Origin of the sequence: Mesorhizobium sp. M7A.F.Ce.TU.012.03.2.1, assembly GCF_004006095.1 — a bacterium.
GTDB lineage: Bacteria > Pseudomonadota > Alphaproteobacteria > Rhizobiales > Rhizobiaceae > Mesorhizobium.
Map to the genome: position 1 here is coordinate 491,806 of NZ_CP034779.1, position 115,343 is coordinate 607,148.

Annotated in this window: 103 protein-coding genes, 1 tRNA gene, 1 other RNA gene and 1 pseudogene (2 of these 106 only partly in view); 43 read left to right on the forward strand and 63 right to left on the reverse strand. The window is 62.1% G+C overall.

What is annotated here, in order from left to right:
* Positions 1-1,225: the 5' portion of a leucyl aminopeptidase family protein gene (locus tag EJ079_RS02325; protein ID WP_127807950.1), read on the reverse strand. Its footprint begins 140 nt before the window's first position; 1,225 of the gene's 1,365 nt are visible here — the first part of the coding sequence; it begins with the start codon at positions 1,223-1,225; the stop codon falls past the left edge of the window.
* A 116-nt stretch (positions 1,226-1,341) separates the two neighbouring features.
* On the opposite strand from EJ079_RS02325, the gene EJ079_RS02330 reads away from it, so the two are divergent.
* A complete protein-coding gene (locus EJ079_RS02330; RefSeq protein ID WP_127327785.1) occupies positions 1,342-2,163 on the forward strand; it encodes a tetratricopeptide repeat protein in 822 nt (273 codons plus the stop codon).
* A gap of 87 nt (positions 2,164-2,250) precedes the next feature.
* Here EJ079_RS02330 and EJ079_RS02335 read toward each other — a convergent pair whose 3' ends face one another.
* The 9 genes from EJ079_RS02335 to EJ079_RS02375 form a co-directional block, all read right to left on the reverse strand.
* Positions 2,251-3,273, reverse strand: coding sequence for a type II secretion system F family protein (locus EJ079_RS02335; protein ID WP_127807951.1), 1,023 nt, complete (start codon positions 3,271-3,273; stop codon positions 2,251-2,253).
* A 9-nt stretch (positions 3,274-3,282) separates the two neighbouring features.
* Complete coding sequence (locus EJ079_RS02340; protein ID WP_127807952.1) at positions 3,283-4,296, reverse strand: type II secretion system F family protein; 1,014 nt, start codon at positions 4,294-4,296, stop codon at positions 3,283-3,285.
* 29 nt (positions 4,297-4,325) lie between these two features.
* Positions 4,326-5,828, reverse strand: a complete 1,503-nt coding sequence (locus EJ079_RS02345; protein WP_127327689.1) for a CpaF family protein — start codon at positions 5,826-5,828, stop codon at positions 4,326-4,328.
* 29 nt (positions 5,829-5,857) lie between these two features.
* Entirely contained in the window at positions 5,858-7,147 is a 1,290-nt protein-coding gene (locus tag EJ079_RS02350; protein ID WP_127807953.1) for a CpaE family protein, read from the reverse strand.
* A 38-nt stretch (positions 7,148-7,185) separates the two neighbouring features.
* Positions 7,186-7,899 carry a CpaD family pilus assembly protein gene (locus EJ079_RS02355; RefSeq protein ID WP_127807954.1) on the reverse strand — a complete coding sequence of 238 codons (714 nt, stop codon included), beginning with the start codon at positions 7,897-7,899 and terminating at the stop codon, positions 7,186-7,188.
* Between the two features lie 14 nt (positions 7,900-7,913).
* The gene (locus EJ079_RS02360) at positions 7,914-9,434 is read right to left on the reverse strand and encodes a type II and III secretion system protein family protein (RefSeq protein ID WP_127807955.1); all 1,521 of its coding nucleotides are present in this window, start codon (positions 9,432-9,434) and stop codon (positions 7,914-7,916) included.
* Positions 9,431-10,243, reverse strand: coding sequence for a Flp pilus assembly protein CpaB (gene cpaB, locus EJ079_RS02365; RefSeq protein WP_023811377.1), 813 nt, complete (start codon positions 10,241-10,243; stop codon positions 9,431-9,433). The genes EJ079_RS02360 and cpaB overlap by 4 nt, the downstream gene beginning before the upstream one ends.
* 213 nt (positions 10,244-10,456) lie before the next feature.
* The gene (locus EJ079_RS02370) at positions 10,457-10,975 is read right to left on the reverse strand and encodes a prepilin peptidase (protein WP_127807956.1); all 519 of its coding nucleotides are present in this window, start codon (positions 10,973-10,975) and stop codon (positions 10,457-10,459) included.
* A gap of 172 nt (positions 10,976-11,147) precedes the next feature.
* Complete coding sequence (locus EJ079_RS02375) at positions 11,148-11,330, reverse strand: Flp family type IVb pilin (protein ID WP_063171181.1); 183 nt, start codon at positions 11,328-11,330, stop codon at positions 11,148-11,150.
* A gap of 333 nt (positions 11,331-11,663) precedes the next feature.
* On the opposite strand from EJ079_RS02375, the gene EJ079_RS02380 reads away from it, so the two are divergent.
* The 3 genes from EJ079_RS02380 to EJ079_RS02390 all read left to right on the forward strand — a co-directional run bounded on the left by EJ079_RS02380 (position 11,664) and on the right by EJ079_RS02390 (position 13,460).
* Positions 11,664-12,086: a pilus assembly protein N-terminal domain-containing protein gene (locus tag EJ079_RS02380; protein WP_127381302.1), complete on the forward strand. Its 423-nt coding sequence runs from the start codon at positions 11,664-11,666 to the stop codon at positions 12,084-12,086.
* A 137-nt stretch (positions 12,087-12,223) separates the two neighbouring features.
* On the forward strand, positions 12,224-12,805 hold the full coding sequence (locus EJ079_RS02385) for a TadE/TadG family type IV pilus assembly protein (RefSeq protein WP_127807957.1): 582 nt from the start codon (positions 12,224-12,226) through the stop codon (positions 12,803-12,805).
* Between the two features lie 37 nt (positions 12,806-12,842).
* Entirely contained in the window at positions 12,843-13,460 is a 618-nt protein-coding gene (locus EJ079_RS02390) for a TadE/TadG family type IV pilus assembly protein (RefSeq protein WP_127807958.1), read from the forward strand.
* 37 nt (positions 13,461-13,497) lie between these two features.
* On the opposite strand, the gene EJ079_RS02395 is transcribed toward EJ079_RS02390, so the two are convergent.
* On the reverse strand, positions 13,498-14,418 hold the full coding sequence (locus EJ079_RS02395) for a PhnD/SsuA/transferrin family substrate-binding protein (RefSeq protein WP_164873913.1): 921 nt from the start codon (positions 14,416-14,418) through the stop codon (positions 13,498-13,500).
* A 143-nt stretch (positions 14,419-14,561) separates the two neighbouring features.
* Between EJ079_RS02395 and EJ079_RS02400 the strand changes: the two genes are divergently transcribed.
* The 9 genes from EJ079_RS02400 (at position 14,562) to EJ079_RS02445 (ending at position 24,529) form a co-directional block, all read left to right on the forward strand.
* Positions 14,562-15,803 (forward strand): phosphopentomutase, encoded by a 1,242-nt coding sequence (locus EJ079_RS02400; protein WP_127397990.1) that lies wholly within the window; start codon positions 14,562-14,564, stop codon positions 15,801-15,803.
* The gene (mutM, locus tag EJ079_RS02405) at positions 15,796-16,683 is read left to right on the forward strand and encodes a bifunctional DNA-formamidopyrimidine glycosylase/DNA-(apurinic or apyrimidinic site) lyase (RefSeq protein WP_127397988.1); all 888 of its coding nucleotides are present in this window, start codon (positions 15,796-15,798) and stop codon (positions 16,681-16,683) included. The genes EJ079_RS02400 and mutM overlap by 8 nt, the downstream gene beginning before the upstream one ends.
* 131 nt (positions 16,684-16,814) lie before the next feature.
* Positions 16,815-17,588, forward strand: a complete 774-nt coding sequence (locus tag EJ079_RS02410) for an enoyl-CoA hydratase (protein ID WP_127807960.1) — start codon at positions 16,815-16,817, stop codon at positions 17,586-17,588.
* A 182-nt stretch (positions 17,589-17,770) separates the two neighbouring features.
* Positions 17,771-18,037, forward strand: a complete 267-nt coding sequence (gene rpsT, locus EJ079_RS02415) for a 30S ribosomal protein S20 (RefSeq protein ID WP_013533694.1) — start codon at positions 17,771-17,773, stop codon at positions 18,035-18,037.
* Between the two features lie 919 nt (positions 18,038-18,956).
* The gene (dnaA, locus tag EJ079_RS02420) at positions 18,957-20,432 is read left to right on the forward strand and encodes a chromosomal replication initiator protein DnaA (protein ID WP_236383352.1); all 1,476 of its coding nucleotides are present in this window, start codon (positions 18,957-18,959) and stop codon (positions 20,430-20,432) included.
* A 304-nt stretch (positions 20,433-20,736) separates the two neighbouring features.
* Positions 20,737-21,855 (forward strand): DNA polymerase III subunit beta, encoded by a 1,119-nt coding sequence (gene dnaN / locus EJ079_RS02425; RefSeq protein WP_023811387.1) that lies wholly within the window; start codon positions 20,737-20,739, stop codon positions 21,853-21,855.
* A gap of 205 nt (positions 21,856-22,060) precedes the next feature.
* Positions 22,061-23,200: a DNA replication/repair protein RecF gene (recF, locus tag EJ079_RS02435; RefSeq protein ID WP_127268057.1), complete on the forward strand. Its 1,140-nt coding sequence runs from the start codon at positions 22,061-22,063 to the stop codon at positions 23,198-23,200.
* An 83-nt stretch (positions 23,201-23,283) separates the two neighbouring features.
* Positions 23,284-24,039 (forward strand): molybdopterin-synthase adenylyltransferase MoeB, encoded by a 756-nt coding sequence (locus EJ079_RS02440; RefSeq protein WP_127807961.1) that lies wholly within the window; start codon positions 23,284-23,286, stop codon positions 24,037-24,039.
* A gap of 4 nt (positions 24,040-24,043) precedes the next feature.
* On the forward strand, positions 24,044-24,529 hold the full coding sequence (locus EJ079_RS02445; protein WP_127396806.1) for a GNAT family N-acetyltransferase: 486 nt from the start codon (positions 24,044-24,046) through the stop codon (positions 24,527-24,529).
* A gap of 36 nt (positions 24,530-24,565) precedes the next feature.
* On the opposite strand, the gene EJ079_RS02450 is transcribed toward EJ079_RS02445, so the two are convergent.
* On the reverse strand, positions 24,566-25,567 hold the full coding sequence (locus EJ079_RS02450; RefSeq protein WP_127396805.1) for a D-glycerate dehydrogenase: 1,002 nt from the start codon (positions 25,565-25,567) through the stop codon (positions 24,566-24,568).
* Between the two features lie 147 nt (positions 25,568-25,714).
* On the opposite strand from EJ079_RS02450, the gene EJ079_RS02455 reads away from it, so the two are divergent.
* Positions 25,715-26,275 carry an SH3 domain-containing protein gene (locus EJ079_RS02455; RefSeq protein WP_127267923.1) on the forward strand — a complete coding sequence of 187 codons (561 nt, stop codon included), beginning with the start codon at positions 25,715-25,717 and terminating at the stop codon, positions 26,273-26,275.
* A gap of 68 nt (positions 26,276-26,343) precedes the next feature.
* Here the strand turns inward: EJ079_RS02455 and EJ079_RS02460 are convergent.
* A pseudogene (locus tag EJ079_RS02460) lies at positions 26,344-26,508 on the reverse strand (DUF4260 family protein); the annotation flags it as partial.
* A 19-nt stretch (positions 26,509-26,527) separates the two neighbouring features.
* Positions 26,528-26,959, reverse strand: a complete 432-nt coding sequence (gene irrA / locus EJ079_RS02465) for an iron response transcriptional regulator IrrA (protein ID WP_024503471.1) — start codon at positions 26,957-26,959, stop codon at positions 26,528-26,530.
* 243 nt (positions 26,960-27,202) lie between these two features.
* Here irrA and fabA point away from each other — a divergent pair, with 243 nt between their 5' ends.
* The 4 genes from fabA (at position 27,203) to EJ079_RS02485 (ending at position 31,566) form a co-directional block, all read left to right on the forward strand.
* Positions 27,203-27,718 (forward strand): 3-hydroxyacyl-[acyl-carrier-protein] dehydratase FabA, encoded by a 516-nt coding sequence (gene fabA, locus EJ079_RS02470; protein WP_013527885.1) that lies wholly within the window; start codon positions 27,203-27,205, stop codon positions 27,716-27,718.
* A gap of 50 nt (positions 27,719-27,768) precedes the next feature.
* Entirely contained in the window at positions 27,769-28,989 is a 1,221-nt protein-coding gene (fabB, locus tag EJ079_RS02475; protein ID WP_127318969.1) for a beta-ketoacyl-ACP synthase I, read from the forward strand.
* Between the two features lie 13 nt (positions 28,990-29,002).
* Positions 29,003-29,815 carry an enoyl-ACP reductase FabI gene (fabI, locus tag EJ079_RS02480; RefSeq protein ID WP_127398611.1) on the forward strand — a complete coding sequence of 271 codons (813 nt, stop codon included), beginning with the start codon at positions 29,003-29,005 and terminating at the stop codon, positions 29,813-29,815.
* A gap of 206 nt (positions 29,816-30,021) precedes the next feature.
* Entirely contained in the window at positions 30,022-31,566 is a 1,545-nt protein-coding gene (locus EJ079_RS02485; protein WP_127807962.1) for a bifunctional diguanylate cyclase/phosphodiesterase, read from the forward strand.
* A 15-nt stretch (positions 31,567-31,581) separates the two neighbouring features.
* On the opposite strand, the gene EJ079_RS02490 is transcribed toward EJ079_RS02485, so the two are convergent.
* The 10 genes from EJ079_RS02490 to rimP form a co-directional block, all read right to left on the reverse strand.
* The gene (locus EJ079_RS02490) at positions 31,582-32,601 is read right to left on the reverse strand and encodes a class I SAM-dependent methyltransferase (RefSeq protein WP_127398864.1); all 1,020 of its coding nucleotides are present in this window, start codon (positions 32,599-32,601) and stop codon (positions 31,582-31,584) included.
* Positions 32,602-32,707: 106 nt separating this feature from the next.
* Entirely contained in the window at positions 32,708-34,855 is a 2,148-nt protein-coding gene (pnp, locus tag EJ079_RS02495; RefSeq protein WP_127318977.1) for a polyribonucleotide nucleotidyltransferase, read from the reverse strand.
* Between the two features lie 276 nt (positions 34,856-35,131).
* A complete protein-coding gene (gene rpsO, locus EJ079_RS02500) occupies positions 35,132-35,443 on the reverse strand; it encodes a 30S ribosomal protein S15 (protein WP_269470859.1) in 312 nt (103 codons plus the stop codon).
* A gap of 140 nt (positions 35,444-35,583) precedes the next feature.
* Positions 35,584-36,678 (reverse strand): magnesium/cobalt transporter CorA, encoded by a 1,095-nt coding sequence (gene corA / locus EJ079_RS02505; RefSeq protein WP_127270701.1) that lies wholly within the window; start codon positions 36,676-36,678, stop codon positions 35,584-35,586.
* 44 nt (positions 36,679-36,722) lie between these two features.
* A complete protein-coding gene (gene truB, locus EJ079_RS02510) occupies positions 36,723-37,733 on the reverse strand; it encodes a tRNA pseudouridine(55) synthase TruB (protein ID WP_127807963.1) in 1,011 nt (336 codons plus the stop codon).
* Complete coding sequence (gene rbfA, locus EJ079_RS02515) at positions 37,733-38,173, reverse strand: 30S ribosome-binding factor RbfA (protein WP_127807964.1); 441 nt, start codon at positions 38,171-38,173, stop codon at positions 37,733-37,735. Before rbfA ends, truB begins: the two co-directional genes overlap by 1 nt.
* 125 nt (positions 38,174-38,298) lie before the next feature.
* Complete coding sequence (gene infB / locus EJ079_RS02520) at positions 38,299-40,869, reverse strand: translation initiation factor IF-2 (RefSeq protein ID WP_127294040.1); 2,571 nt, start codon at positions 40,867-40,869, stop codon at positions 38,299-38,301.
* Positions 40,866-41,516, reverse strand: a complete 651-nt coding sequence (locus EJ079_RS02525; RefSeq protein ID WP_023811407.1) for an RNA-binding protein — start codon at positions 41,514-41,516, stop codon at positions 40,866-40,868. The genes infB and EJ079_RS02525 overlap by 4 nt, the downstream gene beginning before the upstream one ends.
* 38 nt (positions 41,517-41,554) lie before the next feature.
* Entirely contained in the window at positions 41,555-43,150 is a 1,596-nt protein-coding gene (nusA, locus tag EJ079_RS02530; RefSeq protein ID WP_013527896.1) for a transcription termination factor NusA, read from the reverse strand.
* Positions 43,151-43,199: 49 nt separating this feature from the next.
* Positions 43,200-43,844 carry a ribosome maturation factor RimP gene (gene rimP / locus EJ079_RS02535; RefSeq protein WP_127270712.1) on the reverse strand — a complete coding sequence of 215 codons (645 nt, stop codon included), beginning with the start codon at positions 43,842-43,844 and terminating at the stop codon, positions 43,200-43,202.
* Positions 43,845-44,143: 299 nt separating this feature from the next.
* Here rimP and EJ079_RS02540 point away from each other — a divergent pair, with 299 nt between their 5' ends.
* Positions 44,144-44,311, forward strand: a complete 168-nt coding sequence (locus EJ079_RS02540) for a hypothetical protein (RefSeq protein WP_013527898.1) — start codon at positions 44,144-44,146, stop codon at positions 44,309-44,311.
* A gap of 65 nt (positions 44,312-44,376) precedes the next feature.
* On the opposite strand, the gene EJ079_RS02545 is transcribed toward EJ079_RS02540, so the two are convergent.
* The 18 genes from EJ079_RS02545 to EJ079_RS02630 form a co-directional block, all read right to left on the reverse strand.
* Positions 44,377-45,078, reverse strand: coding sequence for a tRNA (guanosine(46)-N(7))-methyltransferase TrmB (locus EJ079_RS02545; protein WP_127399232.1), 702 nt, complete (start codon positions 45,076-45,078; stop codon positions 44,377-44,379).
* Between the two features lie 23 nt (positions 45,079-45,101).
* Positions 45,102-46,367: a methionine adenosyltransferase gene (metK, locus tag EJ079_RS02550; protein WP_127266944.1), complete on the reverse strand. Its 1,266-nt coding sequence runs from the start codon at positions 46,365-46,367 to the stop codon at positions 45,102-45,104.
* Positions 46,368-46,536: 169 nt separating this feature from the next.
* The gene (locus tag EJ079_RS02555; RefSeq protein WP_013527901.1) at positions 46,537-46,956 is read right to left on the reverse strand and encodes a helix-turn-helix domain-containing protein; all 420 of its coding nucleotides are present in this window, start codon (positions 46,954-46,956) and stop codon (positions 46,537-46,539) included.
* Between the two features lie 140 nt (positions 46,957-47,096).
* A complete protein-coding gene (gene lnt / locus EJ079_RS02560; RefSeq protein ID WP_127327720.1) occupies positions 47,097-48,689 on the reverse strand; it encodes an apolipoprotein N-acyltransferase in 1,593 nt (530 codons plus the stop codon).
* A 102-nt stretch (positions 48,690-48,791) separates the two neighbouring features.
* A complete protein-coding gene (locus EJ079_RS02565) occupies positions 48,792-49,262 on the reverse strand; it encodes a VOC family protein (RefSeq protein WP_127807965.1) in 471 nt (156 codons plus the stop codon).
* A 16-nt stretch (positions 49,263-49,278) separates the two neighbouring features.
* Complete coding sequence (locus EJ079_RS02570; RefSeq protein WP_127321192.1) at positions 49,279-50,409, reverse strand: hemolysin family protein; 1,131 nt, start codon at positions 50,407-50,409, stop codon at positions 49,279-49,281.
* Between the two features lie 28 nt (positions 50,410-50,437).
* Positions 50,438-50,938, reverse strand: coding sequence for an rRNA maturation RNase YbeY (gene ybeY / locus EJ079_RS02575; RefSeq protein ID WP_127381321.1), 501 nt, complete (start codon positions 50,936-50,938; stop codon positions 50,438-50,440).
* Positions 50,939-50,956: 18 nt separating this feature from the next.
* On the reverse strand, positions 50,957-51,949 hold the full coding sequence (locus tag EJ079_RS02580) for a PhoH family protein (RefSeq protein WP_023758127.1): 993 nt from the start codon (positions 51,947-51,949) through the stop codon (positions 50,957-50,959).
* Positions 51,950-52,032: 83 nt separating this feature from the next.
* The gene (gene miaB / locus EJ079_RS02585) at positions 52,033-53,442 is read right to left on the reverse strand and encodes a tRNA (N6-isopentenyl adenosine(37)-C2)-methylthiotransferase MiaB (protein WP_127395543.1); all 1,410 of its coding nucleotides are present in this window, start codon (positions 53,440-53,442) and stop codon (positions 52,033-52,035) included.
* A 74-nt stretch (positions 53,443-53,516) separates the two neighbouring features.
* Positions 53,517-54,317: a 1-acyl-sn-glycerol-3-phosphate acyltransferase gene (locus EJ079_RS02590; RefSeq protein WP_127266949.1), complete on the reverse strand. Its 801-nt coding sequence runs from the start codon at positions 54,315-54,317 to the stop codon at positions 53,517-53,519.
* Between the two features lie 21 nt (positions 54,318-54,338).
* On the reverse strand, positions 54,339-54,833 hold the full coding sequence (gene rimI, locus EJ079_RS02595; protein ID WP_024503455.1) for a ribosomal protein S18-alanine N-acetyltransferase: 495 nt from the start codon (positions 54,831-54,833) through the stop codon (positions 54,339-54,341).
* Positions 54,834-55,511, reverse strand: coding sequence for a tRNA (adenosine(37)-N6)-threonylcarbamoyltransferase complex dimerization subunit type 1 TsaB (gene tsaB, locus EJ079_RS02600; protein ID WP_127807966.1), 678 nt, complete (start codon positions 55,509-55,511; stop codon positions 54,834-54,836). It lies immediately after the preceding gene.
* 95 nt (positions 55,512-55,606) lie between these two features.
* Positions 55,607-56,713, reverse strand: coding sequence for a DUF1513 domain-containing protein (locus EJ079_RS02605; RefSeq protein ID WP_127807967.1), 1,107 nt, complete (start codon positions 56,711-56,713; stop codon positions 55,607-55,609).
* A gap of 1 nt (position 56,714) precedes the next feature.
* Positions 56,715-57,794: an imelysin family protein gene (locus tag EJ079_RS02610; protein ID WP_127807968.1), complete on the reverse strand. Its 1,080-nt coding sequence runs from the start codon at positions 57,792-57,794 to the stop codon at positions 56,715-56,717.
* Positions 57,794-59,395 carry a di-heme oxidoredictase family protein gene (locus EJ079_RS02615; protein WP_127807969.1) on the reverse strand — a complete coding sequence of 534 codons (1,602 nt, stop codon included), beginning with the start codon at positions 59,393-59,395 and terminating at the stop codon, positions 57,794-57,796. Before EJ079_RS02615 ends, EJ079_RS02610 begins: the two co-directional genes overlap by 1 nt.
* Before the next feature lie 12 nt (positions 59,396-59,407).
* Positions 59,408-59,893, reverse strand: a complete 486-nt coding sequence (gene bfr / locus EJ079_RS02620) for a bacterioferritin (protein WP_013527914.1) — start codon at positions 59,891-59,893, stop codon at positions 59,408-59,410.
* Positions 59,859-60,170, reverse strand: coding sequence for a (2Fe-2S)-binding protein (locus tag EJ079_RS02625; RefSeq protein ID WP_127395538.1), 312 nt, complete (start codon positions 60,168-60,170; stop codon positions 59,859-59,861). Before EJ079_RS02625 ends, bfr begins: the two co-directional genes overlap by 35 nt.
* Positions 60,171-60,283: 113 nt before the next feature.
* On the reverse strand, positions 60,284-61,573 hold the full coding sequence (locus EJ079_RS02630; RefSeq protein WP_127807970.1) for an imelysin family protein: 1,290 nt from the start codon (positions 61,571-61,573) through the stop codon (positions 60,284-60,286).
* 433 nt (positions 61,574-62,006) lie between these two features.
* On the opposite strand from EJ079_RS02630, the gene EJ079_RS02635 reads away from it, so the two are divergent.
* Positions 62,007-63,260, forward strand: a complete 1,254-nt coding sequence (locus EJ079_RS02635) for an FAD-dependent oxidoreductase (protein WP_127807971.1) — start codon at positions 62,007-62,009, stop codon at positions 63,258-63,260.
* A gap of 118 nt (positions 63,261-63,378) precedes the next feature.
* Here EJ079_RS02635 and EJ079_RS02640 read toward each other — a convergent pair whose 3' ends face one another.
* A complete protein-coding gene (locus EJ079_RS02640) occupies positions 63,379-64,656 on the reverse strand; it encodes a 4-aminobutyrate--2-oxoglutarate transaminase (RefSeq protein WP_127807972.1) in 1,278 nt (425 codons plus the stop codon).
* A gap of 243 nt (positions 64,657-64,899) precedes the next feature.
* Here EJ079_RS02640 and EJ079_RS02645 point away from each other — a divergent pair, with 243 nt between their 5' ends.
* The 3 genes from EJ079_RS02645 to EJ079_RS02655 are packed head-to-tail and all read left to right on the forward strand — an operon-like array spanning position 64,900 to position 70,207.
* On the forward strand, positions 64,900-66,039 hold the full coding sequence (locus tag EJ079_RS02645) for an efflux RND transporter periplasmic adaptor subunit (RefSeq protein WP_127807973.1): 1,140 nt from the start codon (positions 64,900-64,902) through the stop codon (positions 66,037-66,039).
* Positions 66,036-67,115 (forward strand): efflux RND transporter periplasmic adaptor subunit, encoded by a 1,080-nt coding sequence (locus EJ079_RS02650; RefSeq protein ID WP_127807974.1) that lies wholly within the window; start codon positions 66,036-66,038, stop codon positions 67,113-67,115. Before EJ079_RS02645 ends, EJ079_RS02650 begins: the two co-directional genes overlap by 4 nt.
* Positions 67,112-70,207, forward strand: a complete 3,096-nt coding sequence (locus EJ079_RS02655; RefSeq protein WP_127807975.1) for an efflux RND transporter permease subunit — start codon at positions 67,112-67,114, stop codon at positions 70,205-70,207. Before EJ079_RS02650 ends, EJ079_RS02655 begins: the two co-directional genes overlap by 4 nt.
* A 12-nt stretch (positions 70,208-70,219) precedes the next feature.
* Here EJ079_RS02655 and EJ079_RS02660 read toward each other — a convergent pair whose 3' ends face one another.
* The 13 genes from EJ079_RS02660 to ffs all read right to left on the reverse strand — a co-directional run bounded on the left by EJ079_RS02660 (position 70,220) and on the right by ffs (position 82,277).
* Positions 70,220-70,558 (reverse strand): hypothetical protein, encoded by a 339-nt coding sequence (locus EJ079_RS02660; RefSeq protein WP_127807976.1) that lies wholly within the window; start codon positions 70,556-70,558, stop codon positions 70,220-70,222.
* A 45-nt stretch (positions 70,559-70,603) separates the two neighbouring features.
* A complete protein-coding gene (locus tag EJ079_RS02665) occupies positions 70,604-71,353 on the reverse strand; it encodes an ABC transporter ATP-binding protein (protein ID WP_027161778.1) in 750 nt (249 codons plus the stop codon).
* Entirely contained in the window at positions 71,350-72,195 is an 846-nt protein-coding gene (locus tag EJ079_RS02670) for an ABC transporter ATP-binding protein (RefSeq protein ID WP_127807977.1), read from the reverse strand. The genes EJ079_RS02665 and EJ079_RS02670 overlap by 4 nt, the downstream gene beginning before the upstream one ends.
* The gene (gene nikC / locus EJ079_RS02675; protein WP_127326259.1) at positions 72,192-73,118 is read right to left on the reverse strand and encodes a nickel transporter permease; all 927 of its coding nucleotides are present in this window, start codon (positions 73,116-73,118) and stop codon (positions 72,192-72,194) included. The genes EJ079_RS02670 and nikC overlap by 4 nt, the downstream gene beginning before the upstream one ends.
* Positions 73,119-73,410: 292 nt before the next feature.
* On the reverse strand, positions 73,411-74,478 hold the full coding sequence (locus EJ079_RS02680) for an ABC transporter permease (RefSeq protein WP_127319783.1): 1,068 nt from the start codon (positions 74,476-74,478) through the stop codon (positions 73,411-73,413).
* A gap of 18 nt (positions 74,479-74,496) precedes the next feature.
* Positions 74,497-76,140, reverse strand: a complete 1,644-nt coding sequence (locus EJ079_RS02685) for an ABC transporter substrate-binding protein (RefSeq protein WP_127807978.1) — start codon at positions 76,138-76,140, stop codon at positions 74,497-74,499.
* A 261-nt stretch (positions 76,141-76,401) separates the two neighbouring features.
* Complete coding sequence (locus EJ079_RS02690; RefSeq protein WP_127807979.1) at positions 76,402-77,661, reverse strand: lytic murein transglycosylase; 1,260 nt, start codon at positions 77,659-77,661, stop codon at positions 76,402-76,404.
* Positions 77,662-77,687: 26 nt separating this feature from the next.
* Positions 77,688-78,293: a recombination mediator RecR gene (gene recR, locus EJ079_RS02695; RefSeq protein WP_027039603.1), complete on the reverse strand. Its 606-nt coding sequence runs from the start codon at positions 78,291-78,293 to the stop codon at positions 77,688-77,690.
* 113 nt (positions 78,294-78,406) lie between these two features.
* On the reverse strand, positions 78,407-79,339 hold the full coding sequence (locus EJ079_RS02700) for a cell wall hydrolase (RefSeq protein ID WP_127319775.1): 933 nt from the start codon (positions 79,337-79,339) through the stop codon (positions 78,407-78,409).
* Between the two features lie 135 nt (positions 79,340-79,474).
* Positions 79,475-79,882 (reverse strand): hypothetical protein, encoded by a 408-nt coding sequence (locus EJ079_RS02705; RefSeq protein ID WP_127272517.1) that lies wholly within the window; start codon positions 79,880-79,882, stop codon positions 79,475-79,477.
* A 27-nt stretch (positions 79,883-79,909) separates the two neighbouring features.
* The gene (locus EJ079_RS02710) at positions 79,910-80,233 is read right to left on the reverse strand and encodes a YbaB/EbfC family nucleoid-associated protein (protein WP_013527931.1); all 324 of its coding nucleotides are present in this window, start codon (positions 80,231-80,233) and stop codon (positions 79,910-79,912) included.
* A gap of 30 nt (positions 80,234-80,263) precedes the next feature.
* Complete coding sequence (locus tag EJ079_RS02715; RefSeq protein ID WP_127807980.1) at positions 80,264-82,075, reverse strand: DNA polymerase III subunit gamma/tau; 1,812 nt, start codon at positions 82,073-82,075, stop codon at positions 80,264-80,266.
* A gap of 105 nt (positions 82,076-82,180) precedes the next feature.
* An RNA gene (gene ffs, locus EJ079_RS02720) (signal recognition particle sRNA small type) lies at positions 82,181-82,277 on the reverse strand.
* Between the two features lie 169 nt (positions 82,278-82,446).
* Here ffs and EJ079_RS02725 point away from each other — a divergent pair.
* From EJ079_RS02725 to EJ079_RS02735, 3 genes are read left to right on the forward strand one after another with little or no spacing between them, the layout of a single operon-like run.
* Positions 82,447-82,866 carry an HIT family protein gene (locus EJ079_RS02725; protein ID WP_127807981.1) on the forward strand — a complete coding sequence of 140 codons (420 nt, stop codon included), beginning with the start codon at positions 82,447-82,449 and terminating at the stop codon, positions 82,864-82,866.
* Between the two features lie 41 nt (positions 82,867-82,907).
* The gene (nudC, locus tag EJ079_RS02730) at positions 82,908-83,852 is read left to right on the forward strand and encodes an NAD(+) diphosphatase (protein ID WP_127807982.1); all 945 of its coding nucleotides are present in this window, start codon (positions 82,908-82,910) and stop codon (positions 83,850-83,852) included.
* Positions 83,853-83,889: 37 nt separating this feature from the next.
* Positions 83,890-84,195, forward strand: coding sequence for a Dabb family protein (locus tag EJ079_RS02735; RefSeq protein ID WP_127268465.1), 306 nt, complete (start codon positions 83,890-83,892; stop codon positions 84,193-84,195).
* A gap of 76 nt (positions 84,196-84,271) precedes the next feature.
* On the opposite strand, the gene EJ079_RS02740 is transcribed toward EJ079_RS02735, so the two are convergent.
* Complete coding sequence (locus tag EJ079_RS02740) at positions 84,272-85,135, reverse strand: prephenate dehydratase (protein WP_127807983.1); 864 nt, start codon at positions 85,133-85,135, stop codon at positions 84,272-84,274.
* 9 nt (positions 85,136-85,144) lie between these two features.
* On the reverse strand, positions 85,145-85,873 hold the full coding sequence (locus EJ079_RS02745; RefSeq protein ID WP_127807984.1) for a 3-deoxy-manno-octulosonate cytidylyltransferase: 729 nt from the start codon (positions 85,871-85,873) through the stop codon (positions 85,145-85,147).
* 193 nt (positions 85,874-86,066) lie between these two features.
* Here EJ079_RS02745 and EJ079_RS02750 point away from each other — a divergent pair, with 193 nt between their 5' ends.
* From EJ079_RS02750 to EJ079_RS02780, 7 genes are all read left to right on the forward strand, one after another.
* Entirely contained in the window at positions 86,067-86,750 is a 684-nt protein-coding gene (locus EJ079_RS02750; protein WP_127807985.1) for a cytochrome c family protein, read from the forward strand.
* Positions 86,751-86,905: 155 nt separating this feature from the next.
* Positions 86,906-88,783: an extracellular solute-binding protein gene (locus tag EJ079_RS02755; protein ID WP_127807986.1), complete on the forward strand. Its 1,878-nt coding sequence runs from the start codon at positions 86,906-86,908 to the stop codon at positions 88,781-88,783.
* On the forward strand, positions 88,783-90,651 hold the full coding sequence (locus EJ079_RS02760; RefSeq protein ID WP_127807987.1) for an extracellular solute-binding protein: 1,869 nt from the start codon (positions 88,783-88,785) through the stop codon (positions 90,649-90,651). The genes EJ079_RS02755 and EJ079_RS02760 overlap by 1 nt, the downstream gene beginning before the upstream one ends.
* Before the next feature lie 30 nt (positions 90,652-90,681).
* Entirely contained in the window at positions 90,682-91,779 is a 1,098-nt protein-coding gene (locus EJ079_RS02765; protein ID WP_127807988.1) for a microcin C ABC transporter permease YejB, read from the forward strand.
* The gene (locus EJ079_RS02770) at positions 91,779-92,924 is read left to right on the forward strand and encodes an ABC transporter permease (RefSeq protein ID WP_127807989.1); all 1,146 of its coding nucleotides are present in this window, start codon (positions 91,779-91,781) and stop codon (positions 92,922-92,924) included. Before EJ079_RS02765 ends, EJ079_RS02770 begins: the two co-directional genes overlap by 1 nt.
* Entirely contained in the window at positions 92,921-94,552 is a 1,632-nt protein-coding gene (locus EJ079_RS02775) for an ABC transporter ATP-binding protein (protein WP_127807990.1), read from the forward strand. The genes EJ079_RS02770 and EJ079_RS02775 overlap by 4 nt, the downstream gene beginning before the upstream one ends.
* Positions 94,553-94,581: 29 nt before the next feature.
* A complete protein-coding gene (locus tag EJ079_RS02780) occupies positions 94,582-95,523 on the forward strand; it encodes a glyoxylate/hydroxypyruvate reductase A (protein WP_127321001.1) in 942 nt (313 codons plus the stop codon).
* On the opposite strand, the gene EJ079_RS02785 is transcribed toward EJ079_RS02780, so the two are convergent.
* Positions 95,520-95,882 (reverse strand): hypothetical protein, encoded by a 363-nt coding sequence (locus EJ079_RS02785; protein ID WP_127271228.1) that lies wholly within the window; start codon positions 95,880-95,882, stop codon positions 95,520-95,522. The genes EJ079_RS02780 and EJ079_RS02785 overlap by 4 nt on opposite strands.
* Positions 95,883-96,158: 276 nt before the next feature.
* A complete protein-coding gene (locus EJ079_RS02790; RefSeq protein ID WP_127807991.1) occupies positions 96,159-97,088 on the reverse strand; it encodes a methyltransferase domain-containing protein in 930 nt (309 codons plus the stop codon).
* A 106-nt stretch (positions 97,089-97,194) separates the two neighbouring features.
* On the opposite strand from EJ079_RS02790, the gene EJ079_RS02795 reads away from it, so the two are divergent.
* Positions 97,195-98,205 (forward strand): ligase-associated DNA damage response exonuclease, encoded by a 1,011-nt coding sequence (locus EJ079_RS02795; protein WP_127807992.1) that lies wholly within the window; start codon positions 97,195-97,197, stop codon positions 98,203-98,205.
* Between the two features lie 4 nt (positions 98,206-98,209).
* Entirely contained in the window at positions 98,210-99,811 is a 1,602-nt protein-coding gene (locus EJ079_RS02800) for a cisplatin damage response ATP-dependent DNA ligase (protein WP_127807993.1), read from the forward strand.
* A gap of 13 nt (positions 99,812-99,824) precedes the next feature.
* Here the strand turns inward: EJ079_RS02800 and EJ079_RS02805 are convergent, their stop codons facing one another.
* Positions 99,825-100,964: a hypothetical protein gene (locus EJ079_RS02805; protein WP_164873715.1), complete on the reverse strand. Its 1,140-nt coding sequence runs from the start codon at positions 100,962-100,964 to the stop codon at positions 99,825-99,827.
* 331 nt (positions 100,965-101,295) lie between these two features.
* Between EJ079_RS02805 and EJ079_RS02810 the strand changes: the two genes are divergently transcribed.
* The 5 genes from EJ079_RS02810 (at position 101,296) to EJ079_RS02835 (ending at position 107,771) form a co-directional block, all read left to right on the forward strand.
* Positions 101,296-101,371 (forward strand) — tRNA-Thr (locus EJ079_RS02810).
* A 164-nt stretch (positions 101,372-101,535) separates the two neighbouring features.
* A complete protein-coding gene (locus tag EJ079_RS02815) occupies positions 101,536-102,726 on the forward strand; it encodes an integrase arm-type DNA-binding domain-containing protein (protein ID WP_127807995.1) in 1,191 nt (396 codons plus the stop codon).
* A 794-nt stretch (positions 102,727-103,520) separates the two neighbouring features.
* Positions 103,521-103,940: a hypothetical protein gene (locus tag EJ079_RS02825; RefSeq protein WP_127807996.1), complete on the forward strand. Its 420-nt coding sequence runs from the start codon at positions 103,521-103,523 to the stop codon at positions 103,938-103,940.
* Between the two features lie 139 nt (positions 103,941-104,079).
* Entirely contained in the window at positions 104,080-106,746 is a 2,667-nt protein-coding gene (locus EJ079_RS02830) for a hypothetical protein (RefSeq protein ID WP_164873716.1), read from the forward strand.
* Between the two features lie 2 nt (positions 106,747-106,748).
* Positions 106,749-107,771: a hypothetical protein gene (locus EJ079_RS02835; RefSeq protein WP_127807998.1), complete on the forward strand. Its 1,023-nt coding sequence runs from the start codon at positions 106,749-106,751 to the stop codon at positions 107,769-107,771.
* Between the two features lie 48 nt (positions 107,772-107,819).
* Here the strand turns inward: EJ079_RS02835 and EJ079_RS02840 are convergent, their stop codons facing one another.
* Positions 107,820-110,009, reverse strand: a complete 2,190-nt coding sequence (locus EJ079_RS02840; protein ID WP_127807999.1) for a hypothetical protein — start codon at positions 110,007-110,009, stop codon at positions 107,820-107,822.
* A 453-nt stretch (positions 110,010-110,462) separates the two neighbouring features.
* Here EJ079_RS02840 and EJ079_RS02845 point away from each other — a divergent pair, with 453 nt between their 5' ends.
* Together EJ079_RS02845 and EJ079_RS02855 are read left to right on the forward strand one after the other, a co-directional pair.
* The gene (locus EJ079_RS02845) at positions 110,463-110,882 is read left to right on the forward strand and encodes an IS5 family transposase (RefSeq protein ID WP_127808000.1); all 420 of its coding nucleotides are present in this window, start codon (positions 110,463-110,465) and stop codon (positions 110,880-110,882) included.
* A 643-nt stretch (positions 110,883-111,525) separates the two neighbouring features.
* Positions 111,526-111,903, forward strand: coding sequence for a hypothetical protein (locus tag EJ079_RS02855; protein ID WP_127808001.1), 378 nt, complete (start codon positions 111,526-111,528; stop codon positions 111,901-111,903).
* A 1-nt stretch (position 111,904) separates the two neighbouring features.
* Here EJ079_RS02855 and EJ079_RS02860 read toward each other — a convergent pair whose 3' ends face one another.
* Positions 111,905-114,076 (reverse strand): metallophosphoesterase, encoded by a 2,172-nt coding sequence (locus EJ079_RS02860; RefSeq protein ID WP_127808002.1) that lies wholly within the window; start codon positions 114,074-114,076, stop codon positions 111,905-111,907.
* Positions 114,077-114,364: 288 nt separating this feature from the next.
* On the opposite strand from EJ079_RS02860, the gene EJ079_RS02870 reads away from it, so the two are divergent.
* Positions 114,365-115,343: the 5' portion of a nucleoside triphosphate pyrophosphohydrolase family protein gene (locus tag EJ079_RS02870; protein ID WP_127808004.1), read on the forward strand. 176 nt of this gene lie beyond the right edge of the window; 979 of the gene's 1,155 nt are visible here — the first part of the coding sequence; its start codon is at positions 114,365-114,367; its stop codon lies off the right edge, out of view.

Here is a 115,343-nt window from a genome sequence, read left to right on the forward strand (position 1 = left end):
GTTTCAGGAACAGCGCCGCCGTGATCGAGCCGGCGAAACCGTCTGATGTGACATTGTTGATGTCGGCAATTTTCGACGACAGTTTTGCATCATAGGGCCGCCACAGCGGCATGCGCCACAGAGGGTCCTCGGCCGCGACGGAAGCCGCCGCAAGATCGGATGCCAGCGCTTCGTCACTTGTGTAGAACGGCGGCAGATCGGGGCCGAGCGCGACGCGGGCAGCCCCGGTCAGCGTCGCCATGTCGACCAGAAGCTGCGGCTCCTCCTCGTCGGCCAGCGCCAGCGCATCGGCCAGCACCAGCCGCCCCTCGGCATCCGTATTGCCGATCTCGACAGTGATGCCCTTGCGGCTCGCAAGCACATCTCCGGGCCGGAAGGCGTTGCCGGCAATCGAATTCTCAACCGCGGGAATGAGCACGCGCAGCCGCACATTCAGCCCGGCATCCATGATCATCGAGGCAAGGCCAAGGACATTGGCAGCACCGCCCATGTCCTTTTTCATCAACAGCATGCCGGACGATGGCTTGATGTCGAGACCGCCCGTGTCGAAGCAGACGCCCTTGCCGACCAGGGTCACCTTCGGCGCCCCTTGCTGCCCCCATCGCATATCGATCAGGCGCGGCGCGCCGGCCGACGCACGGCCGACAGCATGGATCATCGGGAAATTCCGTTCGAGGAGATCGTCACCCTTGACCACCGAGACTTCGGCCTTGTGCCTGGCGGCCAGGGCCCGCACCGCCTGCTCCAAATCTTCCGGACCCATATCGCTGGTCGGCGTGTTGACCAGATCGCGTGTCAGGAAGACGCCATCCGCAATGCGGCGAACGCGCCCGGCATCGACGCCTGCCGGCAGGCCGAAGCGCAGCGCCCTGCCTGACTTCTTGCCGTAACGGGTGAAGACATAGCCGCCGAGCAGCAGCGCGGTCGCCGCGAGGTCCGGCTCGGCCGGCGCCGAGGCGAAATGCCAGTCGCCTTCCGGCAAGGCTTTCGACAGCGCGCCAAAGGCGAGCGCGCCTTCGCCATCGCCGATACCAAACAAGGCGCCGCCGAGCGCCCCGTTTTCGCCGGGCACGACCAGCGTCCTGCCTGCCTCGCCGGAAAAGCCGTTGGCCCTGGCCCAGACGACAGCGGCCGGCGCAAGGCCGGCCGCGTCCAGACCGTCCCTGGCGACCAGATGGACCGGCAGCGCGCCCGGCAATGTCTTCCCGACGAGTTCGACAGGCATGCGATGTTCTCCGTGTGAGTCGCCGTTCTTAACCGTCCGTTAGGGTTAACAGAATATTTCTGCGGGAGGGAAGACGGCCACGCAATGGCCGCGCATGAATGGAGGCTTAGGTGGCCATGCCGACCAACCGCAGGATCAACGCCAGGGGAAAACGGCTCATCACCACGGCCCTTGTGCTGGCGCTGGCGGCGGGCGTCGCCGGCTGCGGAACCGACAAGATCTCCACCGGCTCTATCGCACGCACCAGCGGCAAACCGCTGGAAAGCATGTCGGCCGGGGAACTGCACAATGCCACCGGCGCACTCGGCCAATCCTACGCGAAGAACCCCAACGACAAGCGGATCGCGACGAATTATGCGGCGGCATTGCAGATGGATGGCGACGCCGATCAGTCGCTGGCCGTGATGCGCAAGCTCGCCATCGCTTTGCCCAAGGATCGTGACGTTCTTGCCTCCTACGGCAAGGCGCTGGCCGCCAATGGCCAGTTCGAGGCGGCACTCGACGCCGTGCGCCGCGCTCAAACACCGGAATATCCCGACTGGAAGCTGGTGTCGGCCGAAGCGGCCATCCTCGACCAGACCGGCCAGAAGGACGATGCGCGCCAGCTTTACCGCAAGGCGCTCGACCTCAAGCCGAACGAGCCTTCCGTGCTCTCCAATCTTGGCATGTCGTATGTGCTGGAAGGTGACCTGCGCACCGCCGAAACCTATATGCGCTCGGCCGCGCAGCAGCCGAATGCGGACAGCCGCGTCCGCCAGAACCTGGCACTGGTCGTCGGCCTGCAAGGCCGTTTCGACGAGGCCGAGAAGATCGCCTCGCAGGAACTGTCGCCCGAACAGGCGCAGGCAAATGTCGCCTATCTCAGGCAGATGCTGGCCCAGCAGAATGCCTGGAGCCAGCTCAAGGACCAGGACAAGCCGAAATCCGCGACCAACTGAGACCACAATCCCACCAACCTCAAACGAAGAAGCCGCGCTGCATGCGCGGCTTCTTCGTTTGAGGGAATGCAGGAATTTGCCTTACCGCTACTGGGCGTTTGTTGCCGGCGCCGCATGATCGCCGAAGATACCGCGCTGGCTGACCTGAATGCCGGCGGGACCCAGGATGATGGCGAAGAGCACCGGCAGGAAAAACAGGATCATCGGCACTGTGAGCTTTGGCGGCAGGGCGGCCGCCTTCTTCTCGGCCGCATTCATGCGCATGTCGCGGCTTTCGGCGGCAAGCACGCGCAGTGCATGCGCCACCGGCGTGCCGTAACGCTCGGCCTGGACGAGCGCCTGCGACACCGACTTGACCGAATCCAGCCCGGTGCGGCTTGCCAGGTTCTCGTAGGCCTGCTTGCGCTCCGGCAGATAGGAAAGCTCGGCGTTGGTGAGGATGAACTCTTCCGCCAGCGCCACCGATTGCGCGCCGATCTCGTCGGCGACCTTGCGCAGTGCCGCTTCCACCGACATGCCCGATTCGACGCAGATCAGCATCAGATCGAGCCCATCCGGCCATGCCATCTGGATCGACTGCTTGCGCTTGGTGGCGCGGTTGTTGACGTAGATGACTGGCGCGTAGAAGCCGCCGTAAGCAACGAGGACGCAGACGAACAGCCTGATGACCAATGGCTTGTCGGGCAGTCCTCCGAGCGCGAAGATGTAGATTGCGGCCAGCGCGAAACCGACGAAAGGAAGTACGAGACGGAAGAAAAGAAACCGCGTCAGCGGATTCTGTCCACGAAAGCCGGCCACCTTGAGTTTCTGCAAGGTGCCTTCATCGGCGAGCGCGCGTCTCAGATCCAGCCGGTCGACAATGTTGCGCATGCCGACCGACTGTTCCTCGCGCAAGCCCTTGCGACGGCGGTCGGCCTCGACCGCAAGCCGGGCGCGCTGTTGCGCACGCAGTTCGTCGCGTTCCAGCGCAACGGATTTCATGCGTGATTTGAGCTGGTTTCCGCCAAACGCCGGAAGCAAGGTGAAGACGGTCGCAAACACCGCTATCGCGACCAGCATCGCGATCAGGAAGCTCGGATCCGTCAGGGTCTTGATGACTTGCTCGGTCATGCCAGCATCCTAGACTTCGAAGTTCATCATCTTGCGCATCACCAGGATGCCGATCGACATCCAGACCGCAGAGCAACCAAGGATCAGGTTTCCGACGCTGGTGTTGAAGAGCGGCATCAGGTAGGCCGGGCTCGACAGGTAGACGAGAAAGGCGACGATGAAGGGCAGCGCACCAATGATCGCGGCGGACGCCTTCGCTTCCATCGACAGCGCCGCGACCTTGGCTTTCATCTTCTTGCGATCGCGAAGCACGCGCGAAAGATTGCCCAGCGCCTCGGAGAGATTGCCGCCGGCCTGCGACTGTATCTGGATAACGATGCCGAAGAAGCTTGCCTCGGTGCAAGGCATGGTTTCAGGCATGCGCAAGGTCGCGTCGGGGATAGAGAGGCCCATCTGCTGTGAATCGACGATGCGGCGAAACTCGGTCTTCACGGGTTCGGGCGATTCGTTGGCGATCAGGCGCACGGCGTCGTTCAGCGGCAGGCCGGATTTGACCGCGCGCACGATGATGTCGAGCGCGTTTGGAAATTCGTTGAGGAATGCCTTGACCCGGCGGGCGCGACGAAACGTGACGAACCAGCGCGGCAGGCCCAGCCCCCCGGCCAACAGCACGCCCGGCAAGGCGATCAGCGGGGCTCCGGCCACAAAGGCGACAATCGTCAAAACGATGCCGCATACGGCGGAGTATATATAGAAACGCTCGATGGTGGTCTTGAGGCCGGCTTGGCGAAGCTGGGCTTTCAGCGGCGGTTTCTTGACGCGGCTGTCCTTGGTTTTCTGCTTGGCGTCGAGTTCGTTGAGCGAATCCTGAACCGATTTGCGCCGCTTGACGGCTTCCGCCACGCGGTCACGCGAGGCCTTGACGACGGAGCGATCCGTCTCGGCGGTCCTGATCGTTTCGAGCCGCTTGCCGACCTGTTTCTCGTTGCTGATCCGGGTGAACAGAAATGCATAGGCGACGGCGCCGGCGCTGAAGCCGGCGAGCACGACAAACGCCAGTACTGTGCCGTCAATTCCAAACATTGGCCCGAACCCTTACACCCCAGCATGCGTCAGTCAGCGCGTTTCTCCATCGCCTCAAGCGCAATGGCGAGACGCTGCTCCTCGCCGTAATAGCGTGCACGCTCCCAGAAATGCGGACGGCCGATGCCCGTCGATACGTGCTCACCCAACAGCCTGCCGTTGGCGTCCTCACCCTTGATGTTGTAAAGGACGATATCCTGCGTGATGATGACGTCGCCTTCCATCCCGATCACCTCGGTGATGTGGGTGATGCGGCGCGATCCGTCGCGCAGGCGCGCCGCCTGGATGATCACGTCGATGGAACCGACGACGATTTCGCGCACTGTCTTCTGCGGCAGCGAATAGCCGCCCATGGCAATCATGGATTCGATACGGTTCAGGCATTCGCGCGGGCTGTTCGAGTGGATCGTGCCCATCGAGCCGTCATGGCCGGTGTTCATCGCCTGCAGAAGATCGAACACCTCGGGTCCGCGCACTTCGCCGACGATGATGCGCTCTGGCCGCATGCGCAGACAGTTCTTGACCAGGTCGCGCATCGTCACCTCACCCTCGCCCTCCAGATTGGGCGGGCGGGTTTCGAGGCGCACCACATGCGGCTGCTGCAATTGCAGCTCGGCCGAGTCTTCGCAGGTGATGACGCGCTCCTCGCGGTCGATATAGTTGGTCAGGCAATTGAGCAGCGTGGTCTTGCCCGAACCGGTGCCGCCCGAGATCACGATGTTGCAGCGAACACGACTGATGATCTTGAGAACTTCGGCGCCCTGCGGCGAGATGGCGCCGAACTTGACCAGCTGATCGAGCGTCAGCTTGTCCTTCTTGAATTTGCGGATGGTGAGCGTGGCGCCATCGATGGAGAGTGGCGGCGCGATGACGTTGACGCGGGAGCCGTCGGGAAGGCGCGCGTCGCAGATCGGGCTGGATTCGTCGACGCGGCGGCCAACCTGGCTGACGATACGCTGGCAGATGTTGAGGAGCTGCTGATTGTCACGAAAGCGGATACCGGTCTGTTCGACCTTGCCGTTGACTTCGATGTAGACGTTCCTGGAGCCGTTGACCATGATGTCGGCGATGTCGTCACGGGCGAGCAGCGGCTCGAGCGGCCCATAGCCGAGCACGTCGTTGCAGATGTCCTCGAGCAGCTCTTCCTGCTCGGCGATCGTCATTGCGAAGTTCTTGATCGCGATGATGTCGTTGACGATATCGCGGATTTCCTCGCGCGCACTTTCAGGATCAAGCTTGGAAAGCTGCGACAGATCGATGGTGTCGATGAGCGCGGAGAAGACCTGACTCTTGGTATCGTAATAAGTTTCGCTCTTTTCGCGCTGTGCCCGCTTCGGCTCAGGCGCCAATGGCGGTGCCTCGACGGCACGGCGCGCCGGCGGCGCGACAGGCGCGCTTGGCGCCGCCGCGGGCCGGGTCAGAACCGCCGTGTCCATGGAACTTGCAGCCGGCGGCGCAACCGGCGCCGGTGCTGGCTGGCGAAATTCCGGCGTGAACCGGTTGCCGTCGTCGCTGCCTCTTTTACCAAACATGATCGACTACCGGTTCCACTGCTGAAGCGTCACTTCTTGTTGCGCGAGAGCTTGCCGAGCAGGCTGCCGAGCCCGGCCTTCTTCTTGGCCTTGATTTCGCTGCGCCCGGTCAGCACATGCGCCATTTCGTTGATCATCGCGACAACCGGGTTTTTGGCATCCATTTCGCCAAGCATGCGACCGTTGTTGGCGGCATTGCCGAACAGCAACGGATCAAAAGCAATGATCGACATCGGTGACAGGCCGAGCGGCTCGGCGAAATCTGACGGCGAAATCTCCGGGCGCTTCGGCACGCCGGCCTGGTTGATGATCAGCTTGGGCGGCGGATCATTGGGACGAAGCCGCTTGAGCATATCGACCAGGTTCTTGGTGTTGCGCAGATTGGCGAGTTCCGGTGTCGCGGTGATGACGATCTCATCGGCCTTGACCAGGGTGTTCTTGGTCCAGCCCGTCCAGGCATGGGGGACGTCGAGCACCAGAAGCGGCACGCTGCGCTGGGCGGTGTCGATCAGCTGAACGAAGGCCTCGGGATCGAAATCATAGACCCGTTCGAGCGTCGAAGGCGCTGCCAACAGCGACAGATGCTCGGCGCACTGGGTCAGCAGCCGGTCGAGATAGACTTCATCGATGCGTTCCGGAGAAAACACCGCCTCGGCGATGCCTTGCGCCGGATCCTGGTCGAAATTGATGTTGGCGGTGCCGAAAGCCAGATCGAGATCGGCGACGACCACTTCGGATTTGAACAGCGAGGACATCGCCCAAGCCACATTGTGGGCGATCGTCGAGGAGCCGACACCGCCCTTGGCGCCGACAAAGGCGATCGAGCGGCCGAGCGGCTCGGCTTCCGGATCGATGAAAATCGACGACACCACGCTGACGATGTCGGCCATCGAGACCGGAGCGATCACATATTCGGAAATGCCGTTGCGGATGAGCTCGCGGTAGAGGCCGACATCATTGTAGTGGCCGATCACCACCACCTTCGACGTCGGATCGCAATATTCCGAGAGCTGGGCGAGTTGTTCCAGCAATTGCTTGGGCTCGCTGCGCGATTCCAGCAGGATCAGGTTGGGCGTCGGCGCCGATTGGTAGAATTCGATGGCGGTGGGAACGCCGCCCATATGGACCTTGAGATGCGCCTTTGTCATACGGCGGTCCTCGCCGGCGCGCTCGACCGGATTGGCAACACCCTCGGTCTCGCAGAATGCCTGGATCGAGATGCGCGGGATCGGCCGCAACGCCTGCATCGCGGCGATGTCCTGCTGCGAGGTATCGCTGCCGTCCACCGGGGCGTCGTAGGCAAGGTTGCTCATCGTCATGCTCTTTCCCGTGGCCTGTTCTGTCCGAGACTGGCGGCTCAGTACGTCACTTCCGAATTGCCGAGGAACTCTTCCGAAATGCCTCTCTTTTGGTAAACATCGATGGCTTGGCTACGATTTGCCGGATCAATATTGGCAGATTTACGCGGGCCGAGCAGGTCGGCCGGATTGGCCATCTGGGCGGCAAGATTGTTCTGATAGGAGCAGCCGAAGTCGGCATAGTGCTTGTTTTCCGATGTCTCCATAAGATCTTCGGGCCAGCGGCCGCACTTATCGGTCTGGGCTTTCACCGAGATATAAGCAACGCGAATCGGGGCAGAGGCTTCGGCGGAGGCGGACTGATAGGAGGTCACGACAATCCGATTGCGCTTGATGCCGCTGGCAACCGCCAGCCGGGCGAAATCGCGGGCCGCCGTGGTCGCGGCGACCTCGTTGGCCGATCCGCTCGGGACCTGGATCGTCAGCGTCGGGGCGGCACTTCTGTCATAGCCATCCAGGAAGCCAAGAAGCGTATCGCGCTGGGAGCCGGTCATGCCGCGGTCACCGGCACCGACAGGCAGGTCGATCTTCTGATTCTTCTCGGCGATGACGATCGGATGGTTGGTGCGGTAATCGTCCGGAATGGCGCCGACCGTGATGCTGTCGCGCTGGGCGCAGCCGGCGAGCAGCGCCGCCACCGCAACCGCCAGGACAGGAACGGCTCGCCGGGTCGTTGCGGCGATGGTGCTTGCCTTCAATGCTGACTGAGACATGTCCGCTTCCCCGCTTACTTGTAGATGAAGCCGACAACGCCGTGGTAGCGGCCATTGGGCTTGTCGGTCTGCATGGTGCCGTAGACGCGATTGACGCGGCCAAGGAACATGCCGGCGCCATCGCTGGCGGCGTTGAAATTGTCGTCCGGCTTGGCGAGGTCGTTGCGCGCCACCGGCTTCACCAGATAGGGCGTGATGATGATGACGAGCTCGGTCTCGTTTCGCACGAAATCCCTGCTACGGAAGAGCGCGCCAAGCACCGGGATCTTTGTCAGTCCAGGCAATCCGTTGACGGCTTGCCTGACGTCGTCGCGAACCAGGCCGGCGATCATCATGGAGCCACCGGATGGCAATTCCACCGTTGTGTCGGCAAGGCGTTTGCGCAGCGACAGGGCATTCATTCCGGGACTCGTCACGCCTGAGGAGAACGATACGGATCCCTCGGTTGTCGGCTCGGAAACCGACGTCCTGACTTTCAAACTTATGCGGCCGGGAGACAACACAACCGGCTGGAATTCCAGGCCGATGCCGTACTCGATCTTTTCGACGCTGTAGGTCTTCAGGCCGGTCTGGTTGTCTTGCGATACATTTGCCGAGACACCCGTGACCATATTGTATTCACCGCCGACTTTGAAGGTTGCCTTCTCGCCCGACACAGCCGTCAAGGTCGGCTCGGCCAAGGTCTTCATCACCCCGGACTGCTCCATGGCGTTCACATAAGCCTGCAGTCCTGAAGCGCCGATTTGAAAGCCGGAGTTCGACAGCTGTTTGCCGAGACCCGTGAAGTTGTCGCTGATTGCGCCGTAACTAATGCCGTTGCTGCCGCCGCTGCCAACCATGTTGACGCCGAGCTGCTTCATCACCGAGCGGCTGACTTCGGCGACCGTCACCTTCAGCGTCACCTGGTCATCGCCAATGATCTGGATCAGGTTGACGATCTGGCTGGTGCGGCGCTCCTGGTCCGGATTGTTGATGTCGACACCGCTCTGGGCCGAACCGCCGGCCGCGGTCTGCGAATATTGTCCCGTCGTTGCCTCACCACCCGACACGAACATGTTTGCCAACTGTTCGGCACGCTTGGCATCCAGCGGGGTATCCACGGTTCCTGTGAGAACGACGTTATCGTTCAGCAGTTCCACCTTGACGGCCGACGTCGGCAGGAAGCGCCTGATATAATCCTCAAGGCCGGCAACGTCGCGTTCGACGGCAAGGTCCAGACTGACGATCTGCTCGCCATTCGGGCCGAAGACAAATATGTTCGTCTCGCCGACCGCCTTGCCGAACAGATAGATGCGCCGCGCGGTTCGGGTCACCGCATCGGCCACCGCCGGGTTGGCGACGAGAATGTCGTAGGCATCGCTCGGCAGGTCGATGACCACCGACTTGTTGAGGCCGAGCTTGACGCGCTGAGTGGCCGTCGATGCCGTGACCTGCGCGTTCTTTGCCTCGACGACGCTGCCTTGCAAATTCGATCCGACGAGCAGCAGGCCGAATGCCGCGGCTACAATTGCCGGCAGTTTGCCACCTAGCCTCATTTCCTTGCTCCCACTTCGGAAACTTCGCCCGACTTGATCAGCCTCACCGTTCCTCTGCGGCCATTGCCGGAAACGAGATAGTCGGCCTCACCCAGATTTTTTTCCTGCGTGTCCGCGACCGCCCGCAGCGCCAGGGTCAGGCGATCCGCCATCTGCTGGGCGACGGTGATGATCTCCGCCTGCTTGGGCGTCAGTTCCAGCGTGGCGGTCTGACCCACCCTGGTCTTCTTGCCTTCCTCGTCCTCCTGAATGGTCTGATCGATGGCCAGGACGCGGATGTTCTTGAGGATGGTCTCGGTGTTGAAGCCGGCGGCGCCGCTGGCGGCATCGGCCCTGCGGGTCATGATGACGTCGACGAAATCGTTGGGAAGAATGAAGCCGCCGGCCGACGTATCGGCCGAGATGGCCGTGGCGACCGCCCGCATGCCGGAAGGCAGGATCGACGACATGAAGCTCTGGCCCTCGCCGATCAGCTTGGACCGCCGCAGCGGTTCTCCGGCATACATCGCCACACGGGCAACGGAACTCTTCAGCTTGTCCAGTGCCTCGGGCTCGGCCGTGCGGGTGATGAAATTCGCGTTGACGCCGTCGGCGGGCCAGGATTGCCAGGCGATGTTGTTTTGGATCGGGCTACCCATCGGAACGTCGCCTGAAAGCACAAGCACATCCTGGAGTGCCACCGCCGGGGCCTGGGGGCCGGAATCGACGACGACCTGGGGCGGCGGTGCCACCATGTTCTTCGCGACATAGCCAGCGCCACCCGCCGCGGCCACCGCCACGCTCAGAATTATCAATCGCGATGCTGGCATTTGTCCGAACCCTTGCCCTGGCAAACCACGTAGCCAAGCCGGACTTTGCAGCGGCAATCGTCAAAACAAGGTTAATGTAATGCTTACGATCGTGATTAATTTAAGGTTTACATAAATTAGCCGGAATGTGGCCTGACCGGCCAAAATGGCCGGGCCAGCCCTGTTGAGAACGAGGTTTCGGCAATGCTGACGGACAACAAAATAAGATCGCGCTCAGGTCGCCAGCCTGGCAAGCGCCCATGCCATCAAGGGCGAATCCGGATAGGTCAGCAAGCCGCCAAGGCCGAGCGCGACACCGTAGGGAACACCTTTTTCCTCGTCGGCGAAATGGCGCAGAAACGGATTTTGGCCGGTAACGGCCGCAAGCAGCGACTTCCGGTAGAGGATGATCGCCAGCGTCAGCAGGCCGCCGATGATTGTCGAGGCGACAAGATACTCCACGAGATTGACATTGACGCCCATCCACATCGCGGTGGCGGCCAGAAGCTTGGCGTCGCCGCCGCCCATGCCGCCCATCGCAAACAGGCCGAACGTCACGGCCAGGACCAGGGCGCCGGCGGCGAAATGTCCGCCATAGGCCGCCCAGTCCATGCCTGTCAGGGGCGCGACCAGCGCAAAAACGGCGACAAGCAGCACCGGCACGCGATTGGCGATCGTCATCGACAGCATGTCGGAGATCGCGGCAAACAGCATGCAGAACGGAAAAACGACGAAGATCAGGGCTTCAAGCATCGGCGCCACGCCTATTGTCCGATTTCATAGGGCTCAATCTAAGCATGTTCGATTAACGATTGATGAGGCCAGGAACGAAAAGACGACCTATATTGGCAGCGGCATAGAAAAAGGGCCGCCACGCGGCGGCCCTTTTCCAGAAATGTAATGCAAGTGCTCGGCGATAAGCCGATCAGCTGCCGCTCGGCGTGCCGTTCAGGGTGCTGCCGATGTTGGTGAACTTGGCGTTCAGCGCATTGCCGAGCGTGCCGGCGCCAGTGATGATGGCGAGCGCGATGAGAGCGGCGATCAGACCATATTCGATCGCGGTCGCGCCGGATTCGTCCTTCACAAAACGTGCGATGAGATTAGACATTCGAGAGCTCCTACTCCACGTGTTACAGCACTTCCGTCAACTTCTGTGATGGTTGATCGGATGCTGCCAATCTATGGAGAAGCTCTTTCGATCGGCTTAAGAAACAGCCTTACCGATTCCTTTCCCGGTTCGAACATATTGCGTGGTTAACCTCGGGCTAATGTACCGCTGAGCCTTCCAGACCCGGGTTTGGTAGGCTTGCGACCCGACCGGACCGCGCGTCGCGGACGCCCTTGGCGGCCATTGCACGATTGGCAACATCGCATGCTTAACCGTTGGTTCACCAATCTCGTTCATGTTCCGTTGATCAGTCCGCCTGCGTGGAGCGCCTCAATGGCCCAGCCTAGATCGTCAATCCTGATTGCCGCGCTTCTTGCCGCCACGACCTTCGGCACGCCCGCCATGGCCGGCGCCGGCATCGAGGTCACGATGAACCAGGCCAAGATCGTCAAACTGTCGCGTCCCGCCGACACCATCGTGGTCGGCAACCCGGCAATCGCCGACGCTTCCGTGCAGGACGCATCGACGATCGTGCTCACCGGCAAAGGCTTCGGGGTCACCAATCTGGTCGTGCTCGATACGGACGGCAGCCCCATCGTGGACGAGCAGGTTACCGTGGTGCGGCAAGCCGCCTCGTCCGTGCGCATTTACCGGCGCGCCGAAATCCAGACGATGTCGTGCACACCCTATTGCGAAAGCTCATACAAGAGCGAGGCGGAGAAGTCTTCAGAAGCGGAGATGAGCGTCAGCCGATAGGTGGCGTTGCCGACTGCCGTTCCGGTTATTGTCTGGTTAAGAGGCCTGCGCCGACTTTAACGATCATCCAAACCGGACCTCAATCGGTTTGCGCTAATGCTCCTTCCGAGACCACATAGAGATCGGCAGGATCGGACATGAGCAAGGAATTCGGTCGCGCAGGCGACCACAGAGTGAGACGCCCAAGGTTTTTCGCCCGCTTCCTTCGTGACCGGCGCGGCGCCACGGCAATCGAATTCGCGATCCTTTCAGTCCCCTTCGCGCTGCTTGTCTTTGCCATTCTGGAAAGCTGCATCTCGTTTGCCGGCCAGGAGGTGATGGCCAACGTCACCGACGATGTAGCGCGCAAACTGCGCACCGGCCAGTTGGGGGCGGCTGACGTTGCCGGAACCAATTTGCGGGACATGATCTGCACGAAACTGCAGATCATCGTCTCCCAGGATTGTCCCAATCAACTGCTGGTGGATCTTCGCCAATATACATCGTTCGCCGATGCGGCCACGGCAGGCTTCAAGATCCAGAACGGCGATGTCGTACTGACGAAAGGCACCGCAACCCAATCGTTCTCAGTGACAGCGGGTGCGGCGGAGTCGAGGAACATGCTTCGGGTCTTCTACAAGTGGCCCATCATGACCGACCTCATGGCGCAGTCGATGGGCGGCAACAGGACCCTGCATTTCGCATCGGTGACCTGGCAGAACGAGCCGTTCGACAACTGAGCGGAATGCACGAGCAGTATAAGAAAAGGGCAATGGCATGATTCGTGCGGGGGCACATCTTATGAATACGGGAGTTTGGCGGAAAGCAAGTCGATTCTGGTCCGATCGGCGCGGCATCGCGGCGGTCGAATTCGCGTTGATCATGCCAATTCTGTTGATCATGTACTTCCTCACAATGGAAGCGTCGCAAGCCATCGAGACCAGCAAGAAAGTCAGCCGTATCGGCAGCATGGTGGCCGATCTCGTCACCCAGCAGACGAACGTCGCCAAGGCGGATGTCGACGCCATCATGCAGATCGGCAGCGTCACCCTTCAGCCCTACAACCGCTCACCCCCGACCATCACCATCACGGCAATCCAGGTTACGCCCGATGCGACGAGGGCACTGGTGGTGTGGTCACGCAAATTGGTAGCCGGCGTCGCCAGCCCTGGCGCCGCCGCGACCACCGAGACAACGGTCCCGGCGTCGCTCAGAGTCGCCAACACTTTTCTCATCCGCGTCGAAAGCAACCTCGGCTACACGCCGGTCATCGCGTGGAGCGCGAGCAGTCAACAGAAGCTTGGGCTGACCTCGGCTTTCAGCAACATAACCATGGGCGAAACCTACTACCTGCGCCCCCGCAGAAGCATGGCGATCCCTTGCAGCGACTGTTGAACACAGAAGCAGCCAGGCGCTGGGCAGGCCGCTCCAGCTACTGCTGCGGCCCACGGTCCGAAACGAAGCGCACGATAGCAGCGGCCATCTCGTAATCTTTTGGCGCCACGCGAGCGAAGCCGCCGGAATGTCTCGATTCCAGGAGATCGTAGATATCGGGCGTCGTCGACTTGAGGTTGGTGAGGAACACGGCAAGCCTGCGCTTGGCTTCCGGGTCGAGATCGCTGCGGACAGCATGGGGGCCGTATCTCAACAGGCCCGACGTCCATACGATCCGAAGCGCCGCCACCGAGAGCCCTGCCGCCTCCAACCTGGCCTGCGTGCCCGACGGTTCTCGCGGGCCGTCGGCAGCGGCCGTCACCCAGCCGAACAGGCCATCGGCCTTGCCGTCGACCAGCATCGTCTCGGCCGCCGCGGCCGAATCGGTACGGGCCAGAAACGGTGCATCTTCCGCGATCTTGCGGCCCTCCGCGGCCAACGCCGCCAATGGCAGGAGAGAACCGCCGACGCTGTCCGAAGGCGCCATGGCGATACGATGGCGGTCCATCGCCCCCAGGGCAGGCAGCTTGCCGTCTCGCGTCAGCAGAACGGAGCGGATGCCGATCGCGCCGTCTGAATCGACCGGAGCGACAAGCGGCTCGATACATAAGCAGCGCTGCGAAGCCGTCGCATAGGCGGTGGCCGAATAGATTGCATATTCGATGCGGGCATTGGCCTGCGCCTCGATCAGCGCGGCATAGTTGCGGGCAACGACAAACTCGACCTTCATGCCCAAGGCCTTGGTGTAGGCGTCGGTCAACAGTGCCAGCCCCGGAACGGAGTTGCCGGCGCCTGGCTCGGCAACGATGCCGATGCGAAACCTGCCGATATCATCGCGCCAGTCGGCATGCGCCGGGTTGGACCAGAGCCCGACGAGCGTCAGCATGAGAGCGGCATAAGTCTTCAGCGCAACCCTCATGACAGGAACCACAGTCTGTTGTCCTCGATCCATGCCCATCCCAGTGCACTGGACTATCACGCCAAGCCGTTGCCGTTTGGTTTCCGAATTGCCAATGAAGTCGCGGAACCCTATGTCTGGTCGGTCAAACTGGCAACAAATCGATGGCGCGCGCTTTCCTCTTCGTTCTGGATTCCTTCGGCATCGGCGGCGCGGCCGACGCTGACCGCTACGGTGACACCGGCGCCAACACATTCGCGCACATCGCAGAGGCCTGTGCGGAGGGCCGTGCGGATCGCGAAGGGCTTCGCAGTGGACCGCTGTTTGTCCCTCACATGGCGTCGCTCGGGCTTGGCAAGGCCGCCGAAACCGCGACGGGGCTGGGGTTTGCCAACAGCGGGGCGGATCTGCTCCCAACTGCCTTTCACGGCGCCGCACAGGAGGTTTCGAGCGGCAAGGACACACCATCCGGCCATTGGGAAATCGCCGGCCTGCCGGTGCGCCTCGACTGGGGCTATTTCCCGGATACGGTTCCGGCCTTTCCGGCCGAACTGACCGAGGCTATCATTCGCGAAGGCAAGGTGCCGGGCATTCTCGGCAATTGCCATGCGCCGGGCACCGAGATCATCGAGCGCTTCGGCGAGGAGCACATCCGGACCGGCAAGCCGATCTGCTACACGTCGGTCGACTCGGTCCTGCAAATCGCCGCGCATGAAGTCCATTTCGGCCTCGACCGGCTTTATGAATTCTGCCAGGTGGTGCGCAGGCTGGTTGACCCGCTGAGGATCGGACGGGTGATCGCGCGGCCATTCGTCGGCCAAACCACCGCCACTTTCGAACGGACATACAACCGTCATGACTACGCCGTGCCCCCGCCGGAACCGACCCTGCTCGACCGGCTGACGGCACGTGGCAGCCGTGTCATCGCCGTCGGCAAGATCGGCGACATCTTCGCCCATCGCGGAATTTCGCAAGTGCGCAAGGCGGCAGGCAACATGGCGATGTTCGACGAGGCGCTGGGTGCGATGGATGATGCCGGCGACGGTGACCTCGTCTTCGCCAATTTCGTCGACTTCGACACCGAATTCGGACACCGCCGCGATGTCGCAGGCTATGCTGCCGCGCTCGAGGCCTTCGACCTGCGGCTGCCGGAGGCATTTGCGAGGCTCCGGCAGGGCGATCTTCTCATCCTGACGGCCGACCACGGCAACGACCCGACCTGGGGCGGGACCGATCACACTCGCGAGCGCATTCCGGTGATCGGCACTGGACCGGGTCTCAAGGGCGGCGACATCGGACTGAGAACGACATTCGCCGACATTGGGGAGACCGTGGCCGAGCATCTCGGGATGGCGCCCGGACGCTACGGCACGTCTTTCTATACGGCGATCGGCGGTCATGCCTGAATTGCCGGAGGTCGAAACCGTCCGGCGCGGACTGCAGCCGGTTCTGGAAGGCGCCACCATCGCCCGCGTCGAGGCGCGCCGACCGGATCTGCGCTTTCCATTTCCCGAGAAATTCGCGCAGCGGCTGACCGGCAAGACGATCACGGCACTCGGCCGCCGGGCCAAATATCTGACGATGGACCTGGAAGGCGGCCCCGTGCTGATCTGCCATCTCGGCATGTCGGGCTCATTTCGCATCGAGACGGCGGATGGCAGCGAGATGCCCGGCATCTTCCAGCACGACCGTTCGAAGAGCTCCAATCACGACCACGTCGTCTTCCATGTCGTGTCTCCGGCCGGCGCCCGATCCCGCGTGATCTTCAATGATCCACGCCGCTTCGGCTTCATGCTGTTTGCGGATGGGCCGGACGTTCATCCGATGCTGGCTGGACTTGGCGTCGAGCCAACGGGCAACACATTGGACGGTGCGCTGCTCGCCTCATTGATGAAGGGGCGGCGATCACCACTGAAGGCAGCGCTTCTCGACCAGAGGCTGATCGCCGGGCTCGGCAACATCTATGTGTCGGAGGCGTTGTGGCGTGCCGGCCTGTCGCCGCTGCGCGAGGCGGGCACGATCGCCAGGCCCGGAAAGAAAGCCCAGGCCCAAAGCGAACACCTCGCGCAAGCCATTCGTTCGGTGATATCGGATGCGATCGCAGCCGGTGGCTCCTCACTGCGGGACTATATGCAGACCGATGGGTCGCTGGGCTATTTCCAGCACGCCTTCGCCGTCTACGACCGCGAGGGGGAGGCCTGTTCCAAACCCGGCTGCGGCGGCCACATCGAACGTGTCGTGCAGAGCGGCCGATCGACCTTTTATTGCCGGACATGTCAGCGATGAGTCAGAGTAATTCCAGGAAAAGTGGGAACGGTTTTCCGTCGAGAATTGCGTCGAGACAAGGAGATGGAGCGGTTCTGCGTTCCGTGAAACGATGAACCGCTCTAGACGAGCGTGAGCAAGGAGAAGCAGCCATGACCTATGAGACGATCATCACCGAGACGCACGGCAAGGTCGGGCTGATCACGCTGAACAGGCCGCAGGCGCTCAACGCGCTGAATTCGCAGATTCTGACCGAGGTGGTGGCGGCCGTGAACGGGTTCAGCGCCGATCCCGGTGTCGGCGCCATGGTCATCACCGGTTCCGAAAAGGCTTTCGCCGCCGGCGCCGATATCAAGGAGATGCAGTCCATCTCCTACGCGGACGCCTACGCCCAGGACTTCTTCGTCGGCTGGGAGGAACTGACGCGGGCGCGAAAGCCTATTATTGCGGCGGTAGCGGGCTATGCACTCGGCGGCGGCTGCGAGCTGGCCATGATGTGCGATTTCATTATCGCCGCCGACACGGCCAAATTCGGCCAACCCGAGATCACCCTCGGCGTCATTCCAGGCATGGGCGGGTCACAAAGGCTGACCCGCTTCGTCGGCAAGTCGAAAGCGATGGACATGTGCCTGACCGGGCGGATGATGGATGCCGCCGAGGCCGAGCGGTCTGGCCTGGTGTCGCGGGTCGTGCCTGCCGGCGAGCTTGTCGAGGAGGCGCTGAAGGCCGCGGCCAAGATCGCCGCTTTCTCGCTACCATCGGTGATGATGGCGAAGGAGGCTGTCAACCGCGCCTTCGAGACGACGCTTGCCGAGGGATTGCGGTTCGAGCGCCGGCTGTTTCACTCGCTGTTTGCACTGGACGATCAGAAGGAAGGCATGGCGGCCTTTGCCGAGAAGCGGAAGCCGAATTTCACCAACCGCTGACGCCAATCCCTTGGCCGCGAAGAAGATGGCTGCTGGCCGCCAAAAAGAAGGCCGGGCAGCGTTGACGCGCCGGAAAAGCTGAACTATAAGCCGCACCAACCGAGGCGGCCCCGTGGCTGCCCGTTTGTTTTTTGCGCCCTGCGGCATCCCGCATGCGCCGACCAGATCAGAAGAGAGGCATCATGGCCAATACATCCTCGGCCAAAAAGGCAACGCGCAAGATCGTCCGCCGCGCAGCGATCAACAAGAACCGCCGCTCGCGCGTCCGCACCTATATCCGCCAGGTCGAAGAGGCCCTTGCCTCCGGTGACAAGGCTGCCGCACAGGCTGCCTTCAAGATCGCGGAGCCGGAATTGATGCGTGCCGCGACCAAGGGCGTGATCCACAAGAACACGGCGTCCCGCAAGGTGTCGCGACTGGCTCAGCGGGTCAAGGTACTGTCGGCCTGACATTACTTGCCTAGACTGACGTTCTTCGAACCCGGCCGTTTGTGCCGGGTTTTTTCGTTTGCCGGCAAGCACTTAAAAAGAATGTCCGGAAACGGCGTCTTATGCGGCATTTCACAATTAGGAATAGTTTGCCGGCATATGCATGCCTGCTGGTGATCGGCATGCTTGAAACGGCCGACCTAAAGATTCTTAACTGTCAGAAATAGCTTATACCTTTCAGTGACTTACAGATGGTGATCCACAGCTTGTCCACACCGGACCGGCCCGATCGGGGAGAAGTCGCTGTCAAGCGAATTATTTCAGAATATTTCTGTCAGCGCCCGGTTTTTCATATTCGCCGGAAAAGGGTTTGAATCACAATGGCTTTGTTAAAATGTGCCGTCGCGGCACGCCATTCGAACCCGCCTCCACTAACCAGATTCCTTAAAAATCCGTTAGACGTGGCCTTGCCCTATCCACAGCGATTTCGGTAGTGTCGATCTATCGAAAGGGACGGGCTCTGGCTCTTAACCTAAGCCTGAATCGGCCAGCTTAAATTGGCGGGATTTGCAACGCGGATTAAGTCCGCGGACGGCTTTGGTTTGTCGATACGGTAGGGGACTGGCGTAACTAGACATGGCAGGTAGACGGCGCGCCGGCGCTCTTTTCGCCGGGCGGTGTTGTATTGCCCTGACATACCCAACGCGGACTGGCTTCCATGGGCCGGCACCGGTTCCCACGGATAATGGGCGACGTTCATCTGCCGGCGGCGGCAGCGGACATCGTAGCAAAGACTTAGGTCGCCGGAACCGGATGCAGGAGGCGCATCCCCGGTGGAAAACAGGTACGGAAGGACAAGGAAAAGATCATGCAGAGCGGCATTGAAAGGGAACTTACGGGCGACCTCCCATTTCCTGGAACTTTGATCGGAGCAAACGACATGGCGGTGTCCAGCGACGCGGAACAGAAATTCGACCGGGTCAAGACCCAGTTGAAGGCGCGCCTGGGAACCGAAGTCTATTCGAGCTGGTTTGGCCGCATGAAGGTCGCCGAGGCTTCCAAGGGCATCGTCCGCATCTCCGTGCCTACCGCCTTCCTACGTTCATGGATCAACGGCCACTATCTCGACCTCATTTCCGAGCTGTGGAAGCAGGAGGATGCCGATCTCCTCAAGATCGACATCGTCGTGCGCACGGCAACCCGTCAGGGACGCAGCCAGGCCGAGCCAGAGGTAACGCCAGCACGCAGCAAGATGACACGGCAGACGCAGACGGCACTTGCCGCCGGCACAGTCAGCCCCAGCCGGGTGGAGCGCGCACCGGCTCCGCGTCCGGGCACACCGATCGAGAGCGAATTTCGCCACAACGTGCTGGGGTCGCCGCTCGATCCGCGTTACACGTTCGGCTCCTTCATCGAGGGACCGTCGAACCGGGTGGCCTTCGCCGCCGCCAAGGCGGTAGCGGAATCGCAATCGAGCGCAGTGCGCTTCAATCCGCTTTTCCTTCACGCAACCGTCGGGCTCGGCAAGACACATTTGCTGCAGGCCATCGCTGCGGAATCGCTGAAGCAAAACCCCAAGTCGCGCGTCGTCTATCTCACGGCCGAGTATTTCATGTGGCGCTTTGCCACCGCGATCCGCGACAACAACGCGCTGACGCTCAAGGAACAGCTGCGCGACATCGACCTGCTCATCATCGACGACATGCAGTTTCTGCAGGGCAAGTCGATCCAGCATGAATTCTGCCACCTCATCAACATGCTGCTCGACAGCGCCAAGCAGGTCGTCGTCGCCGCCGACCGGCCGCCATCGGAACTGGAATCGCTCGAACCGCGGGTCCGTTCGCGCCTCAATGGCGGTGTCGCGCTTGAAATGTCGGCGCCCGATTTCGCCATGCGCCTCGGCATGCTCAAATTGCGCCTTGCCACGGCCAGGAGCGACGACGCATCGCTCGACATTTCGGAGGAGATCCTCAATCACGTCGCCCGCACCGTGACCGGCAGCGGACGCGAGCTGGAAGGCGCCTTCAATCAGCTTTTGTTCCGTCAATCCTTCGAGCCGCAGATCACCATCGACCGGATCGACGAAATCCTCGGCCACATCTATCGCACCGGCGAGCCGAAGCGTGTCCGTATCGAGGACATCCAGCGCATCGTGGCGCGTCACTACAATGTGTCGAAGACCGAATTGCTGTCCAACCGGCGCACGCGCACCATCGTCAAGCCGCGGCAGGTCGCCATGTACCTGTCGAAGGTGATGACGCCGCGCTCGCTACCCGAGATCGGACGGCGTTTCGGCGGCCGCGATCACACCACGGTGCTGCATGCCGTGCGCAAGATCGAGGACCTTTCCGGCAACGACAACACGCTGGCGCAGGAACTTGAGCTTCTGAGGCGGTTGATCAACGACCAGGCCTGATCCTCCGGGGATGGCCGAGCCGGAACAATACCGGAATTCAATGGCTTGCCAGTGCGGCGCTGGGCCTGGATCGGGCTCGTGGCGCCGCCTGGAAGCGATCTGGATTTCGGTTTTACGACACTGGCTCGCGGACTTCGGGCGCGTTATCCCCAGAAAGCCCGCGTAGCCGGCCTGAACCGGTGGCGCGGGCTTGCGTTTGCTGGTTTTTTCCTGTCAGTTTACGCAGATTCTGAACCTGTTCAGACCTTTCGCGGGACGCCGCTCACTGGTGACCCGTCATTCATTCAAGCGAGCCTGTTTCGTCATGCGTGTTATCCTGGAACGGTCAAATCTCCTGAAGTCGCTCAACCACGTCCATCGTGTGGTCGAGCGGCGAAACACCATACCGATCCTGTCCAACGTGCTGCTCAGCGCCGAAGGCGCCAGCCTTGAAATGAAGGCGACCGATCTCGACCTCGAGGTGACCGAAGCCACGCCCGCCAAGGTGGAGCGCGGCGGGGCGACGACAGTCCCGGCACATCTGCTCTACGACATCGTGCGCAAGCTTGCCGATGGCGCCGAGGTGATGCTGAAGACGGACGAGGACGGCAACGCCATGACGGTGACGTCTGGCCGCTCGAGCTTCCGCCTTCAGTGCCTGCCGCAATCCGACTTCCCGGAGCTCTCGGCCGGATCGTTCTCGCATATCTTCCGTCTCGACTCGGTTGCCCTGAAAGGCCTGATCGAGAAGACCCAATTCGCCATCTCCACCGAGGAGACGCGTTATTACCTGAACGGCATCTATCTGCACACGCATGAGGTCGGCGGCAAGTTGAAGCTGCGCTCGGTAGCGACCGACGGCCACCGCCTGGCGCGCGCCGAGATCGATGCGCCAGCGGGTTCCGAAGGCATGCCGGGCATCATCATTCCGCGCAAGACGGTGAGCGAGTTGCAGAAGCTCGTCGACGATCCGGATGTCGCGGTCACCACCGAACTGTCGGACACCAAGATCCGCTTCACGATCGGCAGCGTGGTTTTGACCTCGAAGCTGATCGACGGCACCTTCCCCGACTATCAGCGGGTCATTCCGACCGGCAACGACAAGAAGCTGATCATCGACCGCCAGAGTTTTGCCGCCGCTGTCGATCGCGTCTCGACCATCTCTTCCGAACGCGGCCGCGCGGTGAAGCTGTCGATCAGCGAGGGTCAGGTGACGCTTGCGGTCAACAATCCCGATTCAGGCAGCGCCACCGAAGAGCTGTCCGCCGACTATTCATCCGATCCGATCGAGATCGGCTTCAACGCCAAGTACCTGCTCGACGTTGCCGCGCAACTGACCGGCACGGAAGCCAAGTTCATGCTGGCCGACGCCGGCTCGCCGACGCTGATCCACGACATGGCCGACGAGACCGCACTCTATGTGCTGATGCCGATGCGGGTGTAGCGGCGCGGTGTCAGCACTTCGGTCCTGTTGTGGACCGGCAAGCGCGATATTTACGGCAACTTCTAGAGCAATTCCAGGAAAAATGTGAAGCGGTTTTCCCGGGAAAGGCGCATAGCGCTTTCCCTTGGGAATTGCGTTAAAACAAAGAGATAGATTGGTTTTGCGTTTCCGTGAAACGATGGAACGCTCTATAGGCGGATAGCGGTTGCCGGCACAGAACCACATAAGTAAGCTTACACTTACCAATTTCCGAAACTACGCGGCGCTGACGATCGATCTGGCGCCAGGTGCCGTGGTTTTTTCCGGCGACAACGGCGCCGGCAAGACCAATCTCCTCGAAGCAATCTCCCTTTTGACACCGGGGCGTGGTTTGCGCCGCGCCCCTTACGTGGATGTCGCACGCGAGGGCGGCGACGGCGGCTTTGCATTGCATGCCCGGCTCGACGGACCTGACGGCCAGGTCGAGATCGGAACAGGCATTTCCGGCGGCGACACCGCCGGCGAAGGCGGCAGGCGGGTGCGCATCAACGGAGCGTCGGCGCGTTCGGCCGAAGACATGCTGGAATGGCTGCGCGTGGTGTGGCTGACGCCAGCCATGGACGCGTTGTTCACCGGACCGGCCGCGGATCGCCGGCGATTTCTCGATCGGCTCGTGCTGGCGATCGATCCCGGGCACGGGCAACGTGCGATCGACTACGAGAAGGCTATGCGCGGTCGTAACCGGCTGCTTACCGAAAACTCCCGGGACGACCGCTGGTTCGACGCTATCGAGACGCAGATGGCCGAAACCGGTGTGGCGATAGCCGCGGCGCGGGCCGAAATGGTGCGGCTGCTCGCCACCATGATCGACAGGCTGCCCGACACGGGACCATTTCCGCGGGCCGATATCGGCCTTTCGGGCGATCTGGAAGCCGAAATCGCCGCCGCGCCGGCGGTCGATGTCGAGGAGCGCTTCCGTCGGACGCTTGCCGGGGGCCGTGAGCGCGATCGCGCCGCCGGGCGCACCCTCGACGGCCCGCACCGTTCGGATCTGGTGGTTCGACACCGCCCCAAGGCGATGCCGGCCGAACTCTGCTCGACCGGCGAGCAGAAGGCACTGCTGGTCGGCATCGTGCTGTCGCACGCAAGGCTGACCGGCGAAATGTCGGGCATGACGCCGATCCTGTTGCTCGACGAGATCGCCGCGCATCTCGACAGCCGGCGGCGCGCGGCGCTGTTCTCCATCCTGGAGGAACTGAACTGCCAGGCGTTCATGACAGGAACCGATGCAGCGCTGTTTTCCAGTCTCCAGGGGCGCGCGCAATTCCTGACTGTCGACCATGGGACGGTTGGGCCAACGATCTAGACCATTGTGCCTCGTGTTCCTGGGCGACATCAACAGGTGCGTTGGCCCCTGACAAGGTTTTTCAGTCCCTGTATGATCAGGCAATGACCACTGCCGCCCTGACCGCAGACGAGATCGAACGCTATGCCCGCCACATCGTGCTGCCGGAGATCGGCGGCGCCGGCCAGCAAAGGCTGAAACAGGCCCGGGTGCTGGTCATCGGCGCTGGCGGACTGGGCGCGCCGGTGCTTGAATATCTTGCCGCCGCCGGCGTCGGCACACTCGGCGTGATCGATGACGACACCGTTTCGCTGTCCAACCTGCAGCGCCAGGTCATTCACGGTACCGACACTGTCGGCCTGCTGAAGACCGATAGCGCCAAGCCGGCAATCGCTCGCATCAATCCCAACACCACAGTCGAACCGCATACGTTCCGGCTGACCACGGACAATGCGCCCGCCCTCGTCGCCCGCTATGACATCGTCGTCGACGGTTCCGACAATTTCGAAACGCGCTATGCCGTGGCCGATGCCTGCGCGAGCGAAGGCAAGCCGCTGGTGCATGCCGCCGTCGGACGCTTCGATGGTTCGGTAACGGTGCTGAAGCCATTCGAAGACGGCAAGGACGGCAAGCCCAACCCAAGCTATCGCGATCTGTTTCCCGAGGCGCCACCGCCGGGCCTGGTGCCGTCCTGTGCCGAAGCCGGCGTGCTTGGCGCGCTGACCGGCGTCGTCGGTACGCTGCAGGCGATGGAGGCGATCAAGCTGATCACCGGCATTGGCGAGCCGCTGGTCGGCCGGCTGCTGCTCTATGATGCGCTGGCGGCGCGCTTCGACACCATCCGCTACAAGAGAAGCTGAATTCTTGGACCGGAACGAAGCTGTCTCCATCACGCGGATCCCGACCGATTTCGACCGTTGGGACGATGTGCTCGCATTGATCATGCGCGCTTTCGCTTCGATGGACGGCGTTGTCGACCCGCCCTCCTCGGCCCACCATCTGACCGCCGACACCCTGAGCGACAAGGCGCGGCTGGAGACCGGCTTCGTGGCGGTGCAGGGCGACAGGATCGTCGGCTGCGTCTTTGCCCTTGAGAGGGCGGCGGACCTTTATGTCGGCAAGTTCGCGGTCGCGCCGGACCGCCAGGGACAAGGCATTGGCCGGCGGCTGATGCAGGCAGTCGAAGACCTTGCCCGTAGCCGCGGCAAGGCCGCCGTCGCGCTTCAGACGCGGATCGAGCTGACCGGGAATCATGAGGCCTTTGCTCGCCTCGGCTTTCGCGAAACTGAACGGACGGCGCATGAGGGCTATGCCAGGCCGACCTCGATCACCATGCGCAAAGCTATCTAGTAAGGTTTATCTTAGGGTTTGTGGGCCGCGACAGCGTCAGGTCCTGAGCGGCAGCACCCGATCCGGCGGGCGGTGGCCGTCGACGAAGGCACGGATATTGATGATGACCTTCTCGCCCATATCGATGCGGCCCTCGAGCGTCGCCGAGCCCATATGCGGCAAAAGCACGACCTTGTTCTTGGCGGCGAGCTTCAGCAGCTTGCTGTTCAAAGCCGGCTCATGCTCGTAGACGTCGAGGCCGGCCCCGGCGATCTTGCCGTCCTGAATCAGCTTGACCAGCGCTTCCTCGTCGATGATGTCGCCGCGCGCGGTGTTGACGACATATGCGGTGGGCTGCAGCAGCGCCAGCCGCCGCGCTGAAAGCAGATGGAAGGTTGCCGGCGTCGAGGGACAGTTGACCGAGATGATATCCATGCGGGCCAGCATCTGGTCGAGGCTTTCCCAATACGTCGCCTCCAGCCCGTCCTCCACGGCCGGCAGCACGCGGTGGCGGTTGTGATAGTGGATCGACAGGCCGAAGGCCTTGGCCCGTCTGGCGACGGCGGTGCCGATTCGCCCCATGCCGACAATGCCGAGCCGCTTGCCCCAGATGCGCCGGCCCAGCATCCAGGTCGGAGACCAGCCGGCCCATTTCTTGTCACCGGTGAGCACATTAGCGCCTTCCGCCAGCCGCCGCGGCACCGCCAGCATCAGCGCCATGGTCATGTCGGCGGTGTCCTCGGTCAGGACATTCGGCGTGTTGGTGACGGTGATGCCCCTCTTGGCCGCGGCCGCGACATCGATCTTGTCGACGCCATTGCCAAAATTCGCGATCAGTTTGAGGTTGTCGCCGGCCTGGGCGATCAGTGCGGCGTCGATATGGTCGGTTACCGTCGGCACCAGCACGTCGGCCTCCTTGACCGCCGCGACCAGTTCCGGCTGCGTCATCGGCCTGTCCTCGACATTCAGCCTGGCGTCGAACAACTCGCGCATGCGGGTCTCGACCGGGTCGGGCAGCTTTCGCGTGATGACCACGAGAGGCTTCTTTTTGCCTGCCATTGTTTCCCTCGTTGAGACCTCTTTAACCAAGACCGGCGAAACTGAAAGCCGGTCGCGGTGCCGATTACTCCCTGTAACAAGCGGTGCCGCCGAAGACAAAGAAAAAGGGGCGCCGAGGCCGATGGGCAAGCGCCGAAAGGAATGAAAGTGTCTGGTTTCGCGTCGCTTCGCCTGACCCTCAGCGCAGCATTTCTCGGCGCTCTGCTTTATTCTCCGCTTGCCGTGGCGCAGAGTGCCGCTGCACCTGCCCAGGGCGTCGTCACGCTTGGTCCGAGTGGCCTGCCGCTGCCGCGCTTCGTCAGCCTGAAATCCGGCCGTGTCAACTCGCGCGTCGGTCCCGGGGCCAACTACTCGGTCGACTGGATGTATATGAAGGCCGGCCTGCCGATGGAGATCATCCAGGAATTCGACACATGGCGCCGCGTGCGCGATGCCGATGGTTCGGAAGGCTGGATCAACCAGTCGCTGCTTTCCGGCCGGCGCACTGCAATCGTTGCCCCGTGGCAGCGCGGCAAGGGTGCCCAGATCAACCTTCTCAACAGCCCCAACAAGGACGCAAGGGTGGTCGCGATGGTCGAGCCGGGCGTCATGGGCACGATCAAATCCTGCGACGGCCAGTGGTGCGAAATGACATTCGATGGCCACACAGGCTGGCTTGCCCAGTCGATCGTCTGGGGCGCCTATCCCGGCGAACGGGTCAAGGACTGATTCTTGACCCAGAATCTTAACCCCGATCCCTCACGGCCCGGTTTGGGTGTGTTGAAATTCAGGTCAGCCTAGCGCCCGATACGGCCGAGATGGGTGTCCTGAAAGCCGGTTGGCAGCTTCAGGCCATGGGCCAGCGCACGGTCGATGGCGATGTGCGCGATCCAGATCAGCGCAACCGCCATCGCGGCCGCATTGCCCCACATGTGCCCGCCGAGCAGCAACAGCACGGGCACGGTAAGGGGGCCTCGCCGGTCATTCTCGGCGTTTGGGGCGCAGCCTCACCACGATATCGACATTGGCGATCTCCATCCCTTCCGGCGGCTCCGGCAGGTTGGCGACCGTCACCGGACCACTGTCGATGTCGAATATGCGGTTTTCGCCTTCGATGTAGAAATGGTGGTGGTCGGAGGTGTTGGTGTCGAAATAGGTTTTCGCGCCCTCGACGGCGAGGATGCGCAAAAGTCCCGCCTGGGTGAACTGGTGAAGGGCATTGTAGACGGTGGCCAGCGACACCGGCACGCCGGCGGCAACCGCCTCCTCGTGCAGTTCCTCGGCCGACAGATGCCGGTCGCCCTTGGCGAAAAGCAGATCGGCCAGCGCAATGCGCTGACGCGTCGGCCTCAGGCCAGCTTCACGGACCCGCTTGTCCACAGCGACATTTTCCTTCCGGCCGTCCAGGTCCATCTTCTCGTCGAACCCCACAGTTCCGCCCCAAGACACGCCCAGAATGGCAAAAAAATGAACGTCTGCCGAAACCGGACCTCTCAGGACATATATTCTGTCGTCCGAATGCGATCAATAGCGCGCATTGACCCAGGCAGACGAGCAGGTTAAGCGCAAACGCCGGTTTCCGGCCTGAAACAGATTGTGTTAGGAAACCAACGACAAGGGCACCCGATAGCCCGGAACGATATGGGGATGAGATTGATGGCGGGTAAATCCAGCTACGAGTACGACGAATTGCTGGCCTGCGCCCGCGGCGAACTGTTCGGACCGGGCAACGCCCAGCTTCCCTATCCGCCGATGCTGATGTTCGACCGCATCACCGAGATCAGCGAGACGGGCGGCGCCTTCGAGAAGGGTTTCATCCGCGCGGAGTTCGACATCAAGCCGGACCTGTGGTTCTTTGCCTGCCATTTCATCGGCAATCCGATCATGCCGGGGTGCCTCGGCCTCGACGCCATGTGGCAATTGACGGGCTTCTATCTTGGCTGGCTGGGCGAACCCGGCAAGGGGATGGCGCTGTCGACCGGTGAAGTGAAATTCAAGGGCATGGTCACGCCCTCGGTGAAGAAGGTCGAATATGGCATCGACTTCAAGCGCGTGATGCGGGGCCGGCTGGTGCTCGGCATCGCCGATGGCTGGCTGAAGGCGGATGGCGAACCCATATACGCGGCAACGGATTTGAAAGTCGGTCTGTCCAAGCAGTCGGCGGTTGGCTGACCGGCATCCCTGGCCAGCTCTCTGGCCAGCACCCCTGGAAGGAGTTGCGAATGAGACGTGTCGTAGTCACAGGCATCGGCATTGTGTCGTCGATCGGCAACAATGCCAACGAGGTGCAGACCTCTCTGCATGACGCCAGATCCGGCATCAGCTTCTCCGATTCCTTCGCCGAACACGGCTTCCGCTGCCAGGTCTGGGGAGCGCCGACGCTCGATCCATCGGCCATGATCGACCGCCGTGCGATGCGCTTCCTGAGCCAGGGGGCTGCCTGGAACCATGTCGCCATGGATCAGGCGATCGCGGATGCGGGCCTCGGCGAGAGCGACATCACCAATGAGCGCACCGGCATCGTCATGGGATCGGGCGGGCCATCCACCCGCACCATCGTCGAAGCTGCCGAAACGACGCTGAAGAACGGCAGTCCCAAGCGCATCGGTCCGTTCGCGGTGCCGAAGGCAATGTCGTCGACTGCATCGGCGACGCTTGCCACCTGGTTCAAGATCCACGGCGTCAACTACTCGATCTCGTCGGCCTGTTCGACCTCGGCGCATTGCATCGGCAATGGCTATGAATTGATCCAGTGGGGCAAGCAGGACATCATCTTTGCCGGCGGCCACGAGGATCTCGACTGGACGATGTCGGACCTGTTCGACGCCATGGGCGCGATGTCGTCGAAATTCAACGACAAGGCATCGACCGCTTCCCGCGCCTATGACGCCAATCGGGACGGCTTCGTCATCGCCGGGGGCGCCGGGGTGCTGGTGCTGGAAGAGCTTGAGCATGCCAAAGCGCGCGGCGCGAAAATCTATGCCGAGATCGTTGGCTATGGCGCGACGTCGGATGGTCACGACATGGTTGCCCCTTCAGGCGAGGGCGCGGTCCGCTGCATGCGCCAGGCGCTGGCCACGGTTTCCACACCGGTCGACTACATCAACACCCATGGTACCTCGACGCCGGTGGGAGATTCCAAGGAAATGGGCGCGATCCGCGAGGTGTTCGGCTCAGAGATGCCGTATATCACCTCGACGAAGTCGCTGACCGGCCATTCGCTGGGCGCGGCTGGCGTGCAGGAATCCATCTATTCGATCCTGATGATGCAGGGCGGCTTCATCGGCGAAAGCGCACATATCGAGACCCTCGACCCCGAATTCGAGGGCATGCCGATCGTGCGAAAGCGCATCGACGACGCCAGGATCGACACTGTCTTGTCCAATTCGTTCGGCTTCGGCGGCACCAACGCCACGCTCGTTTTCCAGCGCTATTCCGCATAAGGATTTGCCGGCCATGGACGGATTGATGAAGGGCAAGCGCGGGCTTGTCATGGGTGTCGCCAACGATCATTCGATCGCCTGGGGCATCGCCCGGAAATTATCCGAACATGGGGCGGAACTCGCCTTCACCTATCAGGGTGATGCCTTCGGACGCCGGGTCAGGCCGCTGGCCGACAAGCTCGGCGCCTCGCTGGTCGTGCCGTGCGACGTCGAGGACAGCGATTCTGTCGCGGCCACGTTCGAGACTCTGGGCAAGGAATGGGGCGGGCTGGATTTCGTCGTCCACGCCATTGGCTTTTCCGACAAGAACGAGCTGAAAGGCCTCTACGCCGACACCAGCCGGGACAATTTCGTCCGCACCATGGTGATCTCCTGCTACTCCTTCACCGAGGTCGCCCGCCATGCGGCCACCTTGATGAAGGACGGCGGATCGATGATCACGCTGACCTATGCGGGGTCGGTCCGCGTCATGCCGAACTACAATGTCATGGGCGTCGCCAAGGCAGGGCTTGAGGCGAGTGTCCGGTATCTTGCGAACGACTACGGTCCGCGCGCCATCAGGGTGAACGGCATATCGGCTGGACCGGTGCGCACGCTTGCCGGCGCCGGCATTTCCGATGCGCGCCACATGTTTTCCTACCAGCAGCGAAACTCGCCGCTGCGCCGCACGGTGACCATCGACGAGGTCGGCGGCTCGGCGCTTTATCTGTTGTCGGATCTGTCTTCCGGGGTTACCGGCGAAATCCACTATGTCGATTCCGGCTATCATATCGTTTCCATGCCGACGCTCGACGAATTGAAGCAGACCGACGGCGGACGAGACTAACGCCTTCCGGCCAAAGGTGCGCGACGGTTTTGAAATGGCGGACATTTGAAGACACGAAGCTTAAAGCGCGCCAACTGAATCGTTTCAGCGCCAGGCGCATTGATCCGCTCAAGAAATACTTTCGGTCCAATAAAATTGGATTCATTCGCGGAAACTCATTTTAAGGAGATATCCGCTAGAAAGCCCCGTACTCAGGGGAACTTTCAATGCTCGCCGTCAGCAACCCGAAGCGAACACCGGTGTTCCGACTGCTCACCATAGCGAGTTCGGGTCTCGGCAGTTTCGTCCTCGGGCTCTGGGGCCTGAAGCTCGGTCTCGGCGATGGTTTTGCCGGCATCTCCGCGGACTTGATGGTCCCGGTGATGGCCGCTCTTTGCGCACTGGCGGCGTCGGTCGCCGCGATGTCCTTCTTCGCCGGCGTCGATGAATCGGCGGATTTCGTCTTCACGGAAACCCATTTCGACAAGCTGACCGGCCTGGTGGCACGCCCGGCGATGGTCGGCAAGATTGCCGAGGCGGCATGCGCGACCAGCCGGACCGGCGAGCCGATGTTCCTCATCGATATCGACATCGACCGCTTCAAGCAGATCAATGACGCCATCGGCTACAGCCAGGGCGACGAGTTGATCCGCGCCTTCACCAAGCGCTTGAAGACGTGCGTGCCACCGCGCGCGCTGATCGGACGCATCGGCGCCGGTGAATTCGCGATCCTGCTGCCCGACAATCAAGTCTCAGGGTCCTTGGAAAGCACCATAGAGAGACTCATCGACGAGATGATGGAGCCCTATGATCTCGGTACGCACCTGCAATCGGTCAGCCTGTCGGTCGGCATCGTGGCGATGCCAAAGGACGGCGTCGATCCGGTCCTCATCCTGCGCCGCTCCAATCTGGCGCTGCAGAACGCGCGCGCCAGCGGCGTCGGCAACTGGTCGGTCTTCCATGCCGAAATGGGCAGGGTCGCCGACCATCGCCAATGGATCGAATCCGAACTGCACATAGCCTTCGAGCGTGGTGACTTCGACCTTCATTACCAGCCGCAGCTCGATCTCCCGACCGGCCGCATCGTCGGGTATGAAGCGCTTATCCGCTGGCGGCATCCGGAACGCGGCATGATCCCGCCGATGGAGTTCATTCCGATCGCCGAGGAAACCGGCATGATCGGCCCGATCGGCGAATGGGTGCTGCGCAAAGCCTGCAGCGACGCCCGGCATCTGCCCGACGATTGCTTCGTCGCCGTCAACATCTCGCCCGTGCAGTTCATGACCAAGGACTTCGTCGGCATCGTGCGCGACGCCATGACGAGCACCGGCATCAAGCCGTCGCGGCTGGAGCTGGAAGTGACCGAGACGGCGATGATGCAGGACCGCGACCGCGCCGCCGCCATCCTGAAGGAGCTTGCGGATATGGGCATCTCGGTCGCCGTCGACGATTTCGGTACCGGCTATTCCAATTTGAGCTACCTGATCGATTTCTCGTTCGGCAAGCTGAAGATCGACCGGTCCTTCGTCAGCCGCCTCGACACCGATTCCAGCTCGGGTGCGGTCGTCTCGACCATCGTCGGGCTGTCGCGCGCGCTCGGCGTCAGCATCATTGCCGAAGGTGTCGAGACCGAAAGCCAGGCGACGCTGCTCAGGGCGGCCGGCTGCGAGGTGGTGCAAGGCTATCTTTACGGCAGGCCGGCCCCCCTCAAGATCAGGGTCGGCGACGTGCATGTCACCGATGAGGTCCGACGCGTCGCCAATCTGCATTGAACGCGGTGCATTGTATCAACGACGAGCGACAAGCACCTTGAACATGCCATCGCGGGCGAGTTCGGCATGGCTCGAAAAGGCGGCCGCCAGGATCGGCTCATAGGGAAGCTGGCGGTTGGCGACCATGAACAGCCGCCCACCCGGCTTCAAGGCCTTGGCCGCCGCGCGGATCATGCCGGCGCCGATCTCCGGCTCGGCCGCCCGACTACGGTGAAAGGGCGGGTTCATGGCAATCGCGTCGTAGCGCTTCTCGACAGGTTCCTTCAGCAGATCGATCCAGAAGAAGTTTCTGGCGATCGACTGGGTGACCCCTGCCAGATTGAGCTTCGCGGCTTCGAGCGAGGCGAAATCGGCCTCATAGAGGTCGAGCGCCGAAATGCCCGGTGAGCGGACGGCGATCTCGGCAGCCAGATACCCCCAGCCGGCGCAGAAATCGGCAATGTTGCCACGCAGATCATTGGGCAGGTTCTCGACCAGCAATTTGGAGCCGGTATCGATCCGGTCGAAGGAAAACATGCCGGGCCCGGTGGGGAACCGGTTTTCAACCAGCAGAGCGGGATTGGCGGCGCGCAGTTCTTCCGCGGCGGCGAGGTCCGCGGGACGGCGTAACCAGAAGGCGATGCCGTGATATTTTGGCAGATGGCCCTCCAGCGGCACAAGTTCGCCGACGCGCTTGCGCAGGCTGGCAATGCCATCATCCTTGCCGCCGCCAACGACGACCAAGCCGCCCGGCGCCACACGCTCAAGCGCCTGCGCGAGGCGCACTTCGTTCAGACCCCGATGTCGCCCGGCCAGCACAAGTGCCATATCGAAGCCATCGCCTTCCACTTGCGCGGTGACGACGCAGCCAGACGCCTGCAGCGCGCTAAAATGCGGCCGAAAGCCCTGCACGAGGTGAAGCGTCGCCTCGAAGCCTTCAGGCAGGCGAAAACCCGGCTCAGCGCCGAGAAACAGCACGCGCTCGCCCTTTCCCGGCAAAGCAACAGCCTCGGCCTCGAAGGGATGGAAAAGCGTCTTCAACGGCTCGGCGGACATTGTTCGATCTCGACTTGTCTGGGCGATTTGAGAGTGAAAACCGGGGCTGAAATGAAAACGGGCGCGACATAAGCCGCGCCCGCTTCAATTCATGAACTCAAGACGTTCAGGCGGCGTTTTCTTCGCCTTCGGTCTTCTTGTCGCGGGCGAGTTCCTTGCCGGTGGCCTGGTCGACGACCTTCATCGACAGGCGGACCTTGCCGCGCTCGTCGAAGCCCATCAGCTTGACCCAGACCTTGTCGCCTTCCTTGACCACGTCCGAGGTCTTGGCGACCCGGTCGTTGGCAAGCTGCGAGATGTGGACGAGGCCGTCACGCGGACCGAAGAAGTTGACGAAAGCGCCGAAGTCGGCGGTCTTGACGACCGTGCCTTCGTAGATCTCGCCGACTTCCGGCTCAGCGACGATGGTGTGGATCCACTTCTTCGCCGCCTCGATCTCCTTGGCGTTGGACGAAGCGATCTTGACCGTGCCGTCGTCCTCGATGTTGATCTTGGCGCCGGTCTTTTCGACGATCTCGCGGATCACCTTGCCGCCCGAGCCGATCACGTCACGGATCTTGTCGGTCGGGATGTGCATCACTTCGATGCGCGGTGCGAACTCACCCAGTTCCGAACGCGCGCCGGTCAGAGCATGCGCCATTTCGCCGAGGATGTGCTGGCGGCCATCCTTGGCCTGGTCCAGCGCGATCTTCATGATCTCCTCGGTGATGCCTTCGATCTTGATATCCATCTGCAGCGAGGTGATGCCGTTCGCGGTGCCGGCGACCTTGAAGTCCATGTCGCCGAGGTGATCCTCATCACCAAGGATGTCGGACAGAACGGCGAAACGCTCGCCTTCCTTGATCAGGCCCATGGCGATACCGGCGACCGGCTTTGCCAGCGGCACGCCGGCATCCATCAGCGCCAGCGAGGTGCCGCAGACGGTGGCCATCGACGACGAACCGTTGGACTCGGTGATCTCCGAGACGACGCGCAGAGTGTAGGGGAACTGGTCGGCACTCGGCAGCATCGGGCGAATGGCGCGCCAGGCGAGCTTGCCATGGCCGATTTCGCGGCGGCCCGGCGAACCCATGCGGCCGGTCTCTCCGACGGAGTAGGGAGGGAAGTTGTAGTGAAGAAGGAACTTCTCCTTGTACATGCCGGTCAGCGAATCGACATACTGCTCGTCCTCGCCGGTGCCGAGCGTGGCAACGACCAGCGCCTGGGTCTCGCCGCGGGTGAACAGCGCCGAACCGTGGGTGCGTGGCAGGACGCCGACTTCAGAGACGATCTTGCGGACTGTCTTCAGGTCACGGCCATCGATGCGCGAACCGGTGTCGAGGATGTTCCAGCGCACGACCTTGGCCTGGAGTTCCTTGAATACCGAACCGATCTGCTCGGAGGTGTACTTGGCATCTTCGCCTTCGGCCGGGGCAAACGCTGCCTTGACCTTCGCCTTGACGGCATCGACGGCGGCGTAACGCTTCTGCTTGTCGACGTTCTTGTAGGCATTGCTGAGTTCGTCACCGACGATCTTCAGCATCTCGGCTTCAAGGGCGGAATAATCCGGCGCGGTGAAGTCGCGCGGCTCCTTGGCGGCGACTTCGGCCAGCTTGATGATGGCGTCGATGACCGGCTGGAAGCCCTTGTGGCCGAACATGACGGCGCCGAGCATCAGCTCTTCGCCCAATTCCTTGGCCTCGGACTCAACCATCAGCACGGCGTCGGTGGTGCCGGCGACGATCAGGTCGAGCTTCGATTCCTGCATCTCGTCGACATGCGGGTTGAGCACGTATTCGCCGTTGATATAGCCGACGCGGGCGCCGCCGATCGGGCCCATGAAGGGCACGCCCGAGAGCGTCAGGGCAGCCGAGGTGGCCACGATCGACAGGATGTCGGGATCGTTCTCGAGGTCATGCTGGACGACGGTGACGACGATCTGCGTGTCGTTCTTGTAGCCGGAGGCGAAGAGCGGGCGGATCGGGCGGTCGATGAGGCGGGAAACCAGCGTTTCCTTCTCGCTCGGACGGCCTTCACGCTTGAAATAGCCACCCGGGATCTTGCCGGCGGCGTAGGTCTTTTCCTGGTAGTTGACGGTCAGCGGGAAGAAATCGAGGCCGGGCTTCGGCTCCTTCATCGAAACGACGGTGGCGAGAACCTTGGTCTCGCCGTAGGTGGCGAGCACCGCGCCGTCAGCCTGGCGTGCGATCTTGCCGGTTTCGAGGATGAGCGGACGGCCGCCCCATTCGATTTCCACTTTGTGGTGATTGAACATGTCTTGTCCTTAATATGAGGAAAGGGCCGCGCCGTTTCACGGTGCGCGGATGCCCTTTCCCTGGCTTCCTTTCTCGGGCAGCCACGGGCAAGACAACGGGAAGCTCGGGTGATTTCGGCGCACTGCGCGCGCGAGCGTCCTGCAATCCTGCCCCATGACCGTCCATGGGCGGTTTCGAGTGCCCTCTGCACGATCGAAACCGGGTCTGGCCAGTCGATACGACTGGCAGAATGCGCGACCGGCGGGCTCTCCTTCGAAAGCCCGCCGGTCAATTCGTCAACGACGCAGACCGAGCTTCTCGATCAGCGTCTGGTAGCGCGCGTCGTCCTTGCGCTTGAGATAATCAAGCAGGCTGCGGCGCTGGGAGACGAGAGCAAGCAGACCACGGCGGGAATGGTTATCCTTCTTGTGGTCCTTGAAATGGTCGGTCAGGTTCTTGATGCGCTCGGAAAGGATGGCCACCTGGACTTCCGGAGACCCGGTATCGCCCTTGGCGGTTGCGAATTCACCCATCAATTCCTGTTTGCGCTCGGCAGTAATCGACATCGTGTTTTTCCTTATCTGTTTGAGGAAACGGGTCGCCCTCAGCCGGGATGTCGTCCAGCAGGGGCCGGTGCAAGCAAAGCGTCACAGCGCTATGCTGCGGCGCATATAGTGCAATTCCCCGGAAAACACCAGCCCAATTCACCAGCCGGCTTTTCAGGCCCAAAATGGCAGGTTTATCCTTGTCAAAGCCATTTCTTCCATTTGAAGAAGGCGATCAGCCCGAACGCGACAAGCGCCATGAACAGCAGCGACAAGGGATAGCCATAATAGGCCTTCAGTTCCGGCATGTTCCAGGGCGAAGACTCCGGGTCGAAATTCATGCCCCAGATGCCGACCAGGAAGGTGAGCGGCATGAAGATGACCGATACGATGGTGAGATAGCTGATGACGTCGTTGGTGCGCGCCTGGCTCAGCGACAGGTGCATTTCGATCAGGCCGGTCAGCATGTCGCGCTGGGTTTCGACCAGTTCGATCAGCCGCAGCGCATGGTCGAGCGTGTCGTTGAGGAAGATCTTGGTCTCGGCCTTCACATAGGGCACATCGTTGCGGATCAGCGTCGCCAGCGCATCGCGCATCGGCCAAAGCACGCCTTTCAGCACGTTGGCGTCGCGCCGCAATTCATGCAGTTGCCGCATCTGATGCTTGTGCGGCGAATGCAGCATCTCGTCCTCGATGCTGTCGACCGTATCGCCGGCGGCCTCGATCGGCGGAAAGTAGCTATCGACGATGGCATCGATCAGCGCATAGGCGAGGTAATCGGCACCGCGGGCGCGCAGCCGGTTGGGCGCCGAACTTTCGATGCGCTTGCGCACCGGATCGAACGGATCGCCTTCCCGCTCCTGGAAGGTGACGACGAAGTTGCTGCCGAAGAAGACGGCGATCTGCTCATAGCGATGCGAGGTGACGTCGTCGATCATCCTGACGACGACGAAGGCATGGTCCTCGAAGAAGTCGACCTTCGGCCGCTGGCCGGTGTTGACGACGTCCTCCAGCGCCAGCGGATGCAGGCTGAAAATGCGGCCGATTTCCTCGATCAGCGGGATGTTGGCGAGGCCGGTGCAGTCGAGCCAGAGGACCGGCCATTTGTCGCAATGGGTGTTGAGGTCGTCGATGCTGGCATTTTCGATGGTCTTGAATTTTTCGGGCGAGATCAGCGTCAGCCTGAGTTCGCTGCGACGCGCCGAGGGGTCGGCGATCAGCGTGCCAGGCGACGCACCGACCGGCGGCCGGCGCGTTTTCACCGGCGCCCGTTTGTTCACCGCTTCGGCCTTTGCCATGTGCCCCTCGAGCGTAGAGTCGAACTGAAGTTAGACGAGAGCCGTCACCCGGCAAAGACCCGCTTGGGCTTGAACATGCCTTGCTCGATGGCACCGATGGCGACCAGCTTGCCGCGCGCCGTGGCGCAGGCTTCCTCGGCTTCCACCGGTGCATCGCGGCCGCGGATGATGACTGGGTTGCCAAGGCGGATCTTGGTCGCCGCATCGTCGCTGATGGCGATCTGCGGCAGGCAATCGAGGGCAGCCGATGTGTCGACCAGGAGCGCATCGATGGCATCGAAGTCGATTGGCACTTCCACCTTGTCGGCAGCCTCTGCCGTGTCGGCGGCTACCGTAGCGTCGGCGATATCAATCGCGTCCGCGTTTCCCTCCACCACGCCGAAACGGGCAGCTTCCAACTCGGCGATGGTAACGAAGTCCTCCGAGGTGAACGGTTCGACCTCCACCCGGCGCAATTCGCTGATATGGCCGAAACAGCCCATGTCGCGGCCCATGTCGCGGGCCAGCGAGCGCACATAGGTGCCCTTGCCGCATTCGACCTCGAAAACAGTGTGGTCGGCGCCATGCTCGACAACGTCCAGACGGCCGATCTCGATCTCTCGCGCGGGTATGTCGACCGTCGCACCGTCGCGGGCCAGATCATAGGCGCGCTCGCCGGCGATCTTGATGGCCGAGAATTGCGGCGGCGTCTGCATGATGACGCCGGTGTATTTCGGCAGCAGGGCGAGCACCTCGGCTTCCGACGGACGCAGATCGGACTCCTTCGTCACCGGACCTTCGAGGTCATCGGTGGAGCGCTCCTGCCCCCATGCGACGGTGAAGCGATAGATCTTGGCGCCGTCCTGCACGTAGGGAACGGTCTTGGTGGCCTCGCCAAGCGCGATCGGCAGCATGCCGGACGCCAGCGGGTCGAGCGTGCCGGCATGGCCGGCCTTTTCGGCCTGGAACAGCCATTTGATCTTGGAGACGGCTTCGGTCGAGCCCATGCCGACCGGCTTGTCCAGGATCAGCCAGCCCGAGATCGGCCGGCCCTTCTTCTTGCCGCGGCGCGCCACTATTCGGTGTCCTTGTTGTCGTCTTTGTCCTGGTGCGCGTTTTGCTGGTCCTCAGGATCCAGATCGCGCGCCACTTCCGGCGATTTCAAGAGGTCGTTGATCTTGGCGAAATTGTCGAAGGAGGTGTCGAGCTTGAAGCGAAACTCCGGCATGAATTTCATCTGCCGCAGCGCGCCGGAGACACGGCCACGGATGAATTTCGCATGCTTGTTCAGCGCCTCGACCACCGCATCGGTATCCTTGGCGCCGAGTGGCGAAACGAAAGCGGTAGCGACCTTCAAATCGGGCGACATGCGCACTTCCGAGACCGACACCACGGTGTTCTCGATCAGCGGATCGATGATCTCGCCGCGCTGCAGGGTTTCGGACAGCGCATGGCGCACCTGTTCGGCGACGCGCAGCATGCGCTGGGATGGGCTGGATGTGGTTGGACGGGGCATTTTTCTCTATCCTGAAGCGTGAGGCGCGGGATGGGACCGTGCCGCATGTCTCATATGGGTCGTTCTCAATAGACCTCGGGCGGCGGCCTTTCGGCCACCGCCCGGTATGGACAAGTCACTCGAACTCAGAGTGTCCGGGTCACCATCTCGACGCGGAAGCACTCGATGACGTCGCCGACGCGCATGTCTTCGTAGTTCTGGAAGGCCATGCCGCACTCCTGGCCGCCGGGGACTTCCGAAACTTCGTCCTTGAAGCGCTTCAGGGTCTTCAGCGTCCCTTCGTGGATGACGACGTTGTCACGGATCAGGCGCACACCCGCGCCACGCTCGACCTTGCCTTCGGTGACACGGCAGCCGGCGATCTTGCCGACCTTGGTGATGTCGAAGATCTCGAGGATCTGCGCGTTGCCGATGAAGGTCTCGCGACGCTCCGGCGACAGCAGGCCCGACAGAGCCGCCTTCACGTCATCCACGAGGTTGTAGATGATCGAGTAGTAGCGGATCTCGATGCCAGCCGCCGCTGCGGCGGCACGCGCCTGGACGTTGGCGCGGACGTTGAAGCCGATGATCGCGGCACCCGAAGTCTCCGCCAGCGACACGTCGCTTTCGGTGATGGCGCCGGCGCCGGCATGGACGATGCGCGCACGCACTTCGTCGGTGCCGAGTTTGTCGAGTGCGGCGTTGATCGCCTCGATCGAGCCCTGCACGTCGCCCTTGATGACCAGCGGAAATTCCTTCAGCCCGCTTGTCTGCAATTGCGACATCATCTGCTCGAGCGAACCGCGCTGGCCGGCATGCTTGGCAACCGCCTTCTCGCGCGCCAGCCGCTGGCGGTATTCGGTGATCTCGCGGGCACGGGCCTCGTTGTTGACCACGGCGAAGCGGTCGCCGGCCTGCGGTGTGCCCTGCAAGCCAAGCACTTCCACCGGCATCGCCGGCGGCGCTTCCTTGATCTGCACACCACGATCGTTGACCAGCGCACGCACCCGGCCCCATTCGTTGCCGGCAACGAGGATGTCGCCCGGCATCAGCGTGCCGGTCTGCACCAGCACGGTGGCGACGGGGCCACGGCCCTTGTCGAGCTGGGCTTCAATGACAACGCCTTCGGCGGTACGATCCGGATTGGCCTTCAGGTCGAGAATTTCGGCCTGCAGCAGGATCGCCTCGAGCAGCTTGTCGAGATTGGTGCCCTTGGTCGCCGACACTTCGACGTCCAGAACTTCACCGCCCATGGATTCGACGAAAACCTCGTGGCGCAGCAGTTCGGAGCGCACTTTCTGCGGATCGGCATCATGCTTGTCGATCTTGTTGATCGCCACGATGATCGGAACGCCGGCCGCCTTGGCATGGCTGATCGATTCGATCGTCTGCGGCATGACGCTGTCGTCGGCGGCAACCACCAGGATGGCAATGTCGGTCGCCTGGGCGCCACGAGCACGCATCGCCGTGAAGGCGGCGTGGCCGGGCGTGTCGATGAAGGTGATCTTGTGACCGTTCTTCTCGACCTGGTAGGCGCCGATATGCTGGGTGATGCCGCCGGCTTCGCCGGAGACGACATTGGCGTTGCGGATCGCGTCGAGCAGCGAGGTCTTGCCATGATCGACGTGACCCATGATCGTCACGACCGGCGGACGCGAAACCAGGTCCTCGGCATTGTCGGCGATGTTGAACAGGCCTTCCTCGATGTCGGACTCGGCGACGCGGCGGACCGTGTGGCCGAATTCGGTAGCAACCAGCTCGGCCGTGTCGGCATCGATGACGTCGCCCGGCTTCAGGATCTGGCCCTGCTTCATGAAGAACTTGACCAGATCGACCGCGCGCTCGGACATGCGTTGCGCCAGTTCCTGGATGGTAATGGTCTCTGGCAGGATCACTTCGCGCATGACTTTCTCGCGCGGCTCATTGTGCATCGCGCGCTTGAATTTTTCCTGGCGGCGACGCATCGACGACAGCGAACGGGCTCGCGCGTCTTCGTCGGACAATGCTGAATTCAGCGTCAGCTTGCCGCGGCGGCGGTCTTCCTCGGCCTTGGTCGGCTTGGCCGGACGCGCCACTTCGGGCGTGACCGGACGGCGCACCGGTGCGCCGGCACCAACACGCTTCGGCTTGGCCACTTCCTCGTCATCGACCGTTGCCAGTTCGGCAGCCAATGGCGCGCGTCGACGGGCCTCTTCCTCAGCCCGACGGCGGGATTCGGCCTCGGTCTGCAACCGCGCCTCTTCCTCGGCCTGGCGGCGTGCGGATTCATCGCGTTCGCGCTTGCGGCGCTCTTCGTCCTCGGCGCGACGCTTGGCATCCTCGGCGGCGCGCTGGCGGTCCTCGACCTCGCGAACCTTCGAGCCCTCGAGCGCCCTGCGGCGTGCTTCCATTTCACTGCGCGACAGCTCGTTCAGCACCATGCCGCTGCGTTCGACCGGGGCCGGTGGCGGTGGTGGCGCCTTCGGTGCTTCCGGCACGACGACGGGTGCGGCCACGACCGCCGGCTTCGGTGTGAAGACCGGGGCGGCAACAGGCTCCGGCTTGTCGCCGGGCATCGAGAACTTGCGCTTCTTGGTTTCGACGACGACCTGCTTGGTGCGGCCGTGCGAGAAGTTCTGGCGCACAGTGCCCTGTTCCATACCGGGGCGCTTCAGCGTCAAGGTCTTCTTCGGCGTCACACTCAGCGTATTGTCGTCACCCGATTTCGTATCGCTCATTCCATATCCTCTGCGGCATCATCTTCGTCAGCAACAGCCGCAAGCATTGCCAGATCGTCCGGGGAACCGCCCCGATACCGGTCGAGCGCAACCATGCGCTTCTGGACCGCCCTGCCCGCGTCTCCCGCGAGAACGGCAGCATGTATCACATTTGTACCCCCCAATGCCAAGCTCAACTCGGCCTCGGAGAAAAGTTTGTAGGCAAGGATGGCGGGCCCGCCGAGATGGACTGTCGCCCGTCGCGCCTGGCTGATCTTGCGCACGCCGTCATCGGACGCCTCGGTCGCGTGGAGCACGAAAAGCGCCAATCCGCCGCGAACAGCACTTTCGACCTTGGTAGCACCAAGCGAAATTGCGCCTGCCTTACGGGCAAGACCAAGCATGCCCAGAGCGTGCCTGGAAAGCAGCCCGTCGATCATGCCGCCAAGATCGGGCGGCACGACCACCTGTGCCTTGAAGGCGCGGGCAAAGAGGTTCTTCGCCGCAGCCTTGTCGATATGTAGGCGGTCGGCGCTCACCCAGCAACCGCGGCCGGGCAGATTTCTCTTGATGTCGGGAACGACGGCCGAATCCGGGCCGACGACGAACCGGATCAGATCATCCGGTTCGGCTTGTTTGCGCGTAACGATGCAGGTGCGATCGTTCATCTCGTCCAGGGGCGGGTTCGGTGCGATGCGGTTTCACCTCACGCACCAACGGCTTCGTCAGCCGAGACTTCTTCGGCTGCAAGCTCGTCTTCGGTGATCCAGCCGGCCTTGAGGCGGGCGGCCAGAACCATCTGTTCGGCGTCTGCGCGGGTCACGCCATGATTGGCCAGCACGCCCGGATAGACCTTTGTCTCGCCGTCCTTGCGTTCCTTCCAGCCGGTCAGGTCGTCGGCGGCATAGCCGGCGAAATCCTCGATCGTCTTCACGCCGTCCTCGCCAAGCGTCACCATCATGGCGGTGGTGACGCCGGGAATTTCGCGCAACTCGTCCGAAACACCGAGCGCCTTGCGCTTGTCATCGTGCTCGGCCTCGATCTTCTCCAGATATTCGCGGGCGCGGGTCTGGATTTCCGAAGCGGTGTCCTCGTCGAAACCGTCGATCGAGGCGATCTCGCCGGAATCGACATACGCGACTTCCTCGACGCTGGTGAAGCCTTCGGAGGCCAGCACCTGGCCGACCATCTCGTCGACGTCGAGGGCTTCCATGAACAGCGACGAACGCTCTACGAATTCCTTCTGGCGACGCTCGGATTCTTCGGCCTCGGTGAGGATGTCGATATCCCAACCGGTCAGCTGCGAAGCCAGACGCACGTTCTGGCCGCGGCGGCCGATGGCCAGCGACAGCTGGTCGTCGGGAACCACGACTTCGATGCGTTCGGCATCCTCGTCGAGCACGACTTTGGCGACTTCCGCCGGCTGCAGCGCGTTGACGATGAAGGACGCCGCCGAAGGCGACCACGGAATGATGTCGATCTTCTCGCCCTGCAATTCGCCGACGACGGCCTGGACGCGGCTGCCGCGCATGCCGACGCAGGCGCCGACCGGATCGATCGAGCTGTCGCGCGAGATGACGGCGATCTTGGCGCGCGAACCTGGGTCGCGGGCGACCGATTTTATCTCGATGATGCCGTCATAGATTTCCGGCACTTCCATGGTGAACAGCTTGGCCATGAACTGCGGGTGGGTACGCGACAGGAATATCTGCGGGCCGCGCTGCTCGCGGCGCACATCGTAGACATAGGCGCGGACGCGGTCGCCATATTTGTAGTTCTCGCGCGGGATCAGCTCATCGCGACGGATGATCGCTTCGCCGCGGCCGAGATCGACGATGACGTTGCCGTATTCGACGCGCTTGACGGTACCGTTGACGATCTCGCCGATGCGGTCCTTGTACTCGTCATACTGGCGGTCGCGTTCGGCCTCGCGGACCTTCTGCACGATGACCTGCTTGGCCGACTGGGCAGCGATGCGGCCGAAATCCATGGGCGGCAGCTGTTCGGCGATGAAGTCGCCGAGCTGGGCGTCGGGATTGCGCTCGCGAGCCGACGAAATGGCGATCTGCGTGGCGTAGTCATCGACCTTCTCGACCACTTCCATCAGCCGCTGCAGCTTCATCTCACCGGTGTTCGGGTTGATGTCGGCGCGGATGTTGGTCTCCTGACCGTAACGCGAGCGCGCCGCCTTCTGGATCGCATCGGCCATGGCGGCGATGACGATCGACTTGTCGATCGACTTTTCACGCGCGACCGCGTCGGCGATCTGCAGCAATTCAAGTCTGTTGGCGCTTACAACCATCGTTTTTCTCCGGAGCTTGTTTGCCGGGCCTTTGCGCCCGGCAGCTCAATCATAGTTCCTGTTCGTGGTCTTCCGTGGCGTCCGCTTCCGCACCCGACTCGTCGTCGTCCGGTTCGCCGCGGCGCTTCTTGGCTTCCTTGCGCGCCCTGTTGTCCTTCGACAGGGCATCGCGGATGAGATCGTCGGTCAGGATCAGGCGCACGTCGGCAATCGCATCGTAGGGGACACGCACCGTCGGCTCCTCGCCATAGGCTGCCTTGTCGCGCTCGATCAGCACATCGTCTTCGCCGGCTTCGGCGATCTTGCCCTTGAAGCGCTTGCGGTCGGCGACGACCATCGATGTTTCCATCTTCACCAGATGACCCGTCCAGGTCGTGAAATCCGATTTACGGACCAGTGGCCGGTCGATGCCGGGCGACGAGACTTCGAGGTGATAGGCCTTTTCGATCGGATCATCGACGTCGAGCGCCGGCGACACAGCGCGGCTGACCTCTTCGCAATCCTCGACGGTCATGGTGCCGTCCTCGCGTTCGGCCATGATCTGCAGCGTCAGCCCGTTCTGGCCCGACAGATGCACCCGCACGAGGCGGAAGCCGATGCCGCGCAGAACCGGCTGGACGATCAGTGCGATGCGCGCATCGATGCCGCTTTCGCGGATGATGCGATCGTCGCCCTCGCTTGCCGTTGCAGTCATTGAAATCCTGTCGTTCTCTACGAAGTTATCGGCAGGTAATAAAAAAGAGCGGGACCGGGTGGACCCACTCTTCGTCATACCGACCAAGAATTTGAGGCTGATATAGACGATCGCGGCCTGTGTTTCAAGCCCGCTGTGCTGGTCGGGCAGCGCCGCCATCGAGGCGGCCCGCGCCAGCGTTGCATGGGACGCATGGCGCCTATGCGGCGATACCCATGGGATTGGCGCCGAAACGCACCTACCTATGTTGCGCTGCACAAATGTGACCGCGCGTCACACGTGCGCGAAAGGACATGATCATGAGCAATCGCAAGATATTTTCTGCAATAGGCGACTTCTTCACCGTATTCGGCAGCGCCGTGGCCGCTTCGCGGGCCGTGGAAGCCGGTCGCAGGCCGCGCGCCGACGACCTGCGCAATCTCGGCGTCGAGCCTGCCGCCTTCGATCGCATCGGCCGCCGCTTCTAGCTTTGACGCAATTCCGGACGGAAAACCGTTTCACACTTTCCAGGAATTTCTCTAAGACCGCGAGCTTATTTCCGAATGAAGGTAAGATAGGCCGGCCGCCGGCCCTCACGAATGGCCTTGGCCTCGTAACGGGTGCCCGGCCAACCTTCATAGGAAAGGTGCCAGTCCGCCGCCTCGCAAGCCTGCCATGCGAACGCGCCATGCGCGCGGCAATGCAGCAGGGTCCAATTGACATAGGTGTCGATGTCGGACGCGAAGCGGAATTTTGAACCAGGCTTCAGCACACGCGCGAACCGCTCGAGATTGACCGGGCTGACGAAGCGCCGCTTCCAGTGTTTCTTCTTCGGCCAGGGGTCGGGATAGAGCAGATCGATGCCGTCGAGCGAGGCTTGCGGCAGCCAGTCGAGCAGCCTTGTGGCGTCGTCGTCATAGACCCGCAGATTGGCGAGTGGTTTCTCGCGCACCGCCATCATCATCTTGGCCATGCCGTTGACGAAGGGCTCGACGCCGATAAAGCCGATCGAAGGCGCCTCGATCGCACGATGCAGGAGATGCTCGCCACCGCCGAAGCCAATCTCAAGGCGAACCGCGCGGACATCCGTCTCAAACAGAGCGTGCAGATCAGCCGGCGGTTCAGCCGTCAGATCGAGCCGATATGTGCCAAAGCCGCTTTCCAGTGCGGCCGCCTGCTGCGGACGCATGGTTTTGCCGCGCCGGCGACCGAAAAAGGCTTCGGTCGCGCGGCTTGGTCTGTCCTTCGGATCCATGGTGGGACTTTGCGGCGCCGCTGTCAGGCGGCGACCGCGTCCTTGAGCGCCTTGGCGAGATCGGTCTTTTCCCAGGAGAAAGACCCATCACGGCCGGCCTTGCGGCCGAAATGGCCGTAGGACGACGTCTTGGCGTAGATCGGTTTGTTGAGATCGAGGTGACGGCGGATGCCCGACGGCGACAGATCCATCACCGTGCGCAGCGCGTCCTCGAGCTTTGCCTCGTCGACCTTGCCGGTACCGTGCAAGTCGACATAGACCGACAGCGGCTGAGCAACGCCGATGGCGTAGGAAAGCTGGATGGTGCAGCGGTCGGCGAGTTTCGCCGCCACGACGTTCTTGGCCAGGTAGCGCGCCGCATAGGCCGCCGAACGATCCACCTTGGTGGTGTCCTTGCCGGAGAAGGCACCGCCGCCATGGGGTGCGGCACCGCCATAGGTGTCGACGATGATCTTGCGGCCGGTCAGCCCGGCGTCGCCGTCCGGCCCGCCGATGACGAACTTGCCGGTCGGATTGATGTACCACATGCAGTTGTCGGCGATCTTCAGCTCGCCCAGCGCCTCCCGGATATAGGGTTCGACGACCTTGCGGACCTTCTTCGAATCCCAGCTCGCATCGAGATGCTGCGTGGACAGCACGATCTGCGTCGCCTCGGCGGCCTTGCCGTCGACATAGCGAACGGTGACCTGGCTCTTGGCATCCGGTCCGAGCCTGCCGGCTTCACCGCTGCCCTCGTGGCGGGCGGCTGCCAGCAATTCGAGGATCTTGTGGCTGTAGTAGATCGGCGCCGGCATCAGATCCGGCGTCTCGCGGCAGGCGTAGCCGAACATGATGCCCTGGTCGCCGGCACCCTCTTCGCCCTGACGGTCGGAGGCATTGTCGACGCCCTGGCCGATGTCAGGCGACTGGCCGTGCAGCAGAACCTCGATCTTCGCGGTTTTCCAGTGAAAGCCGGCCTGCTCGTAGCCGATCTCGCGGATCGCCTTGCGGGCGACCGACTTGAACTTGGCCGGATTGACGACCGAATGCCCGGCGGCATCCTTGAGAATATTGCCTGCCTTGTCCCTCTTGAGCAGCGTGTCGGGAACACGCACTTCGCCGGCGATGACGACACGGTTGGTGGTGGCCAGCGTCTCGCAGGCGACACGGACTTTCCACGGGTCCATGCCGGTCTTCTTGGCTTCGCGATACACCAGATCGACGATCTCGTCGGAAATCCGGTCACAGACTTTGTCGGGATGGCCCTCGGCAACGGATTCCGAGGTAAAGAAGTAGTTCTGCCGCGTCACGGGTGTCCCCTCTTGAAAAACGATCGGCAGGCTGCCGATTTTGGCGCGCCACGTGTTAGCGGGGCGAAGCGCCGCTCGTCAAGCGGTGCTTCGGCTCTGGCATGAATGTCGATGCAGTTATCTTGTGCCACCAGCGGCAAGACGCCGCCGGTGCTGGCGTGATTGAGGATCAGTCGGGATCGTCGGCGGAGAGGGACTTGACCAGGTCTATAATCCTGCGGCGCACCTTGGCATCAGCGATCTTGACAAAGGCCCGGTTGAGCTGAAGGCCTTCAGGGCTGCCGCAGAATTCGACAGCGAAAGCCATCGACGCGTCCTCGGCAAATCCACGGCCCGCCACGGGCTCCTGGCCGGGCGCATCCTCGAAAAAGAAGGCGACCGGCACGCCGAGTATGGACGCTATCGCCTGCAATCGGCTGGCGCCGACGCGGTTGGTGCCTTTTTCATATTTCTGAATCTGTTGAAATGTGATGCCGAGGTTTTCTCCCAGCTTTTCCTGGCTCATTCCCAGCATGTTGCGGCGAAGCCGGATGCGACTGCCAACATGGATGTCGATCGGATTCGGTTTCTTCTTGTTGTCTTCTGTCATTTTTTCCTCGCCGAATTTTTTCGGCTTTCTCTATTTTTTCTTGCCCAAACAAAGCCGGAGGCAACTGCCCCAACAGAACGATCCACCGGCTTCGAGAAATTTTCAGGCACTTACAGTATGAGTTTCTAATGTGTTGGCTGTCAATTCACCCGTAGCCTTTGCCTTACGTTCAACAGCGCTGCCCCAACGGCAAACAGCAACATGATCAGCATTCCGTTAATGCGCCGTTGGCCGGGAGATATGAGCGCCTGTCCGGAAATCGGTATGTGGGCATCGATGGCGCCGCGTGCGTCGATCGCAAGCGCATCGACGATGCGCCCGCGCGGATCGACGACGGCCGAGATGCCGTTGTTGGCAGCACGTACCAATGGCAATCCATTTTCCACCGCGCGGATCTGGGCCTGCCTGAAATGCTGATACGGACCCGGCGTGTCGCCGAACCACGCATCGTTGGTAACGTTCACAATAAGCTGCGCTGACGCAGCGTCAACTGCCACAAGATCGGGAAAGATCACCTCATAACAGATAAATGGCAGCGCACGGATGCCATCGGGCAGCGTGATGGCGTGCCGCTCATTGCCGGCCGCGAAACTCATCGGCCCGGCAACCAGTTGCTCGATGCCGAAACGCTGGAGCAGATCGGCGAAAGGCAGGTATTCGCCGAACGGCACCAGGTGAACCTTGTCGACGGCGTCAGCGATTTCACCCTTGTCGTCGATCGCCACCACGGAGTTGTAGTAACGGCTGTCGGCATTCGCGGCCGAACCGCCTTCCTCGCGAACGACGCCGGCAATCAGCATCTGGCCGGATCCGAGCATGTCTCCCAGCGCCGTCAATGCGTCCGGACGCTCGGTGAAGAGGAAAGGCACCGAGGTTTCGGGCCACAGGATCAGCTGCGGCTTTTGATGGCCTGGGTCCGGCGCCTTGGCCGAGAGCCCCATCAGGACCGCGAAGATGCGGTCGCGCACCGAGGCATCCCATTTTTCCGACAGGTCCACGGCCGGCTGAACGATGCGGACATCCAGGCTGCGTGAAGCTGGCGGTTCGGGAGCGCCAAGCCTGACATAGCCGAAGCCGACATGGGCGGCGGCGAGCATGACAAACAGTGCCGCGCCGAGGCGCAGGTGCCGACGTGCCGCCAGCAGTGCCGGCAGTGCGAAGACGAACACGGCGAGCGCGTTCATGCCGATCATGCCCGTCACCGAGACGCTCTGCATCAGCAGCGGCACGGGCATGGCCGCGTAGCCGACGGCATTCCAGGGAAAACCGGTGAACAGGAAATCGCGCAGCCATTCCGCCAGGCCGAAGCCGAAGGCAAGGGCGGCGATGCGGCCAATGTCGTTGCTCCACAGCAGCCGGGCAACGATTGCCGCAAAGCCGTAGAAAAAGGCGAGCATGAAAGGAATGCCGACCACGGCGAAGGGGAGCGCCCAGGCAAAGCTGTCGGCCTCGACCAGCAGCGCCGAACCGATCCACCAGAGGCCGGCGAGGAAATAGCCGAAACCGAACCACCAACCGACGGCAAAAGCCGGCCGTAGACGCCGGAACAGACTGCCGGAAGCTTCACCGGTGGCGCCGTCGAGCAGCCAGACCAGCAGCGGAAACGAGACGAAACAGGCGGCGAAGAAATCGTAAGGCGCCTGACCAAGCACCGCCAAGGCACCTGCGAGAAACGCCACGAGCGCACGCCGCCAACCCCAAAGCAGAATTATCCGGCCGGTGAGGCGCTCCATGCATACTTCCGAGTCGCGAATCAGGACACAAGATTTAACAGGCTGCGCTCCGCGCTCCAAACGGCGGATGGGCTGGCTGAGATGCACAGCTCCGGCCCTGCCCTACCAGTGCCAACCCTCGATTTGAACGCTCCCCAGCCGCTCGGCCTCCTCGCGCGGAACCGAACGGATGGTCTGCGTGAAGGTCCAGACATGGCCCTCGGGGTCGCGGGCACGATACTGGCGCTCACCGTAGAACTGATCCGCCGGCTCCTGGATTATCCCGGCGTCGGTCGCCCGCGCCTGCTCGCAATGCGCATCCAGGCCGCCCTTCAGCCTGATATAGATCGACTGCGTGTTGCTGCCCGAGACCGAAGCCGGGCTGGCGACATAATCGCTCCATTCGGAATCGACGATGATGTAGCTGTCGCCGAACCGCATCTCTGCATGGATGAGTTTTCCCTCGGCATCGCTGACCACCATGCTGCGCTCGAAGCCGAAGGCGGCTTCCAGCCAATCCAGCGCGGCACGAGGGTCCTTGTAGAAGACACCAGACCCCAGACTTGGATGCTTGAACGGGTCGTCGACAGTCATCGGGCGAGCGTGACGCTCACGCCTGTTCGGTGCGCGCGGTGGCGCGCCGGCGGCGCTCACCCTTCTGGCTCTGCACGATGCGCACGCGCTTGACGCGGCGCGGATCAGCATCGAGGACGTGGAATTCGAAGCCGGGTATGGCCTGCACCACCTCGCCGCGGGCCGGAACACGGCCAAGCGTGTTGAAAATCATGCCGCCGATCGTGTCGACATATTCGCCATGTTCACCGGCGGCGAAATCCCCGCCGATCATCTTGGCCACGTCGTCGATCTCGGCCTTGCCGTCGACGATGAACACGCCGTCGCCGCTCTGGGTGATCATCGGCTCGTCGTCGTCATGCTCGTCCTCGATGTCGCCGACCACCATCTCGACGATGTCTTCCAGCGAGGCAAGACCGTCGGTGCCGCCATATTCATCGATGACCAGCGCCATTTGCGTGCGCGTCGTCTGCATGCGGCCCATCAGGTCGGAGGCAAGCATCGACGGCGGCACGAACAGCACCGGGCGGATCAGATTGAGGTCGCCAATGGTGCGTGCGAGGTCGACCTGGGCAAGATCGAGAACCGTGGCAGCGGGGGTTTTCCTGGTCGTGCGGCCCTTCTTGACGCGCGCGATCTTGGTGATGTGGGCCAGCACGTCACGGATATGGACCATGCCGCGCGGATCATCGAGCGTCTCGGAATAGACCGGCATGCGGGAATGGCCGGATTGTTCGAAAGTGCCCAGGAGATCGCCGAGCGTCGTCGTGATTTCGACCCCCTGAATGTCGGCGCGCGGTACCATGACGTCCTCGACGCGCACTTCGCGCAGCCGCAGGATGTTGTTGAGCATGGCGCGTTCGCCGGGCGAGAAGGCGCCGGCATCGCTCGTCGTCTCGGCAAGCGCGCCGGCAATTTCCTCACGCAGGCTGGTTCCGTTGCGTTGCCGAAACAGGCCCAGAACGCGGTCGAACAGGGAGGGACCGGCAGGCAACGTCTCGCTGGCAGCGCTGCCAGCACCGGCAACAGCAGAGGTACTGCTAGCGCCAGAGGTACTGTTAGCACCAGAGGTAACGGTACTCGGACTTGATCCCTCTTCCGACGTGTCGGAAGCCTTGGTCGCACTGCCGGCGTCGGGGCGGGCGGCAGTTTCTGGTTTGTCGTTCATCGTCGTCCGGTCAATTGATCAGATGTAGTTACGCGTAGGGGTCGGGAATGGCAAGCCTTGCAAGCGCCGCGCGTTCGACGGCTTCCATCGCCTCGGCTTCAGTGTCGGTCTCGTGATCGTAACCCAGCAGATGCAGCAGGCCGTGGATGACGAGATGGGTGATATGGTTCTCGACCGGCTTGTCTTCCAGTGCCGCTTCACGCGCGACCGTCTCGGCGGCGAGCACGATGTCGCCCAGCATCGGCGGCAACGGTCCGCCTTGCACAAACGGAAAAGCCGGGAAAGACAAGACATTGGTCGGCTTGTCCTTGCCGCGCCAGCCGGCGTTGAGAACCCGGACATGGGCGTCGTCGGTAAAAACGAGGCTGAGTTCGGAACGGCCCGCCACGCCGGTTTCGGCAAAAGCCGCCTTGACGGCGCGATCGACCAGCCGCGTCAGGCTTGCCTCGTCGGGCCAGTTGCCCGCCTCAACCGATATGTCGATGTCGACGGGAACATTCCCGTCGCCGGATGTTATGTCCTCAGGCATGAAGCCGCATCGTCAACATCAATTCTCGGCGCCGAGGCCGCGCGCCAGCTTGGCGTCCCGGTCGTAGGCCCTGACGATTTCCGCCACCAGTGGATGGCGGACCACATCGCCGTCGTTGAAGCGCACGGTGACCGCGCCCGCCACGCCGTCCAGCACCCGCAAGGCTTCGACCAGTCCCGATTTGGTGTTCGAAGGAAGGTCGATCTGGGTCGGATCGCCGGTGACGATCATGCGCGAATTTTCGCCCAGACGCGTCAGGAACATCTTCATCTGCATCGGCGTGGTGTTCTGCGCCTCGTCGAGGATGACGGCGGCATGCGCCAGCGTGCGGCCGCGCATGAAGGCGAGCGGCGCGATCTCGATCACTTCGGCGGCAATGGCGCGCTCGACCTTGTCGGCGGGCATCATGTCGTAGAGCGCGTCATAGAGCGGCCGCAGATAGGGATCGACCTTCTCCTTCATGTCGCCGGGCAGGAAGCCCAGCCGTTCGCCGGCCTCGACCGCAGGCCGCGAGAGAATGATGCGCTCGACCATGCCGCGCTCGAGCAGCATCGCCGCATGGGCCACCGCCAGATAGGTCTTGCCGGTGCCGGCCGGGCCGATGCCGAACACCAGTTCCGACCGTTCCAGCGCCCGCATATAGGCGTCCTGGTTGAGTGAGCGGGCATAGATCGTCTTCTTGCGGGTGGCGATCTGGGCGGCGGAAACCTTGCCCTTGCGCTCCAGCGTCGGCAGGGTCAGCTGATCGTCGGCGGCGATCGCCATGCGCACGGCGCCGTCGACGTCGGACTGGCCGATATCGACGCCTTTCTGGAGAATGCCGTAGAGGTTGTCCAGGGCGCGGCGCGCCTGCTCGGCGGCCGACGCCGAACCCTTGATGGTCAGCTGGTTGCCGCGTGAGCGGATGTCGACGCCAAGCTTCTGCTCCAGCCTGGCGAGGTTTTCGTCGAACTGACCATAAAGGGCGCTGGCAAGCTTGTTGTTGTCGAAAGTCAGAACGATGTGCGCCATGTCAGAAGCCCCAGATGCCGGTACCGGGGGCAGGTTCTTCAGCTCTGCTGCGCTCAACCGTCTCTCCTCATCTGCCGAGACCCTCAGGCCAATTCGGCGAACAGGCTGTTGTAGCCCGTCTTCGTGATTCGCACCTGGATAATGTCACCGATTTCGCCGGCCTTTTCATCAACAATAACCGGCTGCAGCCAAGGCGAGCGGCCAACCTTCTGGCCGGCCTGACGGCCGGGCTTCTCGATCAGCGTGTCGATGGTGCTTCCGACGAGGCTCAAACCGAAATCCTGCTGCTGCTTCACAAGCAGAGCCTGCAGTCTCTGCAAGCGCTCGTCCTTGACGGTTTCCGGCACGTGATCGGACATTTCGGCGCCCGGCGTGCCGGGGCGCGGCGAATATTTGAACGAAAAGGCCGAGGCGTAATTCACCTGACGCACCAGCTCCATGGTCGCCTCGAAATCCGCCTCGGTCTCGCCGGGAAAGCCGACGATGAAGTCGCCGGAGAGCGCAATGTCAGGCCGCGCGGTACGGATACGGTCGAGCAGCGCCAGATAATCCCTCGCCGTGTGCCGGCGATTCATCGCCTTGAGGATGCGGTCGGAGCCGGATTGCACCGGTAGATGCAGATAGGGCATCAATGCCGGCAGATCGCGATGGGCCGCTATCAGTTCGTCATCCATGTCGCGCGGGTGGCTGGTGGTGTAGCGCAAACGCGCCAGCCCGGGGATTTCGGCCAGCCTGAACAGCAGGCGGCCAAGCCCCCACTCCTGACCGCTCCCGCCCTGGCCATGCCAGGCATTGACGTTCTGGCCGAGCAGCGTCACTTCGCGCACGCCGGCTTCGGCCAGGCGCTCAGCCTCCGCGACAATCTGCGCCACCGGCCGGGAGACCTCGGAGCCCCTTGTATAGGGCACAACGCAGAAGGTGCAGAACTTGTCGCAGCCTTCCTGCACGGTGAGGAAGGCGGTGACGCCGCGCTTGATGACCTCGGCCCGCTTGGGCTGCGGCAGGTGCTCGAACTTGTCTTCGATGGCGTAATCGGTCTCGACGATCTTTTCGCCGCCGCGCACCCGCGCCAGCACGTCCGGGAGCCGGTGATAGGTCTGCGGACCGATGACCAGGTCGACGGCCGGCGAACGGCGGATGATCTCGGCGCCTTCGGCCTGCGCCACGCAGCCGGCGACGCCGACCAGCATCTCACGGCCGGCCAGGGCACGCTCGGCTTTCATATCGCGGATACGGCCGAGCTCGGAATAGACCTTTTCGGCCGCCTTCTCCCTGATATGACAGGTGTTCAGCAGCACCAGGTCGGCCTCGCCAATGGCATCGGTCGCGGAATAGCCGTCGGCAGCCAGCGCATCGGCCATACGCTGTGAATCATAGACATTCATCTGGCAGCCATAGGTCTTGATGAAGACTTTTCTCGCTGCCGCGGGAAGCACCGCCGGCTGTCCAGCCGTAGTGCCGATGTCGTCGCTTTCTATCGTGTTCAAGTCCATAAGGCGGCTTCTAACGCCTTTCCGTGACAAAAAACAGACGATTCTCGGCCCGCGCCAGCAAGAGCGTGCCGGAGCTACCGGCTCGGCCGCGGGTCGGCAAGCGCCGCCTGCATCATCTCACGCACCTGGCTTTCCATCAGTTTCGACGTCTCCTTGCGGTTCGAACCCTTGGAAAAGGCGATTGCCTCGCCGAAATGCACCTCGACGTCGAGCGCGCCCTCCGCCAGCAGAACCTTGAGATGCGGCATCAAATCCTCATCGCCGATCCAGGCGGCAAGCGGGCGATGCCGGCGGCCGAGCGGCACGCCGTGCAGACGCGTATAGGCGATCGCCACCGGCTGGATGAACACCTGTTCCGCCGCGCCTTCGGAAATCGCCATCGAGGCGGCGCCGAACAGCGTGCTCTTGAACGGCAGGACCATATTGCCGTCGCCGGTCGAGCCCTCGGCAAACAGCACCATCGCATCGCCCTTGGCCATGCGGCTGGCAATCTCGCTTGCCTGGTCGCCCGACGAACGCTTGCGCTCGCGCTCGATGAAAACGGTGCGCTGCAGCTTCGACAGCATGCCGATCAGCGGCCAGCCTTCCATATCCGCCCTGGCGATGAACTTTACGTCGGCAAAAGAGCCGAGCACCATGATGTCGGTCCAGGAGATGTGATTGGACGCAACCAGCAGCGGGCGCTTGTCGGACAGCGCTCCCTTGACATGGATGCGCATGCCGAGCGCCCTGACGATCAGCCTGTGCCAGACCTTGAGGATGAAGGTTTCCGGCCACCAGCCAGTCTTCATCGACAAGATCTGTAGCGGCACGAGGACCAACGAACCGGCGACAACGAGGCCCAGCGCCAGGAAAATCCTGATTTTCTTGATCATCGCCCCATCCCGGCCGTCTCGCTAGCGAAGATCGCGGCGCATGACAAGCGCGCCGGTCGGTCCGTGTTCGGCCGATCTGTAGTAATTCGGCCGCTTGCCGACCTCGCGGAAGCCCAGCCGACGATAAAGCGCGATCGCCGCGACATTGGTCTCGTCGACCTCGAGGAACAGCGCTTCGGCGCGCTGCGCGTGCAGTTCGCGCAACACCGCGTCCATCAATTGCCAGCCCAGCCCCTGGCGACGATGCGATCGCGCCACCGCGACGGTCAGGATCTCGCCCTCGCCTGCCGCAAGCCTCGCCAGCACGAAGCCGACGGGCGGCTTGGAGCCCTGTCCGGTTTCGCGCGCGGCATAGCCGAACACGGTGTCCTGTTCGAGCAGGGCGGCGAATTCGCCATCGGTCCAGGGGCGGACAAAGTCCTCGCGATGCAGCAGCGAGACCGCCGGACTGTCGGCGATCCTCAGCGGCTCGAGCGCGTAGTCCCGGCGGCGTGGTTGGAGAAAAGGTATGCGCATTTATCTTTCTTGCCTTGATAGAATAAAGCCAGCCTGCGGCTTGGCGTCGGCGCCGCGCATATAGAGTGGTTTCGGCCGTTCGCCCGCGCCCTTGGCGGCAGCCAGGCGGGCGTAGGTGACAATGTCGGCGGTGGCTGTCCGAGGGCCGACATCAAATTCGCGCCCGGCCGATGCGCTGATGAGCGCTGCCGCGGTGCCGGCAAGCACCGGAGACGTTTCCTTCGCCATAGTCACCACGTCAGCCAGCGTGGCCGCGGCCGGACCGTAAGTCAAGACTAACCTTTCGTCGTAAAAGGCCGCGTGGATCTCTTCACGGCCGGCATCGAGCGCCGCCAGCACGGCGCGATCGGGAAATGCCGCTGCTGCTTCGGCGGCCAGCGCCTCCAGTGTCGTCACCCCTATCGCCGGTATCTTCAGCGCCAGCGCCAGGCCACGCGCGGTCGAGACGCCGACGCGCAGACCGGTGAAAGAACCGGGGCCGACAGAGACGGCGATGGCGCCAAGACCTGCATAGTCGGTTGCGCTTGCCTCCAGCGCTTCGGCGATGACCGCCATCAGTTGCTCGGCATGGCCCTTGCCGAGATCGAGCACCTGATGGCCAAGCTCCTGCTTCGCCGTCGCGTCATAGACGCAAGCGGCGCAGAGGTTGGCGGCACAGTCGATGGCAAGCAATTTCATGAGGCAACCGGTTCGAAAAACAATTCCCTGTGCCCGCCACGGCCCGCCACCGCAAGGGGATAGTGCATAATTCGTTAAGCGGCTTCGCTTGTAGCCTATGCGGCCTGTTCGATACGCAGCATGTGGTTGTCCCAGACATAGTCCGGTTCGGAGCGTGTCGCGCCGCTGCCCTCGATGATCTCGCCGGCGCCGGTGGTGGCCATGAAGCCGGTTCCATCGGGCGCCACGCCGCAGACCTCGACCAATGCGCTGTTCGCAACGACCCGGCCGCTGGCCGCATCGATCACGACGAGCGAGTTGCCTTCCGGCGAGGAAACGGCGACGGTTCCGGCAGCCCGATTGGCGGCTACCGAGCCTATGTAGTTGCGGAAGCCGGACAAAACGTCCTGCGGCATGTCCAGCAACTGCAGCTCCTTGCCGCGCGCGGCGCGACCGACCAGCAACGGTCGATCGGTGCCCGGCCCCCTGTACTGGCAGCCGAACCAGACGCTTCCGGACCGATCGGTGTCCATATGGCGGATCGACAGCTGATGCAGTGCGGCCGGCAATTCGTGCTTCTCGATAAGATCGCCGGTGACGCGGTCTATCAGCACATAGGACGGCTTCATGGTTGCAATGTTGAGCTCGGCGCGGCCGTAATCCGGATGGGTCTCGATGCCGCCATTGGCAACCGCGATCGTCCTGCCATCGCCCAGGAGCAGAAGCTCGTGCGGACCCATGCCATAGGTCGGGAATTCGCCGACACGGCTGAATTTGGCCCGCGCATCGTAGACGCCGACGACGCCGGCGGCGTTGTCGAAGTCGTTTTCGGTGGCATAGAGCAGCGCACCGTCGGCCGAGAACACGCCATGGCCGAAGAAATGCCGGCCGGCGATGCTGGCGATGGTCAGCGGCGCGTCACGGCCCGAGTGATCGAAAACCACGGCGAAGGTGCCGGGCTGACGCGCGAAGACCACCGAGCGTTTCGATATGGGATCGAAGGTGACATCGTGGCCGCGATCGGGCAGTTCGATCGCATGCAGGACCTTGCCGGCCTCGGACAGGACGGCAGCGCCAAAGCTGCCGTCGCGTTTGACGAAAGCCGTGGCGAAGACGGCGTCGGCCACAAGCGTGGTTGCCCAGGCCGAGGGCGTCATCGTCGCCATGAAGCCAACGCCTGCAGCTCTCAGGAAATCGCGGCGATCTATCAGAGGGGTTTTCAATTCAGTCCCCATCCAGCGAAGAGAAGCCTGCGGTCAGTCCGAATTCGGCGGTCAACCTCGTGCCGATCAAGGCCGACAGGCTGGAGGTGATCAGCGCGAAATGATCGAGCTTGTCACGAAGCGCCGGATCGGCAAGCGCCTTGTCGATTGGACCGCTGACCGCCTTGGCGGTGGCGACACCGTTGACCAGCTGGATGTGGATCGACTCGGCCATCCAGCGCGCATCGGCCGGCAGAGCATCGCCAAGTTTCGAGGCCTGGAACAGCGTATCGATGCCGGAGAGATTGCCGGCCAGTGACGCGGTGGTGTTTTGCGAGCGCCAATAGATTGCCTGTTTCGGCTTGTCCGCATCCGGCTTGCCGCCGAAAAACCCTTTCAGGCGCACGTCGCGGACCATTTCCAGTTCGTTGATGAAGACGCCGACCAGTTCCGTCACCGCTTCGTTGCCGTCGCGGTAGAGCGGGTTCTGCGCCCCCGGATTGGCCCAAAGCGCGGCAAAGCCGTCCGGCTTGTTCCAGGCGGCGCTGACCTCGCCGGCCATGGTTTCGATGTTGCCGGCAACGGCAGTGCCATAAGCGCAGCGGTAGGGATCATCCTTGCCGGCAAGTGCATCGGCGCCGTCGCCGTAAAGAACGAATTCGAGCGCGCCCAGCCCCTGCATGGCAACGCTCTTGCCGGCCAGTTGTGCCGGATCGGTCGCGGTCGGATCCTTGTCGGACAGCGCCGCCTGTACCTGTTTCAGGCCGATGCTCTTGCGATCCGGCCAGAACAGCATGCGCTCCAGCCGGTTGTTCTCCTTGATCGGTCCGAAGCCGATGATTTCGGCTAACGACCAGGCATAGACGGTGGCGGAGAATTCGGCGCGTGCGGCATCGAGTTTTCCTTGCGAGGGCGTGACGCACAGCTTGCGCATGGATCCGGTCAAGGCTTCCGCATGCTCGTGCAGGCCGGCATAGGCCGGGCGGACGAAGCCATCGATCGCGCGCTGGATGATATCGGAGGCTTTGACCGCCGCAGACGCAGGGGCAACGCCCAGCAATGCCAGCGCAAGAACGAGAAACAATGCAGAACGCTTGAACATCACAGTGACTCCAGGAATTTGAGCAGCGCGTCACGCTCAGTCGCACTGGCGGCGGCAAAGCGGTCGCGCGCTTTCTGCGCCTCGCCGCCATGCCACAGGATCGCCTCGGTCAGGCTGCGCGCGCGCCCGTCATGCAGGAAGAAGGAATTGCCGTTGACCGTCCCGGTCAGGCCGATGCCCCACAGCGGCGGCGTGCGCCATTCATTGCCCGTCGCATCTCCCACAGCCTGGCCATCGGCCAGATCTGGCCCCATGTCGTGCAGCAGGAAGTCGGAATAAGGCCAGATCAACTGGAACGCCTGCGCCTTGTTGGGCGTATCGCGGCGCGTGACGAATTTCGGCGTGTGGCAGGCAATGCAGCCGATCTCGTAGAATGTTTTTTTGCCCGCGAGCACGTCGGGCCGGTCGAGGTCGCGGCGCGGCGGCACGGCCAGGTTCTGCGAATAGAAGGTGACGAGATCCATCACCGGCGGCGGCGCCTCGATCGGGCCAAGACGCTGCTGCACGCCGTTCGGCATGTCGAGGCATTTTGCCTCCGCAGCAGTGCAATCGCCCCAATGCTTCGGCTCTTCGGGCGTCGAGATGCCGATGTCGCCGGCAAAGGCGTCCGCCGCCTGCTGGCGGAGCGACGCGGTCTGTGCCTTCCAGCCGAAACGGCCAAGCGTCAGTTTTCCGTTCAGGCTATCGCGCACGATGTTCGGCCTGCCGGAAATGCCGTCGCGGTCCCTGTCGTCCGGATCGGCGTGGGCGAGAATATCAGCCGGCGCGATCTGTTCGATCAGGCCCAAGCCGATCATCGGCGGGGTCAGGCGCGGCGACAGCGTGGTGCGTGGGTCAAGCGGCCCGTAGCCAAGGCCGTCAACCGAATAGCTCGGCTTGCGCAAGGAGATCACAGTGCGGTCCGTCAGCTCTACCTTACGTTCTTGGTAGTCGACATGCATCCTGCCTTCACCGGGCAGGCCGGGTACGGCGAGCTCCTGCAATTGCCTGCCGTAGACCGGGTCGGGGAAGTTGAGCACCTCGTGGTCGGCAAGCGCCGCCTTCTCTTCCGCGCTGCTGGCGTCACGGGCCAGCCGCAGGAACATCGACGTGGTGCCGACGTCGCCTTGCGGCGGGCGGCCGCGGCCATCCTTCAGATGGCAGTTCTGGCAGGCACGTTCGTTGAACAGCGGGCCGAGCCCGTCCGACGCCTGCGTCGAGGATGGCGACGAGACCCAGTTCTTGCGGAAAAGGGCATTGCCGAGTTTGAAGTCGCCCTCTTCCTCGAAGGTGATGTTGGCCGAGGATTGCGAGAAGGAATCGCGGCTGACGTCCTTCCGGGACGTGCCGGCGCCACCTTGCATCAGTTCGAACTGCTCTGGCCTGGAAAAATCCGCGGTCGGCCTCGTGACGGCGATGACGCGCGCCTGGTCCTTCGCATTGAGGTCGGTGCGCGTGGTGGCGAGCCCGGCAGGCTGAAGATCACCGGCCATCGCCGAGGAGGCAAGCGCCAACACGAGCACGACATAGCGCCGACGCGCCAATCCGGCCGGCGTCTTGCGAAGGAGCGGCGAGCCATTGGCCCGCCGCGAGCGGCGCACGAATTCTAGCAGGCGCCGCATTCCCGCATGCCCTTACTCCGCCTCGTCCGCCGATGCGGCGTTGAGCTGGCCGTATTTTTCCTCGCCGATCGAGGCAAGCAGGTCGAGCTGCGTCTCGAGAAAGTCGATGTGACCCTCCTCGTCGGCGAGCAATTCCTCGAACAGCTTCATCGTGACGTAGTCGCCGGCGTCGTTGCAGATTTCGCGCGACCGCTTGTAGGCGGTACGTGCGTCATATTCGCCGGCAAGATCGGATTCGAGCACTTCCTTGACGTTCTGCCCGATGCGCAGTGGCGCCACGGACTGCAGGTTCGGATGGCCTTCGAGGAAGATGATACGGGCGACGAGCTTGTCGGCATGGTGCATCTCCTCGATCGATTCCGCCCGCTCCTTCTTTGCCAGCTTGGCGTATCCCCAGTCCTCAAGCAGACGGAAATGCACCCAGTACTGATTGACGGCCCCAAGCTCCAGAAAAAGAGCCTCGTTAAGCCGCTCGATGATCTGCGGATCGCCTTTCATGAATTCTGCTCCCGTATTGGACGCGCAGGCCTCTGACGCGATCCAGGTGTGAAACGACATCCACGCCGCTCGCCTCCGAGCGGGCGTGGTAATTTTCGGTGACCCGAATGATCGTTTCCACCACATTTGGGAAGCAGCCGCAACAGCGACCGCGCTTTTGCATGGCATGATAGATCTTCGCCGGCACGATCAGCTGCCAGGGATCCTGGTCCAGCAGCGCGACGATCGTCTGCTCGATCTCCTTCTCGGTGATGATATTGCAATGACAAATCAGCATTGGCTTGCTCGGCTGGCTGACGGCGTCTCCCGCGCCGTGTGGCTTGATTTTCTAGCGGAGGCCGTTCCAGAGCCGGTTGTCCGGCTCCGGATCAGTCTCCTGTCTTTCGGCCCTTAATTGAACACCTTGTCCGGCGCGTCGAGGCTGTCGGACCCTTCGAAGGCGATGGTGCTGAGCTTCAGGGAGCCGACGGCGCGCTCAATCGACTTGGTCTGATCGACCAGCGCATCGATCGCCGCCTGCACGGTGGCGTTGCCCTCAACGTTGCCCTCGGCGATCTGCTGGTCATAGGCCTCGCCGGCCAGTGCACGCGCCTTGATCGCCTCCATCTTGGCGACGGTGAGATCGAGCTTGTCAGACAGTTCCTTGTCGATCGCCGGATCGGCCGCCTTCACCATATCGGCCACCGAGGGACCCGAAACGACGGTGCCGTCGAGACGCGTGTAGCTCGCACGATAGGCCGCGCGAATGCCGATGGCGTCGTAGAGATGCGAATTGTAGGTGTTGTCGGAGAAGCAATCGTGCTCCTCTTCCGGATCATGCAGCAGCAGGCCGAGCTTCATGCGCTCGCCGGCCAGTTCGCCGTAGGACAGCGAGCCCATGCCGGTGAAGATGGTCGAGATCGCCGTGTTCGGCTCGCCATCGACGAGAGCCTTGCGGGCGGCGCCGTCTTCCTTCCAGTTGCCGACCATCTCCTGAATATCCGAAACCAGAAGGTCGCTGGCCGATTTCAGATACTCGGCGCGGCGATCGCAATTGCCGCCGGTGCAGTTCTTGAGGTCGTAGTCGGTATAGGGGCGCTCGCCGGCACCCGGGCCGGTGCCATGCAGGTCCTGGCCCCAGAGCAGGAATTCGATGGCGTGGTAGCCGGTGGCGACATTGGCCTCGATGCCGCCGGCTCCCTGCAGTGTGCCGGAGAGGAACTCCGGCGAAAGCTTCGATGCATCGACCTTCTTGCCGTTGATCTCGATCTCCTTGTTGGCGATCACATTGGCCGTGTAGAGCGCGTTCGCGTCCGATTCGGTGCCGTAGCTCTTGGCAACGTAGTCGATCAAGCCTTCATCCAGCGGCCAGGAGTTCACCTTGCCTTCCCAGTCGTCGACGCTCTTGTTGCCGAAGCGGTAGACCTCGGTCTGCTGGTAGGGAACGCGCGATGCCTTCCAGGCGTCACGGGCAGCGTTGAGGGTTTCCACCGATGGCGCGGCGAGCAGCGCGTCGACCGCCTTGTCGAGCGCCTGCGCGGTGGTCAGCGAATCCTCGTATTTGGCGAGTGCGATGTCGGAATAGGTCTTGATGACCGCCTTTGCATCGGTTTCCGCCTTTGCCGGCAACACGAATACCGCCGCCGTCAGCAGGGCAGTGGCGCCGATCGCCGCAAGCCTGCTGCCATATCGTGCTGTCATAATCACTCTCCAGTTTCTCGGAAATTCTGTAAACGGCGCGCGCAACAACCGGCGCCAGGCCATCTGTGGGCCATTGGGCGCAAGAGATGCCGCGCCATCGCGCGGTTCGCGGAAGAAAGACACCAAAATGCCTCCAATCGAAAGGGTTCAAGGCCCAGACATTAAAGGGATGCGCTGACGCGCGAGCCTCCATAAAGCTGCGACATCGTCGGATGTCAATGACAATCCGCAGGAAAAGTCAATTGAAACAACAGTTTAGAATTATTCTAAACTACGACTCTCAACTTTATGCATTTTCCTGCACCGGTCTTGCCGCTGAACTGTGCGATTGACAGCCGCCATCCCGGATGCGACCCGCAAAAGCTCGCTTGCAGCGGTGCCAGACAATTGCCATCTGGCGAAACATCCTAGGGTAGAATCAGGATTGGATGCGATGAAGAACGGTGTGGTCATTGTCGGCGCGGGTCATGCGGGCGTGCAAGCGGCCGCCAGTCTGCGCGAAGACGGCTATGACGGGCCGGTGATCCTCGTTGGGGATGAGGACGAACTTCCCTATCACAAGCCGCCGCTGTCGAAGACTTTCATCAAGGATGCCGAGGCCAAGCCGCAACCCTTGCGCGGCGAGGCCTTTTACACCGGCAGCGCCATCGATTACCGGCCTGGCGTCAGGATCGATCGGATCGATGCCGGACGCCGCAGTTTGGATATTGCCGGCGGTGGTGCGCTGGCCTTTGACCATCTGATCCTGGCGACAGGCTCGCGCCCGCGCACGCTGCCGCTGCCCGGTGCCGACCTGTCCGGTGTGCTGTCGCTGCGCTCGCTGGCCGATGCGCGGCTGATCCGCGACCTCAGCGCGCAAAGCGACGAAGTCGTCATCCTCGGCGGCGGTTTCATCGGGTTGGAGATCGCAGCCACGTTGAGGGCCGCCGGTCGCACGGTGACAGTGGTCGAGGCGGTGGACCGGCTGCTCGGCCGCGCCGTGGCGCCGGTCGTGGCGAGCCACGTCCGGCAACGGCTGGAGGCGACAGGCGTGCGCATCCTCACCGGCACCTCGATCGCCAGGCTCGATGGCGAAAACGGTCATGTCACGGCCGCCATCACCTCATCAGGCGAAAGGCTGCCGGCGCGCATGCTCATCGTCGGCGTTGGTGCCGTGCCCAATTTAGAACTGGCGCAGGCGGCCGGCCTCAGCATCGCCAACGGCATTCGCGTCGATCATCAAATGCGCACATCGATGCCGGAGATTCTCGCTATTGGCGATGCTGCCTCTTACCGTCACTGGCTCACCGGCGGCGACGTGCGGCTGGAATCGGTGCAGAATGCCACCGACCAGGCGCGGCTTGCCGCGCGCACGATATCGGGCCACCCCGACGCCTATTCGGCGGTGCCATGGTTCTGGTCCGACATCGGCGACATGAAATTGCAAATGGTCGGCCTGACCGCCGGCGGCGACAGCCATGTCGTGCTGGGAGATCTGCCCGACAACAAGTTCTCGATCTACCACTATGCCGGCGACCGGCTGCTCGGTATCGAATCGGTCAACCGTCCCGGCGACCACATGCTTGGCCGCAAGATGCTCGGCGCTGGCTTCTCGCCGACGCCGCAGCTGGTTGCTGAGGGACCTGACGGTCTGAAGGCGGCGCTGGCCGCATTCCAGCAGGATGAGCCTGCAAGGGCTGCGGGCTAGCCCCCCGCTTACCCTCCCCCTTGTGGGGAGGGTCGCTGCGAAGCAGCGGGGTGGGGGTGGGCGCCAAGCCCCCACCCGGACCTTCGGCCCGACCTCCCCACAAGGGGGAGGTAGAAGTTCAGGCGGCGCAGACTTCGCGGATCGAGCTTTCCAGGATGTCGAGTGCTTCGTTCATGACTTCGTCCTGGATGGTGATCGGCGCCAGGAAGCGGATGACGTTGCCGTAGACACCGCAGGTCAGCAGGATCAGGCCCTTGTCGAGCGCCTTCAACCGGATCGCATTGGCGATCTCAGCCGACGGCAGGCCCTTCTTGACGTCGTTGAACTCGACCGCATTCATGAAGCCGAGGCCTCTGATGTCGACGATCTCGGGCACGTCGTCACGGATCGACTGCAGCCGCTGCTTCAGCCTTGCGCCCAGCGTGTTGGCGCGGTCGCACAGGTTTTCGTCCTCGATCACGTCGAGCACGGCGTGCGCGGCGGCAACACCGATCGGGCTGCCGCCATAGGTGCCGCCGAGCCCGCCGGGGCCGGGCGCATCCATGATTTCGGCGCGGCCGGTGACCGCGGCCAGCGGGAAACCGCCGGCCAGGCTCTTGGCCATGGTGGTCATGTCTGCGGCCACCTCATGGTGATCCATCGCAAACATCTTGCCGGTGCGGGCAAAGCCGGTCTGCACTTCGTCGGCGATCAGCAGCATGCCGTGCTGGTCGCAAAGCTTGCGCAGCGCAACCAGGAAGTCACGCGGCGCGTCGTAGAAACCGCCTTCGCCCTGAACCGGCTCGATGATGATGGCTGCGACGCGGGCCGGATCGACATCGGCCTTGAACAGCCGGTCGAGCGCGGCCAGCGAGTCGGCGACCGAGACACCGTGCAGCGGCACCGGGAACGGCGCATGATAGACGTCGCCCGGCATGGCGCCGAAGCCGACCTTGTAGGGCACGACCTTGCCGGTCAGCGCCATGCCCATGAAGGTGCGGCCATGGAAGCCGCCGGCGAAGGCGATGACCGCCTGACGGCCGGTGGCATTGCGGGCGATCTTGATGGCGTTCTCTACCGCCTCGGCCCCGGTGGTGACGAAGATCGTCTTCTTCTCGAACTTGCCGGGCAGCATGCCGTTCAGCCGTTCGGCCAGGCGCACATAGCTCTCATAGGGCACCACCTGGTGGCAGGTGTGGGTGAAGCGGTCGAGCTGTGCCTTGACCGCCTCGATCACCCTGGGATGGCGATGCCCGGTGTTGACCACGGCGATGCCCGACGAGAAATCGATATAGCGACGTCCCTCGACATCCCAGATTTCCGAATTTTCAGCCCGGTCGGCATAGATCTGCGTGGTCATGCCGACGCCGCGGGAAATCGATTGGTTCTTGCGTTCGGAAATGGCTGAATTCTTCATCGTATCCCTCACCGGGCCGGCGCCCGTCCTGTTTGATGCCGTTGAGACGTCTTCTGACCTTATTTCACGTTTTCCTCAAGTCGGCACCACCGGCAGGCGATTGGGCCTGCGGTGGGCAGATCCGGCGCTTAACCAGTCAGGCGATACACGTACGAGACCGGTTTCCTTTTCTCGGGGATCGACTATCCTCTGGATGTCCACGAGGCATCGCGATCAGCGGGCGGCCCGCGGCCGGGGGAGCCCATGAGCAGGAACGTGACTTCGCCCGTCTCGCAGCCATCGGTCCCAGCTCCCGGTCTTTTGTCTTTTCCAGCCGCCCCGGCGCTTTTCGCCTGCACGGCTGCGCTGCTTTTGGTCGGCTGCCAGAAGCAGGAAGCGGTGGACAAGAAACTGCAGATCATGGTGCGCACCGAAACGGTGGCGATGGCCGACTATGCGCCAAGGACCTCACTGACCGGGGTGATCGCGGCGCGTACGCTGAACAATCTGTCGTTCCGGGTCGGCGGTCGCGTCGCCGAACGGTTTGTCGATGTCGGCCAGCATGTCGATCAAGGCACGGTGCTCGCCCGGATCGATCCGCAGGAGCAGGAATCCGATTTGCGCTCGGCGCAGGCCGATCTCGACGCGGCGCAGGCGCAATTGACCCAGTCCGCCGCCGCCTTCGAACGGCAGAAGACGCTGCTCGCCCAAGGTTTTACCACCAGGCGCGATTATGACGCCGCGGACCACGCCCTGAAGGTGGCACAAGGCAGCGTCGATGCCGCGCAGAGCGCTTTCTCCAACGCCCAGCAAAACCTGTCCTTCACCGAGCTCAAGGCCGGCGCCGCCGGCGTGATCACCGCCCGCCAAGTCGAAACCGGCCAAGTGGTGCAAGCCGCGCAAACCGTCTTCACCGTCGCCGAGGACGGTGACCGCGACGCCGTGTTCAACGTGCAGGAGACGCTGATCGCCAAGACACCGGCGTCGCCTGCGGTGACGATCACGCTGTTGTCCGATCCGCAGGTCAGGGCGACGGGCAAGGTCCGCGAAATCTCGCCTGCGGTCGACCCGGCTTCGGGCTCGATCCGGGTCAAAATCGCCATTCCCGACACGCCCGCCGGCATGCCGCTTGGGGCAGCCGTCATCGGCACGGTAAGCGCCAAGCCGGCGAAGGCGATCCTGCTGCCTTGGCAGGCGCTGACGTCCAGCGGCGGCAAGCCGGCGGTCTGGATCGTCGATCCCTCGACCAAGGCAGTGACGATGGCGCTGGTCGAAGTGCTGGCGTTCAATTCGGGCACGGTCGTGATCGCCAAGGGGCTGGACGCGGGCCAGAGCGTCGTCACCGCTGGAGGACAGCTGCTCAGCCCTGGACAGACGATCGAGATATCGGGAGCGGGCCAATGAGCCGGACGCCACGCATCCTGCTCGGCGTGCTCATGCTCGGCGCGCTGGCATCCTGCTCCAAGTCGGAGGAAAAGCCGCCCGAGATCGTCCGACCGGTGCTGTCGATGGTGATCGAGCCGCGCACCACGCAAATCTTCGGTTTTGTCGGATCCGTCGAACCGCAGGTCAGCGCCGACCTGGCCTTCCGCCTGCTTGGCCGGGTCGTCTCGCGCGACGTCCAGGTCGGCGACATCGTCAGCAAGGGCACGACGATAGCGGCACTGGATCCGACCGCACTGGAGTTGGGCCTCCAGGCGGCCAAGGCGGAACTGTCCAATGCCGAGGCGCAGCTCGCCAACGCCGCCGCCAGCGAGGAACGGCAGCGCCAGTTGCTCGCCTCGGCCAACGCCACGCAAGCTGTCTTCGATGCCGCGCAGCAGGCGCGCAAAGCTGCGGAGGCAGGTGTCGAGCGGGCCAAGGCTTCGCTTGCCAAATCGCAGGAACAGCTCGGCTATGCCAGGCTGTTCTCTGATTTCGACGGTGTCGTCACCGCGGTCGGCGCCGAAGTTGGCCAGACGGTCTCGCCCGGCCAGACCGTCGTCACCGTGGCGCGTTCGGACCTGCGCGAGGCGGTGGTCGACATTCCCGATCAATTGACCGGTGATCTTGAGGCCGGCACGCCCTTCCAGGTGATCCTGCAGTCGCTGCCGACGATCCAGACCGGGGCCAAGCTGCGCGAGATCGCACCGCAATCCGAAGGCTCGACCCGCACGCGGCGCGTCAAGCTGACGCTCACGGATCCGCCACAGGCCTTCCGGCTCGGCTCGACGGTGACGGCGACCCGCGTGACCAAGGTGGCACCGACGATAGAACTGCCCATGTCGGCGCTGTTCGAAAAGAATGGTGCCGCGAAAGTGTGGATCGTCGACCCGCAGACATCCAGCGTGAACGCACGCGACATAAAGGTCGCGTCGAAGAATGGCGGCACCTTCACGGTGGCCGAGGGGCTGGAGGCCGGCATGCGTGTTGTCACGGCGGGCGTCCACAGCCTGAGCGAAGGCCAGAAGGTGACAGTGCCCGAGGGAGGGGCCTCATGAAAGGCTTCAATCTCTCCGACTGGGCGCTCAACCACCGCTCCATGGTCTGGTATTTCATGCTTGTCTTCGTCGTGGCTGGCGTGTTCTCCTACCTCAATCTCGGCCGTGAAGAAGACCCCAATTTCACCATCAAGACGATGATCATCCAGGCCAACTGGCCGGGCGCCTCGGTCAGGGAAACCGTGCAGCAGGTGACCGACCGTATCGAGAAGAAACTCGAGGAACTCGACAGCCTCGACTACACCAAGTCCGTCACCACGGCCGGCCAGACCGTCATCTTCGTCAACCTGAAGGACACCACCAAGGCACGCGATGTCGTGCCGAACTGGATTCAGGTGCGCAACATGGTCAACGACATCGCGGCGCAGTTTCCGCAGGGGGTGCAGGGACCCTTCTTCAACGACCGCTTCGGCGACGTCTATGGCAACATCTACGCCTTCACATCGGACGGGCTGACGCCGCGCCAGTTGCGCGACTATGTCGAGGACGCCAGAACAAAAATCCTGACCGTGCCCAACGCCGGCAAGGTCGACCTCGTCGGCGCCCAGGACGAGGCGATCTATCTCGAATTCTCGACCCGCCAGATCGCCGCCCTCGGCCTCAACCAGCAAGCGATCGTGGCGAGCCTGCAGGCGCAGAACGCGATCACGCCGTCCGGCGTCATCCAGTCCGGGCCGGAGCGCATCAGCGTGCGTGTCGGCGGGCAGTTCACCTCCGAAGACAGCCTGCGCGCCATCAATCTGCGGGTCGATGACCGTTTCTTCCGCCTCAGCGACGTGGCGACGATCACGCGCGGCTATGTCGATCCGCCTACGGCGCTATTCCGCTTCAACGGCCAGGACGCGATCGGGCTCGCCATCGGCATGAAACCCAACGCCAACCTGCTCGAATTCGGCGAGGCGCTGCACAAGGAGATGGACAAGGTGCTGGCCGACCTGCCGGTCGGTGTCGGCGTGCATCTGGTGGCCGACCAGCCGGTCATCGTCGAGGAGGCCGTCTCGGGCTTTACGCGCGCGCTGTTCGAGGCGGTCGCCATCGTGCTCGCCGTGTCGTTCATCAGCCTCGGCATGCGCGCCGGCTTCGTCGTGGCGCTGTCGATCCCGCTGGTGCTGGCCATCACCTTCACGGTCATGGCTTATCTCGGCATTTCGCTGCAGCGTATTTCCCTGGGGGCGCTGATCATCTCGCTCGGGCTTCTGGTCGACGACGCGATGATCGCGGTCGAGATGATGGTGGCGCGGCTGGAGGTCGGCGACAATCTGCGCAAGGCGGCGACCTATGTCTACACATCGACCGCCTTTCCGATGCTGACCGGTACGCTGGTGACGGTCGCCGGCTTCATCCCGATCGGCCTCAACAACAGCGCCGCCGGCGAATATACCTTCACCCTGTTCGTGGTCATCGCCGTTTCGCTGCTGGTGTCATGGATCGTTGCGGTGCTGTTTGCGCCACTGCTCGGCGTCACCATCCTGCCGGCGACAATGAAAGCCAAGCATCACGACCAGCCTGGCCGCTTCACCTCGCTTTTCCGGCGCGTGCTTGTCGGCTCGGTGCGCCATCACTGGCTGACCATCATCGTCACCGTGCTTTTGTTTGCCGGCTCGATCGCCGGCTTCGGGCTGGTGCAGCAGCAGTTCTTTCCGCCATCGGACCGGCCGGAGCTGATCGTCGACTGGAACCTGCCGCAGAATGCCTCGATCGCCGATACGCGCGACCAGATGGAGCGGTTCGAGCAGCGGGCGCTGGTCGGCAATCCCGACATCGACCATTTTTCGTCCTATATCGGCCAGGGCGCGGTGCGTTTCGTGCTCGCCTATGACGTGCAGCCGGCCAACCCCTATTTCGGCCAGACCGTCATCGTCACCAAAAGCATCGCGGCCCGCAACCGGGTCAAGCCGGCGCTTGAAAAACTGCTACGCGAGGAGTTCGTCGGCACCGACGCCTTCGTCAAGCCGCTCGAACTCGGACCGCCGGTCGGCCGCCCGGTGCAATATCGCGTCGGCGGTCCCGACATCCAGACGGTGCGCGAACTGGCGCAGCAATTCGCCGGTGTCATCTCCGCCAATCCAAAGCTAGCAGCGCCGACCTTCGACTGGAACGAGCCGCAGCGTGTGCTGAGGGTCGACGTGCTGCAGGACAAGGCACGCCAGCTCGGTATCACCTCCTCCGACATCGCCAGCGCGCTGAACAGTACGGTCGGCGGCGCCACCATCACGCAGGTGCGCGACGCCACCTATCTGATCAATGTCGTGGCGCGCTCGCGTGGGTCCGAACGCGGCTCGATCGAAACCTTGCAGAACATGCAGCTGCCGACCAGTACCGGCGAGGCGATCCCGCTCGCGGCCGTCGCCAACTTCCGCTACGATCTGGAGCAGCCAACGGTGTGGCGACGCGACCGCATCCCGACCATCACCGTGCGCGCCGGACTGGTCGGCGACGTGCTGCCGGCCACCGTCGTCAACGAGTTGAAGCCGTCGGTCGATGCCTTCACCGCCAAGCTGCCGCCGGGCTATTCGATCGCCACCGCCGGCTCGGTCGAGGAGAGTGCCAAAAGCCAGGGACCAATCGCCGCCGTCGTGCCGTTGATGCTGTTCGTCATGGCGACGATCCTGATGGTGCAGTTGCAGAGTTTCCAGCGCCTGTTCCTGGTGGTGGCCGTGGCGCCGCTCGGCCTGATCGGCGTGGTGGCGGCCCTGGTGCCGAGCGGAGCACCGCTCGGCTTCGTCGCCATCCTCGGCGTGCTGGCGCTGATCGGCATCCTGATCCGCAATTCGGTCATCCTGATCGTGCAGATCGAGGATCTCGTCCGGGAAGGCAAGGACCGCTGGGCCGCTGTCATCGAAGCGACGGAACACCGCATGCGGCCGATCGCGCTGACGGCCGCCGCCGCCAGCCTGGCGCTGATCCCGATCGCACGTGAAGTGTTCTGGGGGCCGATGGCCTATGCCATGATGGGCGGCATCATTGCCGGCACGGCGATTACGCTGCTGTTCCTGCCGGCGCTTTATGTGACGTGGTTCAGGATCAAGGAGCCGAAAGCCCAGGAAGAGCCACCCGTGGAGAGCGGCGAACCGGTGCAAGCCCAGACTTAAGGCTTTGGCGGGTCACTCGTTGTCGTTGGAGGGTACGGGGCGTGACTTGGCGCGCCGCCATGGCAACGATTTCGAGGCGCGCCAAGCACGCCAACGTTTCGGCAAATCGGCCAACTCCAGGATGGTTTCATCCAGTTGAACCACCTCTTGCAGGCCTACGAGCATTATCTCGCGTTCATCCCAATCTCGAATGTCGCTACTGTAGAATTGCCAACTGCCACCTTCGTCGTTGTAGCTGTCGTCGTCGTCATCTTCATGCACAACGTATGCGATCCAGTCGCCACGTTTAAATAGGCTCTTGTCCGACAACACCGCGAGATTGGGCGGATCCGCAAATTTCCATTCCTCCACGGGCAGTCCCCAAGATGGTTGTTCGGCGCAAAAGAGAAAACGAATTCAGGCGGTTCTCACAAACCCATCGCTGGCCCGCAAAAGATTGCGCGTATAATCCTTGGTCACGCGGCGTTCGACAAGTTCAGCCGCCGCCAGATTCTCCACCGCCTCGCCGCTTTGCATCACCATCAGCCGCTCGCACATATGGGTGATGATGGCGAGGTCGTGGCTGACCATCAGGAAGGTCAGCTTGCGCCGCTTGCGTACCTCTTCCAACAGGTTGAGCACTTCCGCCTGCACCGAGGCATCGAGCGCCGAGGTCGGCTCGTCGAGCAGCAGGATCGACGGTTCGAGAATGAGTGCACGCGCAATCGCCACGCGCTGGCGCTGGCCGCCGGAGAGCTGGTGCGAATAGCGGAACCGAAAACCGTTGCCGAGGCCGACCTCGTCGAGCGCCCGCTGGATGCGCTTTTCGCCGTCGGCAAACCCATGGATGGCAAGCGGCTCCTGCAGCAGACGGTCGACGGTCTGGCGCGGGTGCAGCGAGCCGTACGGATCCTGGAAGACCATCTGCACTTCGCGGTAGAAGGCCTTGTCGCGGCGTGCGCCGAGCGTCTTGCCGTTGACGGCGATGCCGCCCGAAGCGACCGGTGCAAGGCCGGCGATGGCCCGCAGCAGCGTCGATTTGCCAGAGCCGGATTCACCGACCAGGCCGAAGGATTCGCCCGGCTGCACGTCGAGGCTGACGCCCTTCAGTGCGCGAAAACGGTCGAAGATCACTTCCAGCCTGTCGACGGCAATCGCGGAAGTCATACCGCCCACTCCGGCTTGCGGTCGAGCACCGGCAGCGGGTGGCGGTCGGCGCCGATCTTGGGCATGCAATTGAGCAAGCCGCGCGTGTAGGGATGCTGGGCATGGCCGAGTTCGGACGCCTTGAGCTGCTCTACCACCTTGCCGGCATACATGACGATGACGCGGTCGCAGAAGGACGAGACCAGGCGCAGATCGTGCGAGATGAAGATCAGCCCCATGCCGCGCTCACTGACCAGCCGGTCGAGAATGCCGAGCACATCAAGCTGCACGGTGACGTCGAGCGCCGAGGTCGGCTCGTCGGCGATCATCATTTCCGGACCGGCGATCAGCATCATGGCGATCATGGCGCGCTGGCCCATGCCGCCCGAAACTTCATGCGGATGCAGGTTGAAGACGCGAGAGGGATCACGGATCTGCACCGCCTCCAGCATGGCCAATGCGCGGTCGCGTGCCTCGGCCTTGCCGACCTTTTCATGGGTGCGCAGGGTCTCGACGATCTGGCGGCCGATGCTCATGACAGGGTCGAGCGAATATTTCGGGTCCTGCAGGATCATGGCGATGCGTTTGCCGCGCAGCTTCCGACGTTCGCGCGCCGAGACGCTGAGCAGGTCGATGCCGTCGAAGGCGAGCTTGTTGGCCGATATCCAGGCCTGCGGCGGCGTCAGCCCCATGATGGCGCGGCCGGTTTGCGATTTTCCCGAGCCCGACTCGCCGACGATGCCGAGCCGTTCGCGGCCGAGCGAAAAGGAAACGCCGCGCACCGCCTCGATTAGACCGGTGCGGGTCGGGAAGGTGACGCGCAGGTCGTCGACGTCGAGAAGCGTCTTCGTTTCCCTGCTCATTGGTCACCACTGCGAGGATCGAGCGCGTCGCGCAGGCCGTCGCCGAGCAGGTTGAAGCCGAGGCTGACGATGAGGATGGCGAAGCCCGGCGCACCGGCCACCCACCACTGGTCGAGCACGAAGCGGCGACCCGACGCGATCATCGTGCCCCATTCGGGCAGCGGCGGTTGCGCGCCGAGGCCGAGGAAACCGAGCCCGGCGGCGGTCAGGATGATGCCGGCCATGTCGAGCGTCACCCTGACGATCAGGGACGAAATGCAAAGCGGCATGATATGGCGCAGCACGATGCGGAAGGGCGAGGCGCCCATCAGCTGCACCGCCTTGATGTAATCGGAATTGCGCACCGTCAGCGTCTCTGCCCGCGCGATGCGGGCGTAGGGCGGCCATGAGGTGATGGCGATGGCCAGCACCGCATTCTCGATGCCGGGGCCAAGTGCTGCGACAAAGGCCAGCGCCAGGATCAGCTTGGGAAAGGCGAGGAAGATGTCCGTGATGCGCATCAGGATGGCATCGGTCCAGCCGCCGGCATAGCCGGCCACCGTGCCGACCAGAAGGCCGATCGGTGCCGCGATGATGGCGACCAGGATGACCACATAAAGGGTCCAGCGCGAGCCGTAGAGGATGCGCGACAGGATATCGCGGCCGAGATCATCGGTGCCGAACCAGTGCTCGGCGCTCGGCGCCAGCAGGCGCGCGTTCTTCAGGTCGCCGAACGTCGGAGAATAAGGTGCCAGCACGCCGGCAAGGGCGGCAACGACCAGCAGGGCAACGATGATGAGCAGGCCGAGAAAGGCCAGACGGTTGGCGGAAAAGCGCCGCCACGCCACATAGGCGCGACCGAGCCTTGCCTGCATGCGCGAGGCCGGCCGCTCGCTGAGCAGCCAGTCGCGACGGGAGAGAGGGCGGGCGTCGGAGGCGGTCATGACGATGCCTCTTGGTACTGTCGACCCCCACTCCGGCCCGCTTCGCAGACCACCTCTCCCCCGCTCGACGGGGGAGATGAAAGGCGCCGGGCGTGCGACCGGCTTTTCCTCTCCCCCGGGCAGGGGGAGAGGTGGCCCGAAGGGCCGGAGTGGGGGTGATTGGCCGCAGCAATTCCAGGAAAAGTGTGAAACGGTTTTCCGTCCGGAATTGCGTAAAAATAAGGAGTTAGAGCGGGTCGCCGTTTCCGTGAAACGGTGAACTGCTCTAGGCCCGAAAGTGGAATACCTCTGCTCATTGAACCTTCGTCCTCGGATCGAGCACCCGATACAGCAGGTCGGAGAGGAGATTGATGGCGATGAAAACCGAGCCGATGACGATGGTGCCGCCGAGCACCGCATTCATGTCGGCGTTCTGCAGCGAATTGGTGATGTAAAGGCCGATGCCCGGCCACGAGAACACTGTTTCGGTGAGCACCGAGCCTTCGAGCAGCCCGGCATAGGAGAGCGCGATCACCGTCACCATCGGCACCGCCGCATTGCGCAGCGCGTGGCCCCAGATGATGCGGGTTTCCGACAGGCCCTTGGCGCGTGCCGCGACGATGTATTCCTGGGACAGTTCGTTGAGCATGAACGAGCGCGTCATGCGGCTGATATAGGCGAGCGAGAAGTAGCCGAGCAGCGATGCCGGCAGGATGATGTGGCGGAAGGCGTCGTAAAACACGTCCCACTGCCCCTGCATCGCGGAGTCGAGGAGATAGAAGCCGGTGATCGGCGTAAAAGTGTATTCGTAGACGACGTCGAGCCGCGCCGGGAAGGCAACCCATTGCAGCTTGGCATAGAACAGCACCAGCGCCAGCAGGCCGAGCCAGAAGATCGGCACGGAATAGCCGATCAGGCCGATGATGCGCACGATCTGGTCGATGAGACTGCCGCGCTTGACCGCCGCCAGCACGCCGAGCGGCACGCCGAACAGCGCCCCGATAAGCGTTCCCAGCGTCGCCAGTTCGGTGGTGGCCGGCAGCGCCCGGCGAATGTCGGTCATGACCGGATTGGTGGTCAGCACGGAGATGCCGAAATTACCGTTCAGGGCATTTTTCACATAGATGTAGAACTGCTCGATCAACGGCAGGTCGAGGCCCATCTCCCGGCGCGTGCGCTCGACGACATTGGCCGGCGCCCGGTCGCCGAGCACCGCCAGCACCGGGTCGATCGGAATGACGCGGCCGATGAAGAAGGTGACCGCGAGCAGACCAAGATAGGTCGTGATCGCAATGACCAGGAAACGGCCAAGCGATGACGCAATAGCGACGGCGCGGGCGCTGCCACGCCCCGCCGCCACTTCCTTTTCAACCGTGCTCATGCGGCGTGTCCGCGAGCACTATTCCTTGGACACCGGCCCGACGAAATTGCTGTCGAAGCTCGGGCCGAGCGCAAAGCCCTTGAGGTTCTTGCGCAGGCCGGCGACTTCCAGCTGCTGGTGGATGACGACGAAGGGGCTGGTGTCCAGGATCTTCTTCTGCAGATCCTTGTACATGTCAGCGCGTTTACCGGCGTCCTTCTCGAGCAGTGCTGCTTCCGTTTCCTTGGTCAGGTCCGGAATGTCCCAGGCGTTGCGCCAGGCGAGCGTCTTGGACTTGCCCGCATCCGAATTGTCCGGGTTCGAGGCAAAGGTCTGGGCGTTGGAATTCGGGTCGAAATAGTCCTGGCCCCACTGGCCGATATAGATGTCGTGGTTGCGGGCGCGATATTTGGTCAGCGTCTGCTTGCCGTCGCCCGGGATGATCTCGAGCTTGATGCCGGCCTGGCCAAGCGTCTGCTGGATCGATTCCGCCATGCCGGTCGTCGGCTGGCCGGTGCGTACGTCCATGGTTACGCTGAAGCCGTCGGGCAGACCGGCCTTGGCCAGCAATTCCTTGGCCTTGGCGACATCGAGCTTGAACGGATTCTCATCCAATTCGCCGAGCACGCCCTTGGGCAGGAAGGTCTGGTGGATTTCGCCGATGCCCTTGAGGATCGTCGAGCTCAGCGCATCATAGTCTACCAGGTATTTGAACGCTTGGCGTACCTCCGGCTTGGCAAGGTTGGCATTCTTCTGGTTGAGGCTGATGTAATAGACCGTGCCCTTCGGCGCGCTGGTCGAGGTCAGATCAGCATTCTTGGCGATGGCGTCGAGATCGTTCGGCTCGAGATTGCGGGCAACGTCGATGTCGCCGGCTTCGAGCGCCAGGCGCTGGCCCGAGCTTTCCTTCATGTTGCGGTAGATGACGCGGGCAAGCTTGGCCTTCTCGCCGTAGTAATTGTCGTTGCGCTCGAGAACGACTGCCTCATTGGCACGCCATTCGCGCAGCTTGAAGACGCCGGAGCCGGCATAGCCGGTCTTCAGCCAGGCATTGCCGAAATCATTGTCCCATTTGTAGTCGGCGCTCGGCGTCACCGCAGCGACATGTTCCTTGACCAGCTTGGCGTCGACCACCGACGCGACCGTTGCCGACAGACAGTTCAGCACGAAGCTCGGGGCATAGGCCTTGTCGACGGTGAACTGGAAGGTGGTCTCGTCGACCGCCTTGGCCTTCTCGGCGACGTTGTCGCCGTTGATGCCGAACTGGCCGATGATGAAGGCCGGGCTTTTGTCGAGCTTGACCACACGTTCGAAAGACCAGGCGACGTCGGCGGCGGTGATCGGATTGCCGGAGGCGAATTTCAGGCCGGGCTTGAGCTTGAATGTGTAGGTCAGGCCGTCGTCGGAGACGGTCCAGCTTTCGGCAAGGTCTCCCTTGACCTTGGAGGTGTCGCTGAGGTCGAGACGGACAAGCAGATCATAGGTGTTGCCGGTGACCTCGGCGGTCGACAGCTCGAACGCCTCGCCCGGATCCATGGAGATGATGTCGTCGATCGCGAAACCTTCGACCAGCGTGTCGGCGGGCGTGACCGCACCGGCGGGTGCGCCGGCCAGAAGCAGCGCGGACATGGCTGCACCCGCGAGCAGGAAGCGAGAGCGTAGAGCAAACTTTTCCATCATCATCGTGATTGTTCCCTGTTTTGTTGTTTGTTGACCTGAGTTCCCGGCTCAGGGTTGTGGAATTCTTTTCGGGCCTTGAGACGGCCCCACTGACCTCTTACCGTTGCGGTTTTTGTCCAGTTGGTCAACACCATATCCGGCGGCCTCGTGGCGGGCAACGAGCATTTATACGACGGCTCAATGGGCCAGAAAGGCCGGTGGATGTCGACGCATAAGCCAGCCAATAGAGGCTGCCGATCGGGGAAAATCTGGCGAATGTCGCGGCTACTTCAGCGCCGCGACCAAGCCGGCGTCAGGGAAGCAGGTGGCGGCGCGGCCGTTCTTGGCTTGCCAAGCGCCGATCGAACGGCGGGTCTTGAAGCCGGGCAGGCCATCGGCGCTGCCGACATCATAGCCCTGGGCTTCCAGCGCGCGTTGCAGAGCGGCGATGTCCGAACGGTGGAGCCCGCCAACCGCGCCCCAGCTGCCGGCGAAATTGCCATCGCCATGGGCGATGCGGTCGGCGCCGTGGCCGATGAACAGCGCGTAGAGGTCGCTGGTGTTGTATTGCTTCAGCACGTAGAAATTGGGTGTGGCGATAAAGGCCGGGCCGCTGCGCCCTGCCGGCATCAACAGAAAACCCTCGGCCTTCAGCTCACTTGCCGGAAACGGTTTGCCGCCAACGCGCTTGATGCCCATATCAGCCCATTGCGAGATTTTCTTGCCCTGGTCCGGGCCTTCCAACGAACAGGAAACGCTTTCCGGCACCGTCACCTCGAAACCCCAGCCACGGCCCTTTACCCAACCGTAATGGACGAGATAATTGGCGATCGAGGCCAGCACGTCCGGCGTCGAGTTCCAGATGTCGGCGCGGCCGTCGCCGTCGAAATCGACGGCATGTTTCAGGAACGAGGTCGGCATGAATTGCGGCTGGCCGAGCGCTCCGGCCCAGGACGATTTCATCGCGCCGACCGGAGCCAGCCCGCGCTCGACGATCTCGAGTGCAGCAAGCAACTCGGTGCGGAAGAAGTCCTTCCTGGTCGACATGAACGCCTTGGTGCCCAGCACCTCGAAGGCGTCGTAGGGTATTTTTGCCGCGCCGAATCCGGTCTCGCGGCCCCAGATCGCCAGCAGCACTTCGCCCGGCACGCCGTAGCGCTTTTCGATTGATGCAAGTGTCCTGGCATTGGTGGCTTCGCGCGCCCGCCCGCCCGCCGTCACCGCGCGAACGGTCTTCTCGGCGAAATAGGCGCCGGGTGAGCCGAATTCGGCCTGGTGCTGCTTCCGCGGCGTGGTCGCCTTATCGCCCGGCTTGACCAGGTCGGGCAGCTTCAGATTGGGCTTGATGCCGTCGAAGGCGGCATCGAAGGTGGTTTTGGAAATGCCTTGTGACTTGGCCTGCGGCCACAGGTCGTTCTGCAGCCAGGCGCGGAACTGGTCGTCGATCTTTGCGGCGGAGGCGGGGGTGGAAATGAAGAGACTGGCTAGCGCGGCCAGAAGAAGTGCAGAGATGAGATTGCGAAGGTTGCGTTCCGTGGCAGTCATCTCAGCAAGCATCCCCGCCAATTGCGTCAAAACGCCGTCCGCGAGCGTAGCGCCGCGGCCAGCGTGCCCTCGTCGAGATAGTCGAGTTCGCCGCCGACCGGCACGCCATGCGCGAGCCGTGTCACCTTGATGTCGAAGCCGGACAGCTGATCGGTGAGGTAATGCGCGGTCGTCTGGCCCTCCACCGTCGCATTGACGGCGAGGATGATCTCCTTGACCTCGCCACCGGCAACGCGGTCGACCAGCGAGCGCATGTTGAGCTGGTCGGGGCCGATGCCGTCGAGCGGCGACAATGTGCCTCCGAGTACGTGGTAGCGCACATTCATCGCCGCCGCGCGTTCCAGCGCCCACAGGTCGGAGACGTCCTCGACGACGATGATGGTGCCGGCATCGCGGCGCGGATCGGTGCAGATCATGCAAGGGTCCGATGTGTCGACATTGCCGCAGGTCGAGCAGATGCGCACTTTGTCGGCCGCCTCGGCCATGGCGGCGGCAAGCGGCGACAAAAGCTGCTCCTTCTTCTTGATCAGATGAAGGGCCGCACGCCTGGCCGACCGGGGACCCAGCCCCGGCACCTTGGCCAGGAGCTGGATCAGACGTTCGATCTCGGGACCGGCGATTCGCTTCGACATCGCTCTGATCTAGGATTTTTCAGAGCGCTTTGGAACATCCGCATATGCATGACCGCCATATTGGCCTTGGCGGACCAAAATGGGCGGGGCCCATGGGGACCATGGAGAGCAGATCAGTTGGTTTCGAGCGGCCGGCCCTGGCTGACGATCATCGCGCCGACAGCGTCGGTGTTCTCAGGCGTCGACTGGAATCCCATAGACGCCTCTTGCGGCGCTTCCTCGACCGAGGAGATGACCCTTGTCCTTGTGTTCAAGGTTCCGCCAAAACGGGCGGCATCCGGTTCCTCCATCGGCTCCTGCATCGCCACCACCGTCGGCTCCGCCGAGACACGCGCGGATTTCGCGGTCGGCGCGGCGGCCGCGGTCATATAGGTCTGCTGGGCAGGGACGGACCGGACGGTCGCCGGCTTGGCCGGACGCACCGGCTCGGCGGACGCGACCATCGTCACCGGCTCCGCTGGCTTCTGCGGCGCCGCCGAGGCAATGGCGACCTGCGGCTCGTCCGGCAGCGGCTGCCAGTTGCGGCCGCGCTTCTCGTAGAAGGCATTGCCGCCGGCAACCATGGTGTAGTGCATGTTCTTGTAGGGGAAGCGTAAGCCGGCGGTGTGGAAGAACATGGTGTTCTTGAGCTTGGCCTTGCGCTCACCCTTGAGCACCGCCTCGGCAGCCTCTTCGACATCGGGCATTGCGCGTGAATTCATCGGCCTTGTCATGACGCCGGGGGCGAACTGCCCGCGCTCGCCCACCACCTGGCAGATGGTGCTGCCGTGCTTGCCGGAGCGCAGCCGGTTCATCACCACCGTGCCGACCGCGATCATGCCGTCGCGGCTCGATCGGTTGGATTCAAAGAACATCGCCCGTTCCAGGCATTCCTTGTCCTTTGGCGTGTGGCTGTAGGCCCGTGAGCTGAGGAAACCCGGCGTGATGGCGTCGGTCAGGCTGGCGACGGACATGCCGTGTGACGTGGTCTGGCTGCAGGCAGCCAAAAACAGGGGTGAAATGACGGCGCAGAGCAACAGCGGCGTCTTCCATCGCGTGGCAATCAACAGGTAACCCTCTCACTTCCATGCCCGCCCCCAGGCTGCGGCAAGAATGAGACACTTTCGGGCAAAATGATGGCCAAAACGTTATTGATGAGTCTCTGTTGCCAATTTGGTACAGCTGCATGGCCTAAAAGTGAATTAGTGCCCCACTGTGATGGCCGCCGGCTGGCCGGGCTCAAGCTCCTCGACCTTCTCCGAAAACAGGCCGCGCCGGAGGAACAGCGTCCGCGCCTCCCTGGCCGTCGGCGCGATCTTTCCCGGCCAGTCGCTGTCTATGAACTCAGCCTTGGTGAAGTCCGGATTTGTCTCGCTCGCTGCCTCCAGGAACTCGGCGATCTCCAGCACGATCGCGCGCTCGTCCTTTGAAAGCGCCGATGTGCCGGCTTCGATCGACGGGCGATGGACGAAATCCTCGAACAGATAGAAATAACCCTTGATGCCGACGAGATCGACGCCGTCGTCACAATCGGCCAGGATTTCCAGGATCTCGTAGATCCTGTTGCGGATACGCTGCTCGATCAGTCTTTCGGAGGGCTCTTCGGTCATGGCGATCATGGGCGCGCGCGCCGAATGCTAGAAGGGCAGTTTCATTCCCGGCGGGATCGGCAGACCTGCGGTCAGCGCCTTGGTCTTTTCCTGCATGATCTGCTCGACCTTGGTCTTGGCGTCGTTGTGAGCGGCCAGCACCAGGTCTTCCAGGATCTCGACATCGTCTTCCTTGAACAGAGACGGATCGATCTTCAGCGACTTCATCTCGAATTTTCCGGTCAGCGTCACATTGACCAGGCCGCCGCCGGCCTGGCCGGACGCTTCCAGCGTGGCGATCTCGTCCTGCATGGCCTGGAACTTGGCCTGCATTTCCTTCGCCTTGCCCATCAGGCCGAGAAGATCTTTCATGGTCGGGTCCTTTGCGGATTCGTGGCTGGATCAGGTTTCATCGTCGTCAGCCGGCGGCTCTACCGGCACTTCAGCCTCTGTCGTTTCGGCTTCCGGCGCGTCTGGAATGCGCACGTCGATGATCTTGGCACCGGGAAAGCGCGCCAGGATGGCGGCCACGGTGGGATCGCTCTTGGCATCGAGAAATGCCGTCTCGCGTTTGGCCGATTCCATTTCGGCGAGCGTCTGGCCGCCCTCTTCCTTTGACAGCGAGACCAGCCAGCTGCGGCCGGTCCAGGCGCGAAGCTTCGTCGTCAGGTCGTTGAGCAGCATCTTGGGCGCATCGCTGGTCAGGCCGACGTCGATGCGGCCGGGCTCGATACGCACGAACCGGATGCAGCTCTTGACCAGCACCTTGAAGGCGATGTCGCGTTGCGCATCGGCGAGCGCAATGATGTCGGCCAGCGATTTCAGCGGCGCCGATTCCATGGCAGGCTCCGGCGGAGCGACGTAGGCAACGGCAGCAGGCGAGGCTTCGACCAGCCGCATGCTCTGTGCCCCGCCCGATCCGGATGGCATGCGCGTCTGCGCCACCGCGCTGGCACCACCGCCATTGCCGGAACTTGCCGGCGTCCCATTCGGGCGCGGCGCGCCATTCTGCATGGGGGCAGCGCCCTCGAGCGATCTCAGCGCCTCGTCCAGCGTCGGCAGATCGGCGGCATGCGCCAGCCGGATCAGCACCATTTCGGCGGCACTGACCGGCCGGTTGGAGGACTGCACTTCGGGAATGCCCTTGAGCAGCATCTGCCATGTCCGCGACAGCACCCTGACCGACAGCGTCCTGGCGAAATCGGCGCCGCGCTGCCGCTCGTCCTCAGATAGCGAGGCATCCTCGATGGCCGTCGGCACGAAACGCAGCCGGGTGACGAGATGGTTGAATTCGGCAAGATCGGTCAGCACGGCGGCTGGATCGGCGCCGGTGTCATATTGCGCACGGAATTCGCCAAGGGCTGCCGCCACATCGCCCTTCATCACATGTTCGAACAGGTCGACGATGCGGGCGCGGTCGGCGAGCCCGAGCATCGCCCGAACCGCATCGGCGCCGACAGAGCCGGCGCCATGGGCAATCGCCTGGTCGAGGATGGAAAGCGAATCACGGGCCGAGCCTTCGGCGGCGCGCGCGATCATCGCCAGCGCGTCGTCGTCGACAGAAATGCCTTCCTGGGCCGAGATCGAGGACAGATGCGCGACCAGCGCGCCGGCGTCGATGCGCCTCAGGTCGAAGCGCTGGCAGCGCGACAGGACGGTGATCGGGACCTTGCGGATTTCGGTGGTGGCGAAGATGAATTTGACGTGCGGCGGCGGCTCTTCCAGCGTCTTCAGCAGGCCGTTGAAGGCCTGCGTCGACAGCATGTGCACTTCGTCGATGATGTAGACCTTGTAGCGGGCCGAGACCGGCGCATAGCGAACGCGCTCGATGATATCCCTGATGTCGTCGATGCCGGTGTGCGAGGCGGCGTCCATCTCGATGACGTCGACATGGCGGCCTTCCATGATCGCCTGGCAATGTTCGCCGAGGACGGCGAGGTCGACCGAAGGCTGGTCGATATCGGCGGTTTTATAATTCAGGGCCCGCGCGAGTATGCGCGCCGTCGTGGTCTTGCCGACGCCGCGCACGCCGGTCAGCATCCAGGCCTGGGCGATGCGGCCGGTGGCAAAGGCGTTGGTGAGGGTGCGCACCATCGGCTCCTGGCCGACCAACTCGGAAAAATTCGAAGGACGGTACTTGCGCGCCAGCACGCGATAGGCGGCGGCCTTGCCTATCTCCAGGCTTTTTGGTCCCGAATTTCCGGCTTCGCTCATACGCCCGTAAAGCTCCAAATGGCCGCGCCCGAAGGCGGCCGATTCCTGCGCATAGTCTCGCCCGCGCTGCAATGCGTCGTCAATGTCGCGAGAGGGGCCGATGAGGTGGGAGGCTGGAACAATGACCCGTTCCGGGCTCGTTAGGGCTGCTTCCTTCCGGACCTGACCCGGTTGGCGAGTGGATCGTCCACCACCAACCTCCCGCTTTCCATATCGGCAATTGCGCGACGAAATGCAAGTCCGCCGAAGAAATCGTTAAATGTCGAATCGGCGCACCAAACCGTGAGGGCGCAATGATTCGCTTGCAGCCCCCTTGCCGCCGCTCTAGCCTTCATGTGTTGAGCAAACCAAGAAAAGCAAGGGAAACGCCGATGTTGCCGGGCCTGGAGGCCGGATTTACGCTGGACGCACGGCTGGAGGCGGACAGCGAACAGTTGATGTGGCTTGGGCTGTGCGAATTGCGGGTGATGAACGACCGCCGCTGGCCATGGCTGCTGCTGGTGCCGCAGCGGCCCGGCGCGGAGGAAATCCATGACATGACGCCGCTCGACCAGGCGATGCTGACCTTCGAGACCAATATGGTGGCGCAGGCGCTGAAGAAGGCGACCGGCTGCGCCAAGATCAACACCGGCGCCCTCGGCAACATCGTGCGCCAGCTGCACATCCATGTCATCGCGCGTTCGGAAGGCGATCCCGGCTGGCCAGGCCCTGTGTGGGGACATGGCCTGCGAGAGCCCTATCAACGTTCCGACTTGCGACGGTTTGCCGAAACGATCAAGGCGGCGCTATAAGCGTTCCCAGTGTCCATCCCTCAACATATTCCAGAGTCCCCATGAGCTTCCGCCTGTTTGACGCGCCTTTGCGCGAGCCGAGCCAGTTCGTCGGCTTCGCCGGCAACACGATCGACCGGCAGTCCGAGAACCGGGCCGACGACTCGGTCGACAAGGCGCTGGCCGATCCGGCGACGCGGCTGCTTCTGATGCATGGCGGCCGGCTCTATCTGAAGCTCGGCGATGGCGGCGCTCTCGATCCCTGGTTCGGCGCCACCGAGAGCGAGCCCTTCAAGGTTTCCCTGGCGCAAGGCATCCTGCTCGGCTTTTCCGAACGAGGACCGGTGCTGGCCGTGCCCGCCGGCGTCGAACCCGAACAGCTTCCGGAAACAGTCAAGGCCATCGACTACCGCTCGGTCTACATGCAAGGGCTGATCGACGAGGCGGCGGCTGGCGCGATGGCGCAAGGGGCGGCCCTGCTTGCCTGGCATGCCAGCCATCGCTTCTGCAGCAAATGCGGTACAGAATCGCAGATGCGGGCGGGCGGCTACAAGCGCCATTGCCCGAATTGCGACACCGAGCATTTTCCGCGCACCGACCCGGTGGCGATCATGCTGACGGCAACGCGGGAGAAGTGCCTGCTCGGGCGCGGCCGGCATTTCGCGCCGGGCATGTACTCGGCCCTTGCCGGCTTCATCGAGCCGGGCGAGACGATCGAGGCGGCGGTGCGCCGCGAGACGCTGGAAGAGGCCGGCATCCGGCTTGGCCGCGTCGTCTACCACGCCAGCCAGCCCTGGCCGTTTCCCTATTCGCTGATGATCGGCTGCTTCGGCGAGCCGCTCAACGACGACATCCAGGCCGATCTCAACGAGCTTGAGGACTGCCGCTGGTTTTTTCGCGACGAGGTGCGCCTGATGCTGGAAAGGACGCACAAGGACAATCTGGTCACGCCGCCGAAAGGCGCCATTGCGCATCACCTTATCCGCGCCTGGGTCGACTCGGAATGATGGCAGCGAACACCGAAAGACATTGCAGGAGCAGGACATGATCCGTCACACCGTCGTTTTCACGCTGAAGCATCCGCCGCATTCGCTGGAGGAAAAGCGGTTCCTGGTCGACGCCAAGAAAATCCTCACCGCGATCAGGGGCGTCACGCATTTCGAGCAATTGCGGCAGATCAGCCCCAAGAACGACTATCGTTTTGGCTTCTCGATGGAGTTCGCCGACCAGGCTGCCTACAACAGGTACAACGACCATCCCGACCATGTCGCCTTCGTGCGCGACCGCTGGGTGCCGGAGGTCGAGACCTTCATGGAGATCGACTATGTGCCGCTAGGCGCGGTGATTTAGGGCATGGTCCCGAAAAGGGGAAACCGGTTTTCTAGGACAAACGGTTCGTTTGTCCGGAGATCATGCCCAGTAGCGATCAGTCCGCCACCTTCCACTGCTCACGCGACTCACTGGCCGGATAGACGCCCAGAATCCGCACTTCGCGCGAGAAGAAACGAAGCTCGTCCAGCGCCAGCTTGACCAGCGGGTCGTCGGGATGGCCCTCAATGTCGGCGTAAAACAGCGTCGCCGTGAAAGCGCCCAGCTGGTAGCTCTCCAGCTTGGTCATGTTGATGCCGTTGGTGGCGAAGCCGCCCATCGCCTTGTAGAGCGCGGCCGGCACGTTGCGGACACGGAAGATGAAGGTCGTCATCATCTTGACGTCAGGCGACGGGCGCTCGGCCCATAGCTTGTTCTTGGTCAGGACGACAAAGCGGGTGACGTTTGAGTCGGTGTCCTCGACATTTTGCTCGATGATATCGAGCCCGTAGAGGGTCGCTGCCAGGGCCGGCGACAGCGCCGCCATGCTGCGGTCCTTGACCTCGGAGACCATCTTGGCGGCGCCAGCCGTGTCGCCGGCGACGATCGCCTTCCAGCCGTTCTTGCGGATGTATTTGCGGCACTGGCCAAGCGCGTGGATGTGGCTGTGCACCGTCTTGATCTCGTCGCGCTTGACGCCCGGCAGCACCATCAGCTGGAAATGGATGGGCAGGAAATATTCGCCGATGATGTGCAGCTTCGATTCCGGCAGGAGATGATGGATATCGGCGACGCGCCCGGCAATGGTGTTCTCGATCGGGATCATGGCGAGGTCGGCCTTGCCGGTCTCGACCGCGCTGAACGCATCCTCGAAGGTCGGGCAGGGCAACGGCTCCATCGAAGGGAACATGTTGCGGCTGGCGGTGTCGGAATTGGCGCCCGGCTCGCCCTGGAAGGATATTCTGTTGGTCTTTTCAGGCATGCCGATATCTCAGGTTGAAAGGATTGTTCTGGCGCGTTCGAGGTCTTCGGGCGTGTCGACGCCGAGCGGCAGCGACTGGACGATCTCGGCGTCGATGCGCATGCCGGCTTCCAGCGCCCGCAACTGTTCCAGCCGCTCGCGCCGTTCGAGCTGCGACGGCTTCAGCGCGACGAAACGCTCCAATGCGGTGCGGCGGTAAGCGTAGAGGCCGACATGATGGTAGAGCGGCCCCTCGCCCCAAGGCGCCGTGGCGCGGGTGAAATAGAGCGCCCTCAGCCTGCTGCCGGAAAGCGGCGAGCCGACGATCTTGACGACATTGGGATTGGTCTTTTCCTCATCGCGGACGATCTCGACGCCGAGCGTGGCGATATCCACCGCACCGTCCTCGAAAGGCCTGAGCGACGCGGCGATGATCTGGGGATCGATCGTCGGCAGGTCGCCCTGCACATTGACGATGGTTTCGACCTTGCGCCCGGGGTCGAGCGCGATCAGCGCCTCGTGGATGCGGTCGGAGCCGGATTCGTGGTCCATGCGCGTCATCACGGCCTCGAAACCGTGCGCGCGCACCGCCTGCGCCACGCTTTGGGTGTCGGTCGCCACCACCACCCGTCCAAGGCCGGCTTCGGCGGCACGGCGGGCGACATGGACGATCATCGGGGCGCCTGCGATGTCGGCCAGCGGCTTGCCCGGCAGGCGGGTCGAAGCCATGCGGGCCGGGATCAGGATCAGCGTGGACATTTCGGGTGCAAGGCGTCTCGAAAGAGGACAGGGAAAGTGGCAAAAGGTCTCACTGGAAGCGCCCTTATAGGTGTTGCAACGCCGCAGCAAAAGACCTAGTTTCCGCCCGATTTGACCGCCCTGGCAGGACGGGTCACGATACCGACGGACGGAGTGGACGGTTCTGTCCGCCGGAAAAGGGAGCAAGGGGCGTATGGATTCCAACGAAGTCAACAAACTGCTCGCCGGATTGCTCGGAACCGTTTTCGTCGTCTTCTCGGTCGGCATTGTGTCGGACGCGCTGTTTGCCTCGCCGGCGCCGGAAAAGCCCGGTTTCGCCATCGAGGCCGCCGAGCCCGCCGAGGGCGGCCCGGCCGCTCCTGCAGCAGCCGAAAAGCCGATCGCAGATCTTTTGGCCAACGCAAGTGTCGAACAAGGCGCTGCCATCTTCAAGAAGTGCCAGGCCTGCCATTCCGGCGAAAAAGGCGGTCCGAACAAAGTCGGCCCCGACCTGTGGGACATCGTCGACCGTCCGGTCGCCTCTCACGAGGGCTTCGCATATTCGGCGGGGATGAAGGAATATTCCAAGGGCGGCACAGAGAAGTGGACCTACGATAACCTCAACCACTTCATCACGTCGCCCAAGAAGGACGTGAAAGGCACAGCGATGGGCTTTGCCGGCCTGCCGAAGGAAGAAGACCGCGCCAACGTTATCGCCTATCTGCGCACGCTGTCGGACAATCCCAAGCCGCTGCCGGCACCGGGTGCCGCCGCCGATGCAGGCGCGCCCGCCAAGCCTGCCGATGCAGCCGCTCCGGCAAAGCCGGCTGAGGGTGCCGCGCCGGCCGCTCCCGCCGCCCCGGCTCCGGCCGCACCGGCACCGGCGCCTGCCCAATAGCCAGATATCATCTCGACGACCTTGAAAAAGCCGGGTTCAGCCCGGCTTTTTTGTTGGGAAAACCGCATAGGCGGCGACAAAGCCGCGCATGGCGGTTTTCACGAGCGCCAAATCATCTAGATTGCCATGAACGGGCATTGCGAAGAGGATAGTGCATGACGGTTGGCCGAACGCTTCTCAAGTCGTTGCTGGCGGCAGCCCTTCTGGCGGCGGGCTTGCAGGCTGCCCGCGCCGACGAATGGCGCACCACCTCATCGCTGATCGGCGAATCCAAATACGGCGCCAATTTCCAGCACTACGACTACGTCAACCCGAACGCGCCCAAGGGCGGCACGCTGAATTCGGTGGTGCCAGGCACATTCGACAGCTTCAACCCCTACATCGTCCAGGGATCACCGGCCGCGGGCCTGGTCGGGTTCGGCGGCGGCCTGCTCTACGACACGCTCATGGAGCAGGCGACCGACGAAGGCAGCACCAGCCATCCGCTGATCGCCGATGCCTACAAATATCCTGATGATTATTCCTCCGCGACCTACCGGCTCGATCCGCGCGCCAAATGGCATGACGGCCAGCCGATCACCGTCGATGACGTGATCTGGTCGTTTCATGTGCTCAAGGCCAACAGCCCGCAATACAGCCGCTATTTTGAAAATGTCACCGATGCGGTGGCGATTTCGGATCGCGAGGTGGAGTTCCATTTCAACCAGAAGGGCAATCGCGAACTGCCCAAGATCATCGGCGACCTTGCCGTGCTGCCGAAACATTGGTGGGAAGGCACCGATGCCAACGGCAAGAAGCGAGACGTAACCAAGCCGACGCTGGAAATTCCGCTCGGTTCGGCCGCCTACAAGATCGCCAGCTTCAAGCCGGGTTCGGAAATCATCTGGCAGCGTGTGCCGGACTATTGGGCGGCCAAGCTGCCGGTGAAGATCGGCCGTGAGAATTTCGACACCCGACGCTACACCTATATCCTGGACGACAACGCTGCCTGGCTCGCCTTCACCAAGGGTGGGCTGGAAGACATCAACCGCGAATACAGTTCGCGCAAATGGGCGACGGCTTACAATTTCCCGGCATTCCAAGCCGGCGATGTCATCAAGAAGGATTTCCAGACCCAGGCGCCGGAACCGATGCAGGGCTTCGTCCTCAACCAGCGGCGGCCGCTGTTCCAGGACCGGCTGGTGCGTGAAGCGCTGACCATTCCGTTCGATTTCGAGAGCATGAACCGCACACTGTTCTTCGGCTTCAACACCCGCACGTCGAGCTATTTCCAAGGCACCGAACTGGCCTCGAACGGGTTGCCGCAGGGCAAGGAACTGGAAATCCTGGAAAAATACCGAGACAAGCTGCCGCCCGAACTTTTCACCCAGGAATTCAAGCTGCCGGTTTATGATTCACCGCAGGCGGAACGGAAGTACCTGAAACAGGCGGTCGATCTCTTCGCCAAGGCGGGCTGGGTGATCAAGGGCGGCAAGATGGTCAATGCCAAGACCGGCGCGCCGTTCAAGTTTGAAATCCTCGGCTGGAACGACACCGACCAGGTCATCGCCAGCCCCTACATCGCCAATCTGCGCAAGATCGGCGTCGACGCCACTTTGCGCATCATCGACCAGACGCAGTACATCAACCGCGTCAACAATTTCGATTTCGATGTCGTTACCGGGATGCTGCAGCAGTCGGAATCGCCGGGCAACGAGCAGCGCGACTTCTGGAGCTCGAAAGCTGCCGACTCGCCCGGTTCGCGCAATCTGATGGGCATCAAGGACCCGACCGTCGACGCGCTGGTCGATCGCATTATCTTCGCGACCGATCGCGACGATCTCGTCGCCGCCACCCATGCGCTCGACCGCATCCTGCTGTGGAACTTCTACGTGGTTCCCCAATATTACCGGTCGGCGGTGTGGCTGGCCTATTGGGACAAGTTCAAATTCCCCGACAAGCAGCCTGCCTATGCCGGAGCCGACATCGATTCCTGGTGGATCGACCCGGACAAGGAGAAGGCGCTGGCGGCCAAGTACAAGGGTGGCAATTGATGGCGGCCCTTCCCCGCCGCGACTTCCTGGCCCTGGGCAGTGCCGCGGCAGCCGCCGCCTTGCTGCCCGGCAAGGCCTTCGCCGACACTGCGACCGGCACCAAGCTGCACGGCCTGTCGGCCTTCGGCGACCTCAAATACAAACCCGATTTCGCGCATTTCGACTACGTCAATCCTGACGCCCGAAAGGGCGGCCAGATGAATTTCGCGCCGCCGAACTCGACCCTCAATCAGAGCTTCCTGACCTTCAACACCCTGAATTTCCTGGTGTTGAAGGGAGAGGCTCCGCCGCGCGCCGAACTCTGTTTCGATTCCCTGATGACAAGCGCGCTCGATGAGCCGGATGCGGCCTACGGCCTGCTCGCCGAAACCGTTACCCTGTCGCCAGACCGCAACGGTTTCCGCTTCGCCCTGCGACCGCAAGCGCGTTTTCATGACGGCTCGCCGCTGACCGCGGACGACGTTGTCTTCGCGCTGAAGCTTTATAAGGACAAGGGCCATCCGAACCTTTCCCAGGCGTTGCGGTACATGACCGACGCGGTTGCGGTCGATCCCGCCACCGTCAACCTCACTTTCAACGGCGAACAGTCAGCGCAAAACATCCTGGCGATCGTGGGGATGCCGATCGTCTCCAAGGCCTTTTACACGGCCAATGATTTCGATGCCTCGACCATGACACCGCCGCTTGGCTCGGGTCCCTACAAGATTGGACGCGTGGCGGCCGGACAGACTGTCGAATATGACCGCGTGGCCGACTATTGGGGCCGCGATCTGCCAGTGAACCGCGGCCTCTACAATTTCGACCGCATCCGCATCGACTTCTATCTTGACCGGCAGGCGGCGTTCGAAGCCTTCAAGAAAGGCGACACGCATTTCCGCGAGGAATTCACCTCGCGGGTATGGGCGACCGGATACGACTTTCCGGCGCTGAAGGACGGCAAGGTCGTCAAACGGGAATTTCCCGGTGAGAAGACGCCGGACATGCAGAGCGTCGCACTGAACCAGCGTCGTCCGCAATTCCGCGATGAGCGGGTGCGGCGGGCGATCGCCAGGTGCTTCGATTTCGAATGGATGAAGCGGGCGCTGTTTTACGGCTCCTACGAGCGTTCTCAATCGAACTTCGAACGGTCGGATTACAAGGCCGAAGGCCTGCCCTCGCCTGAGGAATTGGCCCTGCTGGAGCCGTTCCGGGCCGAATTGCCGCCAGAGGTTTTCGGTGAAGCGGTGACGCAGCCCCTTTCCGACGGTTCGGGCCATGACCGCAAGCTGCTGGGCGAGGCTTCGAGATTGCTTGCGCAGGCCGGCTGGAAGCGCGATGGCAGTTTCGTCGTCAACGACAAGGGTGAGCGGCTGCGGGTCGAAATGCTGGCGGAGGACGACGGCATCGTTCGCATCTACACCCCTTGGTCCGAGAATATGAAGGCGATCGGGATCGACGCATCGATCCGGCAAATCGATTCGGCGCAGTATGAGCAGCGGCACAGCAATTACGACTTCGATCTTGCCTTGCTGCATTGGTCGATCGGGGCGACGCCGACCGACGACAGCCTGCAGATGCTCTATGATTCCCGAATGGCGAAAATCCCGGGGCAGCGCAACTATCCGGGCACGGAAAGCAAGGCCATCGACGCCCTGATCGCCGCAGCCGGCAAGGCGAAAGACCGTATAGAACTCGTCACGGCGCTCAGAGCGCTCGACCGGGTCTTGCGCGCGCGGCTGGACTGGATTCCAACATACTATCTGGCGAATCACCGCGTCGCCTATTGGGACATGTTCGGCTTTGTCGAACAGAAGCCCGATTTCGGCTTTCCGGTCGAGACGCTGTGGTGGTTCGATAAGGGCAAGGCGGCAAAAATTGGCAAAGGCTGAGATGTTCGCTCAAGCGGGGCAAAAGGCCTGATGGGCGCCTATATCCTGCGCCGCATCCTGTTGATGATCCCGACCCTGTTCGGCATCATGGCGATATCCTTCGCCGTTATCCAGTTCGCCCCCGGCGGCCCGGTCGAGCAGGTTATCGCCAGGCTGACCAATCAGGGCGGCAGCGACCGCCTCGGCGGCGGTGGCGGCGACGCGGGTTCTGGGGGCAACCTGGATGTCGCCGGTGACGTCAGTTCGAAATATCGCGGGGCGCAGGGGCTCGATCCGGAATTCATCAAGAAGCTGGAAAAGCAGTTCGGCTTCGACAAGCCGCCGCTCGAGCGCTTCGGCATGATGCTGTGGAACTATGCCCGCTTCGATTTCGGCGACAGCTATTTCCGCGACATTTCGGTGCTCGACCTGATCCTGGAGAAGATGCCGGTGTCGATCTCGATCGGGCTGTGGATCACGCTTTTGTCCTACCTGATCTCGATCCCGCTCGGCATCCGCAAGGCAGTCAAGGACGGCACTCCCTTCGACGTCTGGACCAGCGGCGTCGTCATTGTCGGCTATGCCATTCCGGGCTTCCTGTTCGGCATCATGCTGATGGTGCTGTTTGCCGGCGGGTCGTTCTGGGACTGGTTTCCGTTGCGCGGCCTCACCTCGGACAATTGGGATCAATTGTCCTGGTGGGGAAAGATCGTCGACTATTTCTGGCACATGACCTTGCCGCTGACCGCGCTGGTGCTGTCGGCCTTCGCCACCACGACGCTGCTGACCAAGAACTCGTTCCTCGAAGAAATCCGCAAACAGTATGTGGTGACGGCGCGGGCCAAGGGTCTGTCGGAACGGCAGGTGCTCTACGGCCACGTCTTCCGCAACGCCATGCTGATCGTCATCGCCGGCTTTCCCGGCGCCTTCATCTCGGCCTTCTTCACCGGCTCGCTGCTGATCGAGAACATCTTCTCCCTCGATGGCCTCGGCCTGCTCGGCTTCCGGTCGGTGGTCGAGCGCGACTATCCGGTGGTGTTCGCCAATCTCTATATCTTCTCGCTGCTGGGGCTGTTCGTCGGTCTCTTGTCCGACCTGCTCTACACCTGGGTCGATCCGCGCATCGATTTCGAGCGGAGAGACGTCTGATGTCGGAGGCTACAGTCCCCGTGGACGCGGCACCCGCGCGGATAAAGCGGCCGTTTCTGTCGCCGCTCAACAAGCGGCGCCTGCAGAATTTCAAAGCCAACCGGCGCGGCTACTGGTCGCTGTGGATCTTCCTCGTCCTGTTCGTGCTGTCGCTGTTTTCCGAGTTCATCGCCAACGACAAGCCGATCATCGCCTCCTACAAGGGCGAGATCCTGTTTCCGGTGCTGGTCGCCTACCCCGAGGAAAAATTCGGCGGTTTCTATGCCGTCACCGATTATCGCGACCCGGTCATCCAGGACGAGATCAACGCCAATGGCTGGATGATCTGGCCACCGGTGCGCTACTCCTATCAGACCGTCAACAACGCCATTCCGGAAGCAGCACCGGCCAGGCCGTCCTGGCAGTATGACGCCACGAAGCGCTGCAACCAGTATCCGCAGGGTGCCGCCGACCCGGCCTGCATGGTCGGCAACTGGAATTGGCTCGGCACCGACGACCAGGCGCGCGACGTGCTGGCACGTGTCATCTACGGCTTCCGCATTTCGGTGCTGTTCGGCCTGATCCTGACCGCCGGCTCGGCCTTGATCGGCGTCGCGGCCGGCGCCGTGCAAGGCTATTTCGGCGGCTGGACGGATCTCTTGTTCCAGCGTTTCATCGAAATCTGGTCCGCTATCCCCGTGCTCTACCTCTTGCTCATCGTCGCCGCCATCCTGCCGCCGGGCTTCTTCATCCTGCTCGGCCTGATGCTGCTGTTCTCCTGGGTGGCGCTGGTCGGCGTGGTGCGGGCCGAGTTCCTGCGCGCCCGCAATTTCGAATATGTCAACGCGGCCCGGGCGCTCGGCGTGCCCAACCGCACCATCATGTTCCGGCACCTGCTGCCCAACGCCATGGTGGCGACATTGACCTTCATGCCCTTCCTGCTCTCAGGCTCGATCTCGACGCTGACCTCGCTCGACTACCTCGGCTTTGGCCTGCCGCCCGGCTCCGCCTCGCTCGGCGAACTGCTCAAGCAGGCGCAGCGGAACCTCAATGCGCCGTGGCTCGGCATCTCCGGCTTCGTCGTCATCTCGCTAATGCTGTCGCTGCTGGTCTTCGTCGGCGAGGCGACGCGCGACGCCTTCGATCCGCGCAAGACGTTCAGATGAGCGAAGCCCCCTTGCTCAGCGTACAGGACCTCAGCGTCGCCTTCAGCCAGGGCGGCGGCCAGTCGACGGCGGTCGACCACATCTCGTTCGACATCGCCAAGGGCGAGACGGTGGCGCTGGTCGGCGAATCCGGTTCCGGCAAATCGGTCTCGGCGCTTTCGGTGCTGAAGCTGTTGCCTTATCCAAGCGCCAGCCATCCCTCGGGAAAGATCCTGTTCCAGGGCGCCGACCTGCTGGCGATGAACGAGAAGCAGTTGCGGCAGGTGCGCGGCAACAAGATCACCATGATCTTCCAGGAGCCGATGACTTCGCTCAATCCGCTGCACACGATCGAGCAGCAGATCGTCGAGATCCTGAAGCTGCACCAGGGCATGGCCGACCGCCCGGCCAAGGAGCGCACGCTGGCCTTGCTCAACGAGGTCGGCATCCGCGATCCGCACAAGCGCCTCGATGCCTATCCACACCAGTTGTCCGGCGGCCAGCGCCAGCGCGTGATGATCGCCATGGCGCTGGCCAACGAGCCCGAACTTCTGATCGCCGACGAGCCGACGACGGCGCTCGACGTCACCGTGCAGGCGCAGATCCTCGAACTGCTGGCAGGCTTGAAGAGCCGCAAGGGCATGTCGATGCTGTTCATCACCCATGATCTCGGCATCGTGCGCAAGATCGCCGACCGTGTCTGCGTGATGACCAAGGGCAAGATCGTCGAGACAGGGCCGACCAAGGAGATCTTCGCCAATCCGCAGCATGCCTATACGCGGCATCTGCTGGCGGCCGAGCCGAAGGGCAAGCCGCCGGCCGCCAATGCCGATGCCAAGCCTGTCATGACCGGCAAGGACGTAAAGGTCTGGTTCCCGATCAAGCAGGGCTTCTTCCGCCGCACCGTCGACAATGTGAAGGCGGTCGACGGCATCGATGTCACCGTGCGCGCCGGCCAGACGCTTGGCGTGGTCGGCGAATCCGGCTCCGGCAAGACGACGCTCGGCCTGGCGCTGGCAAGAATGATCTCGTCGACCGGAACGATCCAGTTCAACGGTCGCGACATCAACCAGCTGACTTTCAACGCCATGCGGCCGCTCAGGCGCGAATTGCAGATCGTCTTCCAGGATCCGTTCGGCTCGCTCAGCCCGCGCATGTCGATCGCAGAGATCATCGAAGAAGGCCTCAAGATCCACGAGCCGAAGCTGTCGCCCGACGAGCGCGACGACAAGGTGGCCGCCGTGCTGAAGGAGGTCGGGCTCGATCCGGCGACACGCAACCGCTATCCGCACGAGTTTTCCGGCGGCCAGCGCCAGCGCGTTGCCATCGCACGCGCCATGGTGCTCAACCCGCGCTTCGTCATGCTGGACGAGCCGACATCGGCACTCGACATGAGCGTGCAGGCGCAGGTCGTCGATCTGCTGCGCAGCCTGCAGGCCAAGCACGACCTCGCCTATCTCTTCATCAGCCATGATTTGAAAGTCATCCGGGCGCTCGCCAACGACGTCATCGTCATGCGCAATGGCCGGATCGTCGAAGCCGGTCCTTCCCAGCAGATTTTTGAAAATCCGCAAACCGACTATACTCGGGCGCTGATCTCGGCCGCCTTCAAGATCGAGACGGCACCGGTCGGCATCGTCAGCGAGTGATTTGCGTAGAGAGGGACTAAAAGACCGCAATGGAAAAAGGCCGTATCCTGCTTGCCGTCACCGGCTTTCATCCGCAGCGCTGGCGCGAGCTCCTGTCGGCCGAGCGCGAGGTGGTGCTGGAGCCCGACGGCGCCAGCGACCCGTCGATCACCTATGCCGTGGTGTGGAAGCAGAAGCCGAACCTGTTGTCGTCGCTGCCCAATCTGCGCGCCATCTTTTCGATCGGCGCCGGCGTCGATCATATCTTCGCCGATCCCGGCCTGCCCGATGTGCCGATCGTCAAGGTCGTCGCCGACAACCTCACCCAGTACATGACCGAATATGTCGTCTGGCGGGTTCTCGATCATCACCGCCAGGGCCTGCTCTACCGGTCGCAGCAGCCGAAGAAGATCTGGCACGAGCCGCAGCAGAGGCCTGCCGGTGACATTTCGGTCGGCATCATGGGCCTCGGCAGTCTCGGCCGCGCCGCGGCCTCGGTGCTTTTGTCGCTCGGCTTTGCCGTCAATGGCTGGTCGCGCACCGACAAGGCCATGGAAGGAGTCGCGACCTATTCCGGCGAGGCTGGACTGATCCCCTTCCTCAAGGCCACCGACATCCTGGTGGTGCTTTTGCCGCTGACGCCGGAGACCAAGGGCATTATCAACTACGGCGTGCTGAAGGAATTGCGGAAGCGCAACGGCCTCGGCGGTTCGGTGCTGATCAATGCCGGGCGCGGCCGTCTGCAGAAGGATGCCGACATTTTGCGGGCGCTGGATGACGGCACATTGAAGGAGGCGAGCCTCGACGTGTTCGAGGTCGAACCGCTGCCGAAGACCAGTCCACTGTGGGGGCATCCAAAAGTGTTTGTGACGCCGCACGCGGCAGCGACCTCCGATCCGGTGCATCTGGCGCCGATCATGCTGCGCCAGATGGACGCCTTCGAACGCGGTGAAAAGCTGGACAATCTGGTGGACCGCAAGGCGGGGTACTAGCCAGGCAGAGCGATCTTCTTCTGCTTGTCCGGCTGGCCGCAGTCGCGTCGATCGATCGACCGGTTCATGGCATCGATCTCACCGCTTGCCTTGTCGGTATCGCGCTTGGCCTTGGAGCGCATGTCAGGCGTGAACGGGCCGAAGCCCATCGCCGGGTTGGAGAATGTCGGCTTGGCCTTCGCCGGAAGGTTGTATTGCTGCGCCAAGCCATTGCGCTGCGCCAGCAACTGATCGCACGGCACGGTGTCGTATTGCAGGGAGGACTGGACGTTCGCATCCTGCTGTTCCGACATCGAGGTGCCGCCGACACAGCCGGCGGTCAGCAGGCAAGAGGCCAAGATCATCATGTTCCAGCGCATCGGCTATGCTCCTCCTGATATCCCGCCCTGATGCGAGCAGATCGCAAATATCAGTCGCGCATGCAAATCGGACTTTTTCACAGCAAGAAGCGGCGAGGCTGCCCCTCCGCTGGCGCGTGGCTGACGGAGCATCAAACGAAAAACCCGCCTGCGCGGCGGGTCACTGGCGCAAATCAGCACCATGGGCGAAAATGTACCATAGCTGAGGGCAGGGTGTCAAGAAAAAATTCCTATCGCTGCCGGCAAAAGCTGCCGACACCGCCGAACTGGCTGGCGTCAGGTCCTTTGTCGGGCTGAGTTCGGAGCCCCGGCCACAACGACCAACCCGTTGACGTGTTCCCCACGATCCTGCCGGATGACGGTTGGCTCCAGTGACAGGACCGAAAGCCCGTTGGCGGCCAGGACGTCGCGCATATAGTGTTGCGCATGCGCGTAGCGGCGCGACGGCAGCAGCACGAAATCGCCATCGCCAGCCAGCGTCTCGACGGAAAACGCGAACAGGCCGTCCGTCGCCAGCAAGCGGGCAATCGTCTTCACCACGCCGTCCAGCGCGCCGACATAGATGAAAACATCGGCCACCGTCACCAGATCGGCTTTCGGACCGGCATAGGGAAAATCCCGCAGATCGGCCTTGTCGAGGAAATCGTAGACGCCCTTGGCCCGCGCCTTTCTCAGCATTTTGGCCGAAATGTCATAACCCTCCAGCCGGTCTGCGATCGGCCGCAGCCTCTGCCCCATCAGGCCGGTGCCGCAGCCGAGATCCAGAGCGAGCGGGAAGCGTCCCGGCCTTGCCGCTCGAATGGCCTGGTCGAGCATCCGAGGCAGGCGGTAACCCAGCCTGCCGACCAGGGACTCATCGAAGCTCTCGGCATAGTGGTCGAACAAGGTCTCGACGAAGGCGCTGGGGAGCGCGTCGGGCGCCGGCGCCTTGCCGATCAATTGCAGGTTCAGTGCAGCGCCTTGACGATCCGATGGATCGAGTTGCAGCGACATCGTCCAGGCCTGCGCGGCCAGCTCCGCCGCGCCCGCCGCCTGCTGCATCTCGCCGAGGCGAAACCAGCCCATCGCCCATTGCGGTGTCATTTCCAGCGCGCCGAGCAGCAATTCCGCCGCCGCCGCATGGTCCCCGTCCGCGTGCAGCATCTCGGCATAATCGGCACGGCGATCGGCGTTCAAGTCGCCGGACGAGGCCTGAAGCGGTTTCATGGCGATGGGTCCTGCCGGCGGATCGAGCCGACGGTGCTCTATGCGGGAGTCAGCAGTGACTTACAACAGGCTTCCCGCCGCGGAATTATATCCTATCTTGGGGATCATGCGCGCCAGCGACCTGCTTCATCCCCGGCCCGAGGGCCTCTATTGCCCGCCGGGCGATTTCTTCATCGACCCGGTCCGGCCGGTCGACCGGGCATTGATCACGCATGGCCATTCCGACCATGCGCGTTCCGGCCACCGCTCGGTGCTGGCGACGCGGCAAACGCTCGACATTATGGGCCTGCGCTACGGTGAGAATTTCGCTGGCACGACGCAAGCGGCACAGCTCGGCGAGACGATTGCACTCAATGGCATCAGCGTCAGCTTCCATCCAGCCGGCCATGTGCTGGGCTCGGCGCAGATATTGGTCGAGCATCAGGACACGCGCATCGTCGCTTCCGGCGACTACAAGCGGCAGAGGGACGCAACCTGCGCGCCATTCGCGCCGATCCCGTGCGATGTGTTCATCACCGAAGCGACCTTCGGCCTGCCGGTGTTTCGCCATCCGCCCGACACCGAAGAAATCGCCCGCCTGCTGAAATCGGCAGCGCAGTTCCCTGAGCGCTCGCATCTGGTCGGCGCCTATGCGCTGGGCAAGGCGCAACGGGTGATGCGGCTGTTGCGCGACGCCGGCTACGACAGGCCGCTCTACATCCATGGCGCATTGGCCAAACTCAGCGAATATTACCAGAGCCAAGGCATCGATCTCGGCACCCTCGAACCGGCAACCGTCGAAAGCGGCGGCAAGGATGATTTTACCGGCGCCATCGTCGTCGGCCCGCCATCGGCCTTCGCCGACCGCTGGGCGCGGCGTTTTCCCGATCCGATCTCGTGCTTCGCGTCGGGCTGGATGCGCATTCGCCAGCGCGCCAAGCAAGGCGGCGTCGAGCTGCCGCTGATCATCTCCGATCATGCCGACTGGGATGAGTTGACCGCCACCATCAAGGAGACCGGAGCCGAGGAAATCTGGGTGACCCATGGCCGCGAGGAAGCGCTGGTGCGCTGGTGCGAACTCGAAGGCATCGCCGCCCGGCCGCTGCATCTGGTCGGCTACGAAGACGAGGGCGATTGAAGCCATGAACCGCTTCGCCGAGCTTCTCGACCGCCTGGTGCTGACGCCGTCGCGCAACGGCAAGCTGACCTTGCTGACCGACTATTTCCGCGCCGTGGAGGATCCCGATCGCGGGCTGGCGCTGGCTGCCATCACCGGCGATCTCCACATCGCCGCGGTCAAGCCGGCGATGCTGCGCATGCTGGTCACCGAACGCATGGATCCGGTGCTGTTCGGCTATTCCCACGATTATGTCGGCGATCTCGCCGAAACGGTGTCGCTGATCTGGCCGCAAACGCCTGGGAACATCGCGAACCGCGAGCCGACGCTTGGCGAAGTCGTGGCCAAACTGCAGGCGGCAAGCCGCTCCGACGGACCGAAGGTGCTGGCCGGGCTGCTCGACAGCGCGGGCATCTCGGCGCGCTTCGCGATCATCAAGCTGGTCACCGGCGGCTTGCGCATCGGCATGTCGGCGCGGCTGGCCAAACAGGCGCTGGCCGATTTCGGCAAGGTCGACGTGGCCGAGATCGAGGAACTCTGGCACGGGTTGACGCCGCCTTACACAGCGCTGTTCGCGTGGCTGGAAGGCAAGGCCGAAAAGCCCAGGAACACGGCGTTGGCATTGTTTCGCCCGGTGATGCTGTCGAACCCGGTTGGCGACGGCGATCTCGAAAAGCTCGATCCGGCGGATTATGCCGCCGAATGGAAATGGGACGGCATCCGTGTCCAGGCGGTGGCCGAGGGCGGCATCCGCCGGCTCTATTCGCGCACCGGTGACGATGTTTCCGGCGCCTTTCCGGACCTCGCCGATGCCATGCATTTTTCCGCAACGCTGGACGGCGAACTGCTTGTCGGCGATCCCCGAGAGGCGACGGGAACCTTCTCGGATCTGCAGCAACGGCTGAATCGCAAGACGGTGACACCGAAGATGCAGCAGCAATACCCGGCCTTCATGCGCTGCTACGATCTGCTCCAGGTCGGCGGCGAGGATCTGCGCGCGCTGCCGTTTCGCGAGCGGCGCGGCCGGCTGGAAGCGTTTGTCGGAACGCTCGACCCGAGCCGTTTCGATCTTTCGCCATTCGTCGACTTCACGGATTGGCAAACGCTTGAGGAACTACGCCGGGTGCCGCCGCATCCGATCATCGAAGGCGTCATGCTGAAGCGCTGGGACTCAGCCTATGTCGCCGGCAGGCCGAAAGGTCCATGGTTCAAATGGAAACGCGATCCGCACACGGTGGACGCGGTGCTGATGTATGCCCAGCGCGGCCACGGCAAACGCTCGAGCTTCTATTCCGACTATACGTTCGGCGTCTGGACAGGTGCCGAAGGCGAAGAGGAACTGGTGCCGGTCGGCAAGGCCTATTTCGGCTTCACCGATGAGGAGCTGAAGCAGATCGACAAATATGTCCGCGACAACACGATCGAGCGTTTCGGGCCGGTGCGCTCGGTGCGGGCCGACCGCGACAACGGCCTTGTGCTGGAAGTCGCCTTCGAAGGGTTGAACCGCTCGACCCGGCACAAATCCGGCGTCGCCATGCGCTTTCCCCGCATTTCGCGGCTGCGCTGGGACAAGCCGGCCAACGAGGCCGACCGCATCGAGACGCTGCAAGCGCTGCTCGACCGCTAGACCGTCAGCGCTCTTACGGCTCGATCGAAACGCGGATTTCGTAGATGTCCGCGGCCTTGCCCTGCTTGTCGAAGTCGGAATTGATGGCAATGGTGCCGGCCGAGCCCGGACGCTTGTCCGGAAACTGCACATCGAACAGATATTCGTTCTGCTGCTGGCCGACCGCATAGCGCTTGCGGCCGCAGTCGCCGAGTTCGCCGAAATTGCAGTCGACCGAAATCTGCGTCTCCTTGCCTTCTTCGGAGCGGGCAATGATGTCGAACACGGCATGTTTGCCGGCCAGTTTCTCCAGCACGCCTTGTCCGACGTCGAAGCTGATCGCCGAACCGGACGCGCCGGAACGGATGCGCAGGAACGAACCGGTATCGTCCTTCATCACCTCGGCCCTGGCGTCAGACGGCGCGCTGACATGGGATGCATCGGCCGGCGAAAACACATTGATCCAGTCGCGCGCCTGGTCCGCGGCGCCGGGTTTTGCCGGACCGCCGTCGGCCGGTGTGAAATCGTCGTCCTCGACGGTCGGCGGCGCTTGCGGCGGGGCGGTGTCGAGTTGCGCGGATGTCTTGAACACGCCGGTCTGCACGGCGAAGAACAGGCCGATGCCAACCGCGGCGAGCAGTGTCACGGTCAGGAAGATGGCGGTCAGCGGCAGGCGACGCCCCCTTATGCGCCGTTCATCGCGGTCGGGCGCCACCTCCGTCGTCGCGCCGGCCGAGGCCGGAACCGACATGTCGATGGCCGGAGCATCGGGAAGCGTGGCGTCCGGCATGATGTCGGGAACGACGGGCAGAACGCGGGAGCGCGGCGCATCGGCAGCGGATTGCACGGGTCCGTCGACGACGACATCGGGGGACGATGCCTGTCGGCCGGTTTCGACCGCGGGCGCCGGGTCCGCTCCGAGTTCGACCGCCGGTGCATCGCCCTGCGGACCGACATCCGGCACCGCCGGCAGGAACTCGGATTCGATTTCGGTGATTTTCGCCTGGATTGCCTTGCGGCGCTTGATGGCGACCTCAACGGTCACACCGGGATTGGCCTTGAGCGCGCGATCGAGCGCGGCAAAAGCCGAGCGATAGACCCTCTCGCGGAACGCGCGGTCCTCGGCATTGCCTTTCTCCAAGGCGTTCCGGATCGCTTTTTCGATCGCGTCCAAGCGGGTCCCTCTGTCTTTGCCAACCTTGCCGTGATCGTTAGCCGCAGGCGACCAATCAATCAACGGGCGAGCGGCGCATTCTGCCTCGCAGAGGTGTGCAAAGTCCATTCCGGCGCTGTTCCGGCAACAAAATCAGCATGTTTCGCCGATTTTCGCGCACAGGGAGCACACGCACCGTGCGCCGCATTCCCTTGGCGACTGACTGGCGGACAAGGCGGCGGCCGGCTTTCGAGGGTGCCACGACGCCGACGCAGGAATTGCCAAGTCGCATCTTGAATTCGCGCCCGGTTGCGTCTATCACCGCCGCATCCTGGAGGCCTTGGCTTCCTGGGCCGCTTTAGCTCAGTTGGTAGAGCACCGCATTCGTAATGCGGGGGTCGCGTGTTCGAGTCACGCAAGCGGCACCATTTCTTCATGCAACGATGTCCACCTTCGTCCTAAAATGACATGTAATCCTGGCACTTAGCCGGCGGCGTCGACCGCTGGAGTCCAGCGATGTCCGGTTGCATTCAACAAAAATGGGGGTATCGTTGGGGGTATTGAGCTTAGCAAACTGAAGCGATACCCCCAAATGGCTCTTACAGACGTTGCCGTTCGCGCACTCAAGCCCGGCGACAAGGATCGAAAAATTGCCGATGCCGGCGGGTTATTTCTCTTGGTGACCTCAAAAGGCGCTCGGCTTTGGCGTCTAAAGTACCGGTTCGATAATAAAGAGAAAACGCTTGCCTTCGGCGCTTATCCCGATGTCGGGTTAGCTGAGGCACGAAAGCGACGGGACGATGCGAAGCGGCTCCTGAGAGAGGGCGTCGATCCCAGTGCCCAAAAGCGCCTTGACAAAATTGCAGGGACTTTGGCACGCGCGAATACCTTTGACGCCGTCGCAGACGAATATGTCGCTCTTCAGAAACGCAAAGGGCGGGCTACGGCTACGATCGTAAAAACAGAATGGGTTCTCGACCTGGCGCGTCCAACCTTCGGCTCGCGGCCTATCAATCTGATCACAGCGCCCGAAATACTAGTAGCTTTGCGACTGGTGGAGAAACGCGGGCGGTTGGAGACTGCCCGACGAATGCGTGGCGTTATCGGCAGTGTATTCCGTTACGGCATTGCGTCGGCTCTTTGCGTATCGGATCCCACGCAGGCACTGAAGGGAGCAATTGCCGGGCCACAAACGAAGCATCATGCAGCATTTCTCGATGCTAAAGCTTTCGGCGGTCTTCTTCGAGCAATTCGCACCTACGAAGGCACGCCTGAAGTTCGCATGGCTCTTGAGCTTTCCGCTCTACTGTTTCCTCGCCCAGGGGAGATAAGGCAGGCGGAATGGAAGGAGTTCGATTTTTCAGCTGGGCTGTGGACGGTACCTGCCGGTCGAATGAAAATGCGCAGTGAGCATAGGGTGCCGCTGCCAACGCAAGCGATTGAAATTCTAAAAAACCTACAATCGATAACAGGATGGGGAACTCTTCTATTCCCTTCGACCCGATCGAGTAGAAAGCCGTTATCTGACAACGCTCTTAACGCAGCCTTGCGCCGCATGGGGTTCACAAAGGCGGAGGCGACCGCTCATGGATTCCGGGCCACAGCCAGCACATTGCTAAATGAAAGCAACAAGTGGTCGATTGATGCAATTGAACGTCAACTCGCGCACAAGGATGCCGACTCTGTTCGGCGTGCTTACCATCGAGGTGACCATTGGGAAGAACGTGTTCAAATGATGCGGTGGTGGGCTGATCAAATCGACGAAATGCGTGGCAAATCGTAAGTGCAAACTCTCAATCGCTACTTTTCAGCCATCCGACGAGCGGCCGGACGTGGAGAGGGGCGCAACTGTCACTCTCGAAACATCATCGATGGACGCGATCTTCACTGCATGGGTGCCGGCCGACCTCTGCCAAAAGCGTTGCGCTGCGACGCGCCCCGGGCCAGTGAATCGCTTTAGTGCCCGAAGAAGAGGGCTTTCAAGGTCGTGATTCAGGGTTGGGACTCGCCGAAGGCTTTCCCCCCATTAATAGGGCACGCCGCCGTTAAGAACTTAAGCAGCAGGCAGCGCCAGGCCTGTCCGGTGACGGTCAAGGTAATATTAGCGGCGCTGCACTGCTTGAACTCACCCTTGAGGTCGGCGCACCGCAGATCTTGGGCAGGAGTGCCTACGCCAGCTAGGTCCCCTCAGCCTTGCGGCGCCGCCGCTTGCGGGCATGGGCGACCAGGCCGTGGCGGTCGAGCACGGCATGCACCGTGCTCCTGGCCGGGATACGACATCAGCGGCAAGCTGGCGCACCAGAAAGCTCGCGTATCTTACTGCAGCCGCTCGATCGGATGGGGCAGCTGATTGGCGTAGCGCACCGGCGACGGCGGGTCGGTCGGAATCGCCTCAAGCAGGCCCTCAACTGAGAACGGCAGGCATCGCCGAAGTTGGCTCCTGCGGCACGCTAAGGAATTTTACCTCTGTCTAATATTCCCGTTTCGATGTACCTTACTCGCCTGCAAATACCCAAGCGAGGGGGAAGCTCGTTATGAGCAAGTTGTCGCGAGTGCGTTTTTCTTGCAGCGTGTTCAATGCTTTCGCTCAGTCAGGCAGAGGCCGCAATACTGTCGGTGGAAGCGCGCGCTGTTGCCGGGCTGGATCAAGCGACGCGCCATCTTATTCTTCTCATGCCTAAGGAGATCAGAATTCAGATCCTTCAAGCTCGAACTGGCGATGTTCGGCGCGATGAGCGGGCGCGAAAGCAGCTCGAAGATACCGTGGCGTTCATAGATGCAGCCGAAGCAAGATTGATCGCGGCTGAACTAGCGATGAATGCTTCTCTCGAACAGTTCGTGCGAATATTGGTAAGAATGAATAGAGCCAAAAAACGGGACGAAAGCACTGCAACGTCGGACGTCGTTAAAACAGAGATTGCTGCCGAATTAACGCGTATGGCCGGGCTTGTTGCCCAAGCTCAGAAACTTGACCAAATAAATTTGGCCGATTTCTGAATGGGAGACATAGTCGCGCATCGAGCTGGCTGGCGCGGACGTCCGCATCACGGGACGCTGATCAGGCTGGAGTTTCGCGGCACTGGCGCAATTCCAAGAGGTGCCGCGACGCAGTCGACTGTTAGCCGAAGGAGAGAGGATGTTGAACCGACGCGAAGTGCTTCAATTGCTACCAGGTGCTGTACTTGCCCCTTTGCTCATGCAGAGTGCCCCCGCCGAGGGGCAGGACGCGGCGCAACCAATCGATGCTTGGAGCATCGATCGGCGCGTATTTGTACTCGACCGATCGACAGAAAGCATCCAGCGCTACTTCATCATCGGAGATATCGTCGAACTCTCCGCCGCAACGTTTCCGTCACTATTCCGCGACAATGGCCAATATCTATCTAAAACTTTTGAACTAAACATCGATGCCCGTCACGCAATCTTCAACATGCCGCTTCGCATGGCGGATGGCAGGCTTCGGATCATTGCACAGAGGCTTGAATTTGGGTTCGATGGTCTAGCAGGGTTCGTTTCGCCACCTAGCAACGGCCAGTTGATCTCAATTAGCGCCGAGGTCATCGACTTTACTAGGGCTCGAAGCCTTCCATTCGCGTTCCGCACCGGAGTAGAGGGCCGCAGCATTAACATTAGATGTCTCTCTGCGACCGGTCTTACGCCCGGCGCCGCCCCGACCAATGAGTTTGCGCATTTCATCGCACAAATGACGCTTGGAGATGCCGGCGGCGTTCGCCCCGATATCAGCTTCGGCGATGCCGCTGTGAGCGCATACGAAACTAGCTTGGCAAACGCGAAATGGCCTGAGGCCTCAACATTGAAGCTTCAGAGGTTTCTGAGCAACGCTCCCTATAGCGAAAGCAATCGGGCGTTTGTGAGGGGCAAAGTTGGGGAGTTGCTCACCGCTTTGCGTGGCACGCAGTCGCCACTGGTTAGCGCGGCCGTTCAGCGCACCTCCGACGCCATCGCCAATCAATCGGACCTGCTTGGCCTCCGAGAGAATGACACGCCGATGTCTAGTCTCTCGCAGTCGATCGAGCGCACTGATCGCCTAGTGAAGACCCTATTCGACGAGGGCTTACTCTCAACCTGGGACAGTATTGCGATTACTTCCGCAAATCCCGCCAGCATTGATACCGTGCGTTTTCAGGACGTCGCCGGAGCACGCGATGCTGCGGCGCGCCAATTGGACGAACTGGCAGCCGAAGGAGCGAAGATCTCTGTGCGGCTTCAAACGCTGGAAGGACTCATCGGACAAACCGACAAGGAGTTGGAAAATCAAAAGACTTTCCTAGCCCAGCAGGAGTTTGCCATTCAGCAGAAAGGCCCCAATGACAACGTCGCAAAGGGGGTTGGCGCGATTGCTGCTGTCGGCAGCGTCGTTTTTCCCGCAGCCGCGCCATTCCTCATGGTAGCTTCTGGTATGGTCTCGGCTGCCATGGAAATGAGCAACAATGACGGCGACTTCGTCTCCCATATTACGAACATAGCCGACATCGTCAAAAACCATTCAGAACTGATGAAGGTCTCGCTGCAACTGCGCAAGGACTGGGATTCGGTAACCGGCGACTTTGGGTTGGCGCGTCGTTCGGTCACCGACAAAAGGTCTCTTACCCCAGACGAAAAGAAGCGTGTCGAGCAGTGGAAGGCCAGCGCGAGCTCGCTTGGCAATCAGGTCAAGGCGATAGCCGCCATTCTGAAAAGCTCGCCTCCGTCTGCTGAGCTGAAGGATGAGACAGCTACAGCAAACAGCGATCCCGAAATCAGGACGATCATCCTACAGCGCAACGATTGTGTTAGGGAACAGAGCGACCTGCTCAACAGGCAGATTTCCTTGGCCCAAGAACTTCAGGTCGAAAGCGCCCGCATTCTTGAGCTAGATGCCATTCTTGCGGAGATGCAGCAGCTTGCACTCGTCAATGACGACGATCGAGCTCGCTACAGGATGCTAGCCGATTGGGCGCGGCGGTCCCTTATCGAGAGCATTGCGAAAGAAGCGATCCTACTGAACCGTTCGCTGCGTTACGCGGGGGCACCTGCCTCCGATATGCCACACGAGCTATTGAGCTATGCAGAGGGCGCGGCTGGGATGACGGCTTCCCGGTTCTTCATCGATTCCGGCGAAACAGAAACCGAACTTCAGCAGGCCGCCAAAAAACGGGAGGCTATTTACCGAACATTACTGCTTGATGCCCGCGGGTTGCGAGACTCCTTGATCGAAAAAAAGCGGTGGAACATACCCTCGCCGATTACAGTATCCGCCCGTAGGAAAGATAACCCTGGTACACCGGCTCATCAGGCGCGTATGGAAGGTTTCGTTCGCGATCTCAATAGGATCATCGCCGACGCAATTCGAGAGGGAAAATCGCAGCCGGTCCCGATCCCTTTCAACCCAGGCGACATTCAACACACCACCAATGCCTTCCTTCTTGGGATCAATATCGCAAGGCTGGAATTGGCCGAGACAAGAGCTCCCGACGGAGAATTCATTCTCTACATAGGCCATCCCAGGTTCGGCAAACTTGTTCGCAATGGCGGTGAAGAGTTTTTCACCGACTTCGTCAGGGATCGCCGAAATAACGCGCTGAATTCAGCCTATTGGCCGCTGCGCCTTCCAAATGATGTCGAGCCCGACTGGCAGAAGCGGATTCTATTCGCCCAGGAGCTCGCCAAGATCCAGGACACGATGCTGCCACTCCTTACCAGCTACGAGGTACACGTCGAAGTAGCGAACCGCGACGAATGGAGCACGGTTCCACAGATCGAACGTATTGATCTCGAATTCATTTCGGTGGGAGGGAAATGAAAATGATCCGATCCTTCAGAGTGGCCCTTATTCCGGCCTTTGCGGCAGCCCAAATCACCGCATCACCGGCCGCGGATATAGATTTTGCAGAAGCTTTCTCTAACGTCACCGACCAAACCGTGGTTGTCGAGGTCGGAAGCGACGATACCCTTGTGTTCAAGGGCGGATCGTTCAACCTTGATGGCAAGCGCATGATTGTTCGGGTCCAAAAAGCCAGAGTGGACGCGAATACCGTGGTGCATTCGTTTCCAGCGGCTTCAAATTTGCCTGCGATTGCTGGGTTCGGTCCTGCCGGACCTAATGGAGCGCCAGGTAACACATGGGGGTGCCATGACAAAGTGATCAAGGTGCTCGTAGTTTCGATGAAGGTTAAAGTCTGTGAACGCTCAGGCCAAGTTGGCGGCGTTGGAGGACCTGGTGCTGAAGGGTCAATCGGCGCCCCTGCAAATCCGATCGAGCTCACGATTGGCCAAATGGAGGGAAATGCTCTTCTCGTCGTTTTGGGCAATGGCCAAACAGGCGGCAAAGCCCAGCAGGGGGGGAAAGGCGGTCCAGGTGGCGGCGGAATTAACGGCGACAACCGCGCTGGAGATGCGGCCTGTGGTAATCAGAATAGTGAGCTAGATGGCAGTAATGGTGGCCAAGGAGGTCCCGGCGGCCCAGGCGGGACTGGAGGCAAAGGGGGAGCCGGCGCCAATCTGCAGGTCGTTGTTGGCCAAGATGTCGGCGCTGTTCAACTGACAACCGAACAACTGGCGGCCATTGTCGATCTGGATGCGCCTTGGGCGTCATTGCGACTTGATGGATCCGTGCGTCTCGCTCTTGGCTCGCCAGGTGGCTTCGGGGGACAAGGGGGCGAGCCGGGCATCGGCGGCGATGGGGTTGCCGGCGGCAATGCCGGCAAAAAATCACACTGTGGTGGTGGGGGCAACCCGGGACGCCCTGGCGGTCCAGGACCGCAAGGATCGACCGGGCTGCAAGGGCAGCCAGGTGACCCAGGGGCAATCGCGATCACACGCAGGTAGCATCGCCCATTCCGGAGGAGTGAGCGATCTGAACGCCGAAGGTCTCGTCTAGAATTTCAGGCCGCCAATGGGAGTTTTGACCGTAACGCCCAGACCGCCGTGACCGCCACCGGTGCTGACAGAACCAGCGGGCGTCTTTACGGTGACACCTCCATCGGCGTTCGTTCCGACTGTTGGAGGAGAAACAGCACTCGCGATAGCATTGACCGCCTTTGCCGCTTCGCTGTTTTGTCCCAAAGTTTGAGCTGCGAACCCATTAATTTCATTCACGGCGGCCTTGGTGGCATCATCAATCGCCTCTCCTGACGCTATCATGGCGTCGGTTGCAGTCTTCAGGATCTTAACCGCCTCGTTGTTTTTTCCGGGCCCCTTGGTGATGTCGCTCCATGCATTGCGGAGAAACTTTACGATCTCGTTGTTTGGGCCGAATTCCAAAGAGCCAAGCTTGACCGCAAATGAGTACGCGCCCGGGCAAGGCTTCATTGCTGAACTCTTTTTGACCAACGCCTCCCGCAGTTTTTTCTCCTCGGCCGCCCTGTCATGGATGTCTGGCTGGTCAGAATACTCGGCGGTCAACCCAGCCGAGATGACGTATCCCTCCTTGCCGGCTTTGACGGCCGAGGGCGTCAGAATAAACTTCGCCCTCTGCCAATTGGTCGTCACAAGAACGCGATCCCCATCGGCCGGGACCACGAGAGGCTTTCCGTCCTTGCTGCGCCCTGACAGCAAGATCGGGAGGTCGGTGGCGACAAGTTGAGGTGGGATGGCTGAAAGGCCGACCGGCCCCTTGAAGATGCCTCCGACGGAAGGCACCGAGGTCCAGCCGCTGCCGATTTTCAGTTTGCCGTCAGTCGTGAGTTGCAGCCGGGCTTCCTTGCAGGCCGATTCCGGCAACAGTACAAGCAATTTGTGGCCTTCTACTTCCTGGACACCGATGTTGACGGTTCCTTCAAACTCAAGGTCGGCGCTCCCTAGCATCCCGGCAGTTGTCCCCGCTCCACCGCCGATGAGAGGGTCCACGTGCGCATGAATTTTGGCATTGGCGTCGGCGTGTACCCGGCTTTTGAAGGTAAGTCCTTTGTCGGGGGTCCAGGATGAAGAGATCTCTCGCAGCTCGATTTTCCCGCTGACTGCATTATTCCCGGTAAGTTCGGCAAACGCACCGCCCTCGCCAAGGATATCATCCCTCCATTTGTCCTCTGCCAAACGTCCGGCGGATTTAGTGGAAATGACAGTGACCGTCCGCTTGTCGAGCGGGAGTTCTTGGATCTTCTTCAACACGTTGCCAACGGTTTCGCCTCTAAGCCAAACAGAGACATCAGTTTCCTCAGGAACGACATACGCGGCCAGTTTCGCGCGCATTTGACGGATTTCGGTTTCGACCTCCCCAGCGGTACGTGTTCCGACATCTGGAGACGGTGCAAGTTGCTGCCCTTTGTCGTCAGCGCTTGCCAACAGCCACAATCCACCGTCGAGGAAGAGCGGATGTGCGTACGAGAGCCGTTGCTCGATCGACGAAGAAAGCATGGTGAATCTCAGGTCGATGTAGTTCTCAGCCTTCGGTTCTCGAACCGGCACGGTTTCCTTGTGATCCAACTCCAGGTCGACTTTCAATTGGTCGTCGAACGGCAGCCTGACGGTCAGAGAGTCGGCCAAATATGCCATGATCCCAGCTTGGAGCAGATCGCTAGCATAGCTCCTGATGCCGAAATCCAGCGAGTACCAGCTTATCTGCGGCTCGAGATCGATTAGGTGGATGGAAAATACAGCCGTCGGACTCCCATCATTGTCCCTATCGATGCCATTGAAGATTGCCGCAGCCGTGCCTTTGAATTCCAGATTCAATTCCCTTTTGGCTGATGTCGCCATCAGTGTGATGTCGCCTGAAGCAAAGCCGGGTTCGAAGGCGACACGGAAGGACCCAACGGTAACAACGGTGTCTTCGTCGGGGCGGCTTTCGGGGTCGAACGCGACAGTCGCATTGTCCAGCCCCTTGAAAAGAGTGTTCAGCCCTGCTTCCGAAACGAAAAGTCCTGCCGACCATGCCTCGGGCACCGATTTCCCTTCGACCATCTCGGTGGACCCAGCCAGTGAAGCCCATTCTAGAAGAGTTCGATCGCGCTCCATCCGCGAAGATTGGAACGCCAGCCAGCCAACCCCAATCAACAGAAACAAACTGATCGCAAGGACGCAGCTCTTTATGATTGCGCCAATAATGCTCCCGCGAGACTTGGCCATGTTCGCCCCCCTCTGAACGAGACTTCTTGATATAAACAAATATTTTATCATATCAGGAGTGGAGAAAGTGCATTATTTAAAGTCAGTATTATTGTCGTTTGTCTGGCGGCTCCAATCCTTGACCCGCCGACGGTCTCGCGGAGATCGACCGGAAGACCGCAGCGTGAACGACCGGCTTGAGAGAATCCTGATCAATGAACAGGCCGACGATATAAAGCGTCTGGCCGACCACTTCGATGTCACGCTGAATGAAGCCGATCGGCCCTACGAACAATAAGATTTTGGCGAGACGCTGCTGCCGATCCGGCGAGGGTGGCCGCACGTGAGTTGCGGGAAAAAGCTGTGCTGTCGATCAATGACGCTACCTTCAGAGGCCTACCGATCACGACCGCTTTGCGCCTCGGCGCACCGCACTGCCGCCAGCCTCCTTAAAAAGGGGCTCTATCCCGATGTATCGGACGCAGCCGAGGCGGACTGAGCACCAAGCTGCAAGTGGTCTGTGACGGCAAGGGACGTCCGCGGCTGCTGCATCTGAGCGAAGGGCAGACCAATGATCACAAGACTGCTGCGGCCGTGATCGAGGATTTGCCCGCCGCCAACACCCTGCTGGCCGATCGGGCCTACAGTTCAGCGGCCTTCCGCCAGGCGCTCGTCGAGCGCGGTATCACGCCATGCATCCCACCCCATGCCAAGCATCGTGCTCAGCACTGCTACGATCCTGTCCTGTACCGACAACGCCACAGGATCGAGAACATGTTCGCACGCCTCAAATACTGGCCACGCATCCACACCAGATACGACCGATGTGCTCACACCTTCCTGTCGGCGATCGCCTTCGCTGCAGCCTTCATCTTCTGGGTCAATGAGTCCTGACCCTAGCCTGCAGAAATGCTTCAGGGATCCTCGCAAGGTATGGAAGGTCGGTTCATTGCGATGATAGAATGCGTCCATAGATGGAAATATGGGCAACCCTTCCTTTTATTGTCTGTTCCCCGAATGGTTAGCACTAGCAAACCATCTGCGGTCGATTGACGGTCCGCTATCCACCTGCTGCTGTAAGCGTTTTGTCAGAACAGTGTGTCGAACCCTATCCTCGACGCATAGTCCTCAAGCGCTGTGTCTGAGATGGCAGCGGGCACTATGGGAATTCGGTGGGCGTCTTCCAGCGAAGTTGCACAGCCAACGGTATCGACATTCCACTTCCCTGCGTGATCGCCAGAACAAGCCGTGCTAACCTTGCCGCCGGTGCGCATGCGATCGTCGCGCTAGACGCCTGGAATCATTTTTAGGTCCTGCAGCATGTGCGCTGGCTCGTCCAGTCGTTGGCCGCCTCCATCCTACGCCAGGCCGGCGTCCCCATCGGTGGCATCTCGCGGACTGGTCGAGCTCGTATGGCGCGGCTGCTCATCTCGGGCGTGGGGTGTGACAACTAGCTTGATTCTGGATGCAAGCTCAACCAGCCTCTTGGAAGGTGGTACCCGCTCAACGGGTGCGCCAGCCATCGTTTCGAAATTTCATGGCATCTCGCCTTGATTTTGGCATTCGGAGCCTGCCTCTTTCGGTCACGTGGGCCGACTTCGATAGGGTGCTCCAGCAATGGTTTGCAGCCGAGGAGCATGTTCGATCGTATCCGGAAAACCCAGTTTCTGATCTCGATAGGATCGATGACGAGTTCCTGCTGGAATCCCTCAAGGTTCTTCGACTGAAAAGGCTAGAGCCGAGACTGACCGACGCAGAGCTTGCCGCAGAGATGAGCATGCTAGAGGAAAGCGACATATCGGCGGCAGCCTACCAACACTTCGGCAGACGCCGACCGGCCCTTCTACGAAAAATTGGACATTCCAACATCGACTCGTTTTCCGTGCCTGCGAGAGACGTTGATAAGACAGATTGAACTATCTGCAGCTTCTACCCTGAGTCGGCGGCTCAAGGCGAGATGCCGTAAAATCCCGGAGTCTTTGAACTAGCCGTGTAACGGTAGGTGCCCAAGTGTCGAAGTCGGTCCTTTCCTTCGCACCGCGCTCGAATGCTCGGTTTCTGTTGGCCAAGTCTTCAATCAACGCCACGGCCTCATCGATTTGCGCATCTCCGTCGTTTCCGACGCGGAGGTACGTGGCTAGAAGTTGAAGGCCTTCGATTGCGGTCGGCACGCCGTCTGGATTGTAGGCTTCGGCTGCTGCTTGAAGGTCATCCAACGTCCTTTTCCAGCCGGAGAGTGCTTCTGCCTGCGACGCCCCTTCGATCGTTTTCTGTCCCAGCGATATTGCAAGCAGGTGAAGTCGTTCCGGGGCTTGATCCAGCCATCGATCGATAATCGGCATCGCCACTTGGGTCGGTGTGCGGGACCTGGTTCGAGCATCGGCGGAAATGGTGGTGATGCGGCCCGGTCTAAAGCCCAGGTCACCGCAGATCTCCCATTGTAGAAAGCGAAGCTCGGCAACGTTGATAGGCCACCACCGGGCGAATTCTTGGGCTCGGTAGAAGGCAATCGCGTCCAGTTCCCTTTGCCCGCTAGCGAGATCACGGCGCTTGAACTCAACGAGACAGAAAGAGGCGAACTCCTCTTCTTTTCCATCTATGGTGAAGTCGCGGAAAGGGTCTATCAGAACAGCCAGTGCACGCGTGCTCGCTTTCTCACGAAGAAGGCTTTTGATGCGGGCTATCTGATCGATCTTGCCTCCGAACCGACGAAGCCGCCCGCCATGCACATATGGCATCCGGTGGTCGAGACCCGACCGATCCAACTGCCACCACCCAACAAGTTCCTTCAGCCATTGTTGCCGTTCTTTTTCATTTAAGGGCTCTGCAATCGGGTATTCCTTCGGCAATGGAAGAGAGCCGGGCAAGGAGACTGGAAGGTCAAGATGGACAATTAGGGTACCCTCCTTCGCCTCCGAAGCGGCTGCCTCGCATGCCCGGTTGTAGACCTCGTCAATGTCGGTTCCCTGGATGATGATTGGAGCGCCGGGAACTGATTTGTTGTTCCAAATCCGCGTGGAGGCCAATACGGTGGGCTTCGTATCGACGCCACCACGAACAAGGGCAATTGGTTCGATCAAGATAGATGGGTTGAATGGCATCCCGGAAATTGAAATTAGACGCGCTGCGTCCGTTTCCCGCCCGACTTCGAACGTCGAACCCGAGATAACCAACGTTTTCCAATGTTCGTCGGAGTCTTGCATGTAGAAATGTTCGAACTGCACCGCGTGCTCATGCTTGTGGCCGTGGATCAGAACTGAAATTCGGCGGTCGCGTACGAACGCGCGAAGTTGTTCCAGATTCGAAAAGTCGGCGAAAGGCTTCAGCTCTTCCCTCAACGAGGGCGCGCGAATGTGATGATGAAGGAGCCCGATGCGAAGCTGTTGGCCGGCCGCGGGTCTGGAAGCGCCTTCAATCTGTTCGCGCAGAACTTCCAGTTGACGGGGCGACACCCTCGCCATGTCATATCTCGCAAGCCCGTTGAGTTGCTTCCGCAAGGTTTTTTCCATCTCGGGATTTTCAGGCGCGAGCAGTGATGGAATGCTGTCCCAGACACCCGAAAGGGGTTTGGGAAGAATTGAGCTAACCTGAGACCAGTTACTCGTGTTGATCGGGAAGACGGCCCAAGCGAGATCTTTCGCCACGAGCACATGAGGTCCGCCGTCGGCAGCCGCTTGGTCGATCCCGTCCAGCCACGGGGTCACACATCCCTCGGCACGCCAGCTCTCCAAAAATTGCCCGTAGCGCTCCGGCGAGCCCGGCTCAGAATCTTTCACCACGTCGTGATTACCGGGAACGGCAACGATGTTTGCCGGCGTAATCCCCACATCAGCCAAGTGCTTTACTAGCATCTCGAACAGAATCTTGTGCCCGCCTGGTTCGCCTTTGTCCTGAGCGTCGCCCGAAAAGAGAACGCCATCAAGTTGCAGCGATTCCTTGCGCAACCGTTCCGCAAGTCGGCTCAACATCAGCTCGAGCACGCCCTCGCGGGTGTCTTGCGTAATGCCGGGGATGTTCACTTTGTGATCGTCACGGGGCAGGGGATTTCCCGAAGCCATTAAATGCACGTCGGTCAAATGAAGAAACACGGCCCGCTCTGACACAAATGTCCTCCCACTGGGTTCCAATATCTCATGATTGCATTTTTTAATGAAATCATAGTATCATGATCTCATGAAACATCCAGCAGTTGCTTCTGATGAGCAGCAGGAAGAATATCTCCAGGTGTTGATCCCCGCTTCAACCAAGCGGCAGCTTGATATTCGCTCCGCTGAGACTCGCGAGCCCTTGCGGATGGTGGTCCTTCGTGCCCTGGATGCCTATGGTTTCACAGTTCCGGCCGGGTCGATCGCTGACAGACGCAGGACGCGCAGAACATGACCGAAGACTTTACCCCGCTGTCAGTAGATGAATATACCGTCAGGGCGATAAGGACCGATCAGCGAAGCGATGCCGGGTCGATGGCTTTTCCGCTGCTGGGGTTGTTCGGAGAAACCGGCAGCCTGCTCAGCGAAGTCAAGAAGAAACAACGTGACCGAACCTCCTATATTGGATACGCGAGCGCGGTCGCTGAGGAGCTCGGCGACGTGTTATGGTATCTCACCGTCGTCGCCGAACGGGCTAGTATCCCTTTGTCGGAGATCGTCGGCGGCGAGAGAACCGCTCAAAAGGGCACGTTGTCATTCTCATCCATTCAGCCGGAGATCATGCCGCGCCGGACGCAGCCGACGCCAGCATTTGAGCGAACATTGCTGCAATTGGCTGGGGCCGTTGGCAGCCTGCTGGCGGATCATGAAGCGGGGCGCCTTTCGGACGACCATTCGACACTCATCGCGCGCCTGAAAACTGTTATGGGATATCTTGTCCAAGCCGCGAGTGAATCCGGCACCACGCTTGAAGCAGCCGCGATCAAGAACTTAGCGAAGATTGACGACCGTTGGCCGGCGGAACGGATTCATCCGGATCTCCTCGATTATCTGGCCATTCCGGAAGAGCAACTCCCTCGCGATCTACGCGTCGAGATCTTCGAACGTGAAGTCGGGTCGCAACGCTATGTTTTCCAGCGCTGCAACGGCTTGAATATAGGTGACCGCCTCACAGACAACGCGATGACGTCCGATGACTACCGCTTTCACGATGTTTTTCACTACGCCTATGTCGCTGCCCTCGGCTGGTCTCCCGTCATCCGCGCCCTTTTAAGGCTCAAGCGGAAGAGTACAGCCAAGATCGACGAGGCACAGGATGGGGCCCGCGCTATCCTGATTGAAGAAGGGGTCACGACCTGGATTTTCGGTCAGGCTGTGAATCTAAATCTTTTCTCTGGTATGGGCGCAGGAGATCTGCCATTCGACCTCC

Coding starts and splice junctions, on each gene's coding strand:
- EJ079_RS02385 (WP_127807957.1), top strand. CDS start 12,224: ATGAGCAAGGAATTCGGTCGCGCAGGCGACCACAGAGTGAGACGCCCA.
- nikC (WP_127326259.1), bottom strand. CDS start 73,118: ATGACCGCCTCCGACGCCCGCCCTCTCTCCCGTCGCGACTGGCTGCTC.
- dnaA (WP_236383352.1), top strand. CDS start 18,957: ATGGCGGTGTCCAGCGACGCGGAACAGAAATTCGACCGGGTCAAGACC.
- infB (WP_127294040.1), bottom strand. CDS start 40,869: ATGAGCGATACGAAATCGGGTGACGACAATACGCTGAGTGTGACGCCG.
- EJ079_RS02580 (WP_023758127.1), bottom strand. CDS start 51,949: ATGGCGCACATCGTTCTGACTTTCGACAACAACAAGCTTGCCAGCGCC.
- EJ079_RS02565 (WP_127807965.1), bottom strand. CDS start 49,262: ATGACTGTCGACGACCCGTTCAAGCATCCAAGTCTGGGGTCTGGTGTC.
- EJ079_RS02655 (WP_127807975.1), top strand. CDS start 67,112: ATGAAAGGCTTCAATCTCTCCGACTGGGCGCTCAACCACCGCTCCATG.
- EJ079_RS02775 (WP_127807990.1), top strand. CDS start 92,921: ATGAGCGAAGCCCCCTTGCTCAGCGTACAGGACCTCAGCGTCGCCTTC.
- fabA (WP_013527885.1), top strand. CDS start 27,203: ATGGCGGGTAAATCCAGCTACGAGTACGACGAATTGCTGGCCTGCGCC.
- EJ079_RS02360 (WP_127807955.1), bottom strand. CDS start 9,434: ATGAGGCTAGGTGGCAAACTGCCGGCAATTGTAGCCGCGGCATTCGGC.
- EJ079_RS02345 (WP_127327689.1), bottom strand. CDS start 5,828: ATGTTTGGTAAAAGAGGCAGCGACGACGGCAACCGGTTCACGCCGGAA.
- nusA (WP_013527896.1), bottom strand. CDS start 43,150: ATGGTTGTAAGCGCCAACAGACTTGAATTGCTGCAGATCGCCGACGCG.
- EJ079_RS02830 (WP_164873716.1), top strand. CDS start 104,080: ATGTTGAACCGACGCGAAGTGCTTCAATTGCTACCAGGTGCTGTACTT.
- rbfA (WP_127807964.1), bottom strand. CDS start 38,173: ATGCCCCGTCCAACCACATCCAGCCCATCCCAGCGCATGCTGCGCGTC.
- irrA (WP_024503471.1), bottom strand. CDS start 26,959: ATGGACCTGGACGGCCGGAAGGAAAATGTCGCTGTGGACAAGCGGGTC.
- EJ079_RS02715 (WP_127807980.1), bottom strand. CDS start 82,075: ATGAGCGAAGCCGGAAATTCGGGACCAAAAAGCCTGGAGATAGGCAAG.
- EJ079_RS02760 (WP_127807987.1), top strand. CDS start 88,783: ATGGCGGCCCTTCCCCGCCGCGACTTCCTGGCCCTGGGCAGTGCCGCG.
- EJ079_RS02610 (WP_127807968.1), bottom strand. CDS start 57,794: ATGTTCAAGCGTTCTGCATTGTTTCTCGTTCTTGCGCTGGCATTGCTG.
- EJ079_RS02545 (WP_127399232.1), bottom strand. CDS start 45,078: ATGGATCCGAAGGACAGACCAAGCCGCGCGACCGAAGCCTTTTTCGGT.
- EJ079_RS02685 (WP_127807978.1), bottom strand. CDS start 76,140: ATGATGATGGAAAAGTTTGCTCTACGCTCTCGCTTCCTGCTCGCGGGT.
- EJ079_RS02765 (WP_127807988.1), top strand. CDS start 90,682: ATGGGCGCCTATATCCTGCGCCGCATCCTGTTGATGATCCCGACCCTG.
- EJ079_RS02555 (WP_013527901.1), bottom strand. CDS start 46,956: ATGACAGAAGACAACAAGAAGAAACCGAATCCGATCGACATCCATGTT.
- mutM (WP_127397988.1), top strand. CDS start 15,796: ATGCCTGAATTGCCGGAGGTCGAAACCGTCCGGCGCGGACTGCAGCCG.
- EJ079_RS02680 (WP_127319783.1), bottom strand. CDS start 74,478: ATGAGCACGGTTGAAAAGGAAGTGGCGGCGGGGCGTGGCAGCGCCCGC.
- rpsT (WP_013533694.1), top strand. CDS start 17,771: ATGGCCAATACATCCTCGGCCAAAAAGGCAACGCGCAAGATCGTCCGC.
- EJ079_RS02770 (WP_127807989.1), top strand. CDS start 91,779: ATGTCGGAGGCTACAGTCCCCGTGGACGCGGCACCCGCGCGGATAAAG.
- EJ079_RS02745 (WP_127807984.1), bottom strand. CDS start 85,873: ATGTCCACGCTGATCCTGATCCCGGCCCGCATGGCTTCGACCCGCCTG.
- bfr (WP_013527914.1), bottom strand. CDS start 59,893: ATGAAAGGCGATCCGCAGATCATCGAGCGGCTTAACGAGGCTCTTTTT.
- EJ079_RS02640 (WP_127807972.1), bottom strand. CDS start 64,656: ATGAAGAATTCAGCCATTTCCGAACGCAAGAACCAATCGATTTCCCGC.
- EJ079_RS02790 (WP_127807991.1), bottom strand. CDS start 97,088: ATGAAACCGCTTCAGGCCTCGTCCGGCGACTTGAACGCCGATCGCCGT.
- EJ079_RS02540 (WP_013527898.1), top strand. CDS start 44,144: ATGAGCAATCGCAAGATATTTTCTGCAATAGGCGACTTCTTCACCGTA.
- EJ079_RS02650 (WP_127807974.1), top strand. CDS start 66,036: ATGAGCCGGACGCCACGCATCCTGCTCGGCGTGCTCATGCTCGGCGCG.
- EJ079_RS02335 (WP_127807951.1), bottom strand. CDS start 3,273: ATGACCGAGCAAGTCATCAAGACCCTGACGGATCCGAGCTTCCTGATC.
- EJ079_RS02395 (WP_164873913.1), bottom strand. CDS start 14,418: ATGAGGGTTGCGCTGAAGACTTATGCCGCTCTCATGCTGACGCTCGTC.
- EJ079_RS02370 (WP_127807956.1), bottom strand. CDS start 10,975: ATGCTTGAAGCCCTGATCTTCGTCGTTTTTCCGTTCTGCATGCTGTTT.
- EJ079_RS02735 (WP_127268465.1), top strand. CDS start 83,890: ATGATCCGTCACACCGTCGTTTTCACGCTGAAGCATCCGCCGCATTCG.
- fabI (WP_127398611.1), top strand. CDS start 29,003: ATGGACGGATTGATGAAGGGCAAGCGCGGGCTTGTCATGGGTGTCGCC.
- nudC (WP_127807982.1), top strand. CDS start 82,908: ATGAGCTTCCGCCTGTTTGACGCGCCTTTGCGCGAGCCGAGCCAGTTC.
- rimP (WP_127270712.1), bottom strand. CDS start 43,844: ATGACTGCAACGGCAAGCGAGGGCGACGATCGCATCATCCGCGAAAGC.
- EJ079_RS02755 (WP_127807986.1), top strand. CDS start 86,906: ATGACGGTTGGCCGAACGCTTCTCAAGTCGTTGCTGGCGGCAGCCCTT.
- EJ079_RS02665 (WP_027161778.1), bottom strand. CDS start 71,353: ATGACTTCCGCGATTGCCGTCGACAGGCTGGAAGTGATCTTCGACCGT.
- EJ079_RS02625 (WP_127395538.1), bottom strand. CDS start 60,170: ATGCTGATTTGTCATTGCAATATCATCACCGAGAAGGAGATCGAGCAG.
- EJ079_RS02330 (WP_127327785.1), top strand. CDS start 1,342: ATGCCGACCAACCGCAGGATCAACGCCAGGGGAAAACGGCTCATCACC.
- EJ079_RS02795 (WP_127807992.1), top strand. CDS start 97,195: ATGCGCGCCAGCGACCTGCTTCATCCCCGGCCCGAGGGCCTCTATTGC.
- rimI (WP_024503455.1), bottom strand. CDS start 54,833: ATGCGCATACCTTTTCTCCAACCACGCCGCCGGGACTACGCGCTCGAG.
- EJ079_RS02350 (WP_127807953.1), bottom strand. CDS start 7,147: ATGACGATGAGCAACCTTGCCTACGACGCCCCGGTGGACGGCAGCGAT.
- EJ079_RS02400 (WP_127397990.1), top strand. CDS start 14,562: ATGGCGCGCGCTTTCCTCTTCGTTCTGGATTCCTTCGGCATCGGCGGC.
- EJ079_RS02570 (WP_127321192.1), bottom strand. CDS start 50,409: ATGAACGACAAACCAGAAACTGCCGCCCGCCCCGACGCCGGCAGTGCG.
- dnaN (WP_023811387.1), top strand. CDS start 20,737: ATGCGTGTTATCCTGGAACGGTCAAATCTCCTGAAGTCGCTCAACCAC.
- EJ079_RS02375 (WP_063171181.1), bottom strand. CDS start 11,330: ATGTCTAATCTCATCGCACGTTTTGTGAAGGACGAATCCGGCGCGACC.
- EJ079_RS02630 (WP_127807970.1), bottom strand. CDS start 61,573: ATGACAGCACGATATGGCAGCAGGCTTGCGGCGATCGGCGCCACTGCC.
- miaB (WP_127395543.1), bottom strand. CDS start 53,442: ATGGACTTGAACACGATAGAAAGCGACGACATCGGCACTACGGCTGGA.
- EJ079_RS02800 (WP_127807993.1), top strand. CDS start 98,210: ATGAACCGCTTCGCCGAGCTTCTCGACCGCCTGGTGCTGACGCCGTCG.
- EJ079_RS02825 (WP_127807996.1), top strand. CDS start 103,521: ATGCTTTCGCTCAGTCAGGCAGAGGCCGCAATACTGTCGGTGGAAGCG.
- EJ079_RS02440 (WP_127807961.1), top strand. CDS start 23,284: ATGACCACTGCCGCCCTGACCGCAGACGAGATCGAACGCTATGCCCGC.
- EJ079_RS02485 (WP_127807962.1), top strand. CDS start 30,022: ATGCTCGCCGTCAGCAACCCGAAGCGAACACCGGTGTTCCGACTGCTC.
- EJ079_RS02670 (WP_127807977.1), bottom strand. CDS start 72,195: ATGAGCAGGGAAACGAAGACGCTTCTCGACGTCGACGACCTGCGCGTC.
- EJ079_RS02645 (WP_127807973.1), top strand. CDS start 64,900: ATGAGCAGGAACGTGACTTCGCCCGTCTCGCAGCCATCGGTCCCAGCT.
- EJ079_RS02380 (WP_127381302.1), top strand. CDS start 11,664: ATGGCCCAGCCTAGATCGTCAATCCTGATTGCCGCGCTTCTTGCCGCC.
- EJ079_RS02855 (WP_127808001.1), top strand. CDS start 111,526: ATGGCATCTCGCCTTGATTTTGGCATTCGGAGCCTGCCTCTTTCGGTC.
- EJ079_RS02615 (WP_127807969.1), bottom strand. CDS start 59,395: ATGCGGCGCCTGCTAGAATTCGTGCGCCGCTCGCGGCGGGCCAATGGC.
- EJ079_RS02635 (WP_127807971.1), top strand. CDS start 62,007: ATGAAGAACGGTGTGGTCATTGTCGGCGCGGGTCATGCGGGCGTGCAA.
- cpaB (WP_023811377.1), bottom strand. CDS start 10,243: ATGCCAGCATCGCGATTGATAATTCTGAGCGTGGCGGTGGCCGCGGCG.
- EJ079_RS02490 (WP_127398864.1), bottom strand. CDS start 32,601: ATGTCCGCCGAGCCGTTGAAGACGCTTTTCCATCCCTTCGAGGCCGAG.
- EJ079_RS02785 (WP_127271228.1), bottom strand. CDS start 95,882: ATGCGCTGGAACATGATGATCTTGGCCTCTTGCCTGCTGACCGCCGGC.
- EJ079_RS02525 (WP_023811407.1), bottom strand. CDS start 41,516: ATGAACGATCGCACCTGCATCGTTACGCGCAAACAAGCCGAACCGGAT.
- lnt (WP_127327720.1), bottom strand. CDS start 48,689: ATGGAGCGCCTCACCGGCCGGATAATTCTGCTTTGGGGTTGGCGGCGT.
- EJ079_RS02750 (WP_127807985.1), top strand. CDS start 86,067: ATGGATTCCAACGAAGTCAACAAACTGCTCGCCGGATTGCTCGGAACC.
- EJ079_RS02410 (WP_127807960.1), top strand. CDS start 16,815: ATGACCTATGAGACGATCATCACCGAGACGCACGGCAAGGTCGGGCTG.
- corA (WP_127270701.1), bottom strand. CDS start 36,678: ATGGCAAAGGCCGAAGCGGTGAACAAACGGGCGCCGGTGAAAACGCGC.
- EJ079_RS02840 (WP_127807999.1), bottom strand. CDS start 110,009: ATGGCCAAGTCTCGCGGGAGCATTATTGGCGCAATCATAAAGAGCTGC.
- EJ079_RS02355 (WP_127807954.1), bottom strand. CDS start 7,899: ATGTCTCAGTCAGCATTGAAGGCAAGCACCATCGCCGCAACGACCCGG.
- ybeY (WP_127381321.1), bottom strand. CDS start 50,938: ATGCCTGAGGACATAACATCCGGCGACGGGAATGTTCCCGTCGACATC.
- pnp (WP_127318977.1), bottom strand. CDS start 34,855: ATGTTCAATCACCACAAAGTGGAAATCGAATGGGGCGGCCGTCCGCTC.
- EJ079_RS02450 (WP_127396805.1), bottom strand. CDS start 25,567: ATGGCAGGCAAAAAGAAGCCTCTCGTGGTCATCACGCGAAAGCTGCCC.
- EJ079_RS02780 (WP_127321001.1), top strand. CDS start 94,582: ATGGAAAAAGGCCGTATCCTGCTTGCCGTCACCGGCTTTCATCCGCAG.
- tsaB (WP_127807966.1), bottom strand. CDS start 55,511: ATGAAATTGCTTGCCATCGACTGTGCCGCCAACCTCTGCGCCGCTTGC.
- recR (WP_027039603.1), bottom strand. CDS start 78,293: ATGTCGAAGCGAATCGCCGGTCCCGAGATCGAACGTCTGATCCAGCTC.
- fabB (WP_127318969.1), top strand. CDS start 27,769: ATGAGACGTGTCGTAGTCACAGGCATCGGCATTGTGTCGTCGATCGGC.
- EJ079_RS02340 (WP_127807952.1), bottom strand. CDS start 4,296: ATGTTTGGAATTGACGGCACAGTACTGGCGTTTGTCGTGCTCGCCGGC.
- EJ079_RS02590 (WP_127266949.1), bottom strand. CDS start 54,317: ATGATCAAGAAAATCAGGATTTTCCTGGCGCTGGGCCTCGTTGTCGCC.
- EJ079_RS02705 (WP_127272517.1), bottom strand. CDS start 79,882: ATGACCGAAGAGCCCTCCGAAAGACTGATCGAGCAGCGTATCCGCAAC.
- EJ079_RS02710 (WP_013527931.1), bottom strand. CDS start 80,233: ATGAAAGATCTTCTCGGCCTGATGGGCAAGGCGAAGGAAATGCAGGCC.
- EJ079_RS02725 (WP_127807981.1), top strand. CDS start 82,447: ATGTTGCCGGGCCTGGAGGCCGGATTTACGCTGGACGCACGGCTGGAG.
- EJ079_RS02740 (WP_127807983.1), bottom strand. CDS start 85,135: ATGCCTGAAAAGACCAACAGAATATCCTTCCAGGGCGAGCCGGGCGCC.
- EJ079_RS02690 (WP_127807979.1), bottom strand. CDS start 77,661: ATGACTGCCACGGAACGCAACCTTCGCAATCTCATCTCTGCACTTCTT.
- EJ079_RS02835 (WP_127807998.1), top strand. CDS start 106,749: ATGATCCGATCCTTCAGAGTGGCCCTTATTCCGGCCTTTGCGGCAGCC.
- EJ079_RS02815 (WP_127807995.1), top strand. CDS start 101,536: ATGGCTCTTACAGACGTTGCCGTTCGCGCACTCAAGCCCGGCGACAAG.
- EJ079_RS02390 (WP_127807958.1), top strand. CDS start 12,843: ATGATTCGTGCGGGGGCACATCTTATGAATACGGGAGTTTGGCGGAAA.